We start from the raw sequence: 115343 nt of genomic DNA on the forward strand, positions 1-115343 counted from the left end.
CTGCGCAAGTAGAGCGCCGGCTTCGATAGAGCATGAAGTATCCCGCAGCCTGTCCAGCAGCTTTGGTTCTTTAGGCACGCGGCAGATCGCTGCCAGCGTTTTGAAGAACAGATCTCGTGCGGTGGAAGGCCAGATCACTGCGAAAACGAGATCGACTGGGCGCCCGTCAGGCGCACCGAACTCGATCGGTTCCTTCAGGCGTGTGAAGGCGATGCTTGGCTCTTTCGCCGACGATATACGAGCGTGAGGCACTGCAACGCCGTGGTTGATGGCTGTCGAGCCCAGCTTATGCCGCCACGACAAGGCCTGGAAGATGTCGTCTTCGTCCAGCCCGGATCGGGAGCCGATCGTTTCCGACAGCCACGCGAGCACGTCGTGCTGCGTTACGGCCGGAATATCGAGAGCAACATCATCATAGCGAAAAAGATCGTGATTGTTCACCGGACCCTCCTCAGAGTTCGGCCGCCATCCCGTTAGGGACGCGTTGACGGCATGAATTGTGTGGAAGTTTGTCCACACAAGACAGCACGCATTGTCAGTTGTTGATTGGGAAATTCATGAACGTCGCTGCAGGTTTTTAAAAAACCTGACGCGCAGCCGAAAGGGATATCAGACTGTCTCTGATCCTCGGAAGCGCTTGTCGTTAATGCAGTTTGAGCGAATCGTAATCATGATGGCGTCAATATACGCATAAAATTATATGAGTCAATCAATAGACCGAACGCTATGTTTCGAGCAAGGTCGCATTGTCTTAGTTTTTCTTGAGATATGACTCATAAGGCATGATCTATGCTTGGCGAGCAAGCCCTTGAGGTTCCGCCTTTCGTGGCTGCCTCGGCCCTGATGCAAATGCGGATAATCGGGTTGAGTTGGTTGCGTCACTGCTGATATGTCCCTTCGGGCGACATGCGCTTTATATAAGAGCGTGCGATCTCAGATTCTCCGAAAGAACAAGCATGACCGGTGCCGGTACAAATCATAGTCTCACGCCTATCACGGGCGGGCCGCAGGTTATTCTCGTCGAGCCGCAGATGGGCGAGAATATCGGCATGGCGGCGCGGGCAATGGCGAATTTCGGTCTGTCCGATATGCGCATCGTCAATCCGCGTGACGGATGGCCGAACGAGCGCGCGGTCATCACCGCCGCCAATGCCGCCCATGTGCTGGAACGTGCCACGGTTTATCCGGACTTGCTGTCGGCGGTCGCCGATCTCAACGCTGTTTATGCAACGACCGCGCGTGAACGCGGGCAGATGAAACGCGTGCTGGGCGCTGACGAGGCCGTCACCCAGATTCATGGGCGAATCCAGGGTGCGGAAAAGGTCGGCATCCTGTTTGGTCGTGAGCGCACTGGTCTTGATAACGATGAGGTTGCGCTGGCGGATGCAATCATCACCTTCCCTGTCGATCCGGCCAATGCCTCGCTCAATCTGGCGCAAGCCGTGCTGCTTGTGGGCTATGAATGGTTCAAACAGGCGCATGGCCAGTTGCCGTTCAATCCGGAAGAGCGCTCGCCACCCGCGAAGCGTGAGGCAGTGGTGTCGTTCTTTACCTGGCTTGAGGATGAGCTGGATACTTGCGGCTTCTTCCCGGCACCGGAAAAGAAACCGGCGATGATTCGCAATCTGCGAGATATTCTGTTGCGCCTGTCGATGACCGAGCAGGACGTCAAGACCTTGCGGGGCGCTACATCGATCTTGCGGCGCGGGCCGGTTCCGCCGGTGAAAAAGGACGATCCGTTAACGAAGGGGGAGTAGACCGATAGCCTCGACATTTCGTTGAAACGCAAAGCTGGTCTGGTCTTTTGAGTTTGAGGCTCGTTTGCCGATGATCGCTGACCCTTCTGTCGCCTCCGGCGTTCCCCGCGTGCTGGTCTTCGACTCAGGCGTCGGGGGGCTGACTGTCTACGCGGAACTGCGCAAGGCGCGGCCTGATGCTGACTTTATTTATGTCGCGGATGACGCCGGCTTTCCTTATGGCGGTATGCCGGCGGACAGATTGCTGGCCCGCGTCGTCGCACTGATGGGTGATCTCATCGCACGGTTGTCGCCCGACATTGTCGTCATCGCCTGCAACACGGCATCGACGCTGGTGCTGCCGGCGCTGCGCGAGCATTCCACCATTCCGTTTGTCGGCACGGTTCCCGCAATCAAGCCTGCCGCTGAACAAACCGCGAGCGGGGAGGTGACGGTGTTGGCAACCCCGGGCACCGTGGCGCGGGTTTATACGCACGAGCTTATCCGCAAGTTCGCGGATTCATGCCGTGTCAATCTCGTTGGCTCCACCCGTCTCGCGGGGTTCGCAGAGCAAGAGCTTGCCGGACAGCCTGTGGATGACGCCGTTTTGCGGGACGAAATGGCCCCTGTGTTCATCGAACGCGAGGCGCGGCGCACGGACATGGTTGTGCTGGCCTGCACGCATTATCCGCTATTGCTGCAACGCTTCGACGCGCTTGCGCCTTGGCCGGTTGCGTGGATCGACCCCGCACCGGCTATTGCGCGGCGCATGCTTCACTTCATCGGTGATGCACCGCAGGGTGTGGAGGCCGCAGGGCCGGCGAAAGCGATCTTCACATCGGGAGCGGCTCCATCCGGCCCGTTGGCTTCGGCGCTTTTGGAGCGCGGGCTGGTTGTGGAGGATAGTAAAAAATGGGCTTCCGATGTGACAGGTGTTTGACATCGGCGGCAAAGGAGGCTACCAACAGCCTTACCAGCGCGGGCCTTGACGGCTCGCGCTGGCGTTTTACGCTCCCGTGGTCCGCTCGTCCTTATGGATTTGCTGGATCTGTCGTCTCCCCGCAGGGGGAAGAGGAGGGCGCGTTCCTCATGATCGAACCTTTTGAGAGGACACGCGAATGTCGAAAAGAATTTCGGCCAAGTACAAAATTGATCGCCGCCTTGGCGAAAACATCTGGGGTCGCCCCAAGAGCCCCGTCAACCGCCGTGAATACGGCCCCGGCCAGCACGGCCAGCGCCGCAAGGGCAAGCTTTCGGACTTCGGTGTGCAGCTGCGCGCCAAGCAGAAGCTGAAGGGCTACTACGGCAACATTTCCGAGAAGCAGTTCCACCGTTATTACGTCGAGGCAGCCCGTCTGCGCGGCGATACGGGTGAGAACCTGATCGGCTTGCTGGAGCGTCGTCTCGACGCGGTTGTCTACCGCGCCAAGTTCGTGCCGACCGTGTTCGCAGCCCGTCAGTTCGTCAACCATGGCCACGTCAAGGTCAATGGCCGCCGCGTGAACATTCCGAGCTATCTCGTGCGTCCCGGTGACGTCATCGAGGTGAAGGAAGCATCTCGCCAGCTTGCCATCGTGCTTGAGTCGGTCGCTCTTGGCGAGCGTGATGTGCCGGATTATGTCGATGTCGACCACAACAAGCTTGCTGCCCGTTTCGTGCGCGTTCCAACGCTGAGCGATGTGCCGTACCCTGTTGTGCAGGAACCGCACCTCATCGTCGAGTTCTACTCGCGCTAATTGGCCTGACTGGCACAATAGTCGGTTCACCTGCCGAGGTGGCCTAAAAAGATCAAAAGCCCGCCGATGCTTTCGGCGGGCTTTTTGTTTTTGGGAAATGGAGTGCCTTGAGAACAGCGGCGACCGACTGAAGTTCCCGGCTGAGCATCGACTGACAGAATCAGAGAATCAAAAACCCCCGCCGCATAGCGGCAGGGGTTGATTTGAAGCTCGGCGGTAAAATCTGCCTGCGTGAGCGTTGGCATTATATCCCGCGTATAGCGGCCAATCAGCCCACGCTTTCCTTCGACCGCTCGGCGCGCTTGCGCTCGTTCGGATCGAGGTGGATCTTGCGCAGGCGGATGGACTTGGGCGTCACTTCCACAAGCTCATCGTCCTGGATCCAGGCGAGAGAGCGTTCCAGCGTCATGCGGATCGGCGGCGTCAGACGCACCGCTTCGTCCTTCGACGTGGTGCGGATGTTGGTGAGCTTCTTGCCCTTGAGAACATTGACCTCAAGGTCGTTCTCACGGTTATGCTCGCCAACGATCATGCCGGTGTAAACCTTCCAGCCGGGCTCGATCATCATCGGGCCACGATCTTCGAGGTTCCACAGTGCGTAAGCCACGGCTTCGCCCTGATCGTTGGAGATCAGCACGCCGTTGCGGCGGCCGGGGATCTCACCACGGTATGGGGCATAGGCGTGGAACAGGCGGTTCATGATCGCCGTGCCGCGCGTATCCGTCAGCAGTTCGGACTGGTAGCCGATAAGGCCGCGCGTGGGCGCATGAAACAGCAGACGCTGACGGTTGCCGCCCGAAGGACGCATCTCGATCATCTCGGCGCGACGCTCGGACATCTTCTGCACGACGGAGCCGGAGAACTCCTCATCCACGTCGATGACGACTTCCTCGATGGGCTCGAGCAGGTTGCCATCCTCGTCGCGGCTGAACACGACGCGCGGACGCGACACGGCCAACTCGAAGCCTTCGCGGCGCATGGTCTCGATCAGGATCGCGAGCTGCAATTCGCCGCGGCCGGAGACGAAGAACGAATCCTTGTCGCCCGATTCCTCGATCTTGAGGGTCACGTTACCCTCTGCCTCGCGGAAGAGGCGGTCGCGGATCATGCGGCTCGTGACCTTGTCGCCCTCGGTGCCGGCAAGCGGGGAGTCGTTCACGAGGAACGACATCGTCACGGTCGGCGGGTCGATAGGCTGGGCGAGGATCGGCTCGTTCACTTCCGGCGCGCAGAAGGTGTCGGCCACCGTGCCCTTGGTCAGGCCGGCGATGGAAACGATATCGCCTGCTTCACCAAGCTCGATGGGCTGACGCTCGATGCCACGGAAGGCGAGGATCTTCGAAATACGGCCCTGCTCGACGAGGTTGCCCTCGCGGTCGATGACCTTGATCGCCTGGTTCGGCTTGACGGTGCCGGACGAGATGCGGCCGGTGATGATGCGGCCCAGGAAGGGGTTGGCCTCAAGCAGCGTGCCGAGCATGCGGAAACCGCCTTCCTCGACCTTTGCCGGGGGAACGTGTTCCAGCACGAGGTTGAACAGCGGGTCCAGACCCTGATCCTTCGGGCCTTCCGGCGTCAGAGCCATCCAGCCATCGCGGCCGGAACCGTAGAGGATCGGGAAGTCGAGCTGCTCGTCGGTGGCGTCCAGCGCCGCGAACAGGTCGAACACCTCATTGATGACTTCCTGCGGGCGTCCGTCCGGACGGTCGACCTTGTTGACGGCCACGATGGGACGCAGGCCGATTTTCAGCGCCTTGGAGACGACGAACTTGGTCTGAGGCATCGGGCCTTCAGCGGCGTCGACGAGCACGATAGCGCCGTCGACCATGTTCAGGATACGCTCCACCTCGCCGCCGAAGTCGGCGTGGCCGGGCGTGTCGACGATGTTGATGCGTGTGTCGCCCCACACCACCGATGTCGCCTTGGCGAGAATGGTGATGCCGCGTTCCTTTTCGATGTCGCCCGAGTCCATGACGCGTTCGGCCACGCGTTGGTTTTCACGGAACGCGCCCGATTGCTGGAGGAGTTTGTCCACGAGCGTTGTCTTGCCGTGGTCGACGTGGGCGATAATCGCAATGTTGCGCAGCTTCATAGGTGTCCCTGCCCGCGCTGGTCGCGCGCGGCCGCATTGATGTAACACGGCCAGATGTCATTGTTGGATGACACGATGATGTCACCGCAATGAATCTGGCGATTTGATATGATCGGTCGCCGAACCCGACCCGCCGGGCGACCTTACCGTGCTGCGTATAGGATAAAATTCGTCTAACGGCAACGCCCCCGACAGAAGTTGCCGCAAGAAAGAGCAGTGAACCGCTGTCCGGGACGCAGTTTATGGCCGGAGCGGGGAGGGCGGGCATGCGTCGGTATGCAACTATCGACGCATGTCTTTGCCCTTCGCTTCAGGTCGTGCGGATCAGTTTGAAGAAGTCGGCCACCTTGCCGCGCAATGAATCGGCTTCCGTTGCCAGCCCGGATGCGGAATTGAGGACGCGGCCGGCGTGGTCATGAGTATCGGCGGCTCCGCGTGAAATCGAGTGCATTTTTGCGGAAACCTGCTGTGTGCCGATAGCCGCCTGCTGGATATTCCCGGCGATTTCCTGCGTCGCCAGCCCTTGCTGCGAGACGGCATCCGATATCCCGTCGAACACGCTGCCGATGCTCTCGATAACGGCGCCGATATCCTGGATGGCCGTGACGGCGGTGCGTGAAACGCTCTGGATGGCCCTGATCTGTTCGGAAATCTCTTCAGTGGCTTGTGCGGTTTGTTCGGCCAGCGACTTGACTTCAGTCGCCACCACCGCAAACCCCTTGCCTGCTTCCCCGGCTCTCGCCGCCTCGATCGTGGCGTTGAGCGCCAGCAGGTTCGTCTGCTGGGCGATGGAGTTGATCATGGCCACGATTTCGTTGATGCGTTCGCTGGTCGCCACGAGCTGGCGCGCGGTTTCATCGGTTTCGCGGACCGACGTCGATGCCCTGTGCGTGATCTGGCGCGAGTCGTTGACCCGTCGCGATATCTCGTCGATGGAGGCGGACAGTTCGCGTGCCGCACTTGCAACGTTATTGACGTTTGCGGAAGCCTGCTCGGCGGCGGCAGATACATTCACGACGTTGCTCGCGCTGTCGTCGGCGGTGGCGTTCAACGAGGTCGCCGTTTCCTCAAGCGCTGCGGATGAGGTGCGGATTGTCTCAAGCGCCTGTGAGATCTGGCCATCGAACTCGCCGATGAGGCGGCCAACGGCCTCGGCCCGCTTCACCTTTGCCTCGTTCTCGACATCTTCTTTCTCTTGCAGGCGGCGGTTCTCGATGGTGTTTTCCTTGAACACAGCCAGTGCAGCAGCGATGGCGCCTATTTCGTCGCGCCTGTCGAGATAGGGAATACGAACATCGAGATTGCCGCCCGCGAGTGATTTAACGGCTGTCGTGATACCATTGAGGGGGCGCGATATACCCCTGTTGAGAAGGATCGCCAATAATAAAATGGTCAGGAGTGAGACAGCCAGCGTAACGATGGCAGCCATTATTCTGAAATCATAGATTGGTGCATACGCTTTGTCTTTGTCGAGTGACAGTGCAATATACCATTTGACACCGGGCAGTCCCTCTATGGCTCTGGCCATGATGAACTGCTGCCGCCCTTCCGAAGCGGTTTCATATATCTGTCCGGCAGTGAAGGGCGTGGTGAATACGTCCTCGAATTTTTTATCGATCAGGTTTTCATCTTGATGAATAATGATCTTTCCGGTTTCATCCGTAATAAAGGCATATCCCATGCCGCCAAGCTCGATCTCGTCCAGTTGCTTGACGAGTGCTTCCAGGGTGAAGTCAGCGGCAATCGCGCCGCGAATTGTTCCGTTGGACAGAACCGGGATGGCGGCTGTCACGACAAGGCCCAGATTGCCGGCGTCGATATAAGGGTCCGTCAGAGCGGCCCCGACCTCCATGGCCTTTTGATACCAAGGGCGCTTGCGCGGATCGTAATCTGCCGGAAAATCATTATGAACCGGCCACATGTAATATGAACCATCCGCGCTGCCGAAGTAGGTGTAGGCGAACTGGTCCTTTAATATGTTCGACTGCAACAGATATTCGGCAGCGGAGGGGGCGCGGCCAATTCTGTCGGCAACGTCCTCTGCAAGTTTGACGCGACCGATGAACCAGTTGGCAGTACTGTCCGCAGCCAGGGCGCTGGCGCTGTTGAACGTCAATGCCACTTCGTCGCGAATAGCTCGGCTCTGCTGACGGTCGATGAGTATCGAGTATGAAACGAAAATAATGATAACCAAAAATGATGTAATGGCAGTTATTCCGTGCGTCAAATTCGCCTGACGATTGCTTCCCGAGCGCCACATGACAGTCTCTCCCGGCAATAATTCATGATGCGGAGCCGCAATCCTGAGGATGTGAGGAGAGATTGCGCCATATATGTCATTATATGAAATTTAATGACGAGCATGTTTCATACGCGACAAATTCGGCGTGATGGTCTTTTTATCAGTTTACTGCCCGCATGACGTCCTCCCCGCTCATGAAACGGCGGCGGGGTATCGGCTCATTTTCTTCGTGCTGGCGAGCAAATCAAGGATAAAGCCGGCTTTTCGACCACGATGTAACGCTTTCACCGGCAATATCGCGTTCGAACCGGATGCGCTCGTGCAGGCGGAATGGCTTGTCCTGCCAGAACTCGATGGCGAGCGGGCGCACGCGATAGCCGTGCCAGTAGGCCGGACGCGGGATTTCGCCGATGGCGTATCTGGCGGCGTAGGTGGCAACGGCCTTCTCCAGCGCGAAGCGGCTTTCCAGCGGCCGTGACTGCTGCGAGGCCCATGCGCCGATTCGGCTGCCGCGCGGACGGGAGGTATAATAGGCGTCGGATTCTGCCTCGCTGACGGATTCCACAAGGCCGCGAACACGCACTTGCCGGCGCAGGCTTTTCCAGTGGAACAACAGCGCCGCCTTCGGCACAGCATCAAGCTGTCGCCCCTTGGCGCTTTCTTCGTTGGTGAAGAAGACAAAGCCATGAGAATCATGTGACTTCAACAGCACCATGCGGGCATCCGGAAGTCCGCTGGCATCGACGGTTGCCAGCGCCATGGCGTTGGGATCGTTGATTTCCGCCGCTTCCGCCTCTGCAAGCCAGGCTGAAAAAAGCGCGAAGGGATCGTCATTCTCGGAAAAGTCACCGCTCGTTAAGTTATCCAAGGCTTAATGCTCCAGAATCAAGTGCGTAGTTGTCAGGTGAGGGCATTGTGACGCTGTCCGCAAGATTGTACAGGTTTCTCGCATCGTGCGAACGGCGGCATGGGCCGACGTTCCGGGTTCTGCGCGCGTGCCTGCTCGTTGGCGGACTTGGCATCGGACTTGGGGGCGGGCTTGCCGCATGCAGCATTGCCGTACCCATGGGCGGCGTGTTCGGCGCTGACGGCAAAATCACGACACAGTCCATCAATCCCGCATCGACTCCGGGGGCATTTTCCGAGCTCACGCCCGATGATTGGAGTTTCGCGTCCATCGCGCTGGCGACGGCGCTGGATCCTGTCGGCAGCGGCGAATCCGCGCCATGGGCCAATCCGCGCACGGGGATCACGGGTGAGTTCACGGCAGTAAGCAAGCCCTATCTGCGCAACGATCTCGTTTGCCGTGACTTTAAAGGCAGCCTCGATTATCAGGGCGCGCGCGACAAACTGAACGGCTCAGCCTGCCGCCAGCCCGATGGCCGGTGGACGGCAGCCAGCGCGCCACCAGGTTGATCTGGTGCGGGCTGATCTGGTGATGCCGTTCGCCGCATACGTCTCGGTATCGCAGTGAGAGAGGCGGCTTGACCGGATACACTCGATATAAAACACATCGGAATAAAACACATCGGACAATCGCCGTTTTTACGACAGGCCATGTTGTGATTCTGCAACATTCATACCACATGAGCGGCAAGCTGGCTTCGACGCGATTTCACTGGTACGCCTCATACAGCCATTCGGATTTCATGGAGAAAATCGAATGGCTGTAGCTCATTGATTCCATGCATTCATTGCTCGGTGGCGGCGGCCACGTTGTTGGTGATTGTTGTGGCTATATGGTTTGCGGGCTGTGTCGCATTTTTGCGTCATGCGCAACCGGATGGCTTTGGGCGACTGGTCGCGGGCGGGGCTGTTTGGTAGAGGACATGTTTGTTGCGGTGCCGGATGAGGCGATCACCTGATAGCCGGCCGCCGCCTCTGGAGTGGATTGATGCGCGACCCTTATCAGGTATTGGGCGTTTCCAAAACGGCCACGGAAGCCGACATCAAGAAGGCGTTTCGTCGTCTGGCGAAGGAATGGCACCCCGATCATAACAAGGACGATCCGACCGCCAAGGACAGGTTCGCCGAATTGAATACCGCTTACGAAGTCCTCGGCGACAAGGACAAGCGCGCGCAGTTCGACCGGGGCGAGATCGATGCCGAAGGCAAGCCGCGCGCCCCGAATTTCGGCGGCGGGGGCGGTGCGGGCGGCTTCGAGGGCTTCCGCTATTCCACCGGCGGCAGTCCGTTCGGCAGTCGTGGGGGTGGATTCGACCCCGGCGATATCTTTGCGGACATCTTCAGCGAGACGCTGCGCACCGGCGGTGGCCGGGGCGGGGCCGGCGCGCAAACACGCGGCCGGCAAAGCGCGCGCGAACGGCCGCGCGGTCAGGATGTCGAGGCGGAAATCACCGTGACGATGGAGCAGATCGTTGCCGGTGGCAAATGCCGTGTCAGCCTGCCCACGGGCCGCGAGGTTGAGGTGACATTGCCCAAGGGCGTGCGTGACGGGCAAACGATTCGTCTGCGCGGTCTCGGCGATCCGAGTCCCTTCGGCGGCGAACCCGGCGACGCGCTGCTGACGGTGCATATCGCGCCGCATCGTGATTTTACTGTTGATGGTCAGAATCTGCGGCTGCGGCTGCCTGTTTCGCTGGAGGATGCGGTGCTCGGTGCGAGCGTGCGCGTGCCGACTCTGACGGGAGCCGTGTCGATGAACATCCCGGCGTATTCTGGCGGTGGAAAGAACTTCCGTTTGCGTGGCAAGGGTTTACCCGGAAAGGACGGGCAGGGCGATCTCATCGTTTCAATCGATGTGCAATTGCCGACGATCCCCGATGCCGAGCTTGAGGAGTTGATGCGCAAACGACGCGCCGAAGCGAAGGTGTGACAAGGTTTGACAATTGTCACACTTTACCTTCCCGAAGGTATGCAACTTTGGCGGAAAAATCCCGGCACGTCCTTGTTTCAGGCTGATTTTCAGACATCGGGCGTTTTTTCGCCCGTTGCCCCCAGCGGCGGGCTCGGGTATTAAGTGGCTTTCATGGACGGGTTGGTCCCAATTTTGAAAAGAGAAAATTGACGTCATGGCAGAGATTTTCGCGACGCCCGGGCCGCTTCTGGCTGGCAAGCGCGGCCTTATTCTTGGGCTGGCGAACAACCGCTCCATCGCCTGGGGAATCGCCCGGGCAGCGCGCGCGCACGGAGCCGAGGTTGCTTTCACCTATCAGGGGGATGCCCTCAAGAAACGGGTCGAGCCTTTGGCTGCGGAAATCGGGGGGCATGTCGTTGGTCATTGCGACGTGACCGATGCCGCCAGCATCGACGCGGTTTTCGCCGAGGTGGAGAAGCTGTGGGGCGGGCTGGACTTTCTCGTTCACGCCGTCGCCTTCTCCGACAAGGACGAGTTGACCGGCCGTTATATCGACACGACCGAAGGCAATTTCACGCGTTCGCTGCTGATCTCGTGCTATTCGCTCACCGCCGTCGCGCAGCGCGCGGAAAAGCTGATGACGAACGGTGGGTCGATTCTCACCATGACGTACTACGGCGCTGAAAAGTGGATGCCGCATTACAACGTGATGGGTGTCGCCAAGGCCGCGCTGGAAGCCAGCGTGCGTTATCTTGCGGCGGATCTTGGTCCGCAGAACATTCGCGTCAACGCCATTTCGGCCGGGCCGATCAAGACGCTTGCGGCTTCCGGCATCGGCGATTTCCGCTATATTCTGCGCTGGAACGAGTATAATTCGCCGCTGCGTCGCACGGTTACGCCGGAAGACGTTGGTGATTCCGGCGTTTATCTTCTGTCGGACCTTTCGCGCGGCGTCACCGGCGAAGTGCACCATGTCGATGCTGGTTATCATGTCGTTGGCATGAAGAACCCTACCGCGCCCGATATCGTGTTAGGCAAGGAGTAATCCGTGACACGCCCCACTATCTATTTCGTCCGCCACGGCGAGACGGACTGGAACGCCGAAGCCCGCTTGCAGGGTGAGCGGGATGTGCCGCTTAACGCCGTCGGGCGCAAGCAGGCCGAGCAGGTGGGGCATCATCTTCGCAAGCTGCGTCCGGATTTCGGCACGCTCGACTATGTGTCGAGCCCCCTCACGCGCACGCGTGAGACGATGGGTCTGCTGCGCGGCGTGCTCGGTCTTCCCGACGACGATTCCGTTGTGTTCGAGCCGCGGTTGCGTGAAATTGCCTTTGGTATCTGGGAAGGCAAAACTTGGCCGGAAATTCGCGTCGCCAATGCCGCGATGGTGCGCGAGCGGGATGCCGACCGCTGGAATTTTGCTCCGCCGGAAGGGGAGAGCTACGCTGGCGCGGCGCGGCGTGTCGAGCAGTTTCTGGACACGCTTGAGCGGGATACCGTGATCGTGGCGCATGGCGGCATTGCGCGCGTAATGCTAGCGCTACTGGCAGGTCATTCGGGACAATCGGTCGTTCAACTGCCGATCTGGCAGGGCCGCGTCCTCGTTTTTGCCGATAACCGTCACCGCTGGTTTCCAGCCTGACAGACAGTCGGCGGCGCTTCCCGGCAAGGCGGCCGATCAGCGAATCATCGGTTCGCGCACGACGGAGCAGGTTTTCATGACAAACCATAATTCTGAAGAGCGTATCGAAGCGGCTGCCGAGCGGCTTCTGTCCCCACGCAACGGCGGCCCCCGCATTGTCGATTTGCCTGAGAATCTGCGCCCCACGACATGGAAGGCGGCCTACGCCATTCAGGATGCGCTGATTTCCCGCCTTGGCCCCGTCGTTGGCTGGAAAGTCGGTGCGAGGGATGCCGCGGCAGAGCCGTTCAGGGCGGCATTGACGGCGCAAACGGTTCTGCTGTCGCCAGCCAATGTGCCGCACGCGGGACATGCTGTCGTAGGTGTCGAGGCCGAGACCGTCTACCGTTTCGACAAGGCCCTGCCGCCGCGCGAACGCCCTTATACGGAAGAGGAAGTTCTGTCGGCTGTCGGCTCCGTCCATGCGGCGATTGAGCTTGTCGACACGCACTTTGCCGTGTGGAAGGGCGCGGGCCAGTTGAGCCAGATCGCGGATCAGTTCAACCATGCCGCACTCATTGTCGGTTCCGGCAGAGAGACTGGCCTTTCGGTGGATGCATCGCACCAGCCGGTCAAACTCCTCGTCAATGGCGAGGTTGTGCTGGACCAGCGCGGCGGCAATGCCGCCGGTCCCTCCGCGCGTTTGCTGGCGTGGTTGGCAAATGGCGGTGCAACAAGCCTCGGCGGAATCCGCGAGGGCGCCTACGTCACAACAGGCTCATGGACCGGAATCACGTTTGTCGGTCCGCGCACGCGGGTTGAAGTGTCGTTCGAAGGGATCGGCTCGGTCGCCGTCGACATCGGCGCATAAGTTTAGACAGACGGCCGGTCTCGATCAGGCACGCTTCCGCGATACTCTGAGATCGGCCTCGCCAGACGTGATTCGGCACGTGATCCCGACTGTTTTGATGGGGCCACTGCCGAATTGATGATGTAACACGTTGAAATGATTGGTGGGCCAGGAGGGACTCGAACCCCCAACCAGACCGTTATGAGCGGTCGGCTCTAACCATTGAGCTACTGGCCCGCAATGCATGCGCGCGATACGGCGCAGGCGCGGCGACGGTGCGGATCATGTCGCCAATGCGGTGGAACTTCTGTCACAATGTGTGGCGGCATGCAAGTCAGGTGGCAAGTCAAGACGGAGACGCACTGTCGAAGTGTGTTGAAAAGCGCCGTAACCAGCCTGACACAATGGCATTATCCACTTTCATGAGTCTGTTTTCCACCTTTTTCATGGTATGAAGAGGCTGAGTTATCTGTCCGATGAAGAAAACGTCAGTGGTGGCCGTCAATTGTGACGATGTCAGCGCGGCGTTTTTTCCGTTCACAGTCTTTGTATGATGGAGCCCGCCGCCGTTATGCCTGCCGAGACACCGCGCCTGTCGCTCGACGGCATTACCCGGCGGTTCGGAGCGGTTATCGCGAACGACTCTGTGTCGTTCGCCATCGCCCCCGGTGAAATTCATGCGCTGCTGGGCGAAAACGGCGCCGGCAAAAGCACGCTCGTCAAAATCATCTATGGCCTGTTGAAACCCGATGCCGGCACCATGCGGTGGGATGGCAAGCTGGTCGCGCCCAGCGATCCCCGTGCGGCGCGTAAGCTGGGCATCGGCATGGTGTTCCAGCACTTTTCGCTGTTCGACGCTTTCACGGTTGCCGAAAATATTGCGCTAGGGCTCGATGATGCTCCCGACCGGAGAGAGCTTTCGGAGCGTATTGCCTCCGTCTCGACCGGCTATGGTCTGCCGCTTGATCCTGACCGCCTCGTGGGCAGCTTGTCCATGGGGGAGCGGCAGCGGGTGGAGATCGTCCGCTGCCTGCTGCAAAATCCCGAGCTTCTCGTGATGGATGAGCCGACATCCGTGCTGACGCCGCAGGAGGCGGAAACGCTTTTTGCGACCCTGCGCAGGCTGGCGGGCGAGGGCTGTTCCATTCTCTATATCAGCCACAAGCTTGAGGAAATCCGGGCGCTGTGCAGCCGGGCGACTGTGCTGCGCGCAGGGCAGGTGGTCGGCACTTGCGATCCGGCGGCGGAGACGGCGAAGTCGTTGGCGGAAATGATGATCGGTTCGGAGTTCGATGCCCCGCGACGCCAACTCGTCACCACCTCCGAGGATATTCGCCTGACGGTGAAGGGACTGAATCGTCCAGCCGGTGGGGCATTCGGTGTTGCCCTGGCCGATATCGGTTTTTCGGTCAATGCTGGCGAAATTTTCGGCATCGCCGGTGTCGCCGGTAATGGTCAGGATGAACTTGTGGAGGCGCTGGCCGGCGAATGGCGTGCGCCGGTGGCGGATAGCATCGTTGTCGATGGACATCCGGTCGGGCGTCTGAATGCGGAAGCGCGGCGCGGGCGGGGGCTGTTTACGCTGCCGGAGGAGCGAAACGGTCACGCGGCGGTGCCTTCCATGACGCTTGCGTTCAACACCTTGCTGACCGCGCGCCGCCGCGCAGGCTTGCTGTGGAACGGCATCGTGCGTCGTGGCAACGTTCGCCGGTTCGCGCAGGAGATCGTGCGCGCGTTCGACGTGCGCACTTTCGGCGTCGACGTGCCGGCTACAAGTCTGTCGGGCGGCAATCTGCAAAAATTCATTGTTGGCCGGGAGGTGCTGCAAAACCCTTCCGTGTTCGTCGTGGCGCAGCCAACCTGGGGCGTCGATGCCGGGGCTGCGGCGGCGATCCATGCCGCGTTGGCGGGGCTGGCGCGGGGCGGGGCGGCAATCGTCGTGGTATCGCAGGATCTCGATGAGCTGATGTCACTGACCGATCGCATCGCCGTCATCAGCAATGGCAGGTTATCGCGCTCGCTGGAAACCGCGCGCGCAACGGTGGAGGAGATCGGGCTGCTCATGGGCGGAGCCGGGGGAGGCGCGCGGAATGCCGCTTAGGATTGATCGCAGGCCGGACAGCACGGCTATCCGCGTTGCTGCACCGCTGCTCGCGGTGCTTCTGACTGTCGGCACCGGGTTCCTGCTGTTCATGGCGCTCGGCCTCAACCCCGCCGATACGCTATATCAGTTTCTGATCGCGCCCTTGCTGACATTTTACAGCCTGACGGAACTCGGGGTCAAAGCCGCGCCGCTGGCGCTGATCGCTTGCGGGCTGGCGGTGGGGTTTCGCGCCAATGTATGGAATATCGGTGCGGAAGGGCAACTCACCATCGGCGCCATCGCTGCGGGCGGCGTGGCGCTGGCGTTCTGGAACGAGATCGGTTGGTGGATTTTGCCGCTGATGCTGCTGGCTTCGATTCTGGGCGGCATGGCGTGGGCGTCGATTCCAGCGTTTCTCAAAACGCGGTTCGGGGTGAACGAAATCCTCACCAGCCTGATGCTGACATATATCGCGCTGCTCATCCTCCAGATGCTCGTTTTCGGCCCGTGGAAAGATCCGGACGGGTTTAATTTTCCGCAGACACGCCTTTTCTCGGATGCCGCGCTGCTGCCGGTGTTGCAGGAGGGTTCGCGGCTGCACCCCGGCGCGATTGTCGCGGTGCTTGTGGCTTTGGTGGCGTGGTTCGTGATGGCGCGTACCGTGATCGGCTTTCAGATCGGCATCGTCGGCGATGCGCCGCGCGCGGCACGCTATGCCGGGTTCGACGCGCGGCGCACCACGTGGCTGGCATTTCTCGTTGGCGGCGGTGCGGCCGGGTTGGCGGGCGCATTCGAGGTCGCCGGGCCGATCGGTCAGCTCGTGCCGACGCTGACGCCGGGCTACGGCTTCACGGCGATCATCGTGGCGTTTCTGGGCCGCTTGAACCCGCTTGGCATCGTCGCCGCGGCGCTGCTGATGGCGCTGACATATATCGGCGGCGAGAATGCGCAAATCGTTTCGGGCTTGCCGCAGGCGGCTACGGGCGTGTTCCAGGGCATGCTGTTGTTTTATCTGCTGGCGGCGGACGGGCTTTTGCGCCTGCGCATCCGCCGTGTTCCCGCAACGAACGGCAAGGCGGTGACGCCATGATGGAACTGGCCGTGCCGATCATCGTCGCTATCATCAGCGCTGCGACGCCTCTGCTTTTGGCGGCGAGCGGAGAACTGGTGGTGGAGCGCGCCGGTGTGCTCAACCTCGGCATCGAGGGTATGATGCTGATGGGCGCGATGGCAGGCTTTGCGGTGACGCTGCTGACGGGTTCGCATATCGCCGGGCTGGCCGCCGCCGCCGCTGCCGGTATGGCGATGGCGCTGGTTTTTGCGTTTCTCACGCTGACGCTGTCCGCGAACCAGGTGGCCTCGGGGCTGGCGTTGACGATTTTCGGCATCGGCCTGTCGGCGCTGATCGGCTCGGCTTATGTCGGCCAGCCGGTCGCCGCGCTGCCGAAGCTGGATGTTGCGGGGCTGAGTGACTTGCCCGTTATCGGGCCGCTGCTGTTCCGGCATGATTTTCTGATCTATTTTTCAATCGCGATGGTGCCGGTGCTCTGGTGGTATCTCAATCGCACGCGGGCCGGTTTGCGGCTGCGTGCGGTGGGAGAATCCGCCGAGGCGGCGCATGCGCTGGGGCATCCGGTCATCGCCATCCGCTACGGCGCGTGCCTGTTCGGCGGCCTCATGGCGGGCCTTGGAGGCGCGTTCCTGTCGCTGTCGTACACGCCGATGTGGGCCGAATCGATGACGGCCGGGCGGGGCTGGATCGCGCTGGCGCTGGTGGTTTTCGCTGCGTGGCGGCCGTGGCGGTTGTTGGTGGGCGCCTATCTTTTCGGCGGCGTGGGTATTTTCCAGCTGCACGCGCAAGGGGCGTGGGGGCTGCCGTCCGAACTGTTCTCGATGCTGCCCTATGTCGCCACTATTCTGGTGCTGACGGTGATCTCGGCAGGCGCTGCACGCAGCCGCACTTTCGGCGCGCCGGCGGCGCTAGGCCGGCCATTCCGCCCGTCCGGCTGACGGCGGCATTGTTTTAAAACGCCATGTTGTTTTAAAACGTCTCGAAAAGTTCTACACACTATGACGCTCGGCAACTTCCGAGGGGGATACAGATGTCGTCCAGCAAGATTATCGTTCCTGAGGTTTCAACGCGTGGCATATCGCGCCGGTCGCTGCTGATCGGTGCGGGCGCAGCCGCGCTGGTGCTCGCCAGCGGCAGCATGGCTTTTGCCCAAGACCCGTTGAAGATCGGCTTCGTTTATGTCGGCCCCATCGGCGACCATGGCTATAGCTATTCGCACGATCAGGCGCGGCAGGCCGTCGAGAAGGAGTTCGGCGACCGCGTGAAGGTGACGTTCGTCGAGAACGTCAAGGAAGGGCCGGACTCCGAACGCGTCATCCGCCAGCTTGCGAGCGAGGGCAATGAGCTCATTTTCGCGACCTCGTTCGGTTTCATGCAGCCGACCATCCGTGTCGCGCGTCAGTTTCCCAAGGCCAAGTTCGAGCATGCCACAGGCTATATGAAGGCGCCGAACGTTGGCATCTATAATGGCCGTTTCCATGAGGGGCGCGCCGTGCACGGCACCGTGGCGGGGCATATGTCCAAGTCCGGCGTCATCGGCTATGTGGCCTCGTTCCCCATTCCCGAAGTGATCATGGGCATCAACGCCTTCACGCTGGCGGCACAGAAGGTGAACCCCGATATCAAGGTCAAGGTGATCTGGCTCAACACCTGGTACGATCCGGGCAAGGAAGCCGACGCCGCCAAGGCGCTGATCGATGGCGGGGCGGATGTCATCGTGCAGCACGTCGACAGCCCGGCAGCGATGCAGGTCGCCGAATCGCGTGGGGCCTATGCTTTCGGGCAGGCATCGGACATGAGCCGCTTCGCGCCGAATGCCCACCTCTCCGCCATCGTGTATGACTGGGGGCCGTATTACATCGAGCGCGTCAACAAGGTTCTTGATGGCACCTGGGAGCCGGAGGACAAGTGGTGGGGGCTGAAGGAAGGCCTGATCCAGATCTCCCCCTATAACGACAAGGTGCCGGAGGATGTGCAGCAGGCTGCCGACGCCGTGAAGAACGGCATCATCGACGGTTCGCTGCATCCGTTCACCGGGCCGATCAAGGATCAGAAGGGCGTGGAGCGCGTGCCCGCCGGTGAGACCATCAGCGATGCCGACCTGCTCAAGATCGACTGGCTGGTGGAAGGCGTGCAGAGCTGATACGTTTTCTGATTGAATAAAGCCGTTCAATCGGAAAAAATCGCTCAAAAGATCAGGATCGGGCCGCCCTCGGGAGTTGAGTGCGGCCCGGTTGCGTAGCGGGGGAGCTGCGTTGGCCGGGTGGGTCGTCGTTGTCGTAGCGCTGGTTTACCTGTGCGGCCTGTTTGCGGTGGCGCATCTCGGCGACACGTTCGGCCGGCGGCTGATCGGCGGCGGCGCGCGGGCCAGCATTTATGCCGTGGCGCTGGCGGTCTATTGCACGTCATGGACGTTCTTCGGCTCTGTCGGCCTCGCGGGCACGTCGGGGCTGGATTTTCTCACCGTTTATATCGGCCCGATCCTGCTGCTGGGGATCGGGTTCCGCTTTGTGATCCGCATTGCGGAGGTTGCCAAAGCGCAGAACATCACCTCCATCGCGGACTTTCTCGCCGCACGCTATGGTAAGAACGACCGCGTTGCCGTGCTGGTGACCGTGATCGCCGCGATCGGCGTCATTCCCTATATCGCGTTGCAGCTCAAGGCGGTGTCGTCATCGCTGACGGTGTTTTTTGAGGCCGCACCCGAGACGATGCTGCTGTCGCCGGCATCGCTTGGCGTCGATCTGGCCTTCGTTGTTGCGGGCGTGCTGGCCATCTTCGCGGTCGCCTTCGGGACGCGGCACGTTGACGCCACAGAGCATCAGGACGGGCTGGTGCTGGCAATCGCGCTGGAATCGCTGGTCAAGCTGATCGCGTTTCTGGTGGTGGGCATCTTCGTCACCTACATCATGTTCGACGGTGTCAGCGATATTCTGGAGCGCGCGGCGGCGGCTTATCCGGCGTCCGATATGCAGCAGAGAACATCCGGTACGGTCACGTTCCTGACGCTGACGCTGTTGTCGCTGGGCATGGCGATGCTGCTGCCGCGCCAGTTCCACATGATGATCGTCGAAAACCGCGAGATTTCGGACGTGCGCCGGGCCGCGTGGATGTTCCCGCTCTATCTGGTGGCGATCAATCTTTTCGTGCTGCCGCTGGCGCTGGCAGGGCAGGCGGCTTTTTCCCCCGGCGAGATCGACCCCGATATGACCGTGCTGGCGTTGCCGCTGGCTGCGGGGGCATATCCGGTGGCGCTGATTGCCTTCGTCGGCGGCCTGTCGGCGGCGACTGCCATGGTGATCGTCGACTCGGTCGCGCTGGCGATCATGATATCGAACGATCTCATCATCCCGTTCATCCTGCGCCGGCGCGCCAGAATGAACACGCATAACACCGGCGATCTGAGCGGCTTCGTGCTGCTGGTGCGGCGCGGTTCCATCGTCTGCGTCATCCTGCTCGCCTACGTCTATTACCGGGTGTCCGGCGATGCCGCGCTGGCCTCAATCGGCTTTCTGTCGTTCGCGGCGATAGCCCAGCTCGGGCCGGCTTTTGTCGGCGGGTTTTTGTGGCGGCGTGGAACCGCGCTCGGCGCCAGCGCCGGGCTGATCGCCGGCTTCGCAACGTGGGCCTACACGCTTCTGCTGCCCAGCCTTGCCAGCGGCGACGAAGCATGGACATCGCTGGTGGAGCAGGGGCCTTTCGCGGTTGAGGCGCTGCGGCCAACGGCTTTGTTCGGCACCCATTTGCCGGAGCTGACACACGGCGTTTTGTGGAGCCTCGCGATCAATCTTGCGGCCTATATCGTGTTCTCGCTGCTGCGGCCGGAGACGGCGCTGGAGCGATTGCAGGCCAATGCGTTCATCGGCGCGGACGGTACGCCGCCCGGCGGCTCGCAGATATTCTGGCTGCGCAGTTCGCCCGTATCGGTTGAGGATCTGCGCGCCGCGGTGGCGCGTTATCTGGGCGAGGAGCGCACGGCGCGCGCGTTCGACAGCTTCACCGCCCAGCGCGGCGGGCCGACATCCGGCGACGCGGATATTCATCAATTACGCTATGCGGAACACCTGCTGGCCTCGGCCATCGGCGCATCGTCGTCGCGGCTGGTGCTGTCGCTGCTGCTGCGCGGGCGCAACCTGTCCACGCACGAGGCGCTGCGGCTGCTCGACGATGCGTCGGCGACCATCCAGTACAATCGCGACATCCTTCAGCACGGCCTCGACCATGCCCGGCAGGGCATCACCATTCTCGACCGGGATCTGCGCCTGATCGGCTGGAACCGGGCCTTTCGCGATCTTTACGACCTGCCTGCCGATCTGGTGCGCTTCGGCATCGGGATTGATGAAATCCTGCGCTACAATGCCGGGCGCGGATCTTACGGCTCCGGCGCTACGGACGATCTGGTCACCGCGCGCCTTTCCAGCCTCGTCAGCGATCTGGAGCCGGTGCGCCTCAAGCTGATGCCGACAAACCGCGTCATCGAGGTGCGCTCCAACCACCTGCCTGATGGCGGGTTGGTGACAACCTATACCGATATTACCGACACCGTGGCGGCGGAAGAGGCGTTGGAGCAGCGCGTGCGCGAGCGAACCGAGGAACTGACGCAACTCAACGTCGCGCTTACGCGGGCCAAGGCCGAGGCCGATGAGGCCAATGCCTCCAAGACGCGGTTCCTCGCCGCTGCCAGCCACGACATTCTCCAGCCGCTCAATGCGGCGCGGCTTTACGCCACCTCTCTCATCGAGCGTGACCGCAAGGCGGGCGACCCGTTACTGGCGGAAAATGTCGAGGCATCACTGGATGCGGTTGAGGAAATCCTGACGGCTTTGCTCGATATTTCGCGCCTCGATAGCGGGGCGATGCAGACGGAGATTTCCAGCCTTCGCATCGATGATTTGCTGAAGCAGTTGCAGCGGGAGTTCGACCCCGCCGCGCGGGAAAAAGGCATCCGGCTGAAAGTCGTTGCGCCGGCGCTAACGGTGCGTTCGGATCGGCGCTTGCTGCGGCGCATGTTGCAGAACCTTGTCTCGAACGCCATCAAATACACGGCCGAGGGCAAGGTGTTGGTGGGGGCGCGTCAGCGCGGCGATACCGTCAGCATCGAGGTGTGGGACACGGGCCAGGGCATCCCTCACGCCCAGCAGCATCTGGTTTTTCGGGAGTTCCATCGTCTTCAGCAGGGGGCGAAAGTGGCGCGTGGACTTGGGCTGGGGCTGTCCATCGTGGAGCGTTCCAGCCGCGTGCTGGGGCATCCCGTCACCCTGCGGTCCGAACCGGGCCGGGGCACAGTGTTCACCGTGACGGTGCCGCTGGCCTCGCCAGTCGCGCCCGAACCGCCAGCGCTCTCCGCGCCCGTGCCGCTCATCGGGCTGGATGGATTGCGCATTCTTGCCATCGATAACGAGCCGGCGATCATCGCCGGTATGCAGCAATTGCTCGGCGGGTGGGGGTGCACCGTTATGGTGGCGGATGGGGCGGCATCGGCGCTTGACATGTTGAACCAAGCGGAAGCCAGGCCCGATGTGATCATCGCCGATTATCATCTGGACGAGGGCGACGGCCTTGGGGCGATTGCAATGCTGCGGGAGAGGCTGGGGCATGACCGGCCAGCGATTCTGCTCACGGCGGACCGCTCTCCTGCCGTGCGCCAGCAGGCCGAAGCGGTGGGCGTCCACGTCCTCAACAAGCCGCTGAAACCAGCGGCACTGCGCGCGTTACTGACCCGGTGGCGGGCGACAGGCTGATTGATGGCTGGAGTGTGGAGCTGCTCTGGCGCTCTCCACGTCCGCGCAATCAGTGTGCTGCGTCGTCGACCGGGCGATACTGCCGCAACGCAAGGAAGACGTAGACCGCAAGCAGGGCAATCAGCACTGCGGCGGTCAGGAGCACTGTGGCATGGGCGGAGGAAAAGGCTGATTGCGCTGCCGTAATCAATGCCTGCTTGCCTTCCTCGCCAAGCTTTTCAGCAGCGATGAACGTCTCGCCGATCGAGTGACTGGCGCTCTCTGCCAGCGCGCCGTCCAATCCTTCCGGCAAGCGGATTGTCGAACTGTAGATGGACGATAGCAGCACGCCGAAAATCGTGATCCCGAGGCCCGCGCCAAGTTCGTAGCCTGTGGCTTCCAGCGCGCCGGCGGCGCCTGCCTTGTTACCGGCCACGCTGCTCATGATGGCCACGGAGGAGGCGGTCAGGCCGACGCTCAGCGCGACGCCCAGTGCCGCCAGATAGGCGATCACCATGAAGCCAGCGTCGTGGAAATCGCTCGATCCCAGCCCTGCAAGGCAGATTGCCGACACGAACAGGGACGCCGATGCGACCAGCCGTAACCCGAACCTGTCCACGATGACGCCGGCGAATGGCCCTCCGAAAAGGGAGCCCAGCATCAGCGGCAACATGAACAGCGCCGCCTGAAGCGGTGTCCGGCCGATGGCGTATTGCAACTCCTGAGCGATGGTGAGTTCGACGCCCGCCAACGCCCCCGCAACCACGAGCGCCATGACAAGGCCCGCCGTGATTGCGGGATTGGCGAAAAGCGCCAGGTCGAGCATTGGCGTGGGCGCTGTGAGCTGTTGGCGAACGAACAATGCGAGCAAGGCCACGCCGAGCAACAGCGCCAGCACCACCGGCAGGGAAAGTCCGCCCGCGCCAAAACCGCTTTTGATGGCGTAGACGATGGCGATGATGCCGACGATCAACAGCAGCGCCTGGCCGATGGTCCAATGTCCCTCGGCAACCGTTTTCCGGTTGGGCAGCGCGATCATGACCACGGGGAAGATGGCGAGCATCACCGGCACGTTGATGAGGAACACAGACCCCCACCAGAAATGCTCCAGCAAGGCCCCGCCGACCAGCGGGCCGATGGCCGCACCGGCGGAGGCGACCGTTCCCCACAGGCCAAGAGCGAGGGGCAGTTCCCGTGATCCGCCGAAGGTCTGCCGGATGATGGCGAGCACGGACGGCATGATCATCGCCGCGCCCACAGCCTGCGCCGCGCGCGATGCGATCAGCGCGGCTGCGGTTGGAGAAAATGCCGCCGCCACGGAGGCAAAGCCGAAGACAACCAGGCCGATCAGCAGAATGCGCCGGTGTCCGACCCTGTCCGCCAGGGTGCCCATGGGCACGAGAAGCCCGGCCATCAGCAGGGAATAGGTGTCGATGATCCAGAGGACTTCAGTTCCCGACGCTTCCAGCGCAATGGAGAGCGTCGGCACGGCGATATGCAGGATCGTCATATCGATGACGATGGGCAGGCTGGCCAGCATCACCGCCGCCAGTATGATCCAGCGGTTGATGGTTGTGGACATCGACGAACCTCAATTTTCTCTGTCCTCACAGCCGCGGCAGGATGCAGCCGAACGATGAAGATGAACGCGTTCCGCAAAACCGCGAACATGGCCGTGGCCGGATTGCGTCCTGCGAGATTGCGTCCTGTATGGCCTATCTTTCGATTTGTCGATAGGTCAGGAAAACCGAGAATCGTCCCGTGCCGGAACTCTTTATCCGCTGGGCCGCCACGCCTGCGCGCGGGAGAATAGTCAGCGCCTGCGCTCTCAATTGGCGGGGATCGATCCCGACGCTGGCATCGATTTCCAGATGCCGAGGCAGTCCAACTCGCCTGGCATCCGTCAACGCGACAGGACAGAAGCCGATCTCCTTATTCAAAAAATGTAATGATTCCAATTTTTTGGCAGGCGTTAATCGTGCTGGACAAGTGAAAGACGCTCCGTTATTGAAACAATATAACATTTCAATATCTCTTTCAGATCAGGATTCAGGCGATGTTCGGCAAGGCCGCTTCCATTTTATCCGTGTCCGTCGGGGCGCTCGTTATCGCGCTCGGTGTGTCGGGTCCAGTGCGCGCAGCTTCCGGCGCGGAAGTGTTTAATGTCGTGGCCCCGTTTGAGGTCAAGAGCATGGAGCCTTCCACGTCCGGCGATGTATTTCTGAGGACAGGCGTTGCTGAAACGCTGGTCGACGTGGATGAAAACGGCAAGCCGCTGCCGGCGCTGGCTGAGCGATGGGAAGTGTCAGACGATGGCAAGGTGTGGCGATTCTTCGTGCTGCCCGGTGTGGTGTTTCACGATGGATCGAATCTGACGGCGGAAAGCATCACCCACGCGCTTAACGTGGCGCTTGCACGTTCGGGCGGATTGCTGGCGAAGGCTCCCATCGAGAGCATCGCGCCGGAAGGTGAGACGGTCGTCGTCACCCTCAAGCAACCCTTCGCGCCGCTGCTTGCCTTCCTCGCCCACAACACCACGCAGATCCTGGCTCCTGCCTCTTATGCAGCGGATGATACGGTTGTGAAAGTGATCGGCACCGGGCCGTTCAGCCTTGGGGCTTTCGAGCCGCCGTTGAAGTTCTCGGTCGAGCGTTTCGATGGTTATTGGGGCGAGAAACCGGCGATTGCCAAGGCCAACTATCTGGCTGCCGGACGAGGCGAGACCCGCGCCTTGCTGGCGGAGAGCGGCGATGCGGATTATGTGCTGAACCTCGATCCCGCCAGCCGCGTGCGGCTTGAGAAGGGCGACAAGGTTGATGTGCTGTCCATCGCGATTCCCCGCACGGTGCTGCTCAAGGTCAATGCAGGGCATCCGGCTCTTAAAGATGTCGCCACACGTCAGGCGCTGAGTGCGGCCATTGATCGTGAGGGTATTGCCACGGCCATTCTGCGCCTGCCGGACGCGGGCGCTACACAGCTTTTCCCGCCCAGCGTCGGCACGTGGCACAACAAGAGCATCGCACCGCTGGCCTATGATATCGACAAGGCAAAGGCGCTGCTGGCGGAGGCGGGATGGACGCCCGGCAACGATGGCGTTCTGGAGCGGGACGGCACGCGTTTCGCCGTGACGTTGACGACCTATCCGGACAGGCCCGAGCTGCCGTTGATCGCGGCCGCGCTGCAGGAGCAGCTTCGCGAGGTCGGCATTGCCGCCACCATTAACTCCACCAACTCAAGTGAGATACCGGCCAAGCATCAGGACGGCACGCTGGAACTGGGCCTTGTCGCACGCAACTTCGCGCTGGTGCCTGACCCGATTGGAACCATTCTTCAGGACTATCCGCCCCAGGGCGGCGACTGGGGGGCGCTCAACTGGTCCAATGCCGAATTCAACGCGGCTATCGACGCCCTGTCCCGCACCGCCGATGCCAGCGAGGGTCAGGTGCTGCGCGACAAGGCCGTGAGCATCCTGCAAGCGGAACTGCCCGTGATTCCGGTGGCCTGGTATCAGCAGACGGCGGCGGTGTCGAAGAAGGTGGAGGGCGCACGCCTCGATCCGTTCGAGCGCAGCTTCGGTCTCGCGAAGGTGCGCAAGGCTCCGTGAACGGTCACACCATGAGCAATCATTTCATCCCTCCGGTCGTCCGGACCGTTATTCTGCCCCGTTTGGCGCAGGCTGTCATGGTGGCGCTGCTTGTCGGCGTTCTCACCTTCATTCTGGTGCGCTCGCTCCCCGGCGACATGGCTTATCGCATTGCCGCAGGGCGCTATGGCTATGACATGGTGGACACGGCGGCTGCCGACGCGGTGCGGCGGGAGCTTGGCCTCGAACAGCCGGCGCTTACCGCGCTCGGCAGTTGGCTGTGGGATATTCTGCGGCTCGATTTCGGCAACTCGCTGATCTCCGGTGCGCCGGTTATCAAGGAGATCGTGCACCAGTTCGGCGCCACGGTCGAGTTGTCGCTCGCTGCCGTGCTGCTGTCGCTGCTCATCGGGCCGCCGCTTGGCGTGCTGGCCGGATTGCGGCCGGGCGGATGGCTGGATCGTGTGCTGCTGGTCGTGTCCAGCGGCCTGCGCTCGCTGCCGGCATTCGTCCTCGGTTTGCTGCTCATCATCCTGCTGGCGCGCGAGTTTGGCTGGTTTCCTGCGGCGGGCCACGGCAGCGCGAGCAATCTTGCGCTGCCGGCGCTCACGCTGGCGCTGGGCCTTGCGGCTGTATCGGCGCGGGTGGCGCGCGATGCCATGCTCGGCGTCGCGCAATCGCCCTATTATGCCTTCGGGCGGACCAAGGGTCTGTCCGAGCGGCAGGTGTTTGCGCGCCACGGCATGCGCAACGTGGCGGTGCCCATCGTGACGTATCTCGGTGTGCAATTCGTCTATCTGATCGAGGGCGTCGTCGTCGTGGAATCGCTCTTTGCATGGCCGGGAATCGGCCATGCGCTGGTGCATGCGATCTTCGCTCGCGATGTGCCGATGATTCAGGGCACGGCGCTCGTCATGGGCCTCATGTTCGTGGTGCTGAACACGGGCGTCGATCTCGCCTGCCGCTGGCTCGATCCGCGCGTGGCGCGGGCCTGATTTTCCGGAGACTGACTTTCCATGGCTGCCGATCTCTCATTGCCGCTCGTGGCGGAGCGCTCTTTCTGGTCCACACAGCGGATTATCGGCGTGGCGCTTCTCGCGGCGATTGTGGCTTTCGCCTTCGTGACGCCGTTCGTGTTCGACGGCAGTCCCACCCGCCAGAGCCTGCGCAACGTGCTGGGCGCGCCAACCGTGCTTGAGCCGCTGGGTTACGACCACCTTGGCCGTTCGATGCTCGCACGCATGTCGGCTGCGCTGCGCCTGTCGCTGGGCCTCGCATTCCTCAGCGTCATCACGGCGGCCGTGCCGGGAATAGCGCTGGGTATTCTGGCGGCGTGGAAGGGCGGCTGGACGGATCGTCTCATCTCGCTGGTGGCGGATGCCTTTCTGGCTTTGCCGGGGCTGCTGCTAGTATTGATGTTCATCGCCATCGTGCAGGATGCCCCGTGGGCGCTTTATGTCGGCATCTCGCTGGTGCTGTGGATCGAGTATTTCCGCCTGACCCGGTCCATCACGCGGGCGCTTGTGCTGTCGCCGGCGGTTCAGGCGTCGCAATTGCTCGGGTTCGGGCCGCTCTACATCGTGCGCCGCCATATCTGGCCGGAAATCGCGCCGCTCGTGCTGACCGTCGGAGCTTTCGGCGCGGCATCGGCCATCGCTGCCATCGCGGCTCTGAGCTTCGTCAGCGTAGGCGTGCGGCCGCCGACGCCGGAACTCGGCCTCATGATGACGGAACTGCTGCCCTATTACCACGAAGCGCCCCATGCGCTGCTTCAGCCGGTGGTGGCGGTGTTTCTGCTGATTTTAAGCCTCAATCTGATCGCGGGGAGCAACAGCCGATGAGCACTCTTCTTGTCGCTGAGGACGTTGCCGTTTTCAGCAGCCATCTGCTGGTGCATCCGGCCTCGCTGACGCTGCAAGCCGGGCGGCCTTTCACCATCCTTGGCGAAACCGGCTCTGGCAAGAGCCTGCTGGCACAAGCGATCATGGGCACTCTGCCGCGCGGCTTGCGCGCCGAAGGGCGTGTGACTGTGGGAGATCAGCGGCTCGATCTGGCGAGCGGGCAGGGACATCGCGCCCTGTGGGGGCGCACGCTCGGGGTGTTGCCGCAGGAGCCGTGGCTGGCGCTCGATCCAACCATGCGCGCGCGCAAGCAGGTGGAAGAGGGCTACCGTTTGGTGCGCGGCCTGCCGGCAGTGCAGTCACGCATCCGCGCTTCGGCCGATCTGGCAGCACTGGGGCTGGGCAATGCCGGTGACAAGCTGCCCTCGGAACTGTCGGGCGGCATGGCGCAGCGCGTGGCCTTCATCGCTGCAAGAGCGGGCGGCGCGCGCATCGTGATCGCCGACGAGCCGACCAAGGGCCTCGACGTTTTTCGCCGCGACGAGGTGATTGCGTTGCTGCTGAAGGAGATCGAAGACGGCGGCGGCCTGCTGACCATTACCCATGATCTGGAGTTGGCGCGGCAGATGGGCGGCGACATCGCAGTCGTGCTCGAAGGCCAGATCATCGAGCAGGGGCCTGCCGCCGATGTTCTGGGCGCACCCCGTCACGACTATACGAAGCGCCTGATTGCGGCCGATCCGTCGGCATGGCCGGAGCGGAACGCCGCGCCAAAGCGTTCCGCCGGCGTGAAGCCAGTACTCACTGCGGCGGGGCTTGCCAAAACCCGTGGTGGGCAATTGCTGTTTGAGAACCGTGATCTGACAGTTCTTCCCGGCGAGATCGTCGGCATCACCGGGCCCAGCGGCTGCGGCAAAAGCACGTTCGGCGATATCTTGCTGGATCTCGTGACGCCCGACGCCGGCACGGTTACACGCGCGGAAGGCGTCGCGCGCGTGCGGTTTCAGAAGCTGTATCAGGACCCACCCGCCGCGTTCCCGCAGAAGGTGCCGATCAGGCGTGCGCTCAACGATCTCGTGCGCCTTCACGGTCTCGACGGCAGCCGGATCGCGCCGCTGCTGGAGCGCCTGCGCCTGTCGCCGGGTCTGCTTGATCGTTTGCCGACGCAGGTGTCCGGCGGCGAGTTACAGCGCTTTGCTCTGTTGCGGGTTCTGCTGCTCGATCCCGTCTTCCTGTTCGCGGACGAGCCGACATCGCGCCTCGATCTCATCACCCAGCAGGAGACGGTGGAATTGCTTGCCGAGGTGGCACGCGAGCGCAATTGCGCGGTGCTGATCGTCAGCCACGATGCGGAACTCATCCGCAAAATGAGCGACCGGCAGATCGCGTTCGGCAGCCCGCCGGACGCGGCGGCGCTCGCCGCATGACGATTTGACTGCCACCGCGCGAACCCGCGCCAGCGGCATTGACCGACTAAGGGGCGAGGGGGCTATATGGTCCCATGACCATTCTGCCTGAAGACCTTGCCCGCTGCCTCGTTTTAAACACCGTCGCGGCTTCGCGAGCGCTGCTGAGAGTCGGCGACGCGCGGCTCAAGCCTTTTGGCGTGACGGTGCAGCAATTGTCGCTGCTGGCCGCAATCCGTTTCCACCCTGGCCAGCCCGTCATGTCGTTGGCGCAGCTCATTGCGCTCGACAGGACGAGCCTCACGCGCAATCTGGATGTGCTGGAGCGCAATGGCCTCGTGCGGCGCGTGGCGAATGCCCCGAAAAATGCGCGCGTTTGTGAGCTGACGGACATCGGAAACCCGCTGCTCGACCGTCTCCTCCTGCTGTGGCAGGAATCCCAGGCCGCCCTCATGGAAGGCATATCGCCGGAGGATGCGGAGACATACCTGCGTATATCCAAACGGTTGGCCGGAGGATAAGCGCTGCCGCCGCTTGCCTTTCAAGGTATATGTGTATATGCACATATCAACCGTGGAAGGAGTTGGCATGTCGGAACCCATCGTCGTTACAGGGCTTGGCGCGGTATCACCGCTTGGGGTAGGCGTGGAGACGAACTGGCGTCGTCTGACATCCGGGCAAAGCGGTATCCGCACGAATACCCGCTTCGATTCCACCGGCTGGAAGTGCCAAATTGCCGGGCTGGTGCCCGCGCATACAGAAGATGCGGACGGTTTCGATCCGGAACGGCACATGGACGCCCGCGACCTGCGCCGCAACGACCTGTTCATTCAGTATGCCGTCGCCGCTGCCGCTGAAGCTCTGGCGCAGGCCGGATGGACGCCTGAGGCCGTTGCGGATCGTGCCCGCACATCCACCGTGATTGGCACCGGTGTTGGCGGCGTCCCGGCGATCACCGCCGCCAGCGAGATTGTTCGCACGGCTGGTGTGCGGCGGCTGTCACCGTTCGTCGTGCCGTCTTTCCTGCCCAATCTGGCGGCTGGCCAGATCGCAATCCGGTTTGGTTTTCATGGGCCTGCGGGTTCCCCGACCACGGCTTGCGCCGCGTCCGCGCAGGCCATTGGCGATGCCATGCGTCTGATCCGCGCCGGTGAGGCCGATATAGCGATCTGCGGCGGCACAGAGGGATGCGTCGATCCGGTCGCCATCGGCGGTTTCACGGCGGCGAAGGCGTTGTCCTTTGGCTTTAATGACGAGCCGCACCGGGCCTCACGCCCCTTCGACAGCGATCACGACGGGTTTGTCCTGTCCGAAGGGGCGGCCATGCTGGTGATCGAGCGTTTGAGCCACGCCGAGCGGCGCGGCGCTCAGCCTCTCGCCGTTCTCTCCGGCTACGGCACCACGACGGATGCGCATCACGTCACCGCAGGTTGGCCGGACGGTCGCGAAGCCGCGCGCGCCATGGAGATTGCGATAAGAATGGCAGACATCGCGCCGGACGCTATTGGTTACATCAACGCCCATGCCACATCGACGCCGGTTGGCGACGCCGCGGAGCTGGCTGCACTGGAAAAGGTTTTCGGCGCGGGCGCGGCTAAAATTCCCGTCAGCTCGACCAAATCCGCCACCGGGCATATGCTCGGCGCAGCCGGTGCAATCGAGGCTGTGTTTTCAGTCCTCGCCCTGCAAAATCAGTTGGCTCCTGCGGGCCTGAACATCGAGCGGCCAATGGCGGAGGCAGAAGGGTTCAATCTGCTTGCCGATGCCGCGCAGCGGGTCAATATTGAGCACGTCCTGTCAAACGCATTCGGGTTTGGCGGCGTCAATGCCGCGTTGGTCTTCAGCCGGTATCGGTGACGGGAAACGCTCATGAGCCATAACTATGAATCGCGCATCGTATGGACGGGAAACCGGGGCGAGGGAACGGTTCATTATCGCAGCTATGACCGCACCTGGGATATCGCCGTGCCGGGTAAGCCAGTGGTGCACTGCTCGAACGACCCGCTGCTCGGCGGCGATCCGGGCAAGATGAACCCGGAAGATCTGCTGATCTCCGCCCTCTCGGCATGCCATATGTTGTGGTATCTGCATTATGCCTCGGAAGCCGGTCTTGTTGTCAGCGCTTATGAGGACAACCCCGTCGGCATCGGTGAAGTTGCGCCCTCCGGGGCTGGGCGGTTTATCGCCGCGACGCTGCGGCCCAGAATCACGTTACAGGAAAATCCCGATCTGGAGCGCGCTGCCGCCATCCATCATCGTATCCACGAGGTGTGTTTTATCGCGCGCTCCGTCAACTTTCCAGTTAGTTACGAGCCGGAGTTTATCGTGGTGGCTTAAGCTATCGGGCTCATGCGGCTGATCGCTGGAAGGCGGGATCGACGCGCAGTTCGATTTCCGGGAATGAGACTGGTGGTTCATCGTGATGTACGCTGGCTATCGCGGTCCGGTATTCTACCTCGTAGCCATCAATCATGCTGTCGATCCCGAAAAGCCGCTCAACCCGGGCGCGGACCACCCGGCGGTCGATGTTCTTGGCTGCGAGCATGGCCGCTGCGAGAGCCTCGGCGTCGTCTAGCGGCGCGAGGCAACCTGCTTTACCGATCACTTCCGGCACCGCGCCCATGGCTGTCGCCGCCACCGGCAAACCACACGCCATCGCCTCTACGGCGGCAAGGCCGAATGGCTCTTCCCAGCGCGGGGTGAATAGCATTACCGATGCGCGCCCAAAGGCAGTCGCGAGTTCCGCACCCGAAACATGCCCGCCGTAACGGATGTCGCCGCAAAAGAGTGGCCGCAACACGGTATCAAAATAATGCCGATCCTCGACCGCACCGAACAATGTCAGCGGAATCCCGGCGATCTGCGCCGCCCGGATGGCGAGTTCCGCCCCTTTTGTGGGTGTGAGGCGGCCGGCCCATACAGCGCCATCCGCGCCCGCACTTGCGTTGAACGGCCATGCCGCGAGGTCAATGCCGTTGTAAACCACAGCGGCGTGGGGCGACGGCATATCAGGCCACCATACGTCCCTCTGGCGGTGCGAGGTGACGGTGAAGCGCGACCACGGCGCGGCGCTCTCACGGACGGAACGCAGCAGCGCATCGAAAGGCGGCACGTGCAGGGATGTCACCATTGGCAAGCGATATGCCCTTGCAAGGCGGGGCGGATAACGGTGAAGCGCATTATTATGCACGACATCGAAATCCCCATCCAGCAACTCCCGGCCAAGCGCGGCAAATGCCTTGTCCTGAAGCTCGTTCAGCACTTCCGAGCCGATGTAATCTTGCCAGGGATAATCGCGGTCATAATGCGTCTCGATCACAGGGCGCAGCGTCACGCCCGGAATCCGCGCCGCCGCTTGGCTGTCTCCGGATGCGAACAGCGTCACCGCGTGGCCCCGTTGCGCAAGCGCTTTCACCAGGTGGAAAGCGTGGGCTTCCATGCCCCCCATGAACGGCGGTGCGATGGGGTGGCGTATGTGGGCTATGACCGCGATTTTCATGGCGTCCTCATTCCGCTGCCGGCAGAAGCATGGTGCTTTGCAGTGCGACCACTTCCTTCTCCCGGTCGCGTCCGGTTGCCACGGGCTGCTTGCGGGCATGCAGGATGTCCATCACGCGCCGGGTGTTGGCATAGGGCATGTGTGCCTGCTGCCGCGACAGTTCGAACTCTTCGGGGCCGGGGGCGCGCAGAATACGCAGGCCTTGCGGCGTGTTTTCGATGAGGCCCATTTCCGAGAAGCAATAAAGCCAATGCTCCATCGTGCGATGGCCCCATTTTTGGGCGAACAGCTCGGCGTTGCGCACCACGGATGCAAGATGATGCACCGGGGGCATGTGGTGGGGGTGATACTGGTGATAGACGCGCGCGCCCTTCACCCAGTTAATGGCGATGTCGCGCTCATCGAGCGTGCGGCCGAAATCGGTATCCTCGCCGCCATAGCCGGTGTAGCGCTCGTCGAAGCCGCCGGAGGCCTCGAAGTCGGCCTTGTGCATGGCGAAATTCAACGACCAGAAGCAACGATAATCATCACACCGTTCGACGCCCCGCGCAGGGGGACCGCGCCTGTCCGAATGACGCTCGCCCACGGAGGCGAAGTAATCGTAGCTCCATTCCTTGCGCGTTGCCCCGGCCGGCAGATACAGCACTTCGCCCATCATGAGACCCGCGCCGGGCGCGCAGGCGGATGCGTAATCGGCGATGAGGCCGGGAGCGGGAATGCAATCGACATCGAGAAAAGCCAATACCTCCCCGATGGCGGCGGCAGCGACCTGATTACGTGCCTGCGCAAGGGGCAGCTCGGTGCTGGGGATCAACAACTGGTGGATGGGGAAGGGTGTCTCCGGCAGGTTCTCGAAAACCTTGTCCTGCATCACGCCGATGATGAGTTCAACCGGCGGACAACTCTGCTGCGCCAACCCGCGAACGACATTGCGCAAATGATCTTCCCGGCCTCGCGCGATGGTGAGTGCGGAAACGGAGCGGAGCTTGGCTGTCGGCATGTCTTCATCCATTGTTTTAGTCTTGATGGTAATAGGGGCGCTCCACCACAGGGTCGCCACAAGCCGTTCGATCCAGTCTGCCGCGCGCTGGTCGGCATCGTCCGTGATCAGGGCGCGCTGGCGGGCCGTATCGTGCATGTCGCGCGTTTGTGCGATGGCGCGTGACCATGCCTGCGCCGAGGACGGCAAGTGCGGCAGATGGTGTGCGACGCCCGCGCGGGCCAACGCTCGCGCTTTTTCAACCTGCTCGTCGAAGTAGCGCCACTCGGGCACTACAAGCCACGGCGTTCCGGCGGACAGCACCTCCTGACAGGTGGTGTTGCCGGTGGACGAGATGACGACATCGGCAGCAGCAAGATAATCCGCCGCGTTGCTGACCCATCCATCGTGACGCAGGTTCGCCGGCTCTGTGGCGTGCCAGTCGCGTGATATCTGGCCGATGGTGATCCAGAGCGCATCAGGCATCGCGCGGGCTCCGACCGCGAGGGGAGCGGAGGCAAAGCCGTCGCCGCCACCGCCCGAAAGAACCAGAACGATGGTCGCATCAGGGTCAATGCCCAGAGTGGCGCGGGCTGAAACGCGGTCAGGGAGCGTGCCGCTGAGTCCAAGCCCGCCGGCAAAAAACGTTTTGGCACGCATCCAGTCTGGCCAATCGGGTTGGGCCAGATCCTCATGGAACGGGGCGAGGAGACCGGCTGCACCCGCATAGGCTGCCTGATGTCCGGGGTCGCTGCGGTCGCCGTGCTGAAGCACCTTGACATGCGGAACCGAGCAAATCCGCGCCAATTGTGCAACCTCTGCCGAGACATCGGACACCATCAACGCCGGGTCCAGCTCTGAAAACCAGCGCGCCATGCGCCCCATTGCCGCGCGAATGCCGGGCCAGCCGACGGGAGCGCAATGCAGCGTGTCGGGTGTCGGCAAGCTCGCCATCCCGGCGGTTTCGTTCCCGCCGGCCTCGAACAACGAGGGGATAAGCGCGATTTCGACGCCGGGACGCAGGGCTGGAAAGATGTCGTCGCGGGCGCAGAAAATCGTCACCGGCCGCTCGGCGGGCAGAGCATTGACAATTGCAGCCGCGCGTTCTGCATGGCCCCGACCCTGATGATGTACGAAGTAGCCGATGGGTTTCATCCTGCTACTCCGCCGCCACGAGGGTCGGTTGTGCCTGCACGGGAGCCTCATGCCCGCGTGCCGGGGCATCTGCAAGGCCAAGCCCGCGCAACCCTTCCATCACGCCGCTGGCGTAGCGGGCGCTGGCGCGGTAGAGGCCAGGGCGATCCGAGAGCACCAGCTCTGGCCGGGCATTGGACACGACGATTGCAGAACCTGACGCTGCCAGAAGATCCGCGTCATTGCCACTGTCTCCAGCCGCCACGCAGTCCGCCACGCTGAGGCCAAGGCGCGAAAGCTCGAACGAGGTGGCGCCCCATTTTCCTGCACGCACCGGGAGCACATCGATAAAGCGGCCATGCGAGGCGATCACGCGCGCCACAACGCCGGCGCGCAGCAGGATCTGCTCAACGCGCCGTCCTTCCATGGTGTCGCCAACGTAACTCAGCTTCCACTGCCGTTGTTCGTGGTGATCCTGCGGGACTGCGCCCGCCCGTGCCAGAACTCTTGCGATGCGCTCCGGCTCCCAACCGGGCGAAATCTTGCGTGCGTAGGCGCGGCACAGGGTGAGCCGGCCGTCGATGCGCCGCCGCCAGATTTCCGAGCCGACGGAGGTGATGAACACGCGCGGCTCCGGCAGCTTCCACTCGCGTAGAATGCGCCGCGCTTCCGCCAGAGACCTGCCGGTGGCGACCGCATATCCATCACCGTGTCCGCGTGCCCAGAGTGCAAAGTCTTTCGCGCCGCGACGGCAGCCCGTCAGGGTGTTGTCGATGTCGAAAACGAAGAAACGGCTCGGTTGCTCCGGAAATGACACGACCGGGCGGCGCAGATCCGCAGCAATTTCGGTGGCTTCCGCCGCCCAGTCCTGCCACGAGAACACGCTGGCACCTTTCAGGGCGTTGGCGGAGTGGCGGTGCCACAGGTCGCTGTCATCGATCAAGCGCTCGCACGCTGCTGCGATGCCGTCACGATCATGCGGGTCGACGCTCAGCCCGTGGCCAAGCGTGCGCAGGATGTCGCTGGGGCCGCCGTATTGCGTTGCCACCACCGGCAGGCCGAACTGGGCTGCTTCGATGAGCGTCAGTCCGAAAGGTTCGTGAAAGGCCGGGTTGGCGAACACGCCGCCCTGCCGTGCCGCCACACGGTAAAGCTGCGGAACCAGCTCCGGCGCGTGACGGGCGGGCAGGGCCACTTTGCCCTCAAGACCAGCTGTTGCGACCAAGTCGCGCAGGGCGGCGCGCACCTCGTTCTGCTCGGCGTCTGCTGGTGTGAGGCCTATATCCTGCCCGGCGAGAATGACCAGATTGGCCTTGTCCTGCAAGGCCGGAGAGGCCGCGTATGCCGCGAGCAGGCCCTCCAGATTCTTTTTGCGCACCGGCCTTGCGATGGCAAGGATGAAAGGCAGCTCCGGTCGCGTCAGGTGCTCGGAAAGCAGGGCTTCCGCTTCTGCCGTTCCCGAGGTTGCGGGCAGGGTCACACCGGGGTTGATGCGGCATGTCCGCCCTTCGGCGTCGCAGCCGTAAGCCGCCAACTGGCGTTCCGCCTCGTCGCGGGAGGATACGATAAGCGCGTCCGCTGTCATGATGGCGGTGCGTTCGTTGTCGATGCGCGTGCGCAGGGCAGGGGCGGCGTCGCTGGCAGCGCGCTTGTCGCTTCCCAGAGAATGAGGCGTATAGATGAACGGAATGCCAAACCGGCGTTGCGCGGCATGCGCGAGGCGGGCGGCATCGGCAAAATGGGCGTGAATGACGTTCGGCAGGCGCTTGCGGCTCGCAAGATGCGCCAGAAACGCTTCCACCAAAGCCGGCACGTCCGCGTGTAGTTCGTCTTTCGACAGATACGCCGTGGTGGCCGTGCGCAGGCGGCGAATGACCACGCCGGGCGAAACCGCTTCCAGTTCTGCCGCGTGAACGGCCCCAAGGCGCGGATCGTCGAAGGCGCGGGTTACGATCTCCACCCGTTCCACATCCTCGCGCGCAGCTTGCGCCGCTGCGGCTCCCAGAACATATGCGATATGTCCGCCTGTATCTTCGGTCAGGCCATAGTTGACCGGCGGCGCTTTGAGGCATCCCCCAAGCGCGATGTGCATCACGAACATGACTGGACTCTGGAGTTCGAGGAAAAATTCGGGCCAGGTGCCCATTTCCTCAACCCGCTAAAGAATGATAAGTTCCGATTTCGGCATGATAATATGAGTATAGCCAACCGAATCAGGGTGGATGGCTCAGCCTTGGCCATACTTTGAGCTAATTCCGTTGAGTGGGATGATTCCAGTCGAGCGGAAAACACTTGAGCTGCCAAGGTTGTTCTTCGGCAGGAGTATCGTTTTCATGACGTCAGTGTCCGCCTTGTCATCGTTCGACCATACCAGCCCCCGGTCCCTGCGCCTGAAAGCGCTGACGCGGGATGTGCATGAAAAGCTCGACAACGCGATCATGGCGTGGGCGCCGTTCGACAATATCGAGGGTTACACACATTTTCTCGACATGCAGTATCGCTTCCATCGCGATATCGACGCCCTCTACGACGACGAAAGATTGCGCGCATTATTGCCCGATCTTGCTGTCAGGCGACGGCTGCCCGTCATCATCGCCGATCTTGGCGATCTCGACATAGCACCACCCGCACTCGACACGCCGCCTGCATTTACGGCGGATACGGTTGATGTGCCGGCAGCGTTGGGGTGGCTGTACGTTGCCGAGGGCTCCAACATGGGTGCGGCGATTCTGCGCAAGATGGCGGTCGGGCTCGGCCTGTCCGACGATCACGGCGCCCGCCACCTTGCGCCCGCAGGCGAAGGCCCGGCCGCACATTGGCGCGCATTCACCGCGGCGCTCGACACGGTCGAGCTGACGCCTGAAGAGGACGCCCGCACGGCGCAGCAGGCGCAGGAAGCATTCGACCGCGTATGGCGTCACGCCCAGGCGGTCTTTGCCTGAGCGTCAATTGTGCTTTATTCGGCTCCGATGATCTCGGAGCCGCCGCTGAGTACATGCAGGATTTGCTTGGCGATCGATTCCGGGTTGACGGGCTTGCGCACCATCGGAATACCGCGAAAACGCTCGGGAATATTGAGCGTATCGCTGTATCCCGTCATGAAGACAAGTGGAATGCCGCGCTCCAGCAACGTATCCGCCACCGTTTCTGAGGTGTCCGCGCCGAGGTTGAAGTCCAGTACGGCGATATCCGGATTGAAACCGTCGAGCACCTTCTCGGCCTCGCCGATGGTGGCGGCCAGACGCACGTCGCCCGCGCCCAGCTTGCGCAGGGTTTCTTCCGCGTCCATCGCGATAAGGCCCTGATCTTCCACCACGAGAATCGACAGGCCCTCCAGCGATCCCTTGACGGACGGCGTATGTACAGCCTCGACCGGCGACGGTTCCCCCACTTCGATATGGGCTGCCGGAATGACGAAGCGGGCCACGAGGCCGCTTGGCGGGAACGACAGGTCCGCCGTGCCGCGCAGATCATACTCGATGGAACTGCGAATGAGGCGCGTGCCAAAGCCCACACGCTTGGGCGTCGCCACCGGCGGGCCGCCGCTCTCGCTCCAGTTCAGCTCAAGATCGCCGTCGTCCTTCAATCGCCAGCTAATGGCCAACTGGCCTCCGGGTGTCGACAGGGCGCCATATTTCGCTGCGTTGGTGATCATCTCGTGGATGACAAGCGACAGCACACCGAACGCACGGTTGTCCAGAAGTACCCCGGGGCCACTGATCGTGATCCGCTCCGGCGATCCCTCATGGCGATGGAAATTCGCTTCCGTATCGATAAGGGAGGCGATGCTGCCGCCGCCGCCACCGCCCAAAGACTGGTCGTGCGCGTTGGCGAGCGCAAGCAACCGGCCTTCCAGCGACGCCGTATAGTCCGACACCGTGGCTGCCGCAGCGCCGGTTTGCAGGGCGATGGACTTGACCAGCGAGATGATGTTCTTGACGCGGTGGTTCAGCTCGTCGTTCAGGATGCGACGGCGTTGCTCGGTGCGCGCGCGCTCCTCGGCCGAAAGCTCATTCTGCTTCAGGATGACGTCACGCAGATAAGTGCGCACCGCTTCCGCAACGGAAAGATCTGCGGCAGTCCACGGCATGGACCGGCCTTTTACGTCCTCACGCCACGTCTCGAAACTGCCGCGCGGCGTCAGGCGACCGTCCTTGTCGGGTGTTTTTGAAGGCTCGCCAGCCCATTTCACGGTGTGGGCTTCTTCATTGCGGAAGAAAAACAGGTAATCGTCGAAAGTCAGCGACAGCGGAATAGCGAGCACGCCCGCGATCCCGGTATCGGGAAGGGGAAAACTCGCACGGATCTCCTGCGTCGCCCAGATGGCCCGCCGTTCCTCACCCCGGGCGGCATGGACGAGATCGCGCGCGTATTCCCGGTCGGGTGTCGCGCCCAGGCCATACCAGATGTTGTCCATCCACAGCGCCACGCCATTGCATTCGATCAGCCTGGCGAAAGCGGGCAGATGCTCCGCCAGCCGCTCGATGATCGCGCCTTCGACGCTGAGGCCGGAAACGATGGCGTCCAGCTGGGCGCGGGCGTCGGCTGCCGCGAGCATGGATGCCCGCCGCTCGGCCGCACCGATCTGGAGGGAGAAATAATGCCCGAAAAGCTCCGCCGCGATGCGCAGCGGCATCGGCGTGACTTTGGGGCTGTCATGGTGGCAGGCGATCAGGCCCCACAGCTGCCCGTCGACGATGATGGAAATCGACAGGGATGCCGCCACACCCATGTTGCGCAGATACTCGCAATGGATAGGCGAAACGCTGCGCAGCTGCGCGAATGACATATCGACTGGCTTCTCGCCCGCATTCAACGGCGGGGCAAGCGGAATTGGCTCGTATCCAGCATCCGAAATCATACGGATGGGATTGACGAGATACAGCCTGCGCGCCTGCGCCGGAATGTCGGAGGCCGGAAAGTGCTGGCCCATGAAGCTGCCAAGGTGCGGCGCTTTCGCCTCGGCGATGACCCGGCCCGCGCCGTTGTGGAGGAAGCGGTAAACCATGACGCGGTCATAACCGAGCATGGCACGGGCCAACCGCGCGCCGGCGCGTGCCATCGCGTCGAGATCCTGCTCCAGCGAGATGCGCTGAATCAGCTCGCGCGTCAGATCGAGCGCATTCCGCGCGCTTCGTCCGTCATCGACGCAGGGTTCGATCTCGATGAAGGTCTTGTCGTCGTGCCTGTGGATCGTGGCGTCTAAGGAACCTGAAACACCTGGGAAAACAATGCCCAGAACCACGCCGGCAGCGCCGGGGCGGCTTGCTTTCGCGGCGGCGTTGCGCAGATCGTGAGCGGCCTGTTGACCGAGAATATCAGAAATGACGGTGCCATGGATCAAATCGCCCTCATAGCCCGTTATGTCCGCGGTGTTACGTGAGGCGTAGAGCAGCCTGTCACCGGCACGATTACAGACCAGCATGGCGCCATGCGGCTGAATACTGCCGGGGATATGGATCGGCTCTCTGTCGCAATTGGAGAGGTCGACGGGATCGCACGAGGACATATCGATGGAAACCTGCTCAGACCGTGCCGATTGGCACGGATGTTTTGCCGATCCGGTAACGAACCGGGTTGATCGCGACGAGACCGCAATCGCTCTGGAAGCCTGCTTCCGGAGCCATTGGCATGGTCTATGTTCATGAGTAACGTAATGACCTTATTATGTCCGTACACTAGTGGACTGAAAAACCATCTTGGCCCAACTCTGCAACAGATGGAGGGCAACGGTGCTGTCTCCTGCTGACCTGTTAAAGAACGAATTGCTTGCGAAATTGCGGGAAGAGGACAGGAAACGCCTGATTCCGCACCTGAATCCCTATTATCTCAAAGCCGGCGATATTATTCAGAAAGCTGGTGATGAAGTTGTCGATACGTGGTTTCCGTGCGAACAATCCCTTGCGGGATTTCAGGTCTGGGTCGACGATGACAACGGCTCCGTCGAGGTGGCGATTATCGGCCGCGAGGGCGCTGTCGGGGGTATCGTATCGAACGGCAACGTCCCCGCTTTCGCGACCGCGCAGGTGCGAATCGGCGGCCTCTTCCTGCGGGTTCGCACGTCCGCGCTGGAACATGCCAAAACGGAGTCGGTGGCCCTTCGACACTGGTTCTCACGTTATTCGGATTGTCTTATCGCGCAGACGTTTCAGACAGCCGCATGCAACGCAACCCATACCATCGTGCAGCGGACGGCCAAATGGCTGCTGGCTGCGGCCGCGCGGACAGGCAGCCGTGAGTTCGCGCTGACGCATGAACAACTGGCCGAGATGCTGGGGGTCGGGCGCACGTTCGTAACGCGGGTCGCGCGCTCGCTGAGGGAAGAGGGGATCATCTCCACCCGTCGCGGCGTTTTTGTCATAGAGGATGCGACAGCCCTCAAAAACAAGTCCTGCAACTGCTCGGCGATGATCGACGCGCATTTCGACACTGTGCTGCACGGCATATATACCGATCAGGATGGCAACAGAAAATACGGCTGATGCACGCTGACCTTGTCCAGCTTCGCCCGGAGGGGCTTTATTGCCCGGCGGGCGATTTCCACATCGATCCGTGGCGGCCCGTTCCCCGTGCCGTCATCACGCATGGGCACAGCGATCATGCGCGCTCCGGCATGGGCACCTATCACGTGACGGAATCCGGGTTGCCGATTCTGCTGTGGCGTCTGGGGCAGCAGGATTATCACGCCCATCCTTATGGCGAGGCGTTTACGCTGGGCGCGGCGCGGGTGTCGCTGCACCCGGCGGGGCATGTTCTCGGCTCCGCGCAGGTCAGGATCGAGGTGGACGGCGAGGTCTGGGTCGCGGGCGGCGACTACAAGCGCCAGCCCGATCCGACCTGCGAGCCGTTCGAAGTCGTGCCCTGCGACGTGTTCATCACCGAGGCGACATTCGGCCTGCCGATCTATCGCTGGCCCGATACCGCCGAGGTGGCGCGCGACATACTGGAATGGCGTGACGAGTGCGCCGCCGGGGGCGAGGCCGCCATCGTCTATTGTTATGCGCTCGGCAAGGCGCAGCGGCTGCTCGCGGAAATCGGCGCGCTGGACGATCAGCCGGTCTGGCTGCATGGGGCAATGGACCCCGGCGTCGACATTTACCGCGCTGCGGGTGCGCAACTGGCCCCGACCCGCCGTGTCGCCGATGCGGCGAAGGATGAGAGCTTTGCCGGCCGGCTGGTGATCGCCCCGCCGTCGGCAGCGGGCTCGCCGTGGCTGAGGCGGTTCCGGCGTGCGCAGCAGGGGTTCGCATCCGGCTGGATGCGCATACGCGGCAACCGGCGGCGGCGCAACTACGATCGCGGGTTCGTCATCTCGGATCATGCGGATTGGCCGGACCTTCTGCGCACCGTGCAGGAAACCGGCGCACGGCGGATCATTGCCACCCACGGCGACACCGATGCGCTGGTGCGCGTGTTGCGTGACATGGGCGTGGATGCGGGCGCATTCCGCACCGAATTTGGAGGCGAGGAAACTTGAAGCGCTTCGCCACCCTCTATCAACGTCTCGACCGCAGCACCGCAACGCTGGACAAACGAGCCGCGCTGGTCGCCTATTTTCGTGAGGCCCCGGCCCGTGATGCCGCCTGGGCGCTGTGGCTTCTGGCCGGCAACAAGATCGGCGGGGCGCGTGCGCGCTTGGCTGGCAGCCGCGAATTGCGCACGTGGATCGCAGAGGTAAGCGGCACACCGGACTGGCTGGTGGATGCCAGCTACGATCAGGTCGGTGACCTTGCTGAAACGCTCGCGCTGCTGCTGGACGATCCGCATGAAGCCGCTGAAGAGATGTCCCTCGCGGACTGGATCGAGAGCCGTCTGCTGCCCGTTGCCAACAGCTCTGAGCTGGAGCGGCGCGACGTCGTCGTGGAGGCCTGGTATACGCTGCCGTTCGCGGAGCGTTTTCTGTTCAACAAGCTGCTGACCGGCGCACTGCGCGTTGGCGTATCCCGAGGGTTGGTGCAGCAGGCACTGGCGGAATTATCCGGCGTGGACATCGCGCTCATCGCCCAGCGCATGCTGGGTGCGTGGACACCGTCGCCGGATTTCCTCGCAGGTCTGCTGTCGCCGGACGCCCAGCCGGGCGATACCGCATCGCCATTTCCGTTCTTCCTCGCATCGCCGCTGGAACAGCCCGCCGATGCGCTGGGGGATATCCGCGAGTGGCTGCTGGAATGGAAATGGGACGGCATCCGCCTGCAACTCATCCGCCGCAACGGCGAAGTCGCCTTGTGGTCGCGAGGTGAGGAACGTCTCGATGGACGTTTCCCGGAAATCGAGGCGGCGGCGCAGGCGCTGCCCGAAGATGCCGTAATCGACGGTGAATTGCTGGTCTGGACCGACGGCGACGCGCCTCAGCCCTTCACTGCTCTGCAAACCCGCATCCAGAGGTTGAAACCGGGCGCGAAAACCCTTGCACAGACTCCCGCGCGTCTGCTCGTCTACGATCTGCTCGAACTGGCCGGCGAAGATATGCGGCGGCTGCCGCTGGCGGAGCGCCGTGCACACGTGGCCGGGCTTGTCGGGCGGCTGGATGACCGGCGCATCGCGCTGTCTCCGGAGGTCGTGGCGCAGGATTGGGCCGATGCCGCGATGCTGCGCCACGAAGCGCGGGCGCGGGGCGTGGAAGGGCTGATGCTGAAACGCCGCTCGTCCGTTTATCAGCACGGCCGGAAGCGGGGCGACTGGTGGAAATGGAAGGTCGATCCACTCACCATCGACGCGGTGCTGATCTATGCGCAGGCGGGGCATGGCCGGCGCAGCACGCTGCACACTGACTACACGTTCGGCGTGTGGGACGGCGAGGCGCTGGTGCCAGTCGCCAAGGCTTATTCCGGGTTGTCGGACGCGGAAATCCTCGAACTCGACCGTTGGATCCGCCAGCACACGCGCGAGCGTTTCGGCCCCGTACGCTCGGTTGCCGCCGAGCAAGTCTTCGAACTGGCTTTTGAGGCGGTTAATCTGTCGAAGCGGCACAAATCCGGCGTTGCGGTCAGGTTTCCGCGTATTCTGCGCTGGCGGAAGGACAAGCCGCCGCACGAGGCCGACCAGCTCGATACCCTGAAAGCCCTGACACGGTGACGCGCGGCCGTTTCGACGCACCGCTCACATCCTGGTTCGAGAGCCGTGGCTGGAAACCCGCGCCGTTCCAGCGCAAGGTCTGGCGGCATTGGATCGAAGGCCGCTCCGGGCTGCTGGTGACGCCCACAGGCAGCGGCAAGACGCTGGCGGCCTTTGGCGGCACGCTGCTGGGCGCTCTCGGCTCCGGCGCGCCCGCTCGCCCGTCGTCACGTCTGCGGTTGTTGTGGATCACGCCGCTGCGTGCCCTTGCCGCGGACACAGTGCGGGCTCTGCGCGAACCCATCGCCGCGCTGGATCTGCCGTGGACGGTGGCGATGCGCACAGGCGATGCTTCGGCCCGCGACCGCCGCCTTGCACGGCAGGGCGCGGCAGAGGTGCTGGTCACCACGCCGGAATCGCTGGCGCTACTGCTCTCCCACGCCGATATGGCGGAGCGGTTTTCCGGCCTCGACGGTATCGTCGTCGACGAATGGCATGAATTGCTCGGCAGCAAGCGCGGCGTTCTGCTGCAACTTGGTCTGGCGCGGCTTCGCGCGCTCGCGCCCGGCGCCCGCATCTGGGGTCTGTCGGCCACGTTGGGCAATCTGGAGGAAGCGCGCGACGTTCTGCTGCCGCATGATCCGGACGCGCCGATCGTGCGCGCTGGCAGGACGCGGCCATTGAAGCTGGAAACCCTGCTGCCGGCGCCCGGTGAGCGCTTTCCGTGGGCGGGGCATCTGGGCCTGTCGCAGATCGGGCGGGTAATGGACGTGCTCAAGAACGCCCGCACCACGCTGTTTTTCACCAATACCCGCGCACAGGCAGAACTGTGGCATAGAGCGCTGGAATCCGTATGGCTGGACGATCCGTCGACGCTTGCACTTCACCACGGCTCGCTCGATCCGGAGTTGCGGGCCGCCGCAGAGCAGGGCCTGCGTGATGGAACCGTCCGCTGCGTGGTCGCGACATCCAGTCTGGATCTTGGTGTCGATTTCCCCACCGTCGATCAGGTGCTCCAACTCGGAAGCCCGAAAGGCATGGCGCGGCTGTTGCAAAGGGCAGGGCGCGCGCGGCACCGGCCCGGGGAGAGCGGCCACATCATCTGCGTTCCTACCCATGCCCTCGAACTGGCCGAATACGCCGCCGTGCGGCGCGCGTTGGCCGCCGGGCGGATCGAGGCACGGGAGCCGCCGCGCCTGTCTCTCGATGTGCTGGCCCAGCACTGCGTCACGCTGGCGCTGGGCGGGGGCTTTGACGCTGAAACGCTGTTCGCGGAGGTGCGCGGCACGCATGCCTTCGCCGCATTGTCGGCGGAGCAGTGGCAGACGGTGCTGGCTTTCATTGTGCGGGGCGGGGCGGCGCTTGAAAACTATCCGGATTTCAGGCGCGTGGAGCAGGATGCGCAAGGCATATTCCGCGTGACGGATGCCCAGATCGCCCGGCGTCATCGCCTCTCCGTCGGCACGATCACCTCCGATGGTTCGGTAAGGGTGCAATATCTGCGCGGCGGCACGCTGGGGTCCGTGGAGGAAGGTTTCATCAGCCGCATGCGGCCGGGAGACCATTTCCACTTCGCCGGGCGCGCGCTCGAATTCGTCCGCATGGATACCATGACGGCCTATGTGCGCGCAGCCGGGCGTCGGGCCGCCGGGGTGCCGCATTGGCAGGGCGGGCGCATGCCGCTGTCCACGGAGCTTGGCGCTGAGGTGGAGGCGGTTCTCTCCGGTCCGCAAGACAGCCCGGAGATGAAGCGGCTTGCGCCCCTGCTGGACCTGCACCGCAAGCTGTCCGCGCTGCCCGGCCCGGAGACGCTGCTGGCAGAGTTTCTCGCCATGCGGGAAGGGCGGCATCTGTTTCTCTATCCCTTTGCCGGCCGCGCCACCCATGAGGGGCTGGCCGCGCTGCTGGCGCTGCGCTGGGGGCGGGTGGCGCCCAACAGCTTTTCCTATGCCGTCAACGATTACGGCCTGGTGCTGAAAGCCGAAGCGGCGATCGACATCGATGCCGATACTCTTTCCACGCTGTTCGCTGAGGGAGACCTTGTCGGGGATCTGCGCGAAAGCCTGAATCTGGGCGAATTGAGCCGCCGGCAATTTCGCGATATAGCGCGCGTCGCCGGGCTGTTACCGCCGTCTCTGCCGGGGCGCGCCGCGCGTTCCGTGCGGCAGTTGCAGGCTTCCAGCGGACTGCTGTTCGATGTGCTCAAGCGGTATGACCCCGGCCACATTTTGCTGGCGCAGGCGGAGCGGGAGGTGTTCGAATCCGGTCTCGACGTGCGGCGACTGGCGGCGACACTCGTCCGCTGCCGCGATAAACGCATCGACCTTCACCGCCCTGCGACGCTGACACCGCTGTCGTTCCCTCTGTGGACGGAGGCCATCCGGGGACAACTCAGCACAGAGGACTGGACGACGCGCGTGCGCCGCGCCGCCGAACGGCTGGAGCGCCGATATGGATGACACAGTTGCAATCGATGTCGCCGGCGAGACGCTGCTGCTGCATGCTGACCGCGCCGCATGGTGGCCAGTGCGCCATAGCCTGTTCATCGCGGATCTGCATCTTGGCAAGGGAGACAGCCTGCGCGCCGCCGGCATCCCGGTTCCCACCGGCGGCAGCGAACATGACCTCAGCCGGCTCACCGCGCTCATACGGCAGACGGACATCCGACGCCTCTGGATACTCGGCGATTTTCTGCACGGGTCTCGTAAGGATGGTTCATGGCGCGAACAATGGCTGGCTTTCCGCGCGATGCACGCAGAGCTTGATATCCGGCTCGTGCTGGGTAATCACGACCGGGCAATGCCGGGGCTTGGGCTCGACATTCCATGTTTTTCCGGCTCGGTCGCGGAGGAGCCTTTCGTACTGGTTCATGCGCCCGCCGAAGGTGAGCCGGACGGGCCGATGCGGATATGCGGGCATCTGCATCCGGTCACGCGCGCGCCGGGCCTGCCGGGGCGTCACCCGGCGTTCGTCCTGGAGGCCGGGCAGATTATTCTGCCGGCATTTTCCGCTTTCACGGGGGGCTCTCTCGCGGATGAGCGCTCCGAACGCATTGCTTGCATCGCCGGTCACCTACTGCGAATTCCGGGACGTTGACGCGCCGGGCTTTGTCGTGAAATGCGAACAGGTGCCGTGTTTTATGTTGAGACGGGCAGATTCGCGGGCGCGGGCTGTTGCGGCGGCAGCAAGGCCTTCCGGGCTGGTTTCATTATGCCACGCCGTTTCTGAACCGATCGTTGCGATTTTGCTGATCCGTTTCGCTACCCGGCCGTTATGCTGGCTGTTTCGCTGCTTGCGCTCGGGCTGACAGTGGCCGCGCGGCGCGCGTCTGCCTGAACGCGGCAACAGGCACTTATTATAGCAGTTTGCGTTCAAGTCGGTTCATCGACTTGAACGCAAATTGTTGTAGAAATATATACATTAAAATAATTTTACTTTTTACCTCCAAACAATCCTTTAATTTTGCTTCTTGTATCTCTCCAGCCCTCCCTGAGGGTCAAGGATTCATTGTTGGCTTTTTTCAATTTAATTATATCAAGCTTAGCTTGTTTCGCTTTTTCTTCTGATTTCTTTTTAGCATCTTCTGCATTGTTTTCCTTATTGTAATTTTTTATTTCTCTCTCTTTACTTGAAATTTCTTTCAGATCCTCATCGCTTATGTTAGCGGTGAGTTCATTTATTTCCTTGATGGCTTGGTTCAAAAATTGTCTGATATCCTCCCACTTAGCAAGTCCTAGCACAATCGATCCAATATCTGCATAGGCAATAACGGTGCACGCGAACATATACAAACGCGTAACCTCGCGCACGCTGGCGCCACCTAACCCATTAATCCCTGTCCCTTTTGGAAACCGAAGTGAGTGAAGTTCCAGCTCGCCCTTAGCACCAGTTGCGTTAGCTTCATTCTTAACCTTAGCATTGGCATAGACGTTGGATTTTACCAAATTATCTTTTTTAGAGTCTGAAATTATACCGAAAGTTTTACTATAAAGCTTGACAAATCCACGAATAGGCTTTTCCCCTGCACGAAGTGCCGTACTTGACATCTTGATTTCTGAAAGAAGAATTGCTGCTCCAGGATCGATGTGTATTGTTGCATTGGCGGCTATTGCGGAATGAACGTTACTGATGATTATATTGGCTGCTACCAATGTGCTCAACGCTTCGGATACTTGTGCTGCTGCCATCTGAGGAAATGTTAGCGAAATTTCATTAAGCACCGCCTCTTTCGCGTCATGAATAAAGCCCACTGATTTACTGGACAATTCATGCCAAGAAATTGTATTTCCAGAATCATCCCCTGATGGTTGCGCAAGAAAGCTAGGTTTCATTGCGCGATAAGCAGCATTATCAAGTGTAGATCTCTTAGATTCCCGCTTATTTTCAAGTTCAATTTCAGCTCTTCGTCCTAAAAGGCTTGATATTTTTGTTTCACGGATTGTCATTTCATTAATAATGTTATTAATATCTATGTCTTGGTTTCCGGTTCCTTTTGCATTATTCAATGTGTTTTTTAAATCGACAAAGCTTTTTCTTCTGGCGCTGAGTTGATCGTCAGTCTCGGTAGAGTTGAGCCTTGATATTCTTAGAGGAGAATTTTGACTTTGATTTGATAGGTGAAGGCTGGATAGAATTGCATTATCTACAGCATTATCTTCCGTGCGCTTCTTTATAATAAATTGTTGTAGATTGGTGTCGCTTTGAACTTTTTTGTATAGATATGCTGCCATTATAATGAATGCTGCCGCATTAATGTCATTATTTAATAAATCAAACTTTCCAATATTACGTGCCTCAATCTTGCATGCACTGATGGATCCACTCATAGCCGAAACAAAATTTGAGTCAATACATACTGTTACAAAGTTTCTATAAGCAACCATCTTTTTTGAGAATGCTCCAAGGCATTTTTCTATGGTAGCACCTGATTTTGCACTGAATGTTTCTTTGAATGCATCCTCCACAGGAGCGGCAGCTTCCTCAAGCTTTGAACGGTCTATTCCTCTCGTTTGAAAATTAAATAAATCCTTTTTGAATTGACCTGTGTTATTTTGAGTTTGCATAAATGTATTATATTGGCCGTTTAAAAGAATCTTTTTGAAAAACTCTTCATCATTAACAGCAGCAGAAACTGCAACGCCAAGTTTTTTCTCTGTGCGGTCTGAAATAAATTTATAAAGTGCTGCGGTATTGAGGGGTGTTGTAAGAGCTGTTCGAATGGTCCCACCTTCTTCAAAGACTTCACTAGCTCCCTCTCGAACTACCGCTTCTGCCAAATCTATGCCTGCTCTAGCCGCATTTCCAGCAAGCTGCCATTGAAGGTCATTACCAACATTCTGTCCTTCTCTTACTTCTCCAACAAGCCTTTGGCCGGCCGTATATCCCTGAAAGCCAAAAGACAGATTAGCGCTATTAGCTATTGCGTCCGGATGTCTGTTCTGGTTTATGGCGTTTCCCGCTGACGTCTTGGCCATTGTTACACCGGCGGCCAAAATTGTGTTTGCAATGCCGGTTTTTGAAATAGATGAAAGGGCGTTGCCTACGAATGGAACAGACTGCAATGCCACGGCCAAAAAAGTATCAAACAATTTACAAGCCAGAGGGTCCGTTTTTTTTATGGCATCCCCGGCCTTTGTCTTTATATCTTTAATAATTTCTTTTATTTGACCAATATCTTCAATTCTTTGAGCGGCAATACTTACTGTTTTTGTAGTGACTTTTGTATTTGACTGGTTAAGCGCTCCAGTAATGTCACTTATGCACTCAGAAAAGTTAATAGCCCCCCCCCCTTTGAAAATCGCCGATTGAAGATCTGTTCTTCCGGTTTTATTATCATTTATTACTGCAAGGCATGCAGCAAGTTTTAGGACATCTTCTCGATTAATAAGGCCATATATTATATCATAATTAGAAGTTATACTTGTATTTGCATGATGATTTGGTGTTTTAATGTGCTCTGACAACTTTCCTCTAAGTTTTTCATTAAGAGTGTTCATAATAGCAGATAGTTCGTGAGTTTTTACTCTTGCCATAATACAAGTCTCCGTTTAAATGTTTTGCGAGAAAAATTTTTATTTTAATATTGAAGATTAAGATTTCTCTGGTTCGAAGCGCATTATTGTCGTATAATTTAACTATTTCTGTATATTCATTTTCAGTCCAACTTGTTTCCGGAAGAATGACGAACTCGTTTTTATACCGCACCGTCGCCCGGTCATGGGGCTGGATTTCTTATTTCAACTCCCCGGCCAAGGGAGTCCGGCTACTCCGCTGCCGGTTTCCGCCGGCCCGGTCAGCCTGGTCCACGACGCCTGTCGCCGTCTCGGCATCCGCAAGCCACACCGTGGTCGCCGTCGCGTGGCTTGCTCATCAAAGGGCATCGCCACCGCGAACTGCCCTCCCGGTCGCGGCGTCTGCTTGACCTCCCGCACAAGCGCGGCGGGGTCAGCGACGCAATCGCCGACCTTTATCGCCACCACCCGGCCAGACATCCGGGGACGAAATGGCAGCGTCAGCGTGTCGGCTATCCAGAAGTCCACCTGCTCCTATCCCACGAATGCCGCAACCGCCCCGCGCCGCTCATACCGCACCCCCACCCGGCGATGTGGAAAAGCCACTGTCCGATCATCGAGCACCCCGCGGCTTATATCCGGCACTGGCCCCTGCGCAGCCGGTAAACGCTCGCACGCGACAGCGAGGACACGGCTGATGCTGCCGGCTCTGTCACGGGCGAACAGGTTGCATAATAATCGTATGCATAGCTTGCCTGTAGCTGTCGGATAACGCTGAAAGTGTTGATCCTGCTCGCTCTGATCTGGTTCGTGGGGAGCGGCGGCTCTTCCATGCCGAGGGTTGTGCTCGCCTCGTTCCCCGGGCTTTTCGGGTCCGGAGAACCTTTTTCCGATGTATCAAGTTCCTGCCGTGAGCCGGCGCTTGCGACATTGTGCATCCATATGGCAGCCATGCGTGCTTTGCCTTTCCCCGTGCGGCAAGGTGCGCTATGCCTGACCGCCATGGACCCGCACGGGCAAGGTCGGCCTGGCGGATGAGGATGGACGCAGGCGGGAAATGTCGGAAAATCAGAATTACATCAGGCGGATACTGACATCATCGGTCTATGACGTGGCTATCGAATCGCCGCTCGATCCGATGAAGCGCCTGTCGCAGCGATTGAACGCTCCCGTGTTTCTGAAGCGCGAGGATCTCCAGCCCGTCTACTCTTTCAAGCTGCGCGGGGCCTATAACAAGATTGCCCGCCTCACGCCGGAAGAGCGGGCGCGGGGCGTCATCTGCGCCTCCGCCGGCAACCACGCCCAGGGCGTGGCGCTGGCCACGCAACGTCTCGGCATCCGCGCTGTCATCGTCATGCCGCGCACCACGCCGGGGATCAAGGTCGCTGCCGTGCGCAATCTCGGCGGCGAGGTGGTGCTGCACGGCGATGCCTTCGACGACGCTCGCCGCCACGCCGCAGTGCTTGAGAAAGAGCAGGGCCTCGTCTTCGTCCATCCTTATGACGACCCCGATGTCATCGCCGGGCAGGGCACGGTGGCGGTGGAACTGTTGCGCCAGCATCCCGGCCCGCTGGAGGCCGTTTTCGTGCCCATCGGCGGCGGCGGATTGGCGTCCGGCATCGCGGTCTACATCAAGTTCCTGCGTCCCGATGTCAAAGTCATCGGTGTGGAGCCTGACGATGCGGCCAGCATGAAGTCGGCGATCGAGGCTGATGAGCGGGTCGTGCTGTCCCATGTCGGGCTGTTCGCCGATGGCGTGGCCGTGGCGCAGGCGGGCGAGGAAACCTTCCGGCTCTGCCGCGAGCTGCTCGACGATGTCATCACCGTTTCGGGCGATGAAATCTGTGCGGCGATCAAGGACATCTTCGACGATACCCGTGCCGTGGCCGAACCTGCCGGCGCGCTGGCCCTTGCGGGCCTCAAGCGCTATCGCGAAACCGCACAGGGCAACGGGCCGCTCATCGCTATCAATTCCGGAGCGAACCTGAATTTCGACCGTCTCCAGCACGTGGCGGAGCGGGCGCAGATCGGCGAGCGCTCCGAAGCGCTGCTTGCTGTCACCATCCCGGAGAAACCGGGCAGCTACCGCCAGTTCATCCGCCTTCTCGGCCAGCGCCAGATCACGGAATTCAACTACCGTTACGCATCGGGTACGGACGCGCACATCTTTGTCGGCGTGCAGCTTTCGGAGGGTGAGCGCGAGAAAGAACGCATCATCGCCATGTTGCGCGAGCAGGATTATCCCGTGGTCGACCTCTCCGACAATGAACTGGCCAAGCTGCATGTGCGGCATATGGTCGGCGGCCGCGCTGCCTCGGCGGAAAACGAACTGGTGTATCGCTTCGAGTTTCCCGAGCGACCGGGCGCGTTGCTGCGATTCCTTGAGCTGCTGCGCTCGGACTGGAACATCTCGATGTTCCACTACCGCAATCACGGCACGGATTTTGGCCGTGTGCTGGCGGGGCTTCAGGTGGCGGAGGAGCACCGCGCCAGTTTTGAGGGCTTCCTCAATGAACTCGGCTATCCCTTCTGGGAGGAAACGCAGAACCCTGCCTATCAATTATTCCTCGATGGCCGATAAACAGGCACGAAGGGCGTCGATACAATGGGCGTTGTCGATGCCGGGGGTGTAACCTCCGTGCCGATATGCTGTCGACTGGCATTGCGCTTTTGGACCATCGTAACGTTTCGATGCGACATAACGTGGTCTGAATAATTTTGCCGCGCCGACTGGCGGGTGGTGGATGCGATACCGATCATGGTTTCTTCTCGTGAACTGGCTGTTTTTTTATCGGCTGCCCCATCCGCTGGGCTGCTGGTTATTGATCTCGATGCGGTGAGATTCAACTATCGCCTGCTGCGCGGCCTTCTGCAGGGCGCGGCCTGCGGCGGCGTTGTCAAGGCGGATGCCTATGGACTGGGCGCTGCAAAAGTGGTGCCGGTGCTTGCAGCCGAGGGCTGCCGTCATTTCTTCGTGGCCCATCTTGATGAAGCGCTGGCCCTGCTGCCGCATCTGCCGGATGATGCGACGACATATGTTCTGAACGGTCTCACGCGGAACGGTGCCGAAGAAGCGGCGCGCCTCGTGGTTGCGGGCAAAGCGGTGGTGCCGGTGCTTAATTCCGTCGATCAGCTTGCGGTATGGCGCGGCAAGGCTGCGCAATCTGGCCGCGTGCTGCCGGCAGCCGTTCAGGTGGATACCGGAATGTCCCGGCTGGGCCTGCCGCCGGAGAATGTCAAGGCGGTGGCCGGGGATGCCGATGCCTTCACCGGGCTCGATGTGCATTTCGTCATGAGCCATCTTGCCTGCGCCGACGAACCGCGTAATCCGGCTTCCACCGGGCAATTGGCGAATTTCCGCACGGCGCGGGCGCTTCTTGCCCAGCATCCGGCGTTGGCGCGGAGCCGGAGTTGCTTCGCCAACTCGTCCGGCATTTTCCTCGGCGCCGATTATCATTTCGATCTCGTGCGCCCCGGCGCGGCCTTGTACGGCATTAACCCGCTGCCCGGCGGCGACAACCCGCTGCGGGGCGTCGCCAGCCTTTTCGGTCGCATCATCCAGACGCGCTGGATTCCGGCTGGTACGCACGTGGGGTACGGCTATACGGCAACGGCGACGCGGCCCACCCGTGTCGCGACGCTTTCCGTCGGCTATGCCGATGGCTGGTTGCGCAGTCTCAGCGGCAAGGGCGCGGTATGGCTGGGCGATGACCGGCTGCCGATATTGGGACGGGTCTCGATGGATAGCATCTGCGTCGACGCGACGGATATCGCCGAGGAGCGTCTCGCCCCCGATACCCCCGTGGAGTTGATAGGCATTCATCAAGATGTCGATGACGTAGCGGATGCTGCCGGCACGATAGGATATGAAGTGCTGACATCGCTCGGAAGCCGCTACAGACGGGAATATTTGGGCGGGTAAAGACGATACTGGTCGAACCGGGAAAGATTATTCATCATGAAGGTCGTCGTTCTGGGCGCGGGGGTCATCGGTGTGACCTCTGCCTGGTATCTTGCGAAAGCGGGCTGTGACGTCACGGTCATCGAGCGGCAACAGGGTCCGGGGCTGGAAACGAGCTTCGCCAATGCTGGGCAAGTGTCGCCGGGGTATGCTTCCCCATGGGCTGCGCCGGGCATTCCGCTGAAAGCGCTGAAGTGGCTCTTTACGGAGCACTCGCCGCTGATCGTCCGGCCCCGGGCCGATCCAGCCATGCTGGTGTGGCTGACGCAGATGCTGCGCAATTGCACGCCCGCGCGTTACGCGACGAACAAGGCGCGCATGGTGCGCATTGCCGAATACAGCCGTGGCTGTCTCCAGGCGCTGCGCGCCGAAACCGGCATCGCCTACGACGAGCGCTCGCAGGGTACCTTGCAGCTTTTCCGCACGCAGGAGCAGCTCGACATGGTGGCCACGGATGTGGCAGTGCTGAAGCATTACGGCGTGGCGCACGAACTGCTGGCTCATGCCGAATGCGTCGCCGCGGAGCCCGGCCTCGCTTACGCGCGGCATAAGGTCGTGGGTGGCTTGCGCCTGCCTTATGACGAAACGGGGGACTGCTTCAAGTTTACCGGCAATCTGGCGGCGCTCGCCGCCACAGCCGGCGTGACTTTCCGGTATGGGATCGACGTGCGGGGGATCGATGCCTCGGGCGGCAAGGTCACCGGCGTCCGGACCAGCGACGGCAAGGTCAAGGCCGATGCCGTTGTTGTTGCGCTGGGCAGTTTCTCGCCGCACGTCCTCAAGCCGCTCGGGCTGAACGTGCCGGTGTACCCGGTTAAAGGCTATTCGATCACCGTTGATGTCACCGATCCGGCTGCCGCGCCCGTCTCAACCGTGCTCGATGAATCTTACAAGGTCGCCATCACGCGTCTTGGTGATCGCATCCGTGTTGGCGGCATGGCCGAGGTTTCCGGGTATCGTCTTCGTCTGCATCCGGAGCGAAAGGGCACACTGTCGCTGGTGCTTCACGATCTGTTTCCGCGTGGCGGCGATCCTGCCGGGGCGCAGCTTTGGTCTGGCCTGAGGCCGATGACGCCGGACAGCACACCGATCGTTGGCCGCACGCGTGTCGACAATCTCTATATCAACACCGGGCATGGCACGCTGGGCTGGACGATGGCGTGCGGCTCTGGCCGAGCGATTGCCGATATCGTGACCGGAAAAACGCCGGATATCGACGTAGCGGACCTTTCACTCGCCCGATACGGGTGAGGCCGCGCGGCGGAAATGCTCCAGTGCGAAAACGCGGATGGCGGATGACAGATTGCTGTCGCCGCGCGCCGTATCGACTTCGGCAATGAGACTGGCGACGGACATATCCCGCATATCGGCAATCTCGCGCAGCGCATCCCAGAAGGGTTGTTCGAGCGATACGCTCGTGCGGTGTCCTGCGATCATGACCGAACGCTTGACGACCGCTTCAGTCATCAGGGGTGCCTTTATCGCCTTCAGCAGTTTCATCACTGCGGCGATGGCCGTCAAGATGCCGTTTGGCCTTGTCGCGCTCATCGGCATCAGTGCGGCGCTGTAATGCAGAAACGCCGAAGCGCAAGCGGTTTTCGGCCGCCTGCGCTTCTTTTTCGGTTCTGGCGCGCGCCTTGCGGGCGCGGCGCAGATTAATGATTTCGGCCACCGGAATAGCCCGCTCTTAGGAGAGTTCGCTCAGTGCGGTGCCAGCATGTCCTGCGGGCGCACGACGAGGTCGAATTCCTCAGCCGTCACCTTGCCGGACTTCAGGGCTTCCTCGCGCAGGGTGGTGCCGTTCTTATGAGCAGCCTTGGCGATATCCGCCGCGGCGTCATAGCCGATCTTCGGCGCCAGAGCCGTAACCAGCATCAGCGAGCGCTGCAGCAACTCGGTAATCCGCTCCTGGTTCGGCTTGATGCCGACAACGCAGTTATCGGTGAAGCTGACGGCGCCATCGGCGAGCAGGCGCACGGACTGCAGGAATGCATAGGCGATGACCGGCTTGAACACGTTCAGTTCGAGGTGGCCCTGGCTGCCGGCGAACGAGACGGTCGTGCCGTTGCCGACGACCTGCGCAACCAGCATGGTGACGGCTTCCGACTGGGTCGGGTTGACCTTGCCGGGCATGATCGACGAACCGGGCTCGTTCTCAGGCAGCGACAGTTCGCCAAGGCCGGAGCGGGGGCCCGAGCCGAGAAGGCGGATGTCGTTGGCGATCTTGAACAGGGCCGTCGCCACGCTCACCAGCGCGCCGTGCGCGAACACCATGGCATCGTTGCTGGCCAGCGCTTCGAACTTGTTCGGAGCAGTCACAAACGGCTGGCCGGTGATCTCAGCGACCTTGGCAGCAAAGCGCTCTGCAAATTCAGGATGGGCGTTGAGGCCCGTACCGACGGCGGTGCCGCCCTGTGCCAGGGGATAAAGCGAGGCGAGGGATGTCTTGACATGTTCGATGCCGGTGGCGATCTGCGCCGCGTAACCGGAGAACTCCTGCCCCAGTGTCACGGGCGTCGCATCCTGAAGGTGCGTGCGGCCGATCTTGACGATGTCCTTGAACTCTTCCGACTTGGCCAGCAGCGCCTTGTGCAGATGCTCAAGCGCGGGCAGCAGACGGCTTGTGACGTCGAGAACGGCGGCGATGTGGATGGCCGTCGGGAATGTGTCGTTCGAAGACTGGCCCCGGTTGACATGGTCGTTCGGGTGAACCGGCGTCTTGGAGCCGAGCGGCGCACCGAGCAACTCGTTGGCGCGGTTAGCGATCACTTCGTTGGCGTTCATGTTGGACTGGGTGCCGGAACCCGTCTGCCACACAGCCAGCGGGAAGTGATCGTCATACTTGCCGTCGATGACTTCCTGCGCCGCTGTGGTGACTGCGTCCGCAACCTTGGGGTCGAGGACACCAAGATCCTTGTTGACCAGCGCAGCCGCGCGCTTGACCAGCGCCAGCGCATGCACCAGCGGCAGCGGGATCTTCTCTATGCCGATGCGGAAGTTCTGAAGCGAACGCTGGGACTGCGCGCCCCAATAGCGGTCAGCGGAAACCTCGATGGGACCAAAGGAATCGGTTTCGGTACGGGTCTGGGACATCAGGCGTTCCTCGCAAGGGCTTGGGCGGTTCCGCGAACGGGTTTCGTCCCACGTTCCGAAAGCGCATCGTCACAACAAACACGCGATAAGCCGACGCATCCCGGCCCATCGTTGCCGTGGTATAGCCAGACTCAGACCTCTGCGCCAAGAGCCTTTCAGGACCATGCGTCGAGATTACGCGGATAAAGGTGACAGAATGGCAAATCTGTCAGCAAGCCGCGCAACCTGCGCAATGCGGTCTCAGGTGTTCTTTTTACGGAAAGCGTCGAGCCGAACGACCCGGCCGCCAGTGTCGTCATCCGGATTGTCATCCTGACTTGGGGCGGCATCATCGTCAGCGTCGGTTTTCGCCGATTCCCCGGCATCATCACCGGCCAACGCGGCAGTATCGTCCGCCGATTTCTCGTCTACGGCTTCGTGGCTTGCGGCCGGAGCGGGAGCAACGTCGCCCTCATTGCCCTTGACCTCGAAGATGCGACGCGGAAACGCTCCCTGCGTCACCTGCCCGGAAGAGGAGGTGTCCTCACCGTCGAAGCTGTCATCGGCATCCTCTTCCTCGTCGAGGTCGATATCCGATTCGAATCGCAGCCCGAAATCCACCGAGCGGTCGAAAAAGCCCGTCAGCGCCTCGAACGGCACAACCAGCTTCTCCGGAATACCCTTGAACGACAGCCCCACCTCGAACGCCTGATCGGTCACCGTCAGATCCCAGAACTGGTGCTGGAGAACGATGGTCATCTCGTCCGGATATTCCGTGCGCATGCGGTTCGAGAGCCGCACACCCGGATGTTGGGTGCGGAAGGTGATGTAGAAGTGGTGCTCTCCCGGCAGGCCATCCCGCACGACGTCTGACAGAACCTGGCGAACAACGCCGCGCAAGGCGTCCTGAACGTGGAGATCGTAACGAATGAAGTCCTTAGCCATAACCCGGCGCCCGAAAATGTACCGGCGCCCTTCGTGGCCGCCACCTGAGTCTTGATGCCAGACTTTTTGTGCAAAGCGCAAGCCCCCAGCGACAACGCATGTGCGGAAACTGACGAGGCGGGCGAATATGATACATCTGGCCCGCAACACACGCAGCCGGCCACAGAACAATCGCCGCCGCATGCACAAACTGCATGAAACGGATAAAAACTCGCGGGAAGGGGGTGTTGAAAGTGGAGGCTTCTGTTGCCAGGTGCCTCCGAACCCCGCCCTACGGGGCTAACCGCAGGGGCTTTGAATCGATTACCAGAACCGCATTACGCGGCGACAGCAACCGGAGCATAGTTGTCATTGGCAACTATTGGATTGACCCGATAACGGCGGTATCATGCCGAACGAAAGCACACCTTTTACACCCTCGTCGATCCTGTTTCGCCCCCGCCGAAAACCAGCATGGCTGCTGATCTTGGGTGGAGGCGCCGGGTACCGCCCCCGGGTCCGAATGGTTTATTGCGATGGCCGTTTATCGTCATATCCGTCTTGCGACGGCAAAATGAATATAGGCCAGTCCGTTTCATTTTTAAAGAGGCATCGTGAGCGGCGCTGTGCAGCGAGGGTGCGCGGGCAAAGCGTGCTGCCTTGCGTCGTTCGCCTGTGTATCCCGGCCATTTGATGCTGTGACTTTTGCAGCGATCCGGCTATGTGGTAACCTCGATGCATCGTAAGACGTATCAATATCGGGTGGCTGGTGCATTTTCGGATATTATTATGGTGCCCTGACAGAATCGGCGGATTCGCTGCGGGTTGCGAATTCCGCAGCAGCGTCGGTTCAGAGCATCAGGGCGATTTGAGCGCAAACTGATTTGTTGAGGATGTTGCGGCCATGCGTGCCTATCTCGATCTCGTTGATCGCATCCTGCGGGAAGGAACCCGCAAGGATGACCGTACAGGCACGGGCACGCTTTCGCTGTTTGGCCAGCAACTGCGATTCGATCTTCGCGAGGGCTTCCCGCTGGTCACCACGAAGCGGGTTCACCTGAAATCCGTGATTCACGAGCTGCTCTGGTTTCTGCGCGGCGACACGAACATCGCTTATCTGCACGAGAACGGCGTCACCATCTGGGACGAATGGGCCGATGCGAACGGCGATCTCGGCCCGGTGTACGGCAAGCAATGGCGTGCGTTTGAGGGCGCTGGCGGAGAGACGGTAGATCAGATCGCGTGGGTGATCGATGAAATCCGCCGTAATCCTGATTCGCGCCGGCTGGTCGTCAGCGCATGGAATCCGGTGGATATTCCGCGCATGGCGCTGGCTCCATGTCACTGCCTGTTTCAGTTCTATGTCGCGGACGGCAGGCTCTCATGCCAACTTTATCAGCGGTCCGCTGATGTCTTTCTCGGGGTGCCGTTCAATATCGCCAGTTACGCGTTGCTCACCGAGCTTATCGCCAAGGTGACAGGGCTTGAGGCTGGCGAGTTCGTGCTGACGTTCGGCGACGTTCATCTGTATCTCAACCATGTCGAGCAGGCGCGCACGCAGCTCACGCGTGCGCCAAAACCCTTGCCGCGCCTTGTGCTGAGTGATGGTCTGACGGATATCTTCGCCGTGAAGGCCAGCGACATCGCTGTCGAGGATTACGACCCCCATCCCGCCATCCGTGCCCCGGTTGCGGTTTGAGATGATGATGCAGGCAGGTTCCATTCCGGCAGCTCAGCACCGGCCGCTGATTATTGTGGCTGCAGTGGCGCGCAACGGCGTCATCGGCGCAGGCAATGCGTTACCGTGGCGGCTTGGCAGCGATCTGGCGCGTTTTCGGGCTCTTACGATGGGCCGGCCGCTGATCATGGGGCGTAAAACGTTCGAATCACTGCCGCCTGCGCGGGCCGGGGGGAAGGGCAGGCTTCCCGGGCGTTCGCTGGTGGTGTTGACCCGTTCGGGATTCGCCACCTCGCCCGACGACGGCGAAGTTTTGCAGGCAAGAGATCTCGCAGGCGCTATTGGTCTCGCCGATGAACTGGCCAGGCGGGACGGAGCCGGCGAAATCGTGATCGCCGGTGGCGATGATGTTTTTTCGCAGGCATTGCCATTGGTGTCCGGCCTGCATTTGACTCTGGTCGATGCGTCGCCCGAGGGAGACGCTTTCTTTCCAGCCATCGATAACAGCGTGTTTCATGAGGTATCGCGCGAGGCGCACCAGCCCGGCCCGCGTGACGATCACGCATTCGTGTTCGTTGATTACGAGCGGCGGCAGCCGGCTGCATCGCAATTAAAGCCTCAGGCGGGCCAGGAAAGTTACGGTGGAACTTGACGGGGGCGTCGCTGACTTCCACTTTGCGACTCGTAAGCACGTCGGCAAATCGGATGCATGTTGGCGGTTCGTCGCCGGTTTGCGTGTGATAAAACGATATTTGGAAACTACCTCAAGACAAGGAATGGCTGACTTATGCCTTGGAGTAACCAGAGTGGCGGTCCGTGGGGCCAAAAGCCGCAGGGACCGTGGGGAACGGGACCGCAGGGCGGCGGTGGAGGGCAACAGCCCGATCTCGAAGACATTCTCAGGCGCGGTCAGGACAAGCTGAAAGGGTTCATCCCCGGCGGCGGTGGCGGTTTCCGCGGTTTCGTACTGATTGGTCTCGGTGCGGTGCTGCTGTGGCTGGCGACGGGCTTCTACACGGTGCGCCCGGACGAAGTTGGCCTCAATCTCATTTTCGGCCGCTATGTCGGCAAGACGGGCGAGGGCCTGCGTTACAATCTGCCCTATCCCATCGGCACGGTGATCAAGCCGCGCGTCACTACGGTCAACACCGTTGAAGTGGGGCAGCGCACGGGCGATACCTCCCAGCGTATCTCGCAGCGTGAGGTGCTTGAGGAAAGCCTGATGCTGACTGGCGACGAGAACATCGTCGACATCAACTTCACGGTGCAGTGGCAGGTCAGCCCCACGGCGCCAGAGCATTATGTGTTCAACCTCAAGAACCCGGATGCCTCCATCAAGGCTGTGGCCGAGGCTGCCATGCGCGAGGTCGTCGGACGGCGCAACATTCAGGCGGTTCTCACCACGGACCGTAGCGCCATCGAGGACGAAGTGCGCAAGCTGATGCAGGCCCAGCTCGACGAGTATGGCGCTGGTGTCGAGATTCGTCAGGTGCAGTTGCAGAAGGTCGATCCGCCGCAGCAGGTCATTGATGCGTTCCGCGACGTTCAGGCCGCGCGTCAGGATCAGGACCGCGTCCGCAACGAAGCTGAAACCTATGCCAGCCGCATTGTTCCCGAGGCGCGCGGTGAAGCGTCGCGCATCGTGCAGGCCGCCGAGGGTTATCGTGAAGGCGTGACCGCCGAGGCCCGCGGTGAGGCCGCCCGCTTCAAGCAGGTCTATGAAACCTACAAGACTGCGCCTGCGGTGACCCGCGAGCGTATGCTGATCGAGACGCTTGAAAAGGTCTTCGGCGATTCCGATAAGGTGATTTTGGACAAAAACGGGCAGGAAACCCTACCGGTGCTGCCGCTCGGTTCCTTGCAAGGCGGCGTTTTGCCAGGTTTGCAGCAGCAGGCGCCGCGCGCGCCGGCCGCTCAGCCGGCCCCTTCTTCCGGTAACGTTATTCAGCAGGGGGCCGCACGATGAACGCCCAGACCTTGAAAGTTGCGGGCGCTATCGTTCTCGCCATCGTCGTATTCGTACTCTGGAACGCGACATTCATCGTCCATCAGACCGAGCAGGCGCTGGTGCTGCGCTTTGGCGGCGTGCGTTCCGTCGCGACGGAACCGGGGCTCTACTTCAAGCTCCCGATGATTGAAAATGTCGTCGAGATCGACAACCGCGTGCTGGACCTCGATCTGCCGGAGCAGGAAGTCATCGCTGCCGACCAGAAGCGGCTGGTGGTGGATGCGTTCGCGCGTTATCGGGTGACCGATCCGGTTCGTTTCTACCAGACGGTGAATAACATCGCCGGCGCCAACCTGCGGCTTGCCAATATCATCAACTCGACCGTCCGTTCTGTCGTGGCCGAGGCCTCGTTTACGGATATCGTGCGCACCAATCGCTCCGGCCTGATGCGCGAGATTCAGGAAGAGGTGAACAGGCAGGCGCAAGGGCTGGGCCTGACGGTGATCGACGTGCAGCTGCGCCGCGCCGATCTGCCGCAACAGAACAGTGAGGCGGTCTATCAGCGCATGCAGACCGAGCGTCAGCGCGAGGCCGCCGATATCCGCGCGCAAGGATCGCAGCTGGCGCAGACCATCCGCGCCCGTGCCGACCGTGACGTCACCGTTATCCGCGCGGATGCAAACCAGCAGGCGCAGGAGATTCGCGGTCAGGGCGACGCACAGGTGAATACCATCCTGGGTGATGCCTACAGTCTGGACAGCGACTTCTTCGCGTTCTTCCGCTCGCTTCAGGCTTACACGAATAGCCTTGGGGGCGGTACGCGGTGGGTGTTGTCGCCTGACAGCCACTTCTTCCGCTTCCTCGACCCGGCCGCACAAGGCAGGGCGCCGCAACCGGCCCCGCAGGCCGCGCCGGCTCCTGCTATTAATACGCAAGACTGATCGATTGCAGCGGCGGGCGCATGATGCGCCCGCCGTCTTATTTTGAGAGAATGTGGCATGACCATCGAGAAGACCATTGCGGCGGTGCGGCCTGTCCGTCGGTTTGCCGGCGTGGGCATCATCTCGCGCTGCCTCCTGCCTCTGACGATCGCGGCATCCGTCATGCTGACGTCGCCCGCCACCGCTCGCGGGCCCGAGGCGATCGCCGATCTCACCAACGAGGTCATCGAGGCGGTTGTGAACATTTCCGCATCCGAAAGCAAAGCCGCTTCTGCGCGCAGGGATGTGCCTCCGCCAATTCCGGGGGCGCCTTTCGGCGACCTGTTCGATGAATTCCGCAAACGCCGCGACGAGGAACCGCAACGCGGGCCGCGCCAGTCCGAATCGGCCGGTTCAGGTTTCGTCATCGACCCATCGGGCATCATCGTCACCAACAATCACGTCATCGGCGATTCGAATGACATCACGGTTTCGTTTACGGATGGAAGCAAGCGCAAGGCGGAGCTGGTCGGTCGCGACGACAAGCTCGACCTTGCCGTTTTGAAGGTCAATGCCGACAAGCCCCTGAAGGCAGTGAAGTTCGGTCCGTCGGAAAACCTGCGCATCGGCGATTGGGTGGTTGCCATCGGCAATCCGTTCGGCCTCGGCGGGTCAGTGACCGCAGGCATCATTTCAGCCCACAGCCGCGATATCGAGCAGGGGCCTTACGACGACTACATCCAGACCGATGCCGCCATCAATCGCGGTAACTCTGGCGGGCCGCTGTTCAACCTCGCCGGCGAGGTCGTGGGAATCAACACGGCCATCTTATCGCCGACGGGTGGTTCAGTTGGCATCGGTTTCGCCGTTCCGGCGGAGCTTGCGGGGCCGACGATTGCGCAGTTGCGCGAGTTTGGCGAAACCCGGCGCGGCTGGCTCGGCGTTCGCATCCAGGCCGTTGATGAAGATGCAGCCGATGCCTTAGGTCTCGCACGCGCGGAAGGCGCGCTTGTCGCCAGCATCGATAAGGAAGGGCCTGCCGCCAACGCCGACATCAAGACGGGCGACGTAATCATTCGCTACAATGGCAAGCCGGTGAAGGAATCGCGCGATCTCTCCCGCAGTGTCGCAGCGACTGAGGTTGGAGCCAAAGTGCGGGTGACGCTGCTGCGGGAAGGCAAACAGCGGCAGGCGACAGTGACGCTTGGGCGGCTGGAAGACAGCGAGAAGAGCGCCGCAGCAACAGCCAGCGAGGAGCCGGGCAAGACCACCGGGACGCGCGCACTTGGCCTTGAACTCTCGGAGATCGACGACGAGTTGCGCCAGCAATATGAAATCGCAAAAAGCGTTTCGGGTGTTGTCGTAGTAGGTGTCGAAAGTGCTTCAGCGGCATCCGACAAAGACATTGGCGCGGGAGACGTGATCGTCGAGGTTGCGCAGGTGGCGGTGGCAACGCCGGCAGACGTGGAACGCCGGGTCGAAGCTCTTCGCAAGGAGGGGCGCCGCTCGGCACTGTTCCTGATAACGGGCCGGGATGGTGAAACGCGCTTCGTCGCCATTCGGCTTTCGGGCGACTGATCCGCTGCTCCAGTTACTTTTGGAAAGCGTCCGGCACTGATAGACAGTGCCGGACGCTTTTGTATCAGCTCTCGCTTTTTGGCTCGGTGACGAACTCTTCGCGCTTGAAACCCTGAGCATAGAGCAGGGCGGTCAGGTCAGCGTGCTCGACGCGGGCATGCGCGGCTTCTGCAACGGCCGGCTTGGCGCGGAAGGCTACGCCAAGACCTGCATCGCCAAGCATGGCGAGATCGTTGGCGCCGTCACCCACTGCCAACGTTTCATGATCTGCAAGGTTATGGGTATCGCGCAACTCATGCAGCGTGGAGCGCTTTGCCTCGCGGCCAAGGATCGGCTCCTCGACCTGCCCGGCAAGGTGCTCGTCCGCGACGATGAGGAGGTTGGCGCGGTTCTCATGGAAACCGGCCAATTGTGCGATGCGCTGGGTAAACAGAGTGAAGCCGCCGGAGACGAGGCACGTGTAGATGCCATGTGCACGTAGCGTTTGCACGAGTGTCACCGCACCGGGGGTGAGGGTAATGCGCTCGGCGATGATGCTGTCAATGACCGAAACCGGCAGGCCGCGCAGCAAACCGACACGCTCGCGCAGGGCTGGCTCGAAGTCGATCTCACCACGCATGGCGCGCTCGGTGATGGCGGACACCTTGTCCTTCAGGCCGACGAAATCAGCCAACTCGTCAATGCATTCCTGCTCGATGATGGTGGAGTCCATGTCGGCGAGGAACAGGCGCTTGCGACGGCCCAGAAGCGGCTGGACAATGACGTCCACCGGCTCGCCGGCAATGGCCTCGCGCACACTATCAGCGACGACGCGGGGCGATTCACCGCCTGCGTGTGTGAATACCAGGTCAACGGCGATGCCATCATCAAGCCAGCGTGTGGACGCCTCTGCCGGCAGGGCTTGCGCGGCGCGGCGAATGACGGCATCGGTAATCGCAGGCGCGGCCGGGTTAGCGATGAGCGTCGCGACAAGCGGGTTAAGGGCGGACGAAACGTCAGATGTCATGCGAACCAACATTGATCGAGAATGATGCGCGGCTGCAAGGCGCGCGAGCTATTCTCATCGCAGGACCAACCGCATCCGGCAAGTCCGCATTGGCAATTAAACTCGCCAATCGTCTTGGCGGCGTGGTGGTGAATGCGGATTCGATGCAGGTCTACGCCGACCTGCGCACGATCACCGCCCGACCCACGCTTGACGATGAGGCGACGGCGCCGCACGTTCTCTATGGGCATGTCGATGCTGCCGAGAACTACTCGGTCGGCCGCTGGCTGGTCGATGCAACCGCTGCGCTGGATCGCATCTGGCAGAACGGCAGGGTGCCTATCATTACGGGCGGGACGGGGCTTTACTTCAAGGCGCTGACGGAGGGGCTTTCGGAAATTCCTCCGGTGCCCGATGCCGTGCGCGCAGAAATCCGCACTGCCGCGGAGGGGCGCGACACGCCCATGCTGCATGCCGATCTCGCAGTTCGTGATCCGGAATCCGCCCGGCGTCTCAGGCCAACCGACCGGCAACGTATTTTACGTGCGCTGGAGGTTCTGGCTGCAACGGGCAAACCGCTGGCATCATTCCGGCAAATGCGCCGCCCCGGCCCTTTGGGTAACATGTCCGTCGTGCGTTATTTCCTTGCCCCGGACCGTGCACAGGTCAACGAACGCATCGACAGGCGTTTTGTCGCCATGATGGCCGGCGATGCGCTTGTCGAAGTCGAGCGACTTGCAGCGCGTGGCCTTGACCCCGCTCTGCCCGCAATGCGCGCCCATGGCGTGCCTTGGCTTATCCGCCACATGCACGGTGAAGTCACAGTGGAAGAAGCCATTGCCGGAGCGCAAGCCGACACGCGGCATTATGCCAAACGCCAGTTCACCTGGTTCCGGCATCAGGCACCGGATTTCCAGTGGCTGGATTGGAATTCCGCGGACAAATAAAAACCGGCGACAGCCATTGGGACTATCGCCGGTGATATGACGCGCGAAGCGAAATGTCAGGCGTTCGCGCCGATCCAGTTTGACAGGTCGGTTTTGTGCGATGCTCCGACCTTCTGGGCTGCCAGCTTGCCATCCTTGAAGAGCAGCAGCGTTGGGATGGAGCGGATGCCGAACTGAGCGGCGGTGTTGGGGTTTTCGTCAACGTTGAGTTTGACGATCTTGACCTTGCCGTCAAGTTCGGTCGAGAGCTCTTCCAGCGCCGGGGCGATGGCGCGGCAGGGGCCGCACCACTCTGCCCAGAAATCTACAACGACCGGCTTGTCGGCCTTCAGGACGTCCGCTTCGAAACTGGAATCGGTCACCTTGCTGGTCATAATTGCTCATCCTCAATTCGGTTGCTTGGCATGCCGTGTCCAGCATGCCGCATCATGGATGCGTTGCACTGCCCTTGAAGGTAGGCACGTCCGCGGTGGGGGTCAAGCGTCGCCCCAGGGCGTGACACGCCGAGCGGGTGCTTTTACACACGCTAACTCCATGCAAAAGACCGGAGCAGCGGCTGCCGCTCCGGTCCCGATTGTGTGCTGGTTCAGTTTCAGAGCTTCGTCGGCGGTACGACGGTGGCGACGATTGACGAATCGAGCGCTTCGTAATCGTGCAGGCCAATGACGTCATAAAGCTCGGCGCGGGTCTGCATGCCGTCGAGGATGGCCTTGACGGAGCCGTCGCGCTTCAGCGTGGCGTAGAGCTTTTCCTGCGCCTTGTTGGCGACGCGCAGCGACGACACCGGCCAGATGATCATCTTGTAGCCGAAATCTTCGAACTGCTGCGCCGTGTAGTAGGGCGTGCGGCCAAATTCGGTCATGTTGCCGAGCAGCGGCACGCCGGGCAGGCGCCTTGCGAACTCGCGGAACAGCTCTTCGTCATTCAGCGCTTCGGGGAAGATGGCGTCAGCGCCGGCTTCGACATAGAGCTTGGCGCGGGCGACTGCGCCCTCGATGCCCTCGCTGGCGGCGGCATCGGTGCGGGCGATGACGTAGAGATGGCGGCGAGCCTTGACGGCGGCCGCGACCTTGGTGGCCATGTCGTGGGCGTCGGCCAGCTTCTTGTCGTTGAGGTGGCCGCACTTCTTGGGCAGCAACTGGTCTTCCAGATGGATCGCGCCAGCGCCTGCATCTTCGAAGGTGCGCACGGCGTGCATCACGTTGAGGGCTTCGCCATAGCCGGTGTCGCCGTCAACAAGCACCGGCAGGCCGGATGCGCGCGCCACCTGGCGGATGAAGAAGGCGACCTCATCGACGGTGATGATGCCAAGATCCGGCAGGCCCATGGATGCCGTCATCGCCGCGCCGGACAGATAAACCGCGTCGAACCCGGCGTTGCGTGCCTGGATCGCTGCCTGACCGTTGTGCGCGCCCGGGATCTGGAGAATGCCGGGACGCTCCACCAGCGCGCGAAAGCGCACGCCTGCGGGTTCTTGAGAAAGATCGGAAGCAACTAGATAAGGCATGGTTCTATTCCTTGAAACAGGCGCGGCATGAACTGTGCCGGCTGGCGGCCGGGTTGTCGCCCATGATATGCCGTCGCGCATGACATGTATTGACGGCTGTCCTTAAATGAAACCGGCGGGCAAGCCCGCCGGTCGTCATATCTTCACGCGGCTTTTCCGCGTTTCGCGATGGGAACGAACTCAAGGTTCTCCGGTCCGGTGTAGTTGGCGGACGGGCGGATGATCTTGTTGTCCGTGCGCTGCTCGATGACATGCGCGGCCCAGCCGGCCGTGCGGGAAATCACGAACAGCGGCGTAAACATCGCTGTCGGCACGCCGAGCAGGTGGTAGGAAACGGCGCTGAACCAGTCGAGGTTGGGGAACATCTTCTTCACGTCCCACATGACCGACTCGATCCGCGCGGCGATGTCGAAGAGCGCCGTGGAGCCGGCCTCCTCCGACAGCTTGCGCGCCACTTCCTTGATCACGACGTTGCGCGGGTCCGACACCGTGTAGACGGGGTGGCCGAAGCCGATGACCACTTCCTTCGCCTCGACGCGGCGGCGGATGTCGGCCTCGGCCTCGTCCGGATCGCCGTAGCGCTTCTGGATCTCGAAGGCCACCTCGTTCGCGCCGCCGTGCTTGGGGCCGCGCAGCGCGCCGATGGCTCCGGTGATGGCGGAGTAGAAGTCCGACCCCGTGCCCGCGATGGTGCGCGCCGTGAAGGTCGAGGCGTTGAACTCATGCTCTGCATAGAGAATGAGCGACACGTGCATCGCCTTGACCTGCTCCTCGGTTGGCCTCTTGCCGTGCAGCAGGTGCAGGAAGTGCCCGCCGATGGAGTCGTCGTCCGTCTCCACTTCGATCCGACGGCCGTTGTGGCTGTAGTGATACCAGTAGAGCAGGGCCGAACCCAGCGACGCGATGAGCCTGTCGGCAAGGTCGCGTGCGCCGGGGTGGTTATGGTCTGCTGCTTCGGGAAGCACGCTGCCCAGAACCGAAACTGCCGTGCGCTGGACGTCCATCGGGTGGGAGGAGGCGGGTAACGCCTCCAGCACCGTCTTGAGCGTCGCGGGCAGGCCGCGCAGGCCGCGCAGCTTTGCCTTGTACGCGTCCAGCTCCCCTTGCGTCGGCAGACGCTCGTGGATCAGCAGATGGGCGATTTCCTCGAATTCACTGTCTTTTGCGACGTCAAGAATATCGTAGCCGCGATAGTGAAGATCGTTGCCGGTGCGCCCGACGGTGCAGAGCGCGGTGTTACCCGCGACGACACCGGAAAGCGCGACCGACTTCTTCGGCGCTGGCTTCTTGACCTCATTATTATTGTTTGTGGTCATAGCTCAGTTGTTTCCCTTCCAGTCGAAGATGCCGGAAGCGGGCGTGATCAGCTTGCCGGCGGGCAGGGTGAACGTCAGCCCGACGACCTCGTCGGCCGTCAGCTCGGGCAGGCGCTCGACAAGCGCCAGGAAGCGATCCTGCTCGGCCACGTCCAGAACGCCGTCGGCAAGCAGGCGGAACTTCTTGATGTAGTCGGGGCGCTTGAAGGGGCGCGCGCCCAGCGGATGCGCATCGGCCACCGCCAACTCGTCCTCGATGACCGTGCCGTCTTCCAGCGTCACGACCACGCGGCCGCCGAACGCCTTTTCCTTCGGGTCATGCGAGTGGTAGCGGCGCGTCCACTCCGGATCTTCCACGGTGGAGATCTTGTGCCACAGCGTCACCGTCTCGGGGCGTCCTGCGCGCTCGGGCGCATAGCTGTTGACGTGGTGCCAGCCGCCATCTTCCAGCGCGACGGCGAAGATGTACATGATGGAGTGATCCAGCGTCTCGCGGCTCGCCTTGGGGTCCATCTTCTGCGGATCGTTCGCGCCCGTGCCGATCACGTAGTGGGTGTGATGGCTGGTGTGAATGACGATGCTCTTGACCTTCGACAGGTCGCCAACCTTCGGGCCAAGACGGCGGGCAAGGTCGATGAGCGCCTGGCTCTGGTACTCTGCCGAGTGCTCCTTGGTGTAGGTGTCGAGGATGGCGCGCTTGGCCTCGCCCTTGTCGGGCAGCGGCACGGTGTATTCACGCGACGGGCCGCCGAGCAGCCATGCGATGAAGCCGTCCTCGCCTTCCCACGCCGGGGAAGGAGCGCCTTCGCCGCGCAGCACGCGGTCCACGGCCTCGACGGCCAGCTTGCCGGCGAAGCCGGGTGCGTAGGCTTTCCAGCTCGAAATCTCACCCTTACGCGACTGGCGCGTGGTGGTGGAGGTGTGCAGCGCCTGCTGAACGGCCTGATAGATGATTTCGGTCGGCAGCTTCAGCAGCGTGCCGATACCCGCGGCGGCGGATGGGCCGAGGTGGGCGATGTGGTCGATCTTGAACTCGTGCAGGCAGATGCCCTTCACGAGATCGACCTGGATCTCGTAACCCGTCGCGATGCCGCGGATCAGGTCCGCGCCGTTCTGGCGCGTGTGCTGTGCCACCGCGAGGATCGGCGGAATGTTGTCGCCGGGGTGCGAGTAGTCAGCGGCGAGGAACGTGTCGTGGTAGTCGAGTTCGCGCACAGCGGCGCCGTTGGCCCATGCGGCCCACTCGGGCGAGACGCGCTGATCCTGCGGCAGGCCGAAAACCGTCGCGCCGGGCTTGAAGGGATGCGCGACAGCCTGGCCGCGAGCGCTGGCAACCGGGCGACGGTTGACGGAAGCGGCGGCAACGGCGGCGTTATCGATGATGCGGTTGCCGATTTCCTCGACGACGGCAGGCTCGATGGCGACCGGATCGGCGGCAACCTCGGCGATCTTCCAGGCAAGCTGATCTTCACGCGCCAGATTTTCAGACGACTTGTAGGTGCGGACCTTGTGCTGGGTAACCATGGAGTGCTCCTCGGAGGTTGATGGAACGGCCGAATGACGCCGATACGCTCATGCTCATCGAGTTCACGATGCTTCCGGGCTGGCTGGCAGCAAACCGGCGCAGGTCGCTGAACCCGCTTGATCGGGGAGGCGTCAAACCTGTGAATTTTGCAATATACGCAATTCACGAGGCTCGCAAGACGCCTGCTCTGCATAGTTTTCCAGCCGATATCATGCTATTTTGCAAAGATTGCAAATACGGGAGGCCGATATTGGAAAGAAGCCCTGCTCGCATAAGGACTTCCACTCTGGCGAGAGCCAATGCATCCACCGTCGTTGTTGAAGGGGCGCGCGCGGCCCGCAGCGACAGGAAAAAGAACTTCATCGGCGTGCGTCTTCGGCGCCTGCGCGAAGAAAGACAGATGACGCAGCAAGCTCTTGCGCTCGCCATCGGGCTTTCGCCCAGTTATCTCAACCAGCTTGAGAACAACCAGCGCCCCGTTACGACGAAGGTATTATTGCGCCTCGACGCCTTCTTCGGGGCCGATTTGCGCCTGCTGTCGCACGACGACGAGGCGCGGCTTATCGCCAACCTTGGCGATGCGCTGGCGGACCCGATGATCGGCGAGGTGATTTCGCGTGCCGAGCTGCATGAGGTAGCGAGCAACATGCCGGCGGTTGCCCGCGCCTTCATCACGCTTCACCGGCGCTACCGGCAGTTGAGCGAACAGACGGCGGCGCTCACGGCGCGTCTTGGCAGCGAAAGATCGGACGGTACGGGCGCGCGGGGCGAATTTTCCGCCGATGCCGAGGCGGATGGCGGCGCGGATACGGCGCTTCCCTATGCGCCGTTCGAGGAAGTGCGCGAGTTCATGTATGAACGCCACAACCACATCGCGGAACTCGACTCGGCGGCGGAGACGCTGGCCATGTTTGCCGGCGTACGGTCCGGCAACGCAGTCGCGGACCTGGCTGCGCTTATGGCGCGCCGCCATAACGCGCAGGTCGAGATCATGGTCGCCAACGATGGTGCGGAGCGGGAAGTTCAGCGCCATTACGATCCCACGACGCGCGTGTTACGTCTGTCGCCCCGCCTGCGGGCCGGCCAGCAGGCGTTTCAGATCGCTACGCAACTGGCGCTGATGGAACATGGCGATCTGATCGATACGCTCGTGGGGCAGGGGGGCTTCACCAGCGAGGAAGCGCGCGGCCTGATGCGCATCGCCCTTGCCAACTACTTCGCCGGGGCGCTCATTCTGCCTTATCGCGTGTTTTTGGAGGCGGCGGAGGCGCGGCGCTATGATATCGACCTGTTGAGCCATCACTTCAGCGTCGGCTTCGAGACCATCTGTCATCGGCTCAGCACGCTTCAGCGGCCGGATGCGCGCGGCGTGCCGTTCTTCTTTATTCGCGTTGATCGGGCGGGGAATATCTCGAAGCGCCAGTCCGCCACGGACTTTCACTTTTCGCGCATCGGCGGCACGTGCCCATTGTGGAACGTGTATGAGGCCTTCGCCCATCCCGGCCGCGTCCTGACGCAGATCGCGCAGATGCCGGACGGGCGTGCTTATCTGTGGGTGGCGCGCACGGTTTCACGCCACCACGGCGGCTATCGCGCACCGAGCAAGACCTTCGCCATCGCACTGGGCTGCGATCTGCGCCATGCCAGCCGCCTCGTGTATTCAGACGGACTGGACCTCAACAATCCCGCGGCCGCAACGCCGATCGGTGTGGGCTGCAAGGTCTGCGAGCGCAGGGCCTGCCCGCAGCGCGCATTTCCACCGATCGGCCGTGCGCTGCGCGTGGACGAGATGCAGCGCAACTTCTCACCCTATCCGGTGAAGTAACAAGGGGCCGGCAGCGGCATGAAACGCCGCTGCCCTGCCTGAGGGATTACAGCTTCGGTTTTTCGGCTGCGTTCTTGACGCGCTCGGCGGCCTCGGCCTGACCTTTCTCCAGCATATCGTAAACCGTGCGGAGATTGTCCGCCGCTGCGGCATAATCGACGAGCCAGAATTCGGCGAGATCCGCCATTTCTTGTACGTCGCCCCTGTTATCGACCTTTACGCGGAGAGTCACGCCGCATTTCGTCTCCAGGCGATACGGCCCATCGTCGTTGAGTCCGGAGAAACTGAACGAACCGTTGCGCATCTTGAGGACCTTGTCCTCATCTCTGCGTAAGCAGGGATGATAGCCGTTGCGCTCGAACTCGAACTTGCTTGTGCCCCAGTTCCACTCCGGATAAATACCCTGAAACTGCGGGTCGATTGTGATCATCGGTCCGGCTTTGGCGATCATCGCCTCCTTGATATCCTCGACGAGCACCTGCTCCCGCACGGCAGGTCCCTGTCCCGGACGCCAGCCATCGGTGAAATAGTGCTTCCGCCAGATGCCGATCACCGGATGCGGCGGCGTGACCGCGGCGGCGACGAAGATGAAGCTGTTATCGTTTACCCGGCCTTCCAGGCCAAACGCTATCTCCTCTGAGGCGAACGCACCCGCCTTCAGTCTCCCTTTCTGGATCTGGATTTTGTAGCCGATCCCTGAATCATTCAGTTTCTGCTCGGCCGATTCAAGGCTGTCTCCCATCTTGATGCCCAGTATGTCCGCATCTCTGGCGGTTTGGGCATTGGTTGCTGCTGCCGGTATTGCGGCGGCAAGGATGGCGATCGTCAAAGCTTTAAAACACTTACGCATGGATATAATCTCTATGATTTAAATCATATGGTGGCAATTATGCAAAAATGTTTGCATGCGATTTCTATAGAGTACTTCGGAAAAAATACAATGATGCTTAAAAATATTTCTGTGGCAAATGAAATCAGGCTTGGGGCAAGTCAGACTTGAGGCAAGTCAGGCTTGGGGCAAGCGAATTGCGTTCGGTCGATCAGCCGATAATCGATCTGGATAACTGATCGGTGAATGCCGTTGCGGCCTTGCTAAATGTCTATTAAATTAATATACTAACTGTGATGATGCTTTTGGTGTCGTTGCAAATGGCAGCGCCTCCTCTCTGGCGGGGAGAGCGCTGTCTTCTCGGCGGCAGCCGCAGCTTTTGGCATGCCCAGCGCGCCCGGCGTTGGTTATGAGCCCACTTGATCAAGGAACCCGGTAATGAAAATCACGAAGTCGCTTTTAAAAATGGGTTTGGCTTTGGCCTTTGGCGGCGCTGCTTTTGCGGCGCATGCGGCTGATCTGACGGTGGGTTATCAGACCATCCCGACTCCGTCGCATGTCGCGCAGGCCGATGGCCTCTATGAAAAGGCGACGGGTGCCAAGATCGACTGGCGCAAGTTCGATGGCGGGGCCGAGGTGATCAACGCGGTCGCTTCAGGCAATGTTCAGATCGCCTATCTGGGTTCCAGCCCGTTCGCGGCAGCCATCAACCGCAAGCTGCCGATTGAGGCGTTTTTGATCGCGGCAGAGCTGGGTACCAGCGAGGAACTGGTGGTGCGCAATGGCTCTGGCATCGAGAAGCCGGAGGATCTGGTGGGCAAGAAAATCGCCACGCCGTTTGCATCCACCAGCCACTACAGCCTCCTGGCCGCGCTCAAGCATTGGGGTGTCGACGCCAAGCAGGTCAATATCATCAACCTGACGCCAGCCAATATCGCCGCTGCATGGTCGCGCGGCGACATCGACGGTGCCTACACGTGGGATCCGGCGCTCAGCAAGGCGAAGGAAAGCGGCAAGGTGCTCATCAGCTCCGGCGAACTGGCGAAGCTGGGTGCACCCACGTTCGACGTCTGGCTGGTGCGCAAGGACTTCGCGGAAAAGCACCCTGAAGTGGTGGCGAAGTTTGCGGAAGTCACGCTGCAGTCCCTCGCTGACTACACGAAGGATCCCGTCGCGTGGGTGACCAACAAGGACAACATCGACAAGCTGGTGCGACTGACCGGCGCAACCGAGGTCGAGATTCCCAACGTTCTGTCGGGCAGCATATTCCTGAACCCCGATCAGCAGATTGAGAAGCTCGGGCAGCCGACCATTGATGCCTTGACGCAGACCTCCGCATTCCTCAAGGAGCAGGGCCGTATCGACGAGGTGCTGCCGAGCTACGCTGAATACACGACGCCCAAACACGTCGAAGCTGCTGCAAAGAACTGAGGTATTATGGCTTTGCTTGAACTGCGCAAGGTTGGCGCGCGTTATCCGGGGTCGCGAAACCTCGCGTTGAGCGACATCTCGCTTCGGCTGGGTCCGGAACAACTTGTCGTTGTTCTGGGGCCTTCCGGCAGCGGCAAGACGACGCTGCTGAATCTGATCGCCGGATTCGCGCTGCCCGCCAGCGGGCAGATCACTCTCAACGGCGCTCCGGTCTCCGGGCCGGGCGCGGATCGGGGTGTCGTTTTCCAGCAGGATGCGCTGCTGCCCTGGCAAACGGTGCTGGAAAACGCGGCCTTCGGCCTGGCGTTGCGGGGTGTCCCGCGTGCGGAGCGTGAGGAGCAGGCGCGCCGGCAATTGGCTCTGGTGGGTCTTGAAGGGTTCGAGCATCGCAATGTCTGGCAACTGTCCGGCGGTCAAAAGCAGCGTGTCGGCATCGCGCGCGCCCTGACCGCCGATCCCAGCATTCTGCTGCTGGATGAGCCGTTCGGCGCTCTGGATGCGTTTATCCGGGAACAGGCGCAGGAACTGCTGCTGAATGTCTGGCAAAAGTCCGAAAAGCCGATCTTCCTGATCACCCACGAAATAGAAGAAGCCGTATTTCTGGCGACGGACCTGATCATCCTCGGCGGCGCGCCGGGCCGCATCGTCGAGCGGCTGACATTGCCTTTCGGGCGTCGTTATGCGGCGGGTGAGCCTGTCCGACAGGTCAAATCCGCTCCGGACTTCATCGCCGCACGCGAGCACGTTTTGCAACAGGTCTTCCAGGCCCACCACGCCTGATTTTGGCCGGCAGGTTGAGAGATGTGTCAGCATCAGCAACGTTCATCTATTCAGGCTGAATAGATTGCGTCGTGATTGGCGCTGCACTTTCGATTACGCCGCCGCCGGTTTTGTTTCAGGTATTCATGTTTGCAAATTTTACAGGTGTCAGGGAAATACGCTATGAGTTCGAATGCGGCCAGCAAGGCCTTGTCCTCAGCCGAGGCGCTTGAAATCGCATCGCCGACGAACCGGGACCATGCATCCGGGGAGGAACGGGCGGATTGGAAAACACGCCTGCTGTCCGGCTCCGGCTTTACGACGCTGGTCAGCGTCATCACCCTGGCAACGGTGTTGTTCGTATGGTGGGCGGTTACCGCGCTGGGCTATATCGACGCGCTGTTTCTGCCTGCGCCGCAAGATATCCTGAGCCGCATTGCCCGCCTCGTCACCACCGGGTACATGGATGCCACGCTTCAGCAGCATCTGGCGGCAAGCCTCTGGCGCATCGGGCTGGCGATGTTTGCCGCCGTGCTTCTGGCGGTCCCGACCGGGATCGCTATCGGCCGCAGCCGCATTGCCCGGGGAATTTTCGATCCGCTCATCGAACTCTACCGGCCGGTTCCGCCGCTGGCCTATTTGCCGCTGATCGTCATCTGGTTCGGCATTGGTGAGCTGTCGAAGGTGCTGTTGATCTATCTGGCGATCTTCGCACCCATCGCAATCGCCACCGCAAGCGGGGTGCGCAATGTCGATCCCACACGAATCCGCGCCGCCCAGTCACTGGGGGCAACGCAGTGGCAGTTGCTGCGCCACGTCATCATTCCAAGCGCCTTGCCGGACATCCTGACCGGATTGCGCATTGGCCTCGGTGTCGGCTGGTCCACCCTCGTAGCGGCAGAACTCGTGGCGGCGACGCTTGGCTTGGGCTTCATGGTGCAATCGGCGAGTCAGTTTCTGGCGACGGATGTTGTTGTGAGCGGCATATTGGTCATCGCTCTGATTGCATTCGTGCTGGAAACCGGCCTGCGTCATCTGCAGCGCAAACTAACGCCCTGGCAAGGCCAGTCACATTGATCGGCGTGGGCCGTTCCTCTCGTGGGCGGCCTATCGGCCGTCCGGGGTTGAGGTGCCGACCCATTTGCCTTTGACCTGATCGAAATGCGTGCTCGCATCATAGCGCGCGACCTTCAAGCTCAACATTTCCGCTGAAAGCCTGCCGATTGCCTGCAGAACTTCGTAGGAAGCGACGATGCGATCGCGCTGTGCCGTCACCAATGAGACGCGCGAACTCAGCAGCACTTGCTGGGCATTGAGGACATCGAGTGTCGTTCGCTGGCCGACCTTGGCTTCCTCGCGGGTGCCGGCCAGAGCGATTTCATTGGCTTTGACTGCGGACTGTGCCGCGCTGATGCGCTGCTTTGAAGCCTCCAGATTGGCCCATGCCGAGACAACGGCCTGCTGAACCTGATCGCGCGTGACATCCACCTGCAATCGTTGCTGGCCTGCCTGCTCCTTGGCCGCGCGCGTTTTGGAGTAAACGAGGCCGCCTTCATAGATAGGCACGCGTAATTGCGCTTGAACGACACCGGAGGTCACGACTCTGTCGCGCGTGTATGACGAGTCGAATTCACGCGTGACACCCGCGCTTACGCCAAGCTGGGGGTAGAGTTCGCTCTCGACGACCTTGACCTGAAACTCGGCGACATCCACACCGTGCAGCGCGGCAATGATTGCCGGATGTTCTGCAAGCCCGACACGAATCGCGTCCTCAAGCGTTTTCGGCAGATGGCGCTCCGCTGATGTGCCAGGCCCAAGTTTGCGCGGCGTTTCGCCAATCATCTGATTGTAGGTCGCGATGCTCGTTCGCAGGTTTGCCTCGGCGACGGTTTCATCCGCCCGGCTGTTGGCAAGGCTCGCCTCTGCTTGGGCCACGTCTGTCCGTGTGACTTCGCCAACCCCGAAACGGTCTTCTGTCTGGCGAAGCTGCTCCACCAGCACCTCGACGTTGTTGCGCTGAAGGTTGAGGACGGCGGTGTCGCGCAGCACATTCATATAGGCGACCGCCCCGTCCAGCAGGACAGTCTGTTCCGTATTCCGCAACTGCTCGCGACCGCCGAGAACTTGCGCTTCCGCCGCCCGAACCGAGCTGCGTGTTCGGTTGCCGTCGAAAATATTCTGGTCGATCTGGATTCCGAACGAACTGGGATAGAGCGTTTCTGTTGCCCTTGAACCGGGATATCTGGTCTGCGTGCGTGCAACCGATGCGCTGGCAGAGGCATTGACCGTCGGTCGATAACCCGCGAGCGCCTGCGGAACGTTCTCGTCCGTTGCGCGCAGACTTGCACGCTGAACATTCAAGGTCGGGTTGCCCGCATAAGCCTTCGCAAGCGCGCCGTTCATCGTTTCCGCATGCGCCTGCGAGAAGGTCGCGGTCGTCATCATCAGGAATGTCGCAAGGAGCGTTGCGCGGCTCACCTTGCCGCTTGGCGCATCATATCGGAGCAAAACCCGATGCAGGCCGGCGTCGCAACGGTTGTGCGAGGCATAGGGGATTATGCGGCTTGGCGCGCGTAAGTCACGTGAGAAACGGGGCATCGGATTTCCTCGAATGATCCCGTCCTGATTTATATACAGTCAATACGTTTGTAAACAAAATTTGCGAACGCTTCGGTGACGCACGCCGCCATAGCTGCCGGCGAAGCGACGGTGGCTGATGCCTAACGGCTGAAGAGTGGTGTCTTATTCAGCTGTGATTTCAGCAGGATGGGCACCTTTTGGGGTCCAGAGCGACAATATCATCTTGATGAAGGCCTGGCCCTCGGGCACCAGATGGCCATGTCCTTTGCCCAAGGCCCACTCTCCCACGAGGCCGGAAAGGGTGGCGTTGAGCAGCAGTGCGGCTGCCTCCGGAGACCACGGTTGCGGCAGGCCGGATTCGCGCTCCACAGCCTGAAAAATCTGGAGAAGCAGTTCGTACATCTCTTTGCGGAACGTCGAACCGCCTTCCTCGGAGTTGTCTGCCATCGTGATATCGAGCCGCATCATGCCGCGCAGCAAGCCTTGCCGGCGCGGATCAGTCTGCAGCTGCTCGAACATTCCCGAAATGAGATCCCCAAGCTTGGTCAGTGATGCCGAGTCCGGGTGATCTGAAAGTTCTTGCGTCAGCTTTCTGAAAGGCTCCTGCGTGTTGTCTCGCAGAGCAATGAGCAGTCCTTGCTTGTTTTTGAAGTGCCAGTGGATGGCGCCGCGCGTTACACCTGCCGCCACGGCGATTTCTTCGAGGCTGACCTTGTCATATCCCTTGTCGAGAAATAAAGTCTTTGCAGCCTGTAGGATTTGTCTCCCGGTTTCGGCCGCTTGCTCCTTGGTCCGCCTCATTGATTATCCTTTGCTATGTGAATATTGAAACATACAGTATGTATCTATCACTGCGCCGTTAATATGGCAATTCGGCTCTACTGAATTGAGCGTCAAGAATAATCAGGCTTCTTTCGGTTTCACGATCTGCAATAGCTGATCCACCGTTTTCACGACTTGTTGCCGCCTTGCAGCGCCCCAAGCGGCATCTGCATATCGCATCCCTCTCAAAACCATTCAGTCTGCTGTGATGTCTGTTTGAAGCTGCCATGCGTGCCAGCAAGCGGGATCGGAATTTCTGACAAAGTTAATTTACAAACGTTTTGATTGTATATATAAGCGCACGGAATGTTTGCTGAGGAACTCCCATGTCCAGATCATTCCATGGCCTTGTTGCCGCCTGTTGCCTGATTGCGCTCTCCACGCCAGCATTGGCGCAGATGCCGGGCGGGGGAGGGCCTCCGGCGGTTGGTGTCGTTACGGTCACGGAAACCGAGCAAACCCAGACGACGGAGTTCAATGGCCGCGTCGAGGCCATCGAGAGGGTCAATATCGTCGCCCGCGTGTCGGCCTTTCTTGAGGAGCAGTTGTTCGTCGAAGGTGCGGATGTAACGAAGGGCAGTCTTCTTTTCCGCCTGGAGCGCCCGCCTTATGAGGCTGATGTCGAGGCGAAGCAGGCGGCAGTTGCTCAGGCTCAGGCGCAGCTTGAGAATGCCAACACCGCGTTTGCCCGCGCCGACCAGTTGCGCAAGTCCGGCTCCGGATCTCAGAGCGCACTGGATAATGCTTTGGCGGCGCAAAGAACAGCCGCCGCGCAGGTGCGCTCCGCCGAGGCTGCGCTGCATATCTCGAAGATCAATCTTGATTACACCGAAATCCGCTCACCCATCGACGGCCGCATCGGCCGTGCATTGGTGACGGCCGGCAATGTCCTTTCGGCAACATCCGCCCCGCTTGCCACGGTTGTCAGTCAGGATCCGATGTATGTCACCTTCCCGGTGCCGACGCGCCAGTTGATTGCATTGCAGCAGAAGTACGCCGATGAAGGCGGCACCGACAAGGCGCTCCGCTTGCGGCTGCGCCTGCCGGACGGGCGCATTTACGATCAGGTCGGGACACTGGATTTCGTCGACGTGAGCGTCGCCGCGGCGACGGATTCCATTACATTGCGCGGGTCGATCCCCAACCCTGTCGATAGCAATGGCCGGCGCGAGTTGTTCAACGATGAGTTCGTGCGCGTCATTCTGGAGGCGGTGACGCCGCAGAAGGTGCTGACGATACCGCGTGCAGCCGTGCTGATCGATCAGCAGGGCGACTATGTCTATGTCGTTAACGGCCAGAATATCGCCGAAGTACGCAGGGTGAAGCTCGGTCAGTCGAGTGCTGGCATGGCAACCGTGGTTGATGGGCTTGCTGCGGGTGATGTCGTCGTCGTCGAAGGTGTTCAACGCGTCCGGCCCCAAGCGCCGGTGACGCCAGAGCCCGTTGCTGCACAGCAAGCTACGCGAGGCTGATGGTCATGATTTCCAATGTCTTCATTGATCGGCCTCGGTTGGCGGTGGTCATCGCCATCGTCATCACCATCGCCGGTGCGCTGGCGCTGACCAGCCTGCCCGTGTCGCAGCTTCCGGATATCGTGCCGCCGCAGGTCTCGGTGACCGCGAACTATCCCGGCGCCTCGGCGGAGGTTCTGGAAGCCACCGTCGCGCAGCCCATCGAGTCGAAGGTCATCGGCGTCGACAAGGCGCTGTATATGAAAAGCACCAGCGGCAACGATGGCACCTATACGCTCACGGTGAGTTTCGCCCTGGGCTCGGATGCCGATATCAACACGGTGAACGTCAACAACCGTGTGCAGACGGCGCTGTCGCAATTGCCGGCGGAAGTGCAGGCCCTCGGCGTGACGGTGCAGAAAAAGTCATCGTCGATCTTGCAGTTCATCACCCTGAACAGCCCTGATAATCGGTACGATCCGCTGTTCATGACGAACTACGCGACGATCAACGTGCTTGACGAACTGGCGCGCACGCCGGGCGTCGGCTCTGCTTCGTTGTTTGGCCGCATGAACTACTCCATGCGGGTGTGGTTCGATATCGAGCGCCTGTCGAGCCTTGGCATGGTGCCGTCTGACGTTGTCAGGGCCATTTCCGCCCAGAACGTGCAGGCGCCCGTCGGGCGTATTGGTGCGCGTCCCGTTCCAGACGATCAGCAGTTCCAATTCAACGTCCAGACGCAGGGCCGGCTGACCACTGCCGAGGAGTTTGGCGATATCGTGCTGCGCGCCAACCCGGATGGATCGGTGCTGAAAGTTCGGGATGTCGCGCGTGTCGAGCTGGGCGCTGAAAATGACGACTCCCTCAACCGCTTCAACGGTGCGCCATCGGTGGCAATCGGCATTTACCTGTCTCCAGGGGCAAATGCGCTGAACGTTTCCGAGGCGATCACGGAAAAGATGGAGCAGCTTGAATCGCGCATGCCGGAGGGGCTCGAAGCCCTGATCATGTATGACTCGACCGACTTCGTCTATGACACGATCGAGGCGGTTATTCATACGTTGATCGAGGCGTTCGTCCTCGTGGCTGTTGTGGTTTTCATCTTTCTCGGCAGCCTGCGCGCCACACTCATTCCCATCATCGCCGTTCCGGTCTCGATCATCGGCACCTTCGCGGTTTTGCTTGTGCTGGGATATTCGGCCAACACCGTTTCGTTGCTCGCGTTGGTGCTTGCAATCGGTATCGTCGTCGACGACGCCATCGTGGTGGTCGAGAACGTCGAGCGGGTCATGGAGGAGGAGCCGGATCTTTCGCCGGTCGACGCCACCAAGAAAGCCATGGCGCAGGTGACCGCGCCGATCATCGCAATCACGCTGGTTTTGTTGTCCGTGTTCGTGCCCATCGGGTTCATCCCTGGCATTTCCGGTGAGTTGTTCCGGCAGTTCGCCGTGACCATCAGCGTGTCCATGCTGATCTCGGCGCTCAACGCCTTGACGCTGTCTCCGGCGTTGTGCGCAGTGTTCCTGCGTCACACCGGCGAGAAGCGCGGCATTATGGGCTGGATCAGCCGACGCATCGATGGCATGCGGGATGGCTACGCGTGGATCGTGCGCAAGACGCTGCGGCTGTCCGTGCTCTCCCTTGTCATCGTGGGTGTGTGCGCGTTCGGCATCGTCACCCTGGCGAAGCTGACGCCATCGGGCTTTCTGCCCGAAGAAGATCAGGGCGCGTTCTTCATCAACGTTCAGTTGCCGGATGGCGCGTCGGTCGCGCGGACCAGCGATGCTGTGCGGCAGGTCGAGGAACTGGTCGGCGCGCTGCCGCAGGTCGAGAACGTCACCTCGGTCATCGGCTTCTCGTTGCTGGACAGCTATTCGGCCAGCAACAACGCCTTCATGATCGTGCAGCTCAAGCCTTTCGAGGATCGTCAGGCCGCCACGGACAAGGTGCAGGTGCTCATCGGGCAAGTGTTTGGCGGTGTGCAACAGGTGCGCTCGGCCATGGTGCTGCCCTTCAACCTGCCGCCGGTGATCGGCCTGTCGACGAGCGGCGGCTTCGAGGCCATGATCGAATCTCTCGAAGGCGCCGATCCGGCGACCATGGGCGGCGTAGTCAACGCCGTGGTTGGTGCGGCTAATCAGGATCCATCCCTGAGCCGTGTCTTCACGACCTATGCCGCGAACGCACCGTCGCTGTATCTCGATATCGACCGGGAGAAGGCGCAGGCGCTCGGTGTTGGCATCAACGATATCTTCTCCGCTCTGCAGACGACGCTCGGCGGCTCCTACGTGAACAACTTCAACCTGTTCGGCCGCACCTGGCAGGTGAATGTGCAGGGGGAGGTCGACAACCGCCGCGATATTCCGGCGCTGTGGAATATCTACGTGCGTAGCGCGACGGGGGATATGGTGCCGCTACAGGCGATAGCCGAGCTGAAAACCATCGTCGGCCCTGCCGTCATCACACGGTATAACAACTACCGCGCCGTCACCGTCAACGGTTCGCCGGCACCGGGTGTATCGTCCGGCGACGCCATGGATGCGTTTGAAGCCGTGGTCGGCAATGTTCTGCCAGCGGGCTATGCGCTGGAGTGGACGGGTACGTCCTATCAGGAACGTCAGGCCGGCGGCCAGACAGCGATCATTCTGGGTCTCGCGCTGCTGTTCGCCTACCTGTTCCTCGTTGCGCTCTATGAAAGCTGGGTCATCCCGGTTCCGGTTCTGCTATCGGTCGTGGTGGCCGTGCTTGGCGCGTTCGGTGCAATTGTTGTGTGGGGGCTGACGCTTGATCTTTACGGCCAGATCGGTCTGGTGGTGCTGATTGCGCTGGCGGCGAAGAACGGCATCCTCATCGTCGAGTTCGCCAAGGAGCAACGGGAGAGGGGGCTCGGCATCCGGGAGGCGGCGGAACTCGGGGCGAAGCTTCGTTTCCGTGCGGTGATGATGACATCTTTCGCGTTCATTCTCGGGCTCGTGCCGCTGGTTTGGGCGAACGGTGCATCCATGATGGCGCGTCAGAACGTCAGTGCGCCGGTGTTCATGGGCATGATCGCTGCCAGCAGCCTCGGCATCATCCTCATCCCGATGCTTTACGTCACGTTCCAGACGATACGCGAAAAAGCCAAGCAGGTGTTTGGCCGCAAGAAACAAGCCGTTTCCTCACCGGGCGTACACGGGTGAGACAACGGGCGATGTCCGGTCTGTAACCCCTCGCTGCCGGATATCAAACGGGGCGCACACGCTGGAAGCCGTGTACGCCCCGGATTTTTTCAACCACCACCGGGAGGCAGGTATCCCCGGTCGGCTTGCGTTGACGTGATGCTTTTCCGCTTACTTTGCTGGAGCAGCGCCCTGCTGCTGGTTGGAAGGTGCGAAGGCTGCGGGCGCAATCGGTGTGGGCGTTACTTCAGGCGTCAGCGTTGTGGTCAAAAGCTCTATGCCATCCAGATTGAAGCCTTTCAGGTCGATGGCGCGCAGAATCTGGTTGTCATAAGTCTTGACGTAATAGGTGAGGTTATCGAGGTCGGCGATACTGGACCACTGCGTGTAATCGATTTCATCACCCTTGCCGACAGCACCCTTCGGGATGTCGAAGTTATTCAGGATGTGCTCTGCCAGACGCACGCTTTCAGGCCCGCTTGGCTGCTGCTGCACCGAGAGGATGTAAGCAATGGCGCGGACGAAACGGGAGGGAGGCGTGGGGTCGCCGGGAATACCGAGAAGGCCCGATCCCTGCCCAAGCGGCTCGATGGTGACATCGCCGATTTTAAGCGGCGGCACATTGCCGGGCGAAAGCTTGACATAATTGCCGAGGTTGATGAGGTGCCAGTCGAACGAAGGCGAATTGGTCATCACACCCAGCGGGTTGTCATAAACCTTGAGCTTGCCGTCGACAGGCTCGATCACAATCGATGCGCCGGTGGCGTCGTGCAGCGTGTAGTGGAATGGCGGCACGTCCTTCAGGGTTTCCTGCATAACACCGACAACGGAAACATCATTGACCGCTGCCTTGACTTCCTCAACAGTCGCGTAGTTCGTCAATGCCCACGTCAGGAAATCCCACGGCGCAAGAGACTTTGCCGGATCGGTCTTCGATGCGTCCGCATATTCGGCGAAGCCGGGGAAGTAGAGAACTCCACCCGCCAGCCCTTTTTCGTTCAGGCCATCAATCAGCGCCGTCAGGTTGACAGCGTTGAGACCGACCGCCGCATACTTGCCTTTCCATGACAGCATGGGCTTGTCATCAGGCCCTTCCGACGTGAAACTGTAATTGCGGGGGATGACCAGCGGGCGTGACTCAAGCTCGAAGCCAAATTCCATCGTACGGCCGTACACAGCCCCTTTATCGGTGGTGCGCAGCAGGAAGCTGGTGCAGGCCTGAGCAGCCTGGGGCGCCAGCATCGACAGCGCCAGCAACGATACGCCGGCCTTGCGTCGCAGCGCCCGCCATGAAATGGAATGCATCAATTGGAGCATCGGCATGGTGTATGACCTCTACTTATTGAAGAATATTATTACATTAATTGGCAGCCAATAGCGAAGTCACCTATCACATCATTATTATTTTGTCAATGTTTATTCGCCTCGTAAAGTTGTGTGCTATAGGCATAAAATAATATATTAAGAATATTTATGGAGCCGGCGCATGATGATCGTTGAAAATCACACGCAGATGACCGCATAACACTTGCTTTCTGCTTCATCGATCGGCCAAAGGAAGGCGTAAAACCTTTCAGTAACAGTATCCCATAATCCGGCGACATGGAGGTGTTTGCCAGACACAGCATCAGTGGGCGTGTGTACTGTTGTATCACGCGAGATATGCTCGATGCGCAGCCGGCTGCGACGGTCAGACTTTCCGGCTTCTTGTCAGCAGCCACAGCAAGTAAAAACCGCCCAGCATGCCGGTGGTCAGCCCGATGGGAAGGTTGATGTCGAACGGGAAACGTTGGCTGACGAGATCTGCCGTGAGCAGCAATACGGCTCCCATCAGTGCCGACGACACCAGTGGCATGTCGGGAGAGGATGTCAGGCGCCGGGCAATCTGCGGCCCTGCGAGCGCGATGAAGGCGATGGGGCCGGCTGCTGCGGTGGCGACGGCTGTTAGCCCGACTGCCGCCAGCACCATGACGAGCCGCGTGCGCTCCACCGAAACGCCGAGTTGGCTGGCCGCGTCATCGCCCATCTCCAGCAGCGTGACGCGTTTGCCGTAAAGCAGCGTGACGGGCACGATGATGCAGAACCCGCATATGGCCGGAATCGCGTGCGCCCACGTGCGCGTATTCAGCGACCCCGCCAACCAGATTTGTGCGGAGATGGCCTGATCGAGATCGCTCATCACCAGCAACACCGTATTGACACCCGCCAGAACGGCACCGACACCGATGCCGACCAGCACCAGCCGGTAGCCGCCGGTGGTGCGGCCCTTGAGAGCCAGCAGGAACACGAGCGCCGCCGTGCACAAGCCGGAGACAATCGCCGCCAGAGAAGTTTCGAGCGGCCCGGCGTTGTACAGGATGATCTGGGCGATGGCTCCTGTCGCGGCTCCGGTGGTAAAGCCGATAATATCGGGCGATCCAAGTGCGTTTCGCGAAATCGACTGGAAGATCGAGCCCGCCATGCCCAGCGACGCGCCGACAAAAACCGCTGTGAGCATGCGTGGCAGGCGGATGCGCCCGACGATGCGGTCTGCCATGGCGTTATCGCCGATGCCAAACAGACTGGCGATGACCTCCGCGGGGGTGAAGGACAATGTGCCCGTGCCAAGCAGGACGACGGCCAATAGCAGGCCCATCAGCGCCAGGAGGACGCAGACAATAGCGGCTCGCGGCCGCCATAGCAGCGATAAAGGCCCGATACGCAGCGATCTGGCGGTTGGTGTCATAGCTTCATCAACCGGAAACGGCGCACGATGACAATGAAGAACGGCCCGCCGATGAGTGACGCGACGATGCCGGCAGCGACTTCCGCCGGCATGGCAATGACGCGGCCAATCACATCCGCCGACAGCAACAAGACTGCAGCCGCTATGCCCGCATAGGGAAGGATCCAGCGGTAATCCGGCCCTGCCGCCGCGCGCGCCACATGCGGTGCGACAAGACCCACGAAGGCGATGGGGCCGGCTCCCGCAGTCGCTGCCCCGGCCAGCACCATGACGGAGAGGCAGGCGAGAAACCACGTCATGCGCACATCCACGCCCAGCGCCCGGCCAAGATCCTCACCCATCGCCAGCGCGTTCAACTTGCCGGCAATGGCGAACGCCAACACCAGCCCAACCAGAACCGCCAGCGCCAGCACCTTCGCGACATCAAGGCCCCGCCCGTCGACAGACCCGGCGGCCCAGTTGCGGAAGCTGTCGAAAATGGCAAGCGGCGCATTCAGAATGACGATGCCGGTGATCGACCCCAGCATGATGGACAGGCCCGCGCCCGCCAGCACGAGCCGCACGGGGTTTGTGCCGGTTTCATGAGCCTGGCCCAGCACGAACACCGCCACGCCGGCCACACCTGCGCCCGCGATGGAGAACCACACGTACTGCCCCATGGATGAGACATCGAAGATCGCCACTCCGATGACCACCGCCACAGCCGCGCCTGCGTTGACGCCGAGCAAACCGGGCTCCGCCAGCGGATTCCGCGTCACAGCCTGCATGATCGCTCCTGCTACACCGAGCGCAAGCCCGGATAGGATGGCGATGATGGTGCGTGGCACGCGCAGCTCGCGGACGATGAGATGCGTATCCTCGCGCGCGTCGAAAAACCACAGCGCCCGCAACGCGTCGGCGACAGGAATCGGCCGTGAGCCGACGACGAGGCTCAGCAATGCCACAGCGACAAGAACTGCCGCGCCGCCCAGCAGGCCGCGGAGGCGCAACTGGCGGCGACGCGTCATGACCGGCGGAAATTCCGCGCGACGGTGTCGATCATCTGGCGGCCGGAATAATAATCGATGCGGAACGATGTCGGTCCGAGCGGATAAACACGTTTGTTGACGACCGCCGGCAGATTGGCCAGCACCGGGTCTGCAAGAAAGGCGTCGACATCGGCCCGCGTGCCGTTGAGCAGGAATACCGTATCCCCGATGATGGCGGATGAAAGGTTCTCCCGCGAAATGAAATCGAAATCCGAAGACCGCGTCACCTGCGACGCAAGGGCAGGCGGCAGGCCCACCATGTCAAACCCCAAAGAGGTCAGGACTTGTGCCTGCGGACTCGATGGCCGCCCGATGGAATAGCTGCCGCCGACATTGTAGGCAACGATGGTGGCCTTGCCTTCCGGCGGGGTGATGGCAGCGGCGGTTTCGGCGGCATATGCGTCGAAGCGCGCGATTGCAGCGGCCGCCTCGGTTTCGAGGCCGAGAGCCTTGCCGAGGTTTGTCGCCAGTTCCTGCCAACTGTGGTTCGAATAATTGACGACGATCGTCGGCAGCCCCTGCGCCGTGAGTTCGGCATGATGCTGGGCCGTTGCGTCCGCCCCGGTGGCGGATGAGATGACCAGATCTGGGTCTCGGCCAATGATGGCCTCGATGTCGAACGCAAGGCGAGGATAGAGAACCTCCACGCCGCGCTCGTCTGCCACGCCAGCCCATTGCGAGAAGAAGCCTTTCGCATCCGTCAGCGATCCCGGCGTCGTGGCGGCGCTGGCTATCACGGGTGCGTCGATGGCCAGCAGGACGCCGGTCACGCTCGGGGTCGTCGATACCACGCGTTGCGGCTTTTTCTCCACCGTGAGCGTGCCCGCTTCATGCGTCACCTGGCGGGGCCAGCCGTCCTCGGCAGCGTATGCTGGCGCCTGCTGGGCAGCCAGAACCAGTGTCGCCGCCAGAGTGAGAACGGTGCGGCGGAAGTTGTGTGGGATCATCATCGTTCCTCGCTGCGGTCGATACGCCCGCCTGAATGTCTTGTCCGGCAAACATCTGTCATGCATCCATGTTGCGGAACGCATTTTGCGATGCAATACAGGTGAACAGCACGCCTCATCGGGGAAAGACTGGTATGTCCCACCGCCTGCACGCCGACACGGTCACGCTTCGCTATGGCGAGCGGACGATTTCGCAAAATCTGTCGATTGCCATTCCGGATGGGTCCTTTACCGCCATCGTCGGGCCAAATGCCTGCGGCAAGTCCACGCTGCTGCGCACCTTGTCGCGCCTGCTGACCCCGGCGGAGGGGCGGGTTGTTCTCGATGGCCGCAGCATCAGTGATTTGCCGGCCAAAGAGGTGGCCCGCCGTCTTGGACTGCTGCCGCAAAGCTCCATCGCGCCGGATGGCATCACGGTGGCCGATCTCGTTGCGCGCGGGCGATATCCGCACCAGTCGTTCCTGCGGCAGTGGTCGCCGGCTGACGAAACGGCGGTCGCCGCGGCCATGGCCGCGACCCGGGTCGATGCATTGGCGGCCAGAACGGTGGACGAGCTTTCCGGAGGCCAGCGCCAGCGCGTGTGGATCGCCATGGTTCTGGCGCAGGAAACGCCGATCCTGCTGCTCGACGAACCGACGACCTTCCTCGATATCACCCATCAGATCGATCTGCTGGAGCTGCTGGCAGAACTCAATGCCGAAGGACGCACCATCGTCGCCGTGCTGCACGATCTCAATCAGGCATGCCGTTATGCGTCGCATATCATCGCCATGCGGGATGGGGCTGTCGTGGCGGAGGGAGAACCTGCCGCCATCGTGAATGCTGAGCTTGTGGAACAGGTTTTCTCGCTGCCCTGCGTCGTTATTGACGACCCTGTCTCCGGCACGCCGCTGATCGTGCCGCGTGGCAGGTTCGGCGCCCGTTGAGCCTGGCGTAAAGGTTTCCATCCTCTCGCCCCGTCAACGCAAATCGATGCGCGCAACGCTTTCCTGTTTGCCGGCTTTCTTGCTGTCGCCATCGTTCTTGACGGTGACGAAAAGCGCCTCTCCACCGGCACCGAGCGCCATGCTGTTGGGATGGGGCGGCAGGCTGATTGTTTCCAGCAATGTATAGCCGGCTGTATCATAAATGGTGAGTGTGCCCGCACCGGCATCGACCCGTATGCCGCCCCGGTTCGTGACGTAGAGCCGCTGGCGTTCGCCATCGTAGCGCAGACCGATCGGCACCTCGTCGGTCGGCATCTCGGCCAGCGTTTTACCTGTATCGGCATCCAGCACGAACACGCGATGCCCGGCGCTGCGGCGCTCATAACTTTTGCCCAGATGCATATCCCGCCACCGATCCCGATCAATGCCTTGATCCACACCGAACAGGCGGTTGGTCGCAGCGTCATAGACCAGATTGAGCAGTTGGTCGGCCTCGATCTCTAACGTATGCAAAATTTCCAGCGTCTGTGTGTCCACGACAATCAACTGGCCCTGCATGTTGGAGACGAATACTCTGTGCCGCACCTCGTCCAGCGCAATGCCTACGGCGTTGTAGCCAAAGCCCGGAATCGTTTTTTCAAGCTGGTTTTGCCGTGTGTCGATTACAAAAAGCACGCTCTCCAGCCCGAGGCCAAGGCCTGGTGCGAACAGGCGCCCCTTGCCGCTGTCAACGGCCAGTTCTCGCAGCCTGTAGGGATAGTCGTTGACGATCCCGAAGCGTTTCAGCATATCGAGAGCGAAGCCAAGTTGTTCGGGTGTGGGGTTGAGCGCCCGATAAAGCGCTTCCATGTTCGTTTTTTCCACGATGGGGATGCGTGTTTCAAGCGCATTGCGCTCCACATCGACAACTGCAATCGCGCCATCAAAACCCTGCGTCAGATAGAGCCGCGCGGCCTCATCATCCAGAACGACGCCAAATCCTTTGCTGGGTAAGGGAATGGTCGCGGTAACTGCGAGCGTTTCGGGGTCGAGCCGCAGGACACGCGATCTCGTCTCGTCTTCCCAGTCGGGAGCGCTGACGAACAAGGCATCCTGACGGGCGCTGTAGGCCAATTCCACCACGTCTGAGGTCAGCGGCTGGCGGAGGATCTGTCGGTCTGTCGTGGTCATGTGAGCCTGCGTGGGGAAGGGGATTGCGGAAGCGCTTCAGCCTGATTTATCCGGCAAACAACCATCGCGCCGGTGAGAGCCAGCGCGATGGACGATTGTGCGATCGGCGTGCGGCGGGGTCAACAGGGTTTCCCATACTGACCTGCCGGACGTTAGAATGTGCCTTTCACGCCGACGCCGAACGTACGCGGCATGGTCATGCTGGCTTCGATGCCGCCGGTCACGCTGCGATTCTGCTGAATGTAAGTCGGCGTGCGCTCGTCGAAGATGTTGCGCACGTAACCATAAAGCTGCAAGCTTTCGTGGAATGTATAGCTGGCCTTGGCATCGGCGATTGTATAGCCCTTGACCTTATATTCCGGCGTATTGGCGACGTTCGAATAGTAACCGTCGAGATGGCGTACTTCGCCGGACACGTTGAACTTGTCCGTCACGTCCCAGCTCGCGCCGACCGTGAACATGTAGCCCGGAGCCTTGGGGAACTTGTTGCCGTTATACTCGGAGTTGCTGGAAACTTCGTCGATCTTGGTCTTGAGAAGCCCGGCGCTGGCGCGCACGGTGACACTGTCGAGCAGCCGGTAATCCAGCCCGACTTCAAGGCCATACGAGTAGGCGCTTTCAGCGTTGATCGTGTACGACTGCGTGACGCCGGGCGAAATGACGACCGGAATATTGTACTGGGCGTTCTTGAAATCCGTATAGAATACGTTTCCATTTAGATTGAGCTTGTTATCAAGCAGGCTCGTGCGCGTGAACAGCTCGTAGTTCCAGAGCGTTTCATCCTTGAAGTTAACCCACCTGCCGGAGCTGATGTTGAGTGACACGCCGCCCGGATTATAGCCACGGCTGACGAGACCGCCAACAGTCCAGTCCGGCGTGATATCGTAGGACAGCGACACCTTGGGCAGGAAGGCCGAAAACGTCTTGTCGTAATCAACCGGCGTGCGTGTGTAGACTGATGTTCCAAGACGCTCGATCTGGTCCTGCTGGTAGCGCAGGCCGCCGGTGAAGGTCCACTTGTCAGTCAGCCGGTAGCTCAACTCACCGAAGACGCCGAGATTTCTCTTGGTATCGTCGAAGGTCGACGTGCCATTGAGATAAAGGTCTTCGTCCGTGCTGGTGTGAGCGTAGAAGAAGCCGGCGAAGCCGCTCAGCTTGTCGCCTTCGCTGCCATAAGTAATGCGCGCTTCGTTCGATGCATTCCACTGATCGATATCTGCATCGCCGTTGCCGCGCACGTTGGCCGTGCGATGAACGGTCGAGTCCGTATACTGCGCCTGGTTGAAGAACTTGAAACCGTTCGAGAAGTCATAGCTGATGTCGAGGATACCAGTATTCGTATCCTGCGCCCAAGTCGGCATCGTTGCAGCGTTGCTGTTGAGATTGCTGAACGGCCGGGTCGCCGCCTCCTGGCTGGGGCGGTTCGTGGAGTTATATGAGTAAGTAAACTTTGTTTCGAGACCGGGGATAGCTGATGGCTTCCAAAGCAACTTGAAGCGCGCGCTGGCCGCTCTAAAGTCCAGATTGGTGTCGCCGAGGCGGAAACTTGGATTGATGTAATCGATAAACGTATCGCGCCCGGAGTAGTCGATCGCCAGACGGGCCGCCAATTCATCCTTGACGAGCGGGCCAGAGATCATGAAAGACGCGCGCTTGCTTGAATAACTGCCAAATTCCGCCTGATAGGCCGCTTCCGGTGTAAAGGTCGGATCTTTGGTGTTGACGATAATCGCACCGGCGATGGCATTTGCGCCCTGAGACGTTGTCTGCGGGCCGCGGAAGACCTCGATGCTGCTGACATCCCAGACAGAGGTCGAGCCGAAGTAGAACTCATTGTAGTTCAGGTAGTGGCCATCGAGATTGATCGTGGCGCGCGGCACCGTGCCGGCGAAGAAGGCCGTTGCGCCTGTATTCGGGCCTTGCGTATCCTGTCCACGAATGACAGGCGCGCTGACAGAATCCGGATACACCACGTTTGGAACGCCGCGAATGGCTTCGGATACTGAATCCGCGCCGGGCCTGCGCGCGATGTCCTGCGCCGTGAGAACCGTGACGGAGCTGGCGGTGCGTTGCAGACTGCGCTCGATTTTCTCGCCGGTGACGGTGATTTCCGGCAGCTCGAACGTTACTGCGCCGGCATCGTTTTCCTGCGCGTAACCTTGTGTGGCAACCAGAAAAGCTAACGAAGCAATGCTCGCGCTTCCGAGCAATATTCCTCTGAATCGATGCAATATCATACCGTATTCCCCGCCATCTGCCGAAACAGTTGCCGCGCAAGTGCAGTTCGTTCAATGCCCTGTGCCTTGAGCTGGAAAACGGACCAGCAGGAAATTGCCATGAATCCGTTATGAGCGCTTGCGTCGCTGTATCTGATCAATCTGCATGACGCAATGCACGCTGGGCCGCAATTCAATTGAGGGGATATCACACATTATAAGAATGTATTCGCATATCAATGTGCTTATTCAGCAACATGATGACTTTGTTTCTTTGCCATTCAAAGCGTTATTATAGCTCGTGTATTGAGATAATGCTTTATTAATTCTAAAAAAGTGGATAATGTCGCTGCCTGATAGGCGCTGTCATACCCTTGCTTTGATTGGTATCAGGAAAATATAAAATATTATTTGAAAGTATATTCATGAAAGTGGCTGCAATAGTAAAAATAAGTTTTAATTATATAAGTTTTGGAATATTGATATATAAGTGTGCATATTCGATGCACCGCAATCCTTGGTCCGTTGAAATTTCAGAACCCTTAATTCTATGCCGAATCAAGAATCACGCGACCGCCCGTGCGCATGCCGATGAATGCCGGTGCCCCATGATCATGCCCGCACCTGTCCCAATATCGAACAGGATCGGCCACACATAGGCGGGCTGTGGCGCAAGTAGCAGGCTCAGTAGCGCGGCTGCGATGACAGCGGGAATGGGTTGAGCGCGCACCCCGTCCAACACCCCCTCCGGCAGCAGACCGGGCACTGTGGTTGTCAGATTGTATAGTCCCCGTTTTGATGGTGCATTATCCAGCGATGAATGGAAGGATGCATTATGGGAATCCTGTACGTCATGCGAATGATGTATCGTGCCGAGCCATGGCGACTGTGTGCAGAAGCCTTGCCGCCAAGGCTTCGCCGCAACAGCTTCGCCAAGCAAGAGGGAGGGGTCGATGAAAGCCCGGGATATTCTGACATCGAACGTCATCACCGTTGACGTTGAAACGCCGTTGCCGGAGGTAGCCGATCTGCTCGTGCGGCACCGTGTCGGCTCTCTGCCGGTTCTCGACGGCGACGGGGCCGTGGCCGGAATCGTCTCCGAGGATGACTTCCTGCGGCGTGTCGAAACCGGCACGCAGCGCCGGTTGTCGCGGCTGGCTGAATTCTTCACCAGCGACACGGCCTTGCAGGAAGATTATGTGCGCTCGCGTGCGCAAAAGGCCGGCGATGCCATGCGCACCGGCCTGCCGCACGTTACGCCCGACACGGAGCTGGTCGAAATCGTCAACGTGCTGGAAAACCACAACATCCATAGCGTTCTGGTGCTGGAAGACGGCAAGCTTGCGGGCATCATCAGCCGCAGCGATCTCGTGCGCGCCTTTGCATCCTCGCTGCATGACAACGCGCAGTCGGCTGAAGATGATCGCGTCATCCGCAAGTCCTTGCAGGACGAACTGGCCGCGCAGCCGTGGGGTCGGCGATTCGAGAACTCGATCGTCGTGGTCAACGGCATCGTTCATCTGTGGGGCAGCGTCGGCTCCGAGGCGGAGAGGGCGGCGTTGCGCGTAGCGGCAGAGCGCATTCCCGGCGTGCGCGGCGTCGAGGATCATACGATCGTGCGCGGCCTCATGCCACTGCGTCACAAGTTGTAATAGCAGCGGGGTCTGTCAGGTCGTGGCGGACATGACCTGACAGATGGCCTCGCTGAGGGCGTTGCTGAGGAACGGTTTTTCCACGATCCGGACGCCCGCTGCATCCGCCCGGCTGCGCAGTGACGCGCTGGGGTAGCTGGTGATTAGGATGGCCGGCATGATCGCGCGATGCTCTCTCGGCAGCAGGTAAAGCAGATCGAGGCCATTCATGCCGGGCAGCTTGTGGTCGACGATGAGGCAGGCGCGCAGCGGCAGGTCGCTGGCGGCCAGAAACGCCGCTGGGCTGTCGTAGCAGCGCACCGAAAAGCCTTCGATCTCAAGTGAGAATTTCAACGATCCAAGCACGGCGGGATCGTCGTCGATCACCAGCACGAGCCGGTTCTTGGAGGCGCATCGGCAGATGCCGTCGCTCTTCACTTCGCCTCTGCCGCCCCCTTTGCCAATGGCATCAGGGTCGCCTTCATCAGAAACTGCGCCGGGACCATTCACCGCTGCCACCGCTACTCTGGAGCGCTTTCCGATTAAATGGAATCATTTAATCGATGAGAAAACGTGTTCGATCAAAAAGACAAGGCAATCTGGCATTTCGATGAACGCCACAATGCTTTATCCGCCAGTCGGATCTGACATGTGACTGCCCTCCGGGGCCGCCGGACCGAGACAAATTTCTCACGCTGGCGACGATGGTATTCCGGCATATTCGGCGGCGGTGCGCCTTGACCTTCATCAACTGCGACTCCAGGCGTCACAGGATGGCGCGGTTGCGGATATCGATACCGCCGACAAGCGCCATGCGGATGAGATGCGACAGACTTGTCGCGTTCATCTTGGTCATTACATGCGCGCGATGCACTTCCACCGTGCGCGGGCTGATGCCCAGTTCCGACGCGATGTTCTTGTTCGAAAGCCCGGTCACCAGGCAGTCCAGCACCTCCCGCTCGCGGGTGGTGAGGGATTGCAGCCGCTGGTTCACCTCGATTGTGTCCGCGTTGACATGGGAGGTTTTCGGGTGCGTGCCGAGCGCTTTTTCGATGGCCGCGAGCAGCACCTCGTCATCGAAGGGTTTTTCGAGAAAATCGCTGGCCCCGGCTTTCATTGCCTCCACCGCCAGCGGAATGTCGGCGTTGCCGGTGATGACGATCAGTGGCAGGCCGATGCCTCTTTCCTTGAGGGTGCGCAGCAGGTCGATGCCGCTCATGCCGGGCATTCGCACGTCCGACACGATGCACCCGCCAAGGCCCCATGGCCGTTGCTCCAGAAAGGTCTCGGCCGACGAATAGGTGAGCACGGTGAGGTTCATGCCACCCAGCAGAAAGGACAGGGAATCGCGGACGGATTCATCATCGTCAATGACATGCACGGGTCCGCTATGCATCGTCTGCCCTCTCCTCTATCGTCGCACGACGCAGGGTGAAATGGAAAGTCGTGCCGCTGCCGGGCGACGACTCCGCGGAAATCTGACCACCGTGGGATTCGACGATGGTGCGCGAAATCGATAAACCAACACCCATACCATGCTGTTTTGTCGTGATGAAGGGCTGGAACAGCTTTTGCGCCACCTCGTCGGCCAAGCCGGGGCCGGTGTCCGACACGCTGACCATCATGGTGGTGTCGTCGAGATGTTTCGTCGTCACCGCGATATTGCGCACCGGCGCATCCTGAACCGCCTCAAGCGCATTGCGCAGCAGGTTGACCAGAACCTGCTGAATCTGCACCTTGTCCGCCAGCACCCATGTCGCTTCGGGGTCGAGATCGTAAGTCACGCGCGCGCCGTATTCCCGCGCGCCGACAAGAGCCAGCGCGCTGGCTTCCTCGATGATCTTGGTGAGGTTCTCCACCCGCCGCTCACTCTCCCCGCGCGTGACGAACTCGCGCAGCCGGCGGATGATCTGTCCTGCCCGAAGCGCCTGATCGGACGCCTTTGCGAGCGCGCCCAGAACCTGTTCATTTTGCGGGCCGGCCTGCGCTTCCAGCAGGCGGCGCAGGCCGCGCAGATAATTGGCAATGGCGGTCAGCGGCTGGTTCAACTCATGCGCCAGCGCCGAGGCCATCTCGCCCATGGCGGTGAGGCGCGAGATGTGAACCAGCTCTGCCTGCATGTCCTGGAGGCGAGCTTCGGTCAACTGTCGCTCGGTGAGGTCGCGGATGAATCCGGTGAAGAATGTCTCGCCCGTTCCCGTGGTTTCGCCCACGCTGAGCTGCATGGGAAACGTCGATCCATCCTTGCGCTGGCCGATCACGACGCGGCCCAGCCCGATGATGTGTTTCTCGCCGGTTCGCAGGTAACGCTCAATGTAGCCGTCATGATCCTCCCGGTAGGGAGACGGCATCAGGATGTTGACGTTCCGCCCCGTCACCTCGCTGGCCGTGTAGCCAAACAGCCGCTCGGCGGCGAGCGAGAACGAATGGATGCGGCGGGTGCGGTCGATGACGACCATTGCGTCGGGCACCGTATCGAGGATGGATTGCAGGTGCGCCTCGCGGATTCTCAGGTCGCGCGTTGCAGCCATGGCTTCGGCGGCGGCGTTGCGGCGATGGTGGCGAAGGCGCTCGCCGTGATAGGCCATGCCAAAGCCCAGAAGCGCGAAGGCGATGGCGCCCGCGATGTCCACCTGCGCCTCGGTCGGCAGGTGGCGGCGCATCAGCCAGGATGTCGTCAGCGCGAGGGTCGTCGCGGTTATCCCCGGCCACAGACCGCGCCCGGAGGAAATCAGCACCACCAGCGCCATCATCGGCATCATCAGCGCGGGCTTCGTCCCCAGCCCGAAGGAATGGGCGAGCGCGGCGACCAGACCCACCAGCACCACGGGCGTTCCATAGTCCAGCAGCAGCGACAGGGCGCCCGGTTTCTGCTCGGCGTTCGGGCTGTCTGCCGTCACGCCGAAAAGATGCAGATTCATAATGGCAAGCGCTTTCCGGACGCAGGACGAGCCATGCCGCGCGGGTGAACGATTCTGCTCTTGCGGTTCGCTGGCGGCATCACCGGGAGCGCTCACGGGCCGGACGTGCGTTTCGGTGGCAGGCTTCAGCTTGGGCATTGACTCGTTGCGTTGACTTCTTGTGTTGACTTGTTGCGTGGGCTTGGCATTGACTTGGCATTGGCTGGCGGCTGTCTCATCTCTGTTCGGCATTCGTCCGGGTTGCCCTGTGGCCGAAAATGAGGTGCGATACTGTCTCGCTGCCGGTCTACGGGATTTCCCTTACGCAGTCGACCGAATTTCGCCCGTTATAATGACAGGATATGGAGAAGGGGACCACGGAGGACGCCGATATGACGAATATCCACCCACTGCCCCATGCGGATTTTGCTCCGCGCGCCGCCCTCGTGGCACCTGCCCGTGGCGTGAACGGCAGCGAGGACGCGCCGCTTCGTCGCCAGCTTCCGGCCGATCACGAACAGGTTGTGTCGGCGGAAGACCGCATCGCAGCCTTGTTCGCTGAAATCGGTACGCAGGTCGTCATCCCCCGCAACGGCGAGCTTTATGCAGAGGATCAGACCGTCGACACGGTTTTCCGCGTCGAGAGCGGCGTGGTCCGCACCTGCAAGATCCTGAATGACGGCCGCCGCCAGATCGATGGTTTCTATGTCGCCGGCGATATCGTCGGGCTTGAGATGAGAAGCCGGCATGCCTACTACGCTGAGGCCATCTCGCGCACCACGTTGCGTGCCGTGCGGCTTCGCACGCTGCGGTCCCGGCTGGAGATGGACGGCGGCATGTCGTCCGCGCTGTGGGATATGACGGCGCTGGAGCTGCATCGCTCGCAGGAGCACAACCTGCTTCTCGGCCGTCGCAGCGCGCAGGAGCGCGTCGCATGCCTGCTGCTGTCGATGGCGCAGCGCCTTGCCTGCGATGGCGCGGCGGAGAAAGGTGCGCTCACCATAGAGCTACCGATGTCGCGGCAGGACATGGCGGATTATCTCGGGCTGACGATCGAAACCGTGTCACGCACCTTCACGCAGCTTGAGGCCACGGGCGTCATCGCGCTCATCTCGGCACGCAAAGTGCGTCTGTGCAACCGCGCGGCCCTGCTCGACATGCACGGTTGAATGCGGCGGCACCACGGCCTTATGTTGATGGTCTTATCCCCACGGCCCCCGTCTGGGACCCCACGGTCCCTGGCGGGGTAGGGCGTCGTCCTGCGGAGGCAAGGGGCGCGCCTCTTCCTGCCTGACAGGGGCAGACGGACTGCCGCCCGCATGGCGCACCAGCGCATCAATACGATTGTCGATGGATGGATGGGTCGAAAACAGGCTCTGAAAACCTTGGCGCGGGTTGTCCACGCACATTTCCATGATGGATGACGGCATGGCCGGCACGTCGCTGCGGCCTGAGATCTTCATCAGCGCGCCGATCATGGCATCGGGATTCTTGGTCAGTTCCACCGCACCCGCGTCCGCAAGGTATTCACGCGAGCGGGACAGGGCAAAACGAATAACGCCCGACAGCACCATTGCCACCACTGCAACGACGACGGCGACGATCAGCGCGATGGCCGCGCCGCCACCGCCGCTATTGCCATTCCTGTTGCTGGCGCGTGACGACCCGGACGCGCGGAGCGGCGCAAACCGCAGCCAGCGAAATGCGATCTCACCGAAAAATGAAATGACGCCGGCGATGATCATCGCCGTCACCATCAGTTGCACATCCTTATTGCGGATATGGGTCAACTCGTGCGCGAGCACGGCCTCAAGCTCGTCGCGGTTGAGAGCGTTCAACAGTCCGCGTGTGACGGTCACCGTGTATTGGTCTTCTCGCAGGCCCGACGCGAAGGCGTTGAGCGCGTCGGTTTCGATGATGGCGAGCCGCGGCATTGTCAGCCCGCGCGAGATGCACAGGTTTTCCAGCAGGCTATAGAGAGCAGGCGCCTCTTGCCGCGACACGTCCCGCGCGCCGGAGACGGCGCCGATGATGGAGCGGTTGAAGAGATAGGCGATTGCGATCCACGCCAGCGCAACCAGCGTCGCCACCGGAATGGCCGTGACGAGATTGGCCAGCGCACGGCTGACCAGCACATCGAAAGGTGCATCCTCCGCCAGCGCCTCGCCAGCCAGTGAACCGGCAAACACCAGCACATAAACCAGAAAGAACAACCCGCCGATCAGCAGGATAGAGCGGATGCGGTTGGTGCGGATGTGAGAGTAAAGCCCGAAGGCGGCCATCGTTACGCTGCCGGACTAGAACTTGACGGCCGGCGGTGCGTCGAGCTGCTGCCGGGCCGTCTCCCCCACGTCGAAGAACTCGCGGTGCGTGAAGCCGAATCGCGCGGCGAACAGCGTGGCCGGAAACGATTCGATGGCGGCGTTATATTCGCTGACCGCGTTGTTGAAGAACCGCCGCGCTGCCGCGAGCTTGTTCTCGATATCGGAAAGCTCCGTCTGCAACTGCTGGAAGTTGGCGCTTGCTTTCAGATCCGGATAGGATTCGGCGAGGGCGAACAGGCGGCCCAGCGCTCCGGTAAGGGCATGTTCCGCGCCGGCCTGCGCATCCGGCCCGCTAGCGCTCAGGGCTTGCTGCCGGGCGCGGACCACGGCATCAAGCGTCTCGCTTTCGTGGCTGGCATAGCCCTTGACCGTCTCGACAAGGTTCGGAATGAGATCGTGCCGCTGCTTGAGCTGCACGTCGATATCGCCGAAAGCCTGATTGACCCGCTGCCGCATCGCGACAAGGCCGTTGTAGATGAAGATGACGTAGAGCGCTATGACGACGATGCCGCCGAGAATGATCCATTCCATAAGGGTCGCTTCTCCAGTCCGTGCCCATTTGGTGACGAACTATGCCATAAACCGCTTGTGTGAAGAAAGTGCCGTGTGTTTTCAGCTTTCTTCGTGCGTTCCCGGACCAATATTGACCGTGGCGGGCGCACCCGCGGACCGCTCCCGCGTGCCGGATGCGCGCAGCCCCATGCCGCCGACTTCCATCGACGTTTCTCCGATCGCGTTGGTATCGAAGCGGAATACGACGCCGAACGAATGCCAGTTTTCGGACGGCACGCCGTAGTAAGTCACGATGTCGCGCAGGATCGGCTCCAGCCGCCGCGCGATGGACAGCCGCCGTTCCAGATCCCGATCAAGGGCCTGTAACATCTGATCGATGTCGATGGTGTCGTCGAACAGCGAACCGGATGACGGATCATGGTCGGACGTCAGATCATCGTCGGACACGATTCCTCCTGACGGTTCCCGCCCTCGTGACGTAATCTCATGAAACTTGATGATACAATGCCGATGCGCGCATTCAAAACGCTTTAAAGCAAAAAGATACAGCGGATTGGCTTTTCAACGAAATGTCGGAAGTCTTAAACCCCGTTATGAACCGCCGGTATGGAACGATGCGGCGCGTGTCACTATTTGTTTCATCGTACCCTCGCTGCGGCAAGATTTCGAGCGTCAGAGAGGGCATGGATCGTCATACCCGTGACGGCTTGGGCGATCCAGAATGACAGCCGCAATGCGTGACAGGCAAGGAGAAGAGGTATGAAGATCGATCTTTCCGGCAAAACCGCCGTCGTTACGGGTTCCACGGCAGGCATCGGCCTTGCCATCGCCCGTGGACTGGCGGAAAGCGGTGCGACGGTGGTTATTAACGGGCGCACCCAGGAGGCTGTCGACAAGGCTGTCGCGGCGGTTGCCGCCGAAGTTCCGGGTGCAAGCCTTGCCGGATTGGCCGCGGACCTTGGAACGGCTGAAGGCTGCGCCGCGCTGGTGGCGGCTCACCCGGCCTGCGATATCCTCGTGAACAACCTCGGCATCTACAAGAATCAGGATTTCTTCGACACGCCGGATGAGGAATGGACGCGCTTCTTCGATATCAATGTTCTGTCGGGCGTGCGTTTGTCGCGGGCCTATGTGCCGGGCATGGAGAAGAACGGCTGGGGACGCGTCGTGTTCATCGGTTCGGAATCGGCCTTCAACATTCCGGCTGATATGATCCATTACGGTTTCAGCAAGACGGCCGTGGTGTCCATCGCCCGCGGATTGGCCAAGCGTCTGGCTGGCACGGGGGTAACGGTCAACTCCGTCCTGCCGGGGCCGACACTGTCCGACGGGCTGGTGGATTCGCTGAAGGACGAGGCTGAAAAGACCGGGAAATCCGTTGAGGAACTTGCTGCTGAATTCGTCGTCGCCAAACGCCCGTCCTCGATCATCCGCCGGGCGTCGACTGTCGAGGAAGTCGCCAACATGGTCGTCTATGCCTGTTCGCAGCAGGCTTCCGCCACCACTGGCGCGTCGCTGCGTGTGGATGGCGGCGTGGTCGACAGCCTGTAATGCTCGAAAAAGCGGGGCGGCGTCCGGCGCCGTCCCGCAGATAAGGCTGTGCCCTCTTGATGATGACCAAAGATGGAGTGCGACCTACGCGGCGCAGGTGCGGCAAAAATTCTCCTATGAGGCCGGATGACAATCCGGCCTCTGTTGTCTCGATCAAGAATGTCATGGGCGGGGTGACCCGGTCGGTGCCTCAGGGCGCGACGTCGCGCAGCAGGTAGCGTTCCGGCGGCTGGGCGAGGGTGTCCGGGACGATGCCGTCGAGCTTTTGCGAGTAGGGCTGCCCGAGATGCGCTTCGTGAGCGGCGGCACTTTCCCAACGTTCGAGCAACACGAAGCCGTTCGGGTTTTCGGCTTCCTGATAGAGATCGAAAATATAGTTGCCGGGCGCGGAGCGGGCCTGCGGAATGACTTCGGCAAAGCCGTTGATGAACGTGTCGCGCGCTTCAGGCTTTACGTTCAGCCTGACGATGACGTTGCGCGTCGTTCCGGCATCAGGGATTGAGGGGCGCTCATGTCCCGGCAAGCCGGGAACGTCGATGACCCATACGCTGGTGGGCGTGCCGGAGAAATCGGTCGCCGCGCGCGTCTCGACGGCTTTCAGGTGCGGCAATTCCAGATGCGCGTTGTGGGCGGCGCGGTCCTTCCAACTCTCGAACAGCAGGATCTGATCGCTGCCGTCTTCACCCTGAAATGCGTCGAAGGAGATGTTGCCCGGCTCCTCGCGGCTGGCCTTGGCATTGGCCTGCATCACCGGCAGGAAAGTTTCCAGAGCGCCGGGCTTGAGCGGCAGGATGTTGAAGACGTGCGCGGGTGAGGTCTCTTGAGCGAAGGTTTGAACGGACATGGAAATTCCCGATATTGCTGCAAGTGCTGTCATGAAAATGCGTCGCGTGATCATCGTCGTTTCTCCTCATGGATGAAAAGGCTGGGTGGTCATGAAACGCGCCGGATTTTATCCGGCTCATGCATCGGCGGCGCACCGAATGCCGATCTGGCGGTGGCCCTGCGAAGGCTTGTTGGAAAAGCCGTTGCGGTGAGATGCCGAAAGCTTTTCCGCATTGTTGTCATATTGATAGTCGCCGCCGCGCGTGACACGCTCGCCCGGCGTGTCGGGGGCCTCGCGCCCGTCAGCGGCGTTGTAGGGGTAGGGGCGCTTGAGCGTGGAGGTCCACTCCGCCACCGACCCTGCCATATCCAGCGCGCCAAATGGCGATGCGCCCGCCGGCAGCGATCCGATCGGCGCGGTCGCATCCGGGTTGCGGTTGACATAAGCGCGGGTAGCGTCCGGCAGTTCATTGCCCCATGGATAGCGCCGACCATCGGTGCCGCGCGCGGCCGCTTCCCATTCCGCCTCGGTCGGCAGGCGAGCACCGCGCCAGTTGCAGTAAGCGCGTGCGCCGGCCCAGGTCGTTTCGGCCACAGGGTGATCCTCAAAACCCGCTGCCGATACGAAGCGGTTTCCATCATGGCCGATGCGCGCGTTCTCATCGTTAAGCGCGATGATGGGATATTGATTGTGAACGCCCCAGCGCTGTTCGCGCAAAAGCGTTGCATCCTCGCCGGCATTTTCAGCCAACTTGCCGCCCGCAAACGGCCCGCTGACCCGCAATCCGAGGAGGTTCAGATATTCCGCGAAGGCCGCGTTCGTCACCTCCGTGCGGTCGACGCGGAAAGCCTTGAGGGCGACGGCATGAGCCGGCTTCTGATCCGCTGCGGCATCGTCCCTGCCGATGGGATAAGTGCCCGCCGGGATCGCAATCATGTCCGCCTGCGCTTTCACCGACACTGGCGCATTCGCAGCCGTCGGCGCTTTTGCGGGGCGTAGGGTTGAGAAATCCGGCGGGACAAGCTGTGCCGAGGCATTTGACAGAGCCGCAAACGAGAGCGGCATGGCAAGAGCAGCACCGGCAAGCAGGCGCATGGTGCGCCGGGTTATGCCTCTACGGGGAAGGGGGTGCGCAGCGAAAGGTGCGGGACTGGCGGTCATCGTCGTGTCTCCGTATCTGGCGGCATAAGCGGCGTTTGGCGAGCCGCTTTACCCGTGCACTGTGGCCTGTGCGCTGTGAGATTGGCACTTTACCATTGCATTTTTGATGGATAATTATCGATCAAAATAACCCACCTTTCGGAATTATCGAAAAATGGATCAACTCGACCTGTTGCGCCTCTATGTCGCCATTGCCGATCATGGCAGTCTGTCTGCTGTGGCGCGGGCGCAGGCTCTCTCTCCTTCGACGGTAACGCTTGGCCTGCAACGGCTTGAGGAGCGCGTGGGCGCGCGGCTCATCACCCGCACGACCCGACGTTTATCGTTCACACCGGAGGGGGAGCGCTTCCTGATCGATTGCAGGCGCATCCTGGGTGATCTCGATGATGTGATGACGGGGCTTGCCGACAGTGGGCAGATTGAGGGCGAAATCAGTGTCACCGCGACGAACGATTTCGGCCGCAGCCGCCTCGTGCCGCTCATCGACGCTTTTATGCATGCTCATCCCGGTGTGCGGGTGGCGTTGATGCTTACTGATGCGGTTCTCGATCTCGCGGAGGAGGGGTACGATCTGGGCCTTCGCATCGGCGTGCTGCGCGAAACTTCGATGGTTTCCCGATTGCTGGTTCGTGACAGGCGGCGGATTTGCGCGGCTCCATCGTATTGGGAGCGTATGGGGCGGCCCGCGCACCCGCGCGATCTGGCAGCGCATAATTGTATGGCGCTTGCGCGTCCGGGTGCGCCGATGATGTCGTGGCGCTTTCAGGAAAAAGGCGCCGAATTCAGCGTGCGCATCAGTGGCGACCGCAGCACGAACGATGGCGGCGCGCTGCGCAATTGGGCCATCGGCGGAGCAGGCGTCATCAAGAAGGTCGGTCTCGATATCGAGGAAGACCTCGCCTCCGGTCGTCTCGAAGCGGTCCTCGATGCGTTTGCGATCGCCCAAACCAATCTCTATGCCGTTCATCCGCCCGGACGTCGTCCGGCGCGGCGTGTTATCGCGCTCGTCGACTATCTGGCCGAACGGCTGCAAAACCCGGCCGGCAATACCGGCTGATGGACCGGAATCCATGCTTTCGAAGTTTAAGCGTAGCAGTGATGATTGTCGTAAAATATAAAAACTCAGAAAAAACAAAATATGCAAAAATACGATATATATTTTTTGCATACAAAAATATTCATTTTTTTAAAATTGCCTCAGAGCGGCAAAATATCATGCAAAAGCGATTGTAGTAGATCTCGCATAAATGATGCATGTGAGATCCTGCGAATAATGTCGCTATAAAATACACAAAAATTTCAGGACAAGCATTGGTGGTCTATCCGGCTGCATGCACTCGTTCGTCGTTGACTAATTTCAATAATATCTATAGAATTTATGTAATTTATTCGTTAGCAAGGAGTTGTGACGTGAACTGGCTCAAAACAATTGCCGCTGCCGTGGTTTTACAAGCTGCTGCGTTCATTCCCGCCCATGCCCAGACCGGCTGGGACGCCATCGAAAAGGCCGGTGTGCTGAAAATCGGAACCGAGGGAACCTACGCGCCCTTCACGTTTCACGACCAGAGCGGCAAGCTCGTTGGCTTTGATGTTGAAATCGGTCAGGCTATTGCCCAGAAGCTGGGTCTCAAAGCCGAGTTCCTCGAAGGCAAATGGGATGGTCTGATCGCCGGGCTTGATGCAAACCGCTATAATGTCGTCATCAATCAGGTCGGTATTACGCCGGAGCGCAAGCAGAAATATGACTTCTCGGAGCCCTATATTGCTTCAAGAGCCTCCTTGATCGTGCGCGGCGACAACGACAGCATCAAGACATTTGAAGATCTCAAGGGCAAGAAGGCAGCACAATCCCTGACGAGCAACTACGGCAAGATAGCGCAGAATGCTGGTGCCCAGATCATCGGTACGGATGGCTTCGACCAGTCGATCGAGCTCGTTCTGACAGGCCGTGCCGATGCCACTTTGAATGACCGCCTGTCTTTTCTTGACTTCAACAAGCAAAAGCCGGGTGCCAACGTCAAGGTCGTAGCGCAGTTTGGCAATCCCGAATATTCCGGGATCATTCTTCGCAAGGGCCAGCCCGAGCTTCTCGCCGCTATCAACAAAGCGCTGGCGGAAATCAAGGCTGACGGCACCTACAAGGCCATTTCCGAAAAGTACTTCGGCGAAGACGTATCCAGCTAAAGCATTGCCCATCGGCTGAAAGCATCCGATGGGCAAAAATGCACTTAACGACAGAAAAACGGGCTGTTTTTCTTCAGAAACGTGGAGAAGCCCCGCACCTTTCCTCTCTGCGTATCTCCATTGTCCAGCTTGAATTCGCGTTTTCAGGGCGAGCGGTTCCCGCCCGCCCTTTTTGCGTCGACAAGGCCGCATCCGTGCGTTCGGTGAACGATGCCGGACATCCCCTTCCACTATCAAAGCATGAGTGACACCCGTGCCACACTGGCTCCAACTGATGCTGGATTCGCTGCCCGCGCTGCTTTGGGCAGGTCTCAAGTTCACCATTCCCCTGACGCTGCTGGCGTTCACCTTCGGCCTTCTTTTGGGCCTGGTCACAGCCTTGCTGCGTCTTTTCGCACCGCGGCCTTTGGCTGCGATTGCAGGTGTTTACGTATGGGTGATCCGTGGAACACCACTGCTCGTGCAGCTCTTCGTGATATTCTACGGCCTGCCGAGCATTGGCGTTCTGCTCGACGCTTTCCCGGCGGCGCTGATCGGCTTCACGCTCAATATCGGCGCGTATACGTCAGAGATCATTCGCGCGGCGATCTCCTCCGTTCCGAGAGGGCAGTGGGAGGCATCTTACTCCATCGGCATGTCGTGGTCGCAAACGGTCACGCGCACCATTCTGCCGCAGGCTGCGCGGGTGGCCGTGCCGCCATTGTCCAACACGTTCATCTCGCTGGTGAAGGATACGTCGCTTGCCGCGGCGATCACGCTGCCTGAACTTTTCCAGACGGCGCAGCGAATAGTGGCGACAACCTATGAGCCGCTCATTCTCTACATTCTGGCCGCGCTCGTCTATCTGGCGCTGAGTTCGGTGCTGACGGTGTTGCAGGCGCGGCTTGAGAAGCGCTTTGCAAGATATGGCGGGTTCCTGGAGGCAAGCAAATGATCGAGCTGACTCACATCGAGAAGCGATTTGGCGATAATATCGTTCTTCGGGATATCAGTGTTCTTCTGCCCGAGAGCACCGTTACGGCGCTGGTCGGCCCCTCCGGCGGCGGCAAGAGCACGCTGCTGCGCTGTATCAACCTGCTGGAAACGCCGACCTTCGGCAAGATCCGCGTCGGCAGCGAGGAGATCGAGCTGACGCCAGACAGGAAGCTCGGCTGGAAGTCCATCCAGAGTCTGCGGCGTCAGACGGGCATGGTGTTCCAGAGCTTTCAGCTCTTCCCGCACCGAACGGCAATCGGCAATGTCATGGAAGGGCTGGTGACGGTTCTGAAATGGCCTGCCGACAAGGCCAGAAAGCGCGCCATCGAGCTGCTCGAAAAGGTCGGCATGGCGCATAAGGCTGATGCATGGCCGGCGACCTTGTCCGGCGGGCAGCAGCAGCGGGTTGCCATCGCGAGAGCGCTTGCTCCTTCGCCGCGCGTGTTGCTGTGCGACGAGCCGACATCCGCGCTCGATCCCGAACTGGCGGAGGAGGTCGTCGACGTTCTGAGCCAACTGGCGCGCGAAAACACGACGATGGTCATGGCGACACACGATCTTCGCCTTGCATCGCGGGTGGCGAACAAGGTGCTGTTTCTTGATGGCGGGCTGATCGTTGAAAGCGGCGAGCCGCGAGAGATATTCGCATCGCCCCAGCAGGAGAGAACCAAGAAGTTCATCGCCTCGCTCAGTGCCGCCAACAACTACAACGACTGAACCGCCGATATCGGCAAAAGCATGCGTTCAGGCCGATCACCGGCCTGAACGCAAATGTTTTTGAGTAACCTGCAATCCATAAAAAAAGCTTCCCGGCCTCTCAATGAAAAGCCGGGAAGCTGTATGTCACCACAACTTGTGTTCAAAGCTATAGAGCAGCTTGAGCGTAAGTGGCTTTAGAAAAAGCCCAGCGTCGGCAGCGTTGTGCCGTTGAGATCATACGCGCCCAGAAGCTGCGCCTTGTAGGCTGACGGATTGTGGGACGAAAGCGTGCGGGCGTTGCGCCAGTGGCGGTCAAGGTTCTTGCGCAATGTCGCGGCAGTCGCGCCGCCGACCTCGAACGCGGCGTTTGCGGAGCGCAAGGCGAACTCGTCGATGATGACCTTCGCCTTCGCCGCGGCCACTGATGCGTCGTGGGCCAGCCTGATGAGGGTTTCGTCGTCCGCGCCGGCATCGCGCGCTCTTGCGTAGATGTCGAATACGTCTCCCGTTGCCGCAATGATATGATCCGCCGCGAAAACCTCGCTGGCGATGCGGCCGATTGTTTGCTGCAGCAGCGGGTCGTCGGCCGCCACGGGCGCAGGCGCGAAATAGAAGTTGCGCGTGCGGCCAAGAACCAGCGCCCGCGAGTCGCGCAGCACGGCACGCAGAATGCCCGCGTTCACTGCCGTCAGCACGATCTGGGCGATGGTGCTGGAGAAGGGTTGCACGTAAGGGCGATCGTCGCGAATGATCTCATCCGCCGCCACCCGCACGTTGTGCAAGTTGGTGGTGCCGCTGCCGGTGACCTTCTGGCCGATGCCGTCCCAATCGTCGACACGTTCCACGCCCTCGCGGTCGGCGGGGATGATGACGGACAGATCTTCCTCGCCCGGGCCAGTCGCACGCACGAGCGTCCATTCCGCATAGAGAGTGCCGGTGCTGTAGAACTTGGTGCCGTTGAGAAGAAAGCCGTCGCCATCGGGTGTGAGCAGAGTCTTTAGCCCGCCCTTGCCGCCGGTCTGCTTGCGGTCGAGTTCCGTTGTTGCAAGCGCGATGATCTCGCCCCGCAACACGGCCTCGCGCCATTTCGGATTATAGCCCGGCTCGCGGCCCGTTATGAAGCGCTCGGACACGAGCAGGTGGTTGCGGAACACGTGCGCGACACTCGAATCCGCCTCGCCGAGTTTGACAATCGCCCCGAGCGTCTCCCGCCATGACGCGCCATAGCCACCGTCCTCGACAGGAAAGCGAATCGCGCCGAATCGCGCTTCACGCAGTTTGTCCAGCACGTCCAGCGGATGGACGCGCTCACCGTCACGCGTCGCGCTGTCGGCGGCGATCTCGTCGAAAAGCGGCTGCAAGGCTGACAGGCGGGACGCCGTGGACTGGAATGATGTGTCCCGGGATATCGTTTCTCTGGCGGAGGTGAGGATGTCGGTCATAAGGAAAAAGCTCCGGATGTTCGTGCTGCCGAACCATTATTCTATAAATATGATATTTTAAATCAAAATATGTTGTACACAACCCCATAAAGGTGGCTAAATCCGGCTGAACCGGCATCTCGCCGGGGCGGCAGGCAAGGGGCGGACGACATGAGCAATGCCAGCAAACGACAACTGCATCTGGGCCTGAACGTGCTGGCGGCAGGCATGCATCCGGCTGCGTGGCAGTTTCCGGGCACCGATCCGCTGGGTTACGTCAAGCTGTCGCAGTGGCGGCATATTGCGGAGGTTGCGGAGCGGGGAACGTTTGACGCGATCTTTCTTGCAGACGGTGTCAATATTCCGCTCAGCCCCACGCGGCAGGTCATCGGGCCGGTCAATTCGTTCGATCCTGTGATTCTGCTGTCGGTGCTTGCCGGGCTGACAACTCACATCGGGCTCATCCCGACCGTCTCCACCACGATTGACAATCCGTTCAGTCTCGCGCGGCGGATCGCATCGCTCGATCACCTCAGCGGTGGCCGTGCCGCGTGGAATGTGGTGACGACATGGGATGCGGCGACCAGCGAGAATTTCGGCGGCAAGCCACGCGCCGACCGGGAAGAGCGCTATGCTCAGGCGGTGGAATTCGTCGATGTCGTCCGCGCGCTGTGGGACAGTTGGGACGACGACGCTTTCGTTGCCGACCAGACGAGCGGGCAATTCACGCGCCCCGGTTCCGTCAATCCCATCGACCATCAAGGCCGCTATTTCTCCGTCAAGGGCCCGCTCAATTTACCGCGCTCGCCGCAGGGGCAGGCCGTGCTGTTTCAGGCAGGCGGTTCCGCCTGGGGGCTGGATCTGGCGGCCCGTCATGCCGATGGGGTGTTCGCGTCGCTCGGCACGCTCGATCACGCGCTCGAATTTACCGCGGACCTGCGGCGGCGGACGCAGGCATATGGCCGGCCCGCCGACGCAATACGTGTCATGCCGGGCCTGTCGTTCATCCTCGGCGGCACGGAAGCGGAAGCGCGAGAGCGGGCGCGCGTGTTGAACGATCTTGCGGGCGATCGCCGCCTCGGCGCCCTTGCGCGCCAGCTTGGCGTGGATGTTGCGGAGCTGGCGTGGGATAAGCCGCTGCCACAAGAGCTGCTCGACACGGCTGAACTGTCTCCGCATTCGCAGGGCGCGCGTGAAATCGTGCTGCGGATAGCCCGGCGCGAGTCGCTCACCGCGCGGCAAATTCTCGACCGTGTGCAGTCATGGCATCGTCTTGTCGTCGGCAGCCCGGAGCAACTGGCCGATACCATTGACGAATGGTTTTCGGCCGGCGCGGTCGATGGCTTCAACCTGATGCCTGACGTCGAGCCGTCCGGTCTTGAAGCATTCGTCGACCATGTTGTTCCGATCCTGCGGCGTAAGGGGATTTTCCGCCACGAATATGCGGGCTCGACACTACGCGATCATCTCGGACTCTCCCGGCCCGCGAGTGCGCGCTCCCAATGAGCAGTCGAGCCTCATCAAGCATGAAAGTGTCATGCATTTTAGAATCATAGTTGACATATAGATTTTGTAGAATGATTATGTGTTCATGCTGTATTTCAGTATTCGCATCGCCCCAGTGACGTGCGGGTATGGCGTGCAAGATCGGCGTTATTGCCCCGCACGCCGCTGACCGAAGAATTGCCGACCGATGACGGAGACATCATGAGTGATGCGACAATGTTGCAGCCCGCACCGACTGCGGTGCTGGCGGGATCTGGCAAGGTCGAAACGCTGACCGGCATCGCCGCCGGCCTTTCTTGGCTTGTGGCCGCGATTACAACGGTGGCGCTCGACGATATCGGTGACTGGCTGGAGACCGAGAACTACGCCATTGCGGCGGGCCTCGCAGGCGTTCTGTTCATCGGCCTTTCCGTCTCTGGCCGTTGGTTGCCGCGTGTCGGTGCGTGGATCGCGCATGCCGGGCCGTGGCTGCTTGTGCTGGGGCTGATCCAGATTTTATGGCAGCTTGCTTCCGCAAAATTCGGATGGCTGCCGCAGCCGTTCTTTCCGCCGGCGCAGGGCATCATCGAGGTTTATACGTTTGAATACGATGAACTTGCGACCCACTTCCTGGCGTCGTTCAAGCTGCTGGTCGTCGGATTCGGCATTGGCTCGGCAGTCGGATTTCTGATTGGTGTTTCGATTGGATGGTCGACTGCCGCCGGTTATTGGGTTCATCCCGTGCTGCGCTTCATCGGGCCGCTGCCGGCAACATCCCTGCTGCCCATCGTGTTTTTCGCTTTCCCGTCGAGCTGGAGCGCCAGCATTTTTCTGATTGCGCTCGCGGCGGGGTTTCCGGTTGCGGTGCTGACATGGTCTGGCGTGGCCAACGTCAACACTGCCTATTATGACGTCGCCCGCACCCTCGGGATGAAACCGCTCGGCCTCATTTTCAAAGTCTCCATCCCGGCGGCTTTGCCAAACGTGTTCGTCGGTCTGTTCATGGCGCTCGGCGCGGCTTTCACCGCCCTGACGGTGGCTGAACTCGTGGGCGTCAAGGCGGGGGTTGGCTTTTACATCCAGTGGTCGCAGGGCTGGGCCTCATACGCCAATGTCTATGCCGCGCTTATCCTGCTGGCCTTGTTGTGCTCGGGCTCCATCACGCTGCTGTTCCGCGTCCGCGACCGGCTGCTGTCCTGGCAGAAGGGGCTGGTGAAATGGTAACGCACAGCGGCCTTGGCCCGGAAATCGCAAGTATCCAACCCCTTGATAATACGAAAACTCCACGCAACGCAGCAACGCGTTTCCAAGCTTAGTCGACAGGAGAAACCAGAAATGTCGGACCCCTTCCTGAAATCGCCGCTGCTTTCGCGTCGCGCCATGCTCGGTGCATCGGCGCTGGCCGTTGGCGCTTCCTTTGCGGGCGGCCTGTTGTCCGTGCCGTCCTTTGCCCAGTCATCGGACCCCATCAAGGTGGGGTGGACGGGCACCGGCATCTGTCTGATTTCGATCCCGGTCGCGCGGGACAAGGGCTTTTTCGAGAAACACGGCGCCAACGTCGAGTTCGTGAACTTCGGCTCCAACTTCGCCGCGGGCGTCGAGGCCGTGTCGTCGGGCAAGATCGATGTCTACGTCAACTTCATCCTGCAATACATCAAGCCGCTGGAGCAGGGCGTGAACGTGCAGTTCACGGGTGCGGTGCACGGCGGGTGCATTCGTCTGCTCGCGCGCTCGGGTTCGGAGGAAGTCGACTACGCCTCGTTGAAGGGCAAGGCAATCGGCGTGCGTTCAATCGACAGCCCCGGCAAGCAGTTCCTGTCGGTTCAGCTTTACAAGGCCGGTATCGACCCGCAGACCGAGGTTGAGTGGAAGGTCTATCCCACGGATCTTCTTGGTGAGGCGATCAACAAGGGCGAGGTTCACGCCTCGATTGACGCGGACCCTGCGATCTACCTCATTCTCAAGAACAGCAAAGGCGGCCTGACCGAGATTGGCGGTCTTCACAGCGGCGAATATGCCGATCTGGCATGCTGCGCCATCGGCATCCGCAAGGAGTTCATCGAGGCCCGCCGGCAGGATGCCGCAGCCGTCACGCGCGCGCTGCTGGATGCGGCGCAGTGGACGCATGAAAACCCGGATGAGGCGGCTGAACTCTTCACCAACTACTCGCCTGTCGATCGTCAGACACTGGCGGAAATCATTCGCTCGCATACCCACCATGCCAATTTGCCGGTCGACGACAAATTCCGTGGCCAGCTTGAAACCTACACGGAAGAGCTGAAGACGGTGGGCATCGTGCGCCGGCGGACCGATCCGCAGGCTTTTGCCCGTCGCATCACCGCAGACGTGCTGAGCTAAGCCCCGCGCCTGAATAGCGCAGATAAGCGGCGCCGGTGTTCGGCCGGGGCCGCTTTCCCGATCCCTCCTGCCGGTGTGGCATGGCAGCATATGGGTGAAACAGTGAGCGATCAGACGGTATTTTCCGGGGCGCATGCAGCCGTCGGCGGCGGTGCTCCGGCCACGCCCGAGCAAGGCATCTCGACGCGCGGCCGTGACATTGCACTGCGCCCGCCGCGCAGTCTGCTGGTTGCGGCAGGCGCCTGGGTGCTGGCCGGAGCGGTGACGCTGCTGTGGCCTAACATCCAGCAGTTTGCACGCACGTCCGATCTGGCCGTGGCGCAATGGATTATCGCGTCGTTGTTTGTCGTTGCTTATGGAGTTTATCCACGTCTTGGCAAGGTCGGGCGGTGGTTCGGTGTCAATGCGCCTCGGCTGGCGGGGCTCGCCGCAGTCCTGTCGGTATGGCAGATTGCTTCCGCCAAGATCGGCCTGTGGCCACAGCCGTATATTCCACCGCCGCAAGGGGTGCTGGATGCCTATATCACCGATTACAAGCGGCTGCTGGACAGCATCGGCTCATCGCTGCTGCTTCTGGTTACGGGCGTGGTGATCGGCGGGCTTGCAGGGTTCGTCACCGGCCTTGCCACCGGCTGGACCAGCCGGGTGGGATACTGGACCAATCCCGTTCTGCGGCTGATCGGGCCTATTCCTGCCACGGCATTGATTCCGATTGCGCTTTTTCTGTTCCCGACCAGTTTCAGCGCCAGCGTTTTTCTTGTCGCGCTCGCGACATGGTTTCCGGTCGCGGTCCTGACCTGGTCTGGGGTGTCGAGCATTGACAGCAGCTATTATGACGTTGCGCGAACGCTTGGAGCGCGCGAGCGTTTCCTGCTGCTGAAAATCGCTATTCCGGGATCGCTGCCGCATGTCTTCGTGGGCCTTTTCATGGCCCTGGGCAGCGCGATATCCGTGTTGGTCGTCGCCGAGATGGTCGGCGTCAAGTCCGGCCTCGGCTATTACCTCGACTGGTCTCAGGGATGGGCTGCCTACGGACACATGTTCGGCGGTCTGCTGGTCATGGCTGTGCTGTTCTCATCGTTGACCACGCTGCTGTTCCGCACTCGTGACAGGCTTCTGGTCGGGCAGAAGGGGGACGTGCAATGGTAGCATCTCGTGGCCAGCCATTGCCCTCGCGCGCGTGGAGCCTGCCGCGTGTTGCATCAGGCGTCCGGGCGCTGGTGCTGTCCGCTCTGGTTCTGGCAATCGTTGTCGGCTTGACGGGCGTGCAAATCGGATAAGGGCCCGGTCGGTGATTTCATCAGTCGGCGGGTTGCTGTTTCACGACCTCGCCGCTGTTGAGGACGAAGCTCAGGCCGCCGTCCCAGAACTCGCCGATGAAAACATCCTCCGGCTTGATGTTCAGATCGGCAAGCGCCTTTTGCACGTCGTCTTCCGTGAGATCGACGGCGGACAATTCGTTGGCGATGATGTTGCCGTTCTTCACCACGATGACGGAGGGAATACGCGAGCGCCCGCAGACAGCCGTGAGTTGTCCGTTCGGCTCGATCTGGGCATAGTAGATTTCTTGAAAGGAGTGGATGCCTTGAAGATGCATCTGCGAGGCGACGTTCAGGATATCGATCTTGCCCTTCCTTTGGAGAATGTTGTCCATCAGGAATTTTCCGTTCTTGATGATCGGAATGGGCTCCCCGATGGTGAAAATCCGGAAGGCGGCGAGGTTCTTGCTGATGAAATTCAGCAGCGATATCAGCACCACACCAATCAAAAGCACGGATATATACTGATAGAGAGGAACGGAATCGCTGTATATAACGCCGCCGATGATGCCACCCAGAACAAAATTGCCGATAAAGTCTATCGGTGTCATCTGCGACAACTGGGTCTTTCCGGATATGTTCATATGGGTAATGATGATGACAAATCCGATGATGAATTTTAACAGAACATATCCGTAATATTCCACCTTCGCCTCCGAATCTGACCGTATCTGGATTATATATGCCAAGGTACAATTGAAATATGATTGCCGTTTTGCCGGTAGGAAAGCACGGAAAGCTTGCGTTATAAAAAATATATCAAAAATATAGAATTTATATTGACATAACGCTGCAATATTTGAATTCTGGTTGCCCGCAAACTGCTTGAGAGAACGAGGCTTGCCATGACGACGGATGCTTTCGCAACGGATCAACAACTGCCGGCGGACGAAGTGGCGTCGCTGCTCGCTGATCGCTATGGCGAGGCACAGCCGGAGGATATTCTGTCGAATGCCGTGATCGGCCGGTTGTTGAGCCACCGCTCGGTGCGCGCTTTCACTGCTGATGCACTACCGAAAAATCTGCTCGAAACGCTTGTCGCGGCAGCGCAATCGGCATCGACATCATCCAACCTGCAGGTCTGGAGCGTTGTTGCGGTCGAGGAACCATCGCACAAGGCGGAACTGGCGACCCTTGCCGGCGATCAGGATTTTATCCGGCAAGCGCCGCTGTTTCTGATCTGGCTTGCGGATCTGTCGCGTGTGCATGCGCTTGGCAAGGCCCACGGCGCAGCCGTTGAGGGGACGGAGTATCTCGAGTCTTTCGTGTTAGGCGTCGTCGATGCGGCGCTCGCCGCGCAGAACGCGGTTGTCGCGCTGGAATCGCTCGGGCTTGGCGCGGTTTATGTCGGCGCTATCCGTAACCACCCACAGCAGGTTTCCGAACGCCTCAAGCTGCCGCCGTCCGTGTTCCCGGTTTTCGGCCTCGCTATCGGCTATCCGGATCCGCAAAAGCCGGCATTCGTCAAACCACGGCTTCCCCAAGCTGCGGTTCTGCACCGCGAAACTTACGATGCCTCGCACCAGCCAGCGGCGGTTGAAACTTATGACAAGGTGTTCGAGGCGTTCTGGCAGGGGCAGGGCCTGAGCCACCCTCTCTGGTCGCAGCAGGTTCTCTCCCGCCTCGGGCAAGCGGCCGCCCTCAAGGGCCGGGACCGTCTGGCGGAAGTTGCCCGCGCTTTGGGCTTCCCGCTGCGGTAAGGTCCGAACAGCGCCTGTCAGGCGTTGTCAGGAATGCGGGCGATGACCTTGATTTCGAAATCGAAACCTGCAAGCCAGTTGACGCCGATCGCCGTCCAGTTGGGGTAGGGCGGTTGCGGGAAGATCTCTTTCTTCACGCTCATGATGGTTTCAAACTGGTTTTCAGGATCGGTGTGGAAGGTTGTCACGTCGACGATATCGTCAAAACTGCATCCTCCCGCAGCGAGCGTCGCTTTCAGATTGGCGAAGGCCAGCCGCACCTGCTTCGCGAAATCGGGTTCGGGAGAGCCATCCGCGCGGCTGCCGACCTGTCCGGATACGAACAGTAGATCGCCGGAGTGAATTGCCGCCGAGTATCCATGTGCCTCATAAAGGGCATGACGCTCTGCGGGGAATACGGCCTTGCGTTTTGTCATGATCCTGATCCTGATCCTCTCGTATGCTGCGCCGTGTTTATGTAAGCCTCGATCTGCAAAATGTAAGACGACTGCCGCGTCAGCCTGCCAGAACGTTGATCGCAAAAGCGATGACGCCGATGTTGAAGGCGAAGCCTGCCATACAATGAAAAGTCGTGACGATGCGGAAGCGGCG

95 protein-coding genes, 1 tRNA gene, 1 other RNA gene and 1 pseudogene (2 of these 98 cut by a window edge) are annotated in these 115343 nt (G+C 60.9%); 55 read left to right on the plus strand and 43 right to left on the minus strand.

Annotated elements, in window-relative coordinates:
* Positions 1–441: the 5' portion of a PTS sugar transporter subunit IIA gene (locus FHS81_RS02705; protein ID WP_183750469.1), read on the minus strand. Its footprint begins 15 nt before the window's first position; only the first 441 of its 456 coding nucleotides appear in the window; it begins with the start codon at positions 439–441; its stop codon lies off the left edge, out of view.
* A 515-nt stretch (positions 442–956) separates the two neighbouring features.
* On the opposite strand from FHS81_RS02705, the gene FHS81_RS02710 reads away from it, so the two are divergent.
* The 3 genes from FHS81_RS02710 (at position 957) to rpsD (ending at position 3472) form a co-directional block, all read left to right on the plus strand.
* Positions 957–1757: an RNA methyltransferase gene (locus tag FHS81_RS02710; RefSeq protein WP_183750470.1), complete on the plus strand. Its 801-nt coding sequence runs from the start codon at positions 957–959 to the stop codon at positions 1755–1757.
* 70 nt (positions 1758–1827) lie between these two features.
* Positions 1828–2676, plus strand: a complete 849-nt coding sequence (gene murI / locus FHS81_RS02715; RefSeq protein ID WP_183750769.1) for a glutamate racemase — start codon at positions 1828–1830, stop codon at positions 2674–2676.
* A 178-nt stretch (positions 2677–2854) separates the two neighbouring features.
* Positions 2855–3472 carry a 30S ribosomal protein S4 gene (gene rpsD / locus FHS81_RS02720; RefSeq protein ID WP_183750471.1) on the plus strand — a complete coding sequence of 206 codons (618 nt, stop codon included), beginning with the start codon at positions 2855–2857 and terminating at the stop codon, positions 3470–3472.
* A gap of 26 nt (positions 3473–3498) precedes the next feature.
* On the opposite strand, the gene FHS81_RS02725 is transcribed toward rpsD, so the two are convergent.
* The 4 genes and pseudogenes from FHS81_RS02725 to pdxH form a co-directional block, all read right to left on the minus strand.
* Positions 3499–3717, minus strand: coding sequence for a hypothetical protein (locus tag FHS81_RS02725; RefSeq protein ID WP_183750472.1), 219 nt, complete (start codon positions 3715–3717; stop codon positions 3499–3501).
* 23 nt (positions 3718–3740) lie between these two features.
* Complete coding sequence (typA, locus tag FHS81_RS02730) at positions 3741–5564, minus strand: translational GTPase TypA (protein ID WP_183750473.1); 1824 nt, start codon at positions 5562–5564, stop codon at positions 3741–3743.
* Between the two features lie 310 nt (positions 5565–5874).
* Positions 5875–7695 (minus strand): annotated as a pseudogene (locus FHS81_RS02735) (methyl-accepting chemotaxis protein); the annotation flags it as partial.
* Between the two features lie 355 nt (positions 7696–8050).
* Complete coding sequence (gene pdxH, locus FHS81_RS02740) at positions 8051–8674, minus strand: pyridoxamine 5'-phosphate oxidase (protein ID WP_183750475.1); 624 nt, start codon at positions 8672–8674, stop codon at positions 8051–8053.
* Between the two features lie 47 nt (positions 8675–8721).
* Here pdxH and FHS81_RS02745 point away from each other — a divergent pair, with 47 nt between their 5' ends.
* From FHS81_RS02745 to FHS81_RS02765, 5 genes are all read left to right on the plus strand, one after another.
* Positions 8722–9222, plus strand: coding sequence for an RT0821/Lpp0805 family surface protein (locus FHS81_RS02745; protein WP_183750476.1), 501 nt, complete (start codon positions 8722–8724; stop codon positions 9220–9222).
* 478 nt (positions 9223–9700) lie between these two features.
* Positions 9701–10642, plus strand: a complete 942-nt coding sequence (locus FHS81_RS02750; RefSeq protein WP_183750477.1) for a DnaJ C-terminal domain-containing protein — start codon at positions 9701–9703, stop codon at positions 10640–10642.
* A 196-nt stretch (positions 10643–10838) separates the two neighbouring features.
* Positions 10839–11669 carry an enoyl-ACP reductase FabI gene (fabI, locus tag FHS81_RS02755; RefSeq protein WP_183750478.1) on the plus strand — a complete coding sequence of 277 codons (831 nt, stop codon included), beginning with the start codon at positions 10839–10841 and terminating at the stop codon, positions 11667–11669.
* 3 nt (positions 11670–11672) lie between these two features.
* Positions 11673–12266, plus strand: coding sequence for a histidine phosphatase family protein (locus FHS81_RS02760; protein WP_183750479.1), 594 nt, complete (start codon positions 11673–11675; stop codon positions 12264–12266).
* A 76-nt stretch (positions 12267–12342) separates the two neighbouring features.
* Positions 12343–13116: a 2-keto-4-pentenoate hydratase gene (locus FHS81_RS02765; RefSeq protein WP_183750480.1), complete on the plus strand. Its 774-nt coding sequence runs from the start codon at positions 12343–12345 to the stop codon at positions 13114–13116.
* 140 nt (positions 13117–13256) lie between these two features.
* On the opposite strand, the gene FHS81_RS02770 is transcribed toward FHS81_RS02765, so the two are convergent.
* Positions 13257–13332, minus strand: a tRNA-Ile gene (locus FHS81_RS02770).
* 334 nt (positions 13333–13666) lie between these two features.
* Between FHS81_RS02770 and FHS81_RS02775 the strand changes: the two genes are divergently transcribed.
* From FHS81_RS02775 to FHS81_RS02795, 5 genes are all read left to right on the plus strand, one after another.
* On the plus strand, positions 13667–15196 hold the full coding sequence (locus tag FHS81_RS02775; RefSeq protein ID WP_183750481.1) for an ABC transporter ATP-binding protein: 1530 nt from the start codon (positions 13667–13669) through the stop codon (positions 15194–15196).
* Positions 15186–16268 carry an ABC transporter permease gene (locus FHS81_RS02780; RefSeq protein ID WP_183750482.1) on the plus strand — a complete coding sequence of 361 codons (1083 nt, stop codon included), beginning with the start codon at positions 15186–15188 and terminating at the stop codon, positions 16266–16268. Before FHS81_RS02775 ends, FHS81_RS02780 begins: the two co-directional genes overlap by 11 nt.
* On the plus strand, positions 16268–17188 hold the full coding sequence (locus FHS81_RS02785) for an ABC transporter permease (RefSeq protein ID WP_210281525.1): 921 nt from the start codon (positions 16268–16270) through the stop codon (positions 17186–17188). The genes FHS81_RS02780 and FHS81_RS02785 overlap by 1 nt, the downstream gene beginning before the upstream one ends.
* Positions 17189–17280: 92 nt before the next feature.
* Positions 17281–18393, plus strand: coding sequence for a BMP family ABC transporter substrate-binding protein (locus tag FHS81_RS02790; RefSeq protein ID WP_183750484.1), 1113 nt, complete (start codon positions 17281–17283; stop codon positions 18391–18393).
* A 112-nt stretch (positions 18394–18505) separates the two neighbouring features.
* Entirely contained in the window at positions 18506–21991 is a 3486-nt protein-coding gene (locus tag FHS81_RS02795) for a hybrid sensor histidine kinase/response regulator (RefSeq protein ID WP_183750485.1), read from the plus strand.
* Positions 21992–22040: 49 nt separating this feature from the next.
* On the opposite strand, the gene FHS81_RS02800 is transcribed toward FHS81_RS02795, so the two are convergent.
* Entirely contained in the window at positions 22041–23552 is a 1512-nt protein-coding gene (locus tag FHS81_RS02800; protein WP_183750486.1) for an MFS transporter, read from the minus strand.
* A 474-nt stretch (positions 23553–24026) separates the two neighbouring features.
* On the opposite strand from FHS81_RS02800, the gene FHS81_RS02805 reads away from it, so the two are divergent.
* From FHS81_RS02805 to FHS81_RS02835, 7 genes are all read left to right on the plus strand, one after another.
* A complete protein-coding gene (locus FHS81_RS02805; protein ID WP_183750487.1) occupies positions 24027–25574 on the plus strand; it encodes an ABC transporter substrate-binding protein in 1548 nt (515 codons plus the stop codon).
* Between the two features lie 11 nt (positions 25575–25585).
* Positions 25586–26548: an ABC transporter permease gene (locus tag FHS81_RS02810; protein ID WP_183750488.1), complete on the plus strand. Its 963-nt coding sequence runs from the start codon at positions 25586–25588 to the stop codon at positions 26546–26548.
* A gap of 21 nt (positions 26549–26569) precedes the next feature.
* The gene (locus FHS81_RS02815; RefSeq protein ID WP_183750489.1) at positions 26570–27394 is read left to right on the plus strand and encodes an ABC transporter permease; all 825 of its coding nucleotides are present in this window, start codon (positions 26570–26572) and stop codon (positions 27392–27394) included.
* On the plus strand, positions 27391–28821 hold the full coding sequence (locus FHS81_RS02820; RefSeq protein ID WP_183750490.1) for an ABC transporter ATP-binding protein: 1431 nt from the start codon (positions 27391–27393) through the stop codon (positions 28819–28821). The genes FHS81_RS02815 and FHS81_RS02820 overlap by 4 nt, the downstream gene beginning before the upstream one ends.
* Before the next feature lie 74 nt (positions 28822–28895).
* Positions 28896–29321 (plus strand): MarR family winged helix-turn-helix transcriptional regulator, encoded by a 426-nt coding sequence (locus FHS81_RS02825; protein WP_183750491.1) that lies wholly within the window; start codon positions 28896–28898, stop codon positions 29319–29321.
* A gap of 67 nt (positions 29322–29388) precedes the next feature.
* A complete protein-coding gene (gene fabF, locus FHS81_RS02830) occupies positions 29389–30657 on the plus strand; it encodes a beta-ketoacyl-ACP synthase II (protein WP_183750492.1) in 1269 nt (422 codons plus the stop codon).
* 12 nt (positions 30658–30669) lie between these two features.
* On the plus strand, positions 30670–31137 hold the full coding sequence (locus FHS81_RS02835; protein WP_183750493.1) for an OsmC family protein: 468 nt from the start codon (positions 30670–30672) through the stop codon (positions 31135–31137).
* A 10-nt stretch (positions 31138–31147) separates the two neighbouring features.
* Here FHS81_RS02835 and FHS81_RS02840 read toward each other — a convergent pair whose 3' ends face one another.
* Genes FHS81_RS02840 through FHS81_RS02855 form a run of 3 tightly spaced genes read right to left on the minus strand, consistent with a single transcriptional unit; the run spans position 31148 to position 36558 of the window.
* The gene (locus FHS81_RS02840; protein WP_183750494.1) at positions 31148–32299 is read right to left on the minus strand and encodes a glycosyltransferase; all 1152 of its coding nucleotides are present in this window, start codon (positions 32297–32299) and stop codon (positions 31148–31150) included.
* A gap of 7 nt (positions 32300–32306) precedes the next feature.
* A complete protein-coding gene (locus FHS81_RS18650; RefSeq protein WP_210281500.1) occupies positions 32307–34433 on the minus strand; it encodes a galactosyltransferase-related protein in 2127 nt (708 codons plus the stop codon).
* 4 nt (positions 34434–34437) lie between these two features.
* Positions 34438–36558, minus strand: coding sequence for an HAD family hydrolase (locus FHS81_RS02855; RefSeq protein WP_210281501.1), 2121 nt, complete (start codon positions 36556–36558; stop codon positions 34438–34440).
* Positions 36559–36745: 187 nt separating this feature from the next.
* Between FHS81_RS02855 and FHS81_RS02860 the strand changes: the two genes are divergently transcribed.
* A complete protein-coding gene (locus FHS81_RS02860) occupies positions 36746–37354 on the plus strand; it encodes a biliverdin-producing heme oxygenase (RefSeq protein WP_183750495.1) in 609 nt (202 codons plus the stop codon).
* Positions 37355–37368: 14 nt separating this feature from the next.
* Here the strand turns inward: FHS81_RS02860 and FHS81_RS02865 are convergent, their stop codons facing one another.
* Positions 37369–39921, minus strand: coding sequence for an HWE histidine kinase domain-containing protein (locus tag FHS81_RS02865; protein ID WP_183750496.1), 2553 nt, complete (start codon positions 39919–39921; stop codon positions 37369–37371).
* A 223-nt stretch (positions 39922–40144) separates the two neighbouring features.
* On the opposite strand from FHS81_RS02865, the gene FHS81_RS02870 reads away from it, so the two are divergent.
* From FHS81_RS02870 to pdeM, 5 genes are read left to right on the plus strand one after another with little or no spacing between them, the layout of a single operon-like run.
* Positions 40145–40894 (plus strand): helix-turn-helix domain-containing protein, encoded by a 750-nt coding sequence (locus tag FHS81_RS02870; protein WP_183750497.1) that lies wholly within the window; start codon positions 40145–40147, stop codon positions 40892–40894.
* Entirely contained in the window at positions 40894–41889 is a 996-nt protein-coding gene (locus FHS81_RS02875; protein ID WP_183750498.1) for a ligase-associated DNA damage response exonuclease, read from the plus strand. The genes FHS81_RS02870 and FHS81_RS02875 overlap by 1 nt, the downstream gene beginning before the upstream one ends.
* Positions 41886–43487: an ATP-dependent DNA ligase gene (locus FHS81_RS02880; RefSeq protein WP_183750499.1), complete on the plus strand. Its 1602-nt coding sequence runs from the start codon at positions 41886–41888 to the stop codon at positions 43485–43487. The genes FHS81_RS02875 and FHS81_RS02880 overlap by 4 nt, the downstream gene beginning before the upstream one ends.
* Positions 43484–45925, plus strand: coding sequence for a ligase-associated DNA damage response DEXH box helicase (locus FHS81_RS02885; protein ID WP_183750500.1), 2442 nt, complete (start codon positions 43484–43486; stop codon positions 45923–45925). The genes FHS81_RS02880 and FHS81_RS02885 overlap by 4 nt, the downstream gene beginning before the upstream one ends.
* Positions 45918–46562 (plus strand): ligase-associated DNA damage response endonuclease PdeM, encoded by a 645-nt coding sequence (gene pdeM / locus FHS81_RS02890; RefSeq protein ID WP_183750501.1) that lies wholly within the window; start codon positions 45918–45920, stop codon positions 46560–46562. Before FHS81_RS02885 ends, pdeM begins: the two co-directional genes overlap by 8 nt.
* 335 nt (positions 46563–46897) lie before the next feature.
* On the opposite strand, the gene FHS81_RS02895 is transcribed toward pdeM, so the two are convergent.
* Positions 46898–49498, minus strand: a complete 2601-nt coding sequence (locus FHS81_RS02895) for a hypothetical protein (RefSeq protein ID WP_183750502.1) — start codon at positions 49496–49498, stop codon at positions 46898–46900.
* A gap of 1036 nt (positions 49499–50534) precedes the next feature.
* On the opposite strand from FHS81_RS02895, the gene ilvA reads away from it, so the two are divergent.
* From ilvA to FHS81_RS02910, 3 genes are all read left to right on the plus strand, one after another.
* Positions 50535–52058 carry a threonine ammonia-lyase, biosynthetic gene (gene ilvA / locus FHS81_RS02900; RefSeq protein ID WP_183750503.1) on the plus strand — a complete coding sequence of 508 codons (1524 nt, stop codon included), beginning with the start codon at positions 50535–50537 and terminating at the stop codon, positions 52056–52058.
* Positions 52059–52235: 177 nt separating this feature from the next.
* Positions 52236–53399 (plus strand): alanine racemase, encoded by a 1164-nt coding sequence (alr, locus tag FHS81_RS02905; RefSeq protein WP_183750504.1) that lies wholly within the window; start codon positions 52236–52238, stop codon positions 53397–53399.
* Positions 53400–53435: 36 nt separating this feature from the next.
* Positions 53436–54689 carry a D-amino acid dehydrogenase gene (locus tag FHS81_RS02910; protein WP_183750505.1) on the plus strand — a complete coding sequence of 418 codons (1254 nt, stop codon included), beginning with the start codon at positions 53436–53438 and terminating at the stop codon, positions 54687–54689.
* Here FHS81_RS02910 and FHS81_RS02915 read toward each other — a convergent pair.
* The 5 genes from FHS81_RS02915 to ssrA form a co-directional block, all read right to left on the minus strand.
* Positions 54669–54905 carry a ribbon-helix-helix domain-containing protein gene (locus FHS81_RS02915; protein WP_183750506.1) on the minus strand — a complete coding sequence of 79 codons (237 nt, stop codon included), beginning with the start codon at positions 54903–54905 and terminating at the stop codon, positions 54669–54671. The two genes, FHS81_RS02910 and FHS81_RS02915, sit on opposite strands and share 21 nt — an antisense overlap.
* The gene (locus tag FHS81_RS02920) at positions 54898–55110 is read right to left on the minus strand and encodes a DUF4169 family protein (RefSeq protein ID WP_183750507.1); all 213 of its coding nucleotides are present in this window, start codon (positions 55108–55110) and stop codon (positions 54898–54900) included. Before FHS81_RS02920 ends, FHS81_RS02915 begins: the two co-directional genes overlap by 8 nt.
* A 29-nt stretch (positions 55111–55139) precedes the next feature.
* Complete coding sequence (gene fumC / locus FHS81_RS02925) at positions 55140–56531, minus strand: class II fumarate hydratase (RefSeq protein ID WP_183750508.1); 1392 nt, start codon at positions 56529–56531, stop codon at positions 55140–55142.
* A gap of 240 nt (positions 56532–56771) precedes the next feature.
* A complete protein-coding gene (locus FHS81_RS02930) occupies positions 56772–57455 on the minus strand; it encodes an SspB family protein (RefSeq protein WP_183750509.1) in 684 nt (227 codons plus the stop codon).
* 232 nt (positions 57456–57687) lie between these two features.
* Positions 57688–58044, minus strand: a transfer-messenger RNA (tmRNA) gene (gene ssrA, locus FHS81_RS02935).
* A 294-nt stretch (positions 58045–58338) separates the two neighbouring features.
* Here ssrA and FHS81_RS02940 point away from each other — a divergent pair.
* The 5 genes from FHS81_RS02940 (at position 58339) to FHS81_RS02960 (ending at position 63558) form a co-directional block, all read left to right on the plus strand.
* Positions 58339–59133 carry a thymidylate synthase gene (locus FHS81_RS02940; protein WP_183750510.1) on the plus strand — a complete coding sequence of 265 codons (795 nt, stop codon included), beginning with the start codon at positions 58339–58341 and terminating at the stop codon, positions 59131–59133.
* Between the two features lies 1 nt (position 59134).
* On the plus strand, positions 59135–59764 hold the full coding sequence (locus FHS81_RS02945; protein WP_246374404.1) for a dihydrofolate reductase: 630 nt from the start codon (positions 59135–59137) through the stop codon (positions 59762–59764).
* A 135-nt stretch (positions 59765–59899) separates the two neighbouring features.
* A complete protein-coding gene (hflK, locus tag FHS81_RS02950) occupies positions 59900–61078 on the plus strand; it encodes an FtsH protease activity modulator HflK (protein ID WP_183750511.1) in 1179 nt (392 codons plus the stop codon).
* Positions 61075–62001, plus strand: a complete 927-nt coding sequence (gene hflC / locus FHS81_RS02955) for a protease modulator HflC (protein ID WP_183750512.1) — start codon at positions 61075–61077, stop codon at positions 61999–62001. The genes hflK and hflC overlap by 4 nt, the downstream gene beginning before the upstream one ends.
* 57 nt (positions 62002–62058) lie before the next feature.
* Positions 62059–63558, plus strand: a complete 1500-nt coding sequence (locus tag FHS81_RS02960; RefSeq protein WP_183750513.1) for a Do family serine endopeptidase — start codon at positions 62059–62061, stop codon at positions 63556–63558.
* Positions 63559–63622: 64 nt separating this feature from the next.
* On the opposite strand, the gene serB is transcribed toward FHS81_RS02960, so the two are convergent.
* On the minus strand, positions 63623–64564 hold the full coding sequence (serB, locus tag FHS81_RS02965; protein ID WP_183750514.1) for a phosphoserine phosphatase SerB: 942 nt from the start codon (positions 64562–64564) through the stop codon (positions 63623–63625).
* A 14-nt stretch (positions 64565–64578) separates the two neighbouring features.
* On the opposite strand from serB, the gene miaA reads away from it, so the two are divergent.
* Positions 64579–65490, plus strand: a complete 912-nt coding sequence (miaA, locus tag FHS81_RS02970; RefSeq protein WP_343052409.1) for a tRNA (adenosine(37)-N6)-dimethylallyltransferase MiaA — start codon at positions 64579–64581, stop codon at positions 65488–65490.
* 56 nt (positions 65491–65546) lie between these two features.
* Here miaA and trxA read toward each other — a convergent pair whose 3' ends face one another.
* From trxA to FHS81_RS02990, 4 genes are all read right to left on the minus strand, one after another.
* Complete coding sequence (gene trxA, locus FHS81_RS02975; protein WP_183750773.1) at positions 65547–65867, minus strand: thioredoxin; 321 nt, start codon at positions 65865–65867, stop codon at positions 65547–65549.
* A gap of 215 nt (positions 65868–66082) precedes the next feature.
* Positions 66083–66997 (minus strand): methylisocitrate lyase, encoded by a 915-nt coding sequence (gene prpB, locus FHS81_RS02980; RefSeq protein WP_183750516.1) that lies wholly within the window; start codon positions 66995–66997, stop codon positions 66083–66085.
* Between the two features lie 143 nt (positions 66998–67140).
* The gene (prpC, locus tag FHS81_RS02985; RefSeq protein ID WP_183750517.1) at positions 67141–68313 is read right to left on the minus strand and encodes a bifunctional 2-methylcitrate synthase/citrate synthase; all 1173 of its coding nucleotides are present in this window, start codon (positions 68311–68313) and stop codon (positions 67141–67143) included.
* Positions 68314–68316: 3 nt separating this feature from the next.
* Positions 68317–69837, minus strand: a complete 1521-nt coding sequence (locus tag FHS81_RS02990) for an MmgE/PrpD family protein (protein ID WP_183750518.1) — start codon at positions 69835–69837, stop codon at positions 68317–68319.
* A gap of 368 nt (positions 69838–70205) precedes the next feature.
* On the opposite strand from FHS81_RS02990, the gene FHS81_RS02995 reads away from it, so the two are divergent.
* Positions 70206–71663 (plus strand): short-chain fatty acyl-CoA regulator family protein, encoded by a 1458-nt coding sequence (locus FHS81_RS02995; RefSeq protein WP_428982428.1) that lies wholly within the window; start codon positions 70206–70208, stop codon positions 71661–71663.
* 46 nt (positions 71664–71709) lie between these two features.
* Here the strand turns inward: FHS81_RS02995 and FHS81_RS03000 are convergent, their stop codons facing one another.
* A complete protein-coding gene (locus FHS81_RS03000) occupies positions 71710–72492 on the minus strand; it encodes a hypothetical protein (RefSeq protein WP_183750520.1) in 783 nt (260 codons plus the stop codon).
* Between the two features lie 465 nt (positions 72493–72957).
* On the opposite strand from FHS81_RS03000, the gene tauA reads away from it, so the two are divergent.
* The 3 genes from tauA (at position 72958) to tauC (ending at position 75759) form a co-directional block, all read left to right on the plus strand.
* Complete coding sequence (gene tauA / locus FHS81_RS03005; protein WP_246374427.1) at positions 72958–73923, plus strand: taurine ABC transporter substrate-binding protein; 966 nt, start codon at positions 72958–72960, stop codon at positions 73921–73923.
* Positions 73924–73929: 6 nt separating this feature from the next.
* Positions 73930–74703 carry a taurine ABC transporter ATP-binding subunit gene (gene tauB / locus FHS81_RS03010; protein WP_183750522.1) on the plus strand — a complete coding sequence of 258 codons (774 nt, stop codon included), beginning with the start codon at positions 73930–73932 and terminating at the stop codon, positions 74701–74703.
* A gap of 162 nt (positions 74704–74865) precedes the next feature.
* Positions 74866–75759 (plus strand): taurine ABC transporter permease TauC, encoded by an 894-nt coding sequence (gene tauC, locus FHS81_RS03015; RefSeq protein ID WP_183750523.1) that lies wholly within the window; start codon positions 74866–74868, stop codon positions 75757–75759.
* A gap of 30 nt (positions 75760–75789) precedes the next feature.
* Here the strand turns inward: tauC and FHS81_RS03020 are convergent, their stop codons facing one another.
* Positions 75790–77160, minus strand: a complete 1371-nt coding sequence (locus FHS81_RS03020) for a TolC family outer membrane protein (protein ID WP_343052401.1) — start codon at positions 77158–77160, stop codon at positions 75790–75792.
* Positions 77161–77424: 264 nt separating this feature from the next.
* On the minus strand, positions 77425–78063 hold the full coding sequence (locus FHS81_RS03025) for a TetR family transcriptional regulator (RefSeq protein ID WP_183750525.1): 639 nt from the start codon (positions 78061–78063) through the stop codon (positions 77425–77427).
* A gap of 347 nt (positions 78064–78410) precedes the next feature.
* Between FHS81_RS03025 and FHS81_RS03030 the strand changes: the two genes are divergently transcribed.
* Complete coding sequence (locus FHS81_RS03030; protein WP_183750526.1) at positions 78411–79556, plus strand: efflux RND transporter periplasmic adaptor subunit; 1146 nt, start codon at positions 78411–78413, stop codon at positions 79554–79556.
* 5 nt (positions 79557–79561) lie between these two features.
* Positions 79562–82714, plus strand: coding sequence for an efflux RND transporter permease subunit (locus tag FHS81_RS03035; protein WP_183750527.1), 3153 nt, complete (start codon positions 79562–79564; stop codon positions 82712–82714).
* Between the two features lie 150 nt (positions 82715–82864).
* Here the strand turns inward: FHS81_RS03035 and FHS81_RS03040 are convergent, their stop codons facing one another.
* The 4 genes from FHS81_RS03040 to fepB all read right to left on the minus strand — a co-directional run bounded on the left by FHS81_RS03040 (position 82865) and on the right by fepB (position 87396).
* Complete coding sequence (locus FHS81_RS03040) at positions 82865–84016, minus strand: linear amide C-N hydrolase (RefSeq protein WP_183750528.1); 1152 nt, start codon at positions 84014–84016, stop codon at positions 82865–82867.
* A 367-nt stretch (positions 84017–84383) separates the two neighbouring features.
* The gene (locus FHS81_RS03045) at positions 84384–85418 is read right to left on the minus strand and encodes a FecCD family ABC transporter permease (RefSeq protein WP_183750529.1); all 1035 of its coding nucleotides are present in this window, start codon (positions 85416–85418) and stop codon (positions 84384–84386) included.
* Complete coding sequence (locus FHS81_RS03050; RefSeq protein WP_183750530.1) at positions 85415–86425, minus strand: FecCD family ABC transporter permease; 1011 nt, start codon at positions 86423–86425, stop codon at positions 85415–85417. The genes FHS81_RS03045 and FHS81_RS03050 overlap by 4 nt, the downstream gene beginning before the upstream one ends.
* Complete coding sequence (gene fepB, locus FHS81_RS03055; RefSeq protein WP_246374431.1) at positions 86422–87396, minus strand: Fe2+-enterobactin ABC transporter substrate-binding protein; 975 nt, start codon at positions 87394–87396, stop codon at positions 86422–86424. Before fepB ends, FHS81_RS03050 begins: the two co-directional genes overlap by 4 nt.
* A gap of 131 nt (positions 87397–87527) precedes the next feature.
* Here fepB and FHS81_RS03060 point away from each other — a divergent pair, with 131 nt between their 5' ends.
* Complete coding sequence (locus FHS81_RS03060; protein WP_183750531.1) at positions 87528–88319, plus strand: ABC transporter ATP-binding protein; 792 nt, start codon at positions 87528–87530, stop codon at positions 88317–88319.
* Positions 88320–88352: 33 nt separating this feature from the next.
* Here FHS81_RS03060 and FHS81_RS03065 read toward each other — a convergent pair whose 3' ends face one another.
* Positions 88353–89489, minus strand: a complete 1137-nt coding sequence (locus FHS81_RS03065) for a YncE family protein (RefSeq protein ID WP_183750532.1) — start codon at positions 89487–89489, stop codon at positions 88353–88355.
* A gap of 152 nt (positions 89490–89641) precedes the next feature.
* The gene (locus tag FHS81_RS03070) at positions 89642–91726 is read right to left on the minus strand and encodes a TonB-dependent receptor (protein ID WP_183750533.1); all 2085 of its coding nucleotides are present in this window, start codon (positions 91724–91726) and stop codon (positions 89642–89644) included.
* 932 nt (positions 91727–92658) lie between these two features.
* On the opposite strand from FHS81_RS03070, the gene FHS81_RS03075 reads away from it, so the two are divergent.
* Positions 92659–93357, plus strand: coding sequence for a CBS domain-containing protein (locus tag FHS81_RS03075; RefSeq protein ID WP_183750534.1), 699 nt, complete (start codon positions 92659–92661; stop codon positions 93355–93357).
* A gap of 15 nt (positions 93358–93372) precedes the next feature.
* Here the strand turns inward: FHS81_RS03075 and FHS81_RS03080 are convergent, their stop codons facing one another.
* The 3 genes from FHS81_RS03080 to FHS81_RS03090 all read right to left on the minus strand — a co-directional run bounded on the left by FHS81_RS03080 (position 93373) and on the right by FHS81_RS03090 (position 96395).
* On the minus strand, positions 93373–93846 hold the full coding sequence (locus tag FHS81_RS03080; RefSeq protein WP_210281503.1) for a response regulator transcription factor: 474 nt from the start codon (positions 93844–93846) through the stop codon (positions 93373–93375).
* A gap of 256 nt (positions 93847–94102) precedes the next feature.
* Positions 94103–94732 (minus strand): response regulator FixJ, encoded by a 630-nt coding sequence (gene fixJ, locus FHS81_RS03085; RefSeq protein ID WP_183750536.1) that lies wholly within the window; start codon positions 94730–94732, stop codon positions 94103–94105.
* Positions 94725–96395 carry a sensor histidine kinase gene (locus tag FHS81_RS03090; RefSeq protein ID WP_246374434.1) on the minus strand — a complete coding sequence of 557 codons (1671 nt, stop codon included), beginning with the start codon at positions 96393–96395 and terminating at the stop codon, positions 94725–94727. The genes fixJ and FHS81_RS03090 overlap by 8 nt, the downstream gene beginning before the upstream one ends.
* A gap of 233 nt (positions 96396–96628) precedes the next feature.
* On the opposite strand from FHS81_RS03090, the gene FHS81_RS03095 reads away from it, so the two are divergent.
* The gene (locus FHS81_RS03095; protein ID WP_183750537.1) at positions 96629–97405 is read left to right on the plus strand and encodes a helix-turn-helix domain-containing protein; all 777 of its coding nucleotides are present in this window, start codon (positions 96629–96631) and stop codon (positions 97403–97405) included.
* A gap of 33 nt (positions 97406–97438) precedes the next feature.
* On the opposite strand, the gene FHS81_RS03100 is transcribed toward FHS81_RS03095, so the two are convergent.
* The 3 genes from FHS81_RS03100 to FHS81_RS03110 all read right to left on the minus strand — a co-directional run bounded on the left by FHS81_RS03100 (position 97439) and on the right by FHS81_RS03110 (position 99520).
* Entirely contained in the window at positions 97439–98518 is a 1080-nt protein-coding gene (locus FHS81_RS03100; RefSeq protein ID WP_183750538.1) for a M48 family metallopeptidase, read from the minus strand.
* A 15-nt stretch (positions 98519–98533) separates the two neighbouring features.
* Positions 98534–99091: a LemA family protein gene (locus FHS81_RS03105; RefSeq protein ID WP_183750539.1), complete on the minus strand. Its 558-nt coding sequence runs from the start codon at positions 99089–99091 to the stop codon at positions 98534–98536.
* An 81-nt stretch (positions 99092–99172) separates the two neighbouring features.
* A complete protein-coding gene (locus tag FHS81_RS03110; protein WP_183750540.1) occupies positions 99173–99520 on the minus strand; it encodes a hypothetical protein in 348 nt (115 codons plus the stop codon).
* A gap of 312 nt (positions 99521–99832) precedes the next feature.
* On the opposite strand from FHS81_RS03110, the gene FHS81_RS03115 reads away from it, so the two are divergent.
* Positions 99833–100624, plus strand: a complete 792-nt coding sequence (locus FHS81_RS03115) for an SDR family NAD(P)-dependent oxidoreductase (RefSeq protein ID WP_183750541.1) — start codon at positions 99833–99835, stop codon at positions 100622–100624.
* 190 nt (positions 100625–100814) lie between these two features.
* On the opposite strand, the gene FHS81_RS03120 is transcribed toward FHS81_RS03115, so the two are convergent.
* Both FHS81_RS03120 and FHS81_RS03125 read right to left on the minus strand, forming a co-directional pair.
* Positions 100815–101468 (minus strand): putative quinol monooxygenase, encoded by a 654-nt coding sequence (locus FHS81_RS03120; RefSeq protein WP_210281504.1) that lies wholly within the window; start codon positions 101466–101468, stop codon positions 100815–100817.
* 117 nt (positions 101469–101585) lie between these two features.
* On the minus strand, positions 101586–102611 hold the full coding sequence (locus FHS81_RS03125) for a formylglycine-generating enzyme family protein (RefSeq protein ID WP_183750543.1): 1026 nt from the start codon (positions 102609–102611) through the stop codon (positions 101586–101588).
* A 154-nt stretch (positions 102612–102765) separates the two neighbouring features.
* On the opposite strand from FHS81_RS03125, the gene FHS81_RS03130 reads away from it, so the two are divergent.
* The 4 genes from FHS81_RS03130 (at position 102766) to FHS81_RS03145 (ending at position 106487) form a co-directional block, all read left to right on the plus strand.
* Entirely contained in the window at positions 102766–103668 is a 903-nt protein-coding gene (locus tag FHS81_RS03130) for a LysR family transcriptional regulator (protein WP_183750544.1), read from the plus strand.
* Between the two features lie 353 nt (positions 103669–104021).
* Entirely contained in the window at positions 104022–104795 is a 774-nt protein-coding gene (locus tag FHS81_RS03135; RefSeq protein ID WP_183750776.1) for a transporter substrate-binding domain-containing protein, read from the plus strand.
* Positions 104796–105048: 253 nt separating this feature from the next.
* Complete coding sequence (locus FHS81_RS03140) at positions 105049–105729, plus strand: ABC transporter permease subunit (protein ID WP_183750777.1); 681 nt, start codon at positions 105049–105051, stop codon at positions 105727–105729.
* Positions 105726–106487, plus strand: coding sequence for an amino acid ABC transporter ATP-binding protein (locus tag FHS81_RS03145; protein WP_183750545.1), 762 nt, complete (start codon positions 105726–105728; stop codon positions 106485–106487). The genes FHS81_RS03140 and FHS81_RS03145 overlap by 4 nt, the downstream gene beginning before the upstream one ends.
* A 176-nt stretch (positions 106488–106663) precedes the next feature.
* On the opposite strand, the gene FHS81_RS03150 is transcribed toward FHS81_RS03145, so the two are convergent.
* Complete coding sequence (locus FHS81_RS03150; protein ID WP_183750546.1) at positions 106664–107911, minus strand: acyl-CoA dehydrogenase family protein; 1248 nt, start codon at positions 107909–107911, stop codon at positions 106664–106666.
* 150 nt (positions 107912–108061) lie between these two features.
* On the opposite strand from FHS81_RS03150, the gene FHS81_RS03155 reads away from it, so the two are divergent.
* The 5 genes from FHS81_RS03155 (at position 108062) to FHS81_RS03175 (ending at position 113013) form a co-directional block, all read left to right on the plus strand.
* On the plus strand, positions 108062–109396 hold the full coding sequence (locus FHS81_RS03155; protein ID WP_183750547.1) for an LLM class flavin-dependent oxidoreductase: 1335 nt from the start codon (positions 108062–108064) through the stop codon (positions 109394–109396).
* 216 nt (positions 109397–109612) lie between these two features.
* Positions 109613–110599, plus strand: a complete 987-nt coding sequence (locus FHS81_RS03160; protein ID WP_246374706.1) for an ABC transporter permease — start codon at positions 109613–109615, stop codon at positions 110597–110599.
* Between the two features lie 111 nt (positions 110600–110710).
* Positions 110711–111733: an ABC transporter substrate-binding protein gene (locus tag FHS81_RS03165; RefSeq protein WP_183750549.1), complete on the plus strand. Its 1023-nt coding sequence runs from the start codon at positions 110711–110713 to the stop codon at positions 111731–111733.
* Between the two features lie 102 nt (positions 111734–111835).
* On the plus strand, positions 111836–112882 hold the full coding sequence (locus tag FHS81_RS03170) for an ABC transporter permease (protein ID WP_343052402.1): 1047 nt from the start codon (positions 111836–111838) through the stop codon (positions 112880–112882).
* Positions 112876–113013, plus strand: coding sequence for a hypothetical protein (locus tag FHS81_RS03175; protein WP_183750551.1), 138 nt, complete (start codon positions 112876–112878; stop codon positions 113011–113013). Before FHS81_RS03170 ends, FHS81_RS03175 begins: the two co-directional genes overlap by 7 nt.
* Positions 113014–113033: 20 nt before the next feature.
* On the opposite strand, the gene FHS81_RS03180 is transcribed toward FHS81_RS03175, so the two are convergent.
* On the minus strand, positions 113034–113699 hold the full coding sequence (locus tag FHS81_RS03180; protein WP_183750552.1) for a YetF domain-containing protein: 666 nt from the start codon (positions 113697–113699) through the stop codon (positions 113034–113036).
* 198 nt (positions 113700–113897) lie between these two features.
* Between FHS81_RS03180 and FHS81_RS03185 the strand changes: the two genes are divergently transcribed.
* The gene (locus FHS81_RS03185; RefSeq protein WP_183750553.1) at positions 113898–114752 is read left to right on the plus strand and encodes an NADPH-dependent oxidoreductase; all 855 of its coding nucleotides are present in this window, start codon (positions 113898–113900) and stop codon (positions 114750–114752) included.
* 17 nt (positions 114753–114769) lie between these two features.
* Here the strand turns inward: FHS81_RS03185 and FHS81_RS03190 are convergent, their stop codons facing one another.
* A complete protein-coding gene (locus FHS81_RS03190; protein ID WP_183750554.1) occupies positions 114770–115168 on the minus strand; it encodes a RidA family protein in 399 nt (132 codons plus the stop codon).
* Positions 115169–115247: 79 nt separating this feature from the next.
* On the minus strand, positions 115248–115343 hold the 3' end of the coding sequence (locus FHS81_RS03195) for a DUF1345 domain-containing protein (protein WP_210281507.1). Its footprint extends 690 nt past the window's final position; the window shows 96 of its 786 coding nt (coding positions 691–786); its start codon lies beyond the right edge, outside the window; its stop codon occupies positions 115248–115250.

This window comes from Pseudochelatococcus contaminans, assembly GCF_014195635.1.
Taxonomy (GTDB): Bacteria; Pseudomonadota; Alphaproteobacteria; order Rhizobiales; family Beijerinckiaceae; genus Pseudochelatococcus; species Pseudochelatococcus contaminans.

What these genes read in the sequence shown, in the direction of transcription:
- FHS81_RS02945 (WP_246374404.1), top strand. Translation starts at nt 59,135, where the DNA reads ATGATGATGCAGGCAGGTTCCATTCCGGCAGCTCAGCACCGGCCGCTG.
- FHS81_RS02820 (WP_183750490.1), top strand. Translation starts at nt 27,391, where the DNA reads ATGAGCACTCTTCTTGTCGCTGAGGACGTTGCCGTTTTCAGCAGCCAT.
- FHS81_RS02765 (WP_183750480.1), top strand. Translation starts at nt 12,343, where the DNA reads ATGACAAACCATAATTCTGAAGAGCGTATCGAAGCGGCTGCCGAGCGG.
- fepB (WP_246374431.1), bottom strand. Translation starts at nt 87,396, where the DNA reads ATGATGATCCCACACAACTTCCGCCGCACCGTTCTCACTCTGGCGGCG.
- FHS81_RS03160 (WP_246374706.1), top strand. Translation starts at nt 109,613, where the DNA reads ATGTTGCAGCCCGCACCGACTGCGGTGCTGGCGGGATCTGGCAAGGTC.
- FHS81_RS03095 (WP_183750537.1), top strand. Translation starts at nt 96,629, where the DNA reads ATGACGAATATCCACCCACTGCCCCATGCGGATTTTGCTCCGCGCGCC.
- FHS81_RS02910 (WP_183750505.1), top strand. Translation starts at nt 53,436, where the DNA reads ATGAAGGTCGTCGTTCTGGGCGCGGGGGTCATCGGTGTGACCTCTGCC.
- hflC (WP_183750512.1), top strand. Translation starts at nt 61,075, where the DNA reads ATGAACGCCCAGACCTTGAAAGTTGCGGGCGCTATCGTTCTCGCCATC.
- FHS81_RS02710 (WP_183750470.1), top strand. Translation starts at nt 957, where the DNA reads ATGACCGGTGCCGGTACAAATCATAGTCTCACGCCTATCACGGGCGGG.
- FHS81_RS02815 (WP_183750489.1), top strand. Translation starts at nt 26,570, where the DNA reads ATGGCTGCCGATCTCTCATTGCCGCTCGTGGCGGAGCGCTCTTTCTGG.
- prpB (WP_183750516.1), bottom strand. Translation starts at nt 66,997, where the DNA reads ATGCCTTATCTAGTTGCTTCCGATCTTTCTCAAGAACCCGCAGGCGTG.
- FHS81_RS03115 (WP_183750541.1), top strand. Translation starts at nt 99,833, where the DNA reads ATGAAGATCGATCTTTCCGGCAAAACCGCCGTCGTTACGGGTTCCACG.
- FHS81_RS02790 (WP_183750484.1), top strand. Translation starts at nt 17,281, where the DNA reads ATGTCGTCCAGCAAGATTATCGTTCCTGAGGTTTCAACGCGTGGCATA.
- FHS81_RS02865 (WP_183750496.1), bottom strand. Translation starts at nt 39,921, where the DNA reads ATGTCCTCGTGCGATCCCGTCGACCTCTCCAATTGCGACAGAGAGCCG.
- murI (WP_183750769.1), top strand. Translation starts at nt 1,828, where the DNA reads ATGATCGCTGACCCTTCTGTCGCCTCCGGCGTTCCCCGCGTGCTGGTC.
- FHS81_RS03090 (WP_246374434.1), bottom strand. Translation starts at nt 96,395, where the DNA reads ATGCCCAAGCTGAAGCCTGCCACCGAAACGCACGTCCGGCCCGTGAGC.
- fixJ (WP_183750536.1), bottom strand. Translation starts at nt 94,732, where the DNA reads ATGCATAGCGGACCCGTGCATGTCATTGACGATGATGAATCCGTCCGC.
- FHS81_RS03155 (WP_183750547.1), top strand. Translation starts at nt 108,062, where the DNA reads ATGAGCAATGCCAGCAAACGACAACTGCATCTGGGCCTGAACGTGCTG.
- tauB (WP_183750522.1), top strand. Translation starts at nt 73,930, where the DNA reads ATGGCTTTGCTTGAACTGCGCAAGGTTGGCGCGCGTTATCCGGGGTCG.
- FHS81_RS03105 (WP_183750539.1), bottom strand. Translation starts at nt 99,091, where the DNA reads ATGGAATGGATCATTCTCGGCGGCATCGTCGTCATAGCGCTCTACGTC.
- FHS81_RS02855 (WP_210281501.1), bottom strand. Translation starts at nt 36,558, where the DNA reads ATGGGCACCTGGCCCGAATTTTTCCTCGAACTCCAGAGTCCAGTCATG.
- FHS81_RS03150 (WP_183750546.1), bottom strand. Translation starts at nt 107,911, where the DNA reads ATGACCGACATCCTCACCTCCGCCAGAGAAACGATATCCCGGGACACA.
- rpsD (WP_183750471.1), top strand. Translation starts at nt 2,855, where the DNA reads ATGTCGAAAAGAATTTCGGCCAAGTACAAAATTGATCGCCGCCTTGGC.
- FHS81_RS18650 (WP_210281500.1), bottom strand. Translation starts at nt 34,433, where the DNA reads ATGAAACCCATCGGCTACTTCGTACATCATCAGGGTCGGGGCCATGCA.
- FHS81_RS03175 (WP_183750551.1), top strand. Translation starts at nt 112,876, where the DNA reads ATGGTAGCATCTCGTGGCCAGCCATTGCCCTCGCGCGCGTGGAGCCTG.
- FHS81_RS03125 (WP_183750543.1), bottom strand. Translation starts at nt 102,611, where the DNA reads ATGACCGCCAGTCCCGCACCTTTCGCTGCGCACCCCCTTCCCCGTAGA.
- FHS81_RS03120 (WP_210281504.1), bottom strand. Translation starts at nt 101,468, where the DNA reads ATGTCCGTTCAAACCTTCGCTCAAGAGACCTCACCCGCGCACGTCTTC.
- FHS81_RS03185 (WP_183750553.1), top strand. Translation starts at nt 113,898, where the DNA reads ATGACGACGGATGCTTTCGCAACGGATCAACAACTGCCGGCGGACGAA.
- FHS81_RS02875 (WP_183750498.1), top strand. Translation starts at nt 40,894, where the DNA reads ATGCACGCTGACCTTGTCCAGCTTCGCCCGGAGGGGCTTTATTGCCCG.
- FHS81_RS02725 (WP_183750472.1), bottom strand. Translation starts at nt 3,717, where the DNA reads ATGCCAACGCTCACGCAGGCAGATTTTACCGCCGAGCTTCAAATCAAC.
- fabF (WP_183750492.1), top strand. Translation starts at nt 29,389, where the DNA reads ATGTCGGAACCCATCGTCGTTACAGGGCTTGGCGCGGTATCACCGCTT.
- FHS81_RS02780 (WP_183750482.1), top strand. Translation starts at nt 15,186, where the DNA reads ATGCCGCTTAGGATTGATCGCAGGCCGGACAGCACGGCTATCCGCGTT.
- FHS81_RS02940 (WP_183750510.1), top strand. Translation starts at nt 58,339, where the DNA reads ATGCGTGCCTATCTCGATCTCGTTGATCGCATCCTGCGGGAAGGAACC.
- FHS81_RS03040 (WP_183750528.1), bottom strand. Translation starts at nt 84,016, where the DNA reads ATGCCGATGCTCCAATTGATGCATTCCATTTCATGGCGGGCGCTGCGA.
- FHS81_RS02860 (WP_183750495.1), top strand. Translation starts at nt 36,746, where the DNA reads ATGACGTCAGTGTCCGCCTTGTCATCGTTCGACCATACCAGCCCCCGG.
- alr (WP_183750504.1), top strand. Translation starts at nt 52,236, where the DNA reads ATGGTTTCTTCTCGTGAACTGGCTGTTTTTTTATCGGCTGCCCCATCC.
- FHS81_RS02805 (WP_183750487.1), top strand. Translation starts at nt 24,027, where the DNA reads ATGTTCGGCAAGGCCGCTTCCATTTTATCCGTGTCCGTCGGGGCGCTC.
- FHS81_RS03130 (WP_183750544.1), top strand. Translation starts at nt 102,766, where the DNA reads ATGGATCAACTCGACCTGTTGCGCCTCTATGTCGCCATTGCCGATCAT.
- FHS81_RS03190 (WP_183750554.1), bottom strand. Translation starts at nt 115,168, where the DNA reads ATGACAAAACGCAAGGCCGTATTCCCCGCAGAGCGTCATGCCCTTTAT.
- FHS81_RS02915 (WP_183750506.1), bottom strand. Translation starts at nt 54,905, where the DNA reads ATGACTGAAGCGGTCGTCAAGCGTTCGGTCATGATCGCAGGACACCGC.
- FHS81_RS03050 (WP_183750530.1), bottom strand. Translation starts at nt 86,425, where the DNA reads ATGACGCGTCGCCGCCAGTTGCGCCTCCGCGGCCTGCTGGGCGGCGCG.
- FHS81_RS02895 (WP_183750502.1), bottom strand. Translation starts at nt 49,498, where the DNA reads ATGGCAAGAGTAAAAACTCACGAACTATCTGCTATTATGAACACTCTT.
- FHS81_RS03100 (WP_183750538.1), bottom strand. Translation starts at nt 98,518, where the DNA reads ATGGCCGCCTTCGGGCTTTACTCTCACATCCGCACCAACCGCATCCGC.
- typA (WP_183750473.1), bottom strand. Translation starts at nt 5,564, where the DNA reads ATGAAGCTGCGCAACATTGCGATTATCGCCCACGTCGACCACGGCAAG.
- FHS81_RS03045 (WP_183750529.1), bottom strand. Translation starts at nt 85,418, where the DNA reads ATGACACCAACCGCCAGATCGCTGCGTATCGGGCCTTTATCGCTGCTA.
- fumC (WP_183750508.1), bottom strand. Translation starts at nt 56,531, where the DNA reads ATGTCCCAGACCCGTACCGAAACCGATTCCTTTGGTCCCATCGAGGTT.
- FHS81_RS03025 (WP_183750525.1), bottom strand. Translation starts at nt 78,063, where the DNA reads ATGAGGCGGACCAAGGAGCAAGCGGCCGAAACCGGGAGACAAATCCTA.
- FHS81_RS02775 (WP_183750481.1), top strand. Translation starts at nt 13,667, where the DNA reads ATGCCTGCCGAGACACCGCGCCTGTCGCTCGACGGCATTACCCGGCGG.
- hflK (WP_183750511.1), top strand. Translation starts at nt 59,900, where the DNA reads ATGCCTTGGAGTAACCAGAGTGGCGGTCCGTGGGGCCAAAAGCCGCAG.
- FHS81_RS03065 (WP_183750532.1), bottom strand. Translation starts at nt 89,489, where the DNA reads ATGACCACGACAGACCGACAGATCCTCCGCCAGCCGCTGACCTCAGAC.
- FHS81_RS02800 (WP_183750486.1), bottom strand. Translation starts at nt 23,552, where the DNA reads ATGTCCACAACCATCAACCGCTGGATCATACTGGCGGCGGTGATGCTG.
- FHS81_RS02810 (WP_183750488.1), top strand. Translation starts at nt 25,586, where the DNA reads ATGAGCAATCATTTCATCCCTCCGGTCGTCCGGACCGTTATTCTGCCC.
- prpC (WP_183750517.1), bottom strand. Translation starts at nt 68,313, where the DNA reads ATGACCACAAACAATAATAATGAGGTCAAGAAGCCAGCGCCGAAGAAG.
- FHS81_RS03145 (WP_183750545.1), top strand. Translation starts at nt 105,726, where the DNA reads ATGATCGAGCTGACTCACATCGAGAAGCGATTTGGCGATAATATCGTT.
- FHS81_RS03075 (WP_183750534.1), top strand. Translation starts at nt 92,659, where the DNA reads ATGAAAGCCCGGGATATTCTGACATCGAACGTCATCACCGTTGACGTT.
- ilvA (WP_183750503.1), top strand. Translation starts at nt 50,535, where the DNA reads ATGTCGGAAAATCAGAATTACATCAGGCGGATACTGACATCATCGGTC.
- FHS81_RS02785 (WP_210281525.1), top strand. Translation starts at nt 16,268, where the DNA reads ATGGAACTGGCCGTGCCGATCATCGTCGCTATCATCAGCGCTGCGACG.
- fabI (WP_183750478.1), top strand. Translation starts at nt 10,839, where the DNA reads ATGGCAGAGATTTTCGCGACGCCCGGGCCGCTTCTGGCTGGCAAGCGC.
- pdeM (WP_183750501.1), top strand. Translation starts at nt 45,918, where the DNA reads ATGGATGACACAGTTGCAATCGATGTCGCCGGCGAGACGCTGCTGCTG.
- FHS81_RS02835 (WP_183750493.1), top strand. Translation starts at nt 30,670, where the DNA reads ATGAGCCATAACTATGAATCGCGCATCGTATGGACGGGAAACCGGGGC.
- FHS81_RS03035 (WP_183750527.1), top strand. Translation starts at nt 79,562, where the DNA reads ATGATTTCCAATGTCTTCATTGATCGGCCTCGGTTGGCGGTGGTCATC.
- FHS81_RS02960 (WP_183750513.1), top strand. Translation starts at nt 62,059, where the DNA reads ATGACCATCGAGAAGACCATTGCGGCGGTGCGGCCTGTCCGTCGGTTT.
- serB (WP_183750514.1), bottom strand. Translation starts at nt 64,564, where the DNA reads ATGACATCTGACGTTTCGTCCGCCCTTAACCCGCTTGTCGCGACGCTC.
- FHS81_RS03060 (WP_183750531.1), top strand. Translation starts at nt 87,528, where the DNA reads ATGTCCCACCGCCTGCACGCCGACACGGTCACGCTTCGCTATGGCGAG.
- FHS81_RS03070 (WP_183750533.1), bottom strand. Translation starts at nt 91,726, where the DNA reads ATGATATTGCATCGATTCAGAGGAATATTGCTCGGAAGCGCGAGCATT.
- tauA (WP_246374427.1), top strand. Translation starts at nt 72,958, where the DNA reads ATGGGTTTGGCTTTGGCCTTTGGCGGCGCTGCTTTTGCGGCGCATGCG.
- FHS81_RS02930 (WP_183750509.1), bottom strand. Translation starts at nt 57,455, where the DNA reads ATGGCTAAGGACTTCATTCGTTACGATCTCCACGTTCAGGACGCCTTG.
- FHS81_RS02840 (WP_183750494.1), bottom strand. Translation starts at nt 32,299, where the DNA reads ATGAAAATCGCGGTCATAGCCCACATACGCCACCCCATCGCACCGCCG.
- FHS81_RS03165 (WP_183750549.1), top strand. Translation starts at nt 110,711, where the DNA reads ATGTCGGACCCCTTCCTGAAATCGCCGCTGCTTTCGCGTCGCGCCATG.
- FHS81_RS02825 (WP_183750491.1), top strand. Translation starts at nt 28,896, where the DNA reads ATGACCATTCTGCCTGAAGACCTTGCCCGCTGCCTCGTTTTAAACACC.
- FHS81_RS03030 (WP_183750526.1), top strand. Translation starts at nt 78,411, where the DNA reads ATGTCCAGATCATTCCATGGCCTTGTTGCCGCCTGTTGCCTGATTGCG.
- FHS81_RS02990 (WP_183750518.1), bottom strand. Translation starts at nt 69,837, where the DNA reads ATGGTTACCCAGCACAAGGTCCGCACCTACAAGTCGTCTGAAAATCTG.
- FHS81_RS02750 (WP_183750477.1), top strand. Translation starts at nt 9,701, where the DNA reads ATGCGCGACCCTTATCAGGTATTGGGCGTTTCCAAAACGGCCACGGAA.
- tauC (WP_183750523.1), top strand. Translation starts at nt 74,866, where the DNA reads ATGAGTTCGAATGCGGCCAGCAAGGCCTTGTCCTCAGCCGAGGCGCTT.